Here is a 103,176-nt window from a genome sequence, read left to right on the forward strand (position 1 = left end):
GCAGCGACCAGAGGCCCCAGGCGACGATGAACAGCGTGGCCAGCAGGATCAGGAAGCGGTTGGCCACCGACCAGCGTATGAGTCGGGCGATCATGGCTGTTGCTCCTGCTTGCGGACCTGCTCGATCACCAGCCCCGCATCGCCCTGGCTGACGCCGAAGCGGATGCGGTCGCCGGGCTTGAGTCCCTCTGCCAGCTCAGGGCGGGCAAGGGCGAAGGTCATGGTCATGCCCGGCATGCCCAGGGTGTTGAACGGGCCGTGGCTGATGGTCATGCCTTGCGCCGTGATCTCCACGATGCGGCCATCCGCTTCATGCACGGCGGGCTTCGTCATCGTCGCTGCGGACTCGTCCACCGTGCGTGCCTCGATGCCTTTCAGGCTGGCTTCCGAATCGATCAGGAACTGGCCGGAAGCGACCACCCGCTGGCCTTCCTGCAAGCCCTGCAGGACCGCCACCAGGCCGCCGCTCTCCTGGCCGAGACGAACCTCCACGGGGCGGAACCGGCCCTGGTCCTCGGCCAGCATCACCAGGTTGCGCTTGCCGGTGCGGATCACCGCTTCGCTGGGGATCTGCAGCACCGCGCTCTGACCAGCGAGGTCGAGGCTAACCTGGGCGGTCATGCCGGGGCGCAACTGGCCGTCGGCGTTGGGCAGCTCGATGCGCAGGCGCAGGGTGCGGCTCTGCTGGTCGTTCTCCGGCAGGATGCTGGCCAGGGTGCCGGTCACCGGGCGATCGGGGAATGCCGGCAGACGGGCATCGACCGCCTGGCCGACCTTGAGCCCTGCCGCCTGGGTCTCGGGTACCGCCGCTTCCAGCCAGACCTGTTCCAGGCCGTTGATCCGCGCCAGCGGTGCGCCGGCAGCCAGGGTCATGCCGGGGCGTACGTCCAGCTCGCGGATCACCCCGGCGATGGGCGAGGTGAGGGTGATCACCGCGCGCGCCCGGCCGCTGCGAGCGACCTGCTCGACCAGCGCGGCGGGCATGCCCGCCAGCAGCAGGCGTTGCCGCGCCGCCGCCAGCAGTGCCGGCTCCGAGGCGCTACGCAGGGCGAGGAATTCCTCCTGCAAACCGGCCCATTCCGGCACCAGGATTTCGGCGACCGGCGCTCCGGCCTTCACCACGTCGCCCGGCGCCAGGGCATAGGTGCGTTCGACGAAGCCGCCGGCGCGCGCCTGCAGCAGCGCCACGTCGCGGTCGTTGAAGGTCAGCAGGCCGGTGACCTGCAGCGAGCGGTCGAGCGTGCCACGGCTGACCGTGGCCAGGCGCATGCCGAGGTTCTGCTGGATGCCGGGTTCGATGCGGATGGCCGCTGTATCGCCGTCGGCATCCGCGTATTTCGGCACCAGCTGCATGTCCATGAATGGTGACTTGCCCGGCGCATCGAAGTGTTGCTGCGGGACCATCGGGTCGTACCAGTACAGCGGTTTGCGCGTCGTGGCGGTTGCTGCCACTGGTGCCTGTGCCTGAGCTTTCCGGGCCAGCCAGTAGCCACCGGCGCCACCGAGTGCCAGGGTGAGGACCAATAGGGCAGAGGTATTCCAGGGGAAGCGGCTCATGCGCGTCCCTCCTCATAGGTGAAGTAGAGACGTGCCGCGACTTGCGCCAGGGCGCCTTGCAGATCGACCTGTTTGAGCCGCGCCTCGACCAGTTGCTGGCGGGAGCTGACCACTTCGTCGAGGCTGGTCTTGCCGGCGCGGTAGCCGGCGGTGGCCAGGCGCACCTTTTCCTCGGCCAGCGGCACCAGGGTGGCGCTGCTGCGCTCGACGGCGCGTTGCAGGCGCCGGTATTCGGCCAGGTCGTCCGCCAGCGCCTGTTCGTGTTCGCGGGCCAGCGCATCGCGCTCGGCTTCCAGCTGGCGCACCTGGGCGCGCCGCGCGGCGATCTTCGGGTCCTGGCGGGTGCCGGTGAACAGCGGCAGGTCGAAGCTCACCTGCAGTGTCATCATGTCGCCGAACTCGCGACCGCGACGCTGGTAGTCCACTTCCCAGCTCCAGTCCGGCTTCTTCTCCGCCACGGCCTCGCGCACCAGGGCTTCGGCCTCACGGGTCATGGGTCCGTAAGCGGCGAGTTCCGGGTGCTGGTGCAGCTGTTGCAGCGAGTGGGAGGCATCGATGGACCAGTGCGGAAAGTCGCCGCTCAGCGACTTTGGCGCGTCCTGGCCGATCCAGCGCTTGAGCGCCGCCCGGGCCTGGGCTTCCTGACGCAGCAGGTCGTCCTTCTGCTCGTCCAGCAGCGCGGCTTCCTGGCGCGGCGCCACCGCATCCACCGTGCTCGCGCTACCGCCCGCAAGGCGTGCGCGAACGGCGGCATCCAGCAGGCGATTCTCGCGGTAGAAGTCGTCGAACATCGCCAGCTTGCGTTGCAGCGTATAGGCGGCGATCCAGGCCTGGGCCGAGGCGCTGCGGACCTTCAGGCGCTCGACGCCGGCCTCGGCATCGGCACGTTCGACGGCGGCCTGGGCGGTCTCGATGCGCGCCTTGCGCTTGTCGCCGTTGGGCATCTCCTGCATCAGGCCGACCACCTGCATGGACATGTTGTCGCGCTGGGTGGTCCAGCGCTCGTCACCCTCGATGGGGACGTTCTGCAGACCCAGGTTGAGCTTGGGGTCGGGCAGCTCTCCGGCGGGGATGGCGGCGCTTTTCGCCGCCGAGATTTTCTCGCTCTGGGCGAGCAGGGAAGGGGCGTTGCGTTCGGCCAGCAACAGGGCGTCGTCCAATGACAGGGACGCAGCCTGCGCCGACAGGCCCGGCAGCAGCGCGAGCAGCAGCCAGCCGGGGTGGAGTCGGACGTGAGTCACGGTGAGGATTCCTCTGGAAAACCAGCGCATGAGCGCAAGCCACCCGGCAGCCATCAGGGCCGCGGGCAGGGTTCAGATCGGGGGAGGAATCAGGCGCAGGGAGGTCGCCAGAGCTCGGAGGGTGCCTGGCTGAGAATCGGATCGGTGTACGGCGCGGGGCGCGGGAGCGCGAGGGAGGGAGGCGCGGTCTTCAGGATACTGACCTGCAACAGGCTGCCAGTCTTGCACTCCTGCCCACTCTTGCAGTCCTTCTTGCCGTGCTGGGCCATCTTGCCCATGTCCTGGCAGCAGTCCTGGTCCATGCCCGCCATCTGCCCCATGCCCATGCTCTGCATCGGGCAGGGTTCTGTCGGCGCCTCGATGCCCGCCATCCCGGTGAGGGGAAGCGCAAGGCTGAGCAGCAGGACGATGAAGAGACGCAGACGGCGAGTCATGGCGCGCAGTGTAGAGCCTTCCCATGGGGGAAGGTCAACGACCGATGCGGTTGGATTACCGAATCGTCATGCTCGCCTCAGCTTGCTGTTAGAGGCGGCGCCTTATGGTGGAGTCGTTCCCAACACACCGACGAGGTGACTGCCATGAAACTGCAACGCGTACTCCTGCTCACCGCCCTGCTGGGCACTTCCTCCCTCGCGCTGGCCGATGGTGGCGGCGACATCACCTTCGCCCGCATGGAGCAGGCTCGCCTGCTGGCAATGAAAGCGAACCAGCCGAGCCCGGAGCAGATGGCCGAGGTGAAGCAGTACACCTACGGCATGAACCTGGACATCGCCAAGGTGGTGGCGGTGACGCCCATGAGCAGCGACTGCGGCGTAGTGCCGGTGCAGATGCGCTACGAGGATTCCTTTGGCGACCTGCAGACCGTCGAGTACCGCGCCGAGCGGGTGGCCTGTCGCACCACCCGCTGAGCAGGGCCGGCATGACTCATTCGGGCAGGGGTGGAAAGGCCAGGCGGAAACGCGTCGGGCCTTCCACCGAACTCTCGGCGCTGGCCGTGCCCTGGTGCAGTTCCATGATCGAACGCACGATGGCCAGCCCCAGTCCGGTGCCGCCATCGGCGCGGGAGCGGCCCTTGTCCACCCGGTAGAAGCGCTCGAACAGGTGCTCCAGATGCTGCGGCGCAATACCCGCGCCGGGATTCTCCACCTGCAGCACGACCGCTTCCTGATCGCCTTCGACGCTCAGCCGGATGTGCCCGCCTTCGGGCGTGTGGCGGATGGCGTTGGACAGCAGGTTGGAAATGGCGCGCTGGATCATCAGGCGGTCGCCCAGTACCCAGCCGTGGCCGTCGATCTCGATTGTCTGGGATTTCTCCTCCGCGCTGAAGGCGAACAGTTCGGCGACCTTCCGTGCTTCTTCATCCAGCCGTACCGGTTCTCTGGGCAGCAGCGCCTTGGGGTGGCTGACCTGGGCCAGGAACAGCATGTCGCTGACGATGCGCGTGACCCGCTCCAGCTCCTCGATGCCCGAGGCCAGCACGGCTTCGTACTCCGCCTTCTCCCGTGGCCGCGACAGCGTCACCTGGGCCTTGCCCAGCAGGTTGCCGATCGGCGAGCGCAACTCGTGGGCGAGGTCGTCGGAGAACTGGGTGAGCTGCTGCACGCCATTGTCCAGCCGGTGCAGCATCAGGTTCAGTGCCCGCGCGGTGTCGCCCAGCTCGCGCGGCAGGTGCTGCACCGGCATGCGGTGGCTGAGGTCCTCGGTGGAGACCAGCGAGGCGACCTTGCCGAAGCGCCGCAAGGGCTGCAGGCCGCGCTTGGCCACCACCCGCGCGCCAAAGGCGATCAACAGCAGCAGCGGCGGCATCGCCAGCAAGGCGGAGCGCAGGAAGGCGCCGAGCAGGGCGTCGTCGTCGCGCCGATCCAGGGTCAGGAATACCCGTACCGTGCTGCCGTCGCGCAGCTGCACCTGAATGCGCCCGGTCAGCAGGCGACGGCCGTCCTCGGTGCTCCAGCTGAAGGGCCGGCCGTTGCCGGCGAAATCATCGAGGGTGGCCAGGTCCGCCTCCCGGCCGCTGTTGAACAGCGCCGGTTGGCCGTGCCGCATTTCCAGCAGCGCGGCACTCAGGTTGTCGTGCCCCATCAACTGGTCCTTCAGCGCGTAGCCGCGCAGCGGCAGCGCGGCGAGGCCGGGGTCCACGTCGAGACTGTGGCGCAGTTGCCCCAGCTTGTCTTCCAGTGCCCGCGCGGCGCGGACGTCCAGCTGGTGATCGAGCGCGAGGTAGGCGAGCGCCACCAGCAGGAGCATCAGCACCGAGCCGAGCAGGCCGACCCACAGGCCGATGCGCAACGACAGGCTGGCCGGTCTCATGTTCGCGCCTCCAGCACATAGCCGACGCCGCGCAGGGTGTGGATCAGCTTGTCGGCGAAGGGATCGTCGATCTTCGCCCGCAGTCGGCGCACCGTGACTTCCACCACGTTGGTGTCGCAGTCGAAGTTCATGTCCCACACCAGGGAGATGATCTGGGTGCGCGAGAGCACTTCGCCGCTGCGGCTCATCAACAGGTGCAGCAGGGCGAACTCCTTGCTGGTCAGGTCGATGCGCTGGTTGTCGCGGTAGGCGCGGTGGCGGCCGGGGTCGAGCTCCAGCCCGCCGATCTGCAATACCTGCGGCTGCTCGATGCGCTCGCTGCGGCGCAGCAGCGAGCGTATCCGCGCCAGCAGTTCGGGGAATTCGAAGGGCTTGAGCAGGTAGTCGTCGGCGCCCAGGTCGAAGCCTTTCACCCGCTCGGTGAGGCGGCCACGGGCGGTGAGCATCATTACCCGGATGTCGCTGTGCTCGCGCAGGCTGGCGAGCACGTCCCAGCCATCCATCTGCGGCAGGTTCACATCCAGGATGATCAGGTCGTAGGCGCACTGCCGGGCCAGGTGCAGGCCGTCGACGCCGTTGTCGGCGCGATCGACCACATAACCGCTTTCGCTCAGTCCCTGTTGCAGATAATCGGCCGTCTTGGGGTCGTCCTCGATGAGCAGGATTTTCATGGGTGAGTTATCCGGTAATGACTTGAATAATGGCGCTGCGCTATTTCAGGCAGGCAGGAAAGTTCGTCGCCGCTGGCACAGGGCGCGCAGTCTAGAAGCTGTAGCGACTTCAGGGTCAACAGTGCCGGTGGTGTGCGAAGTGTTGCGAATTGATTCTGTAAGCCACTGAGTTAGATAGGTTTTCCAGGGCGGATGAAGAGCGATTGAAACTTGCCAATTGTTTCCTGAAGTTACATGGAAATGCGCGCAGTCCTTTTTAAATACATACAACGAGAATGAGCCGGCTGGCCAATTACATGTTTGTAATTATCCAGTCACCTTGTCGCTAGAGAGACGCTTCTAGATTCGCCGGTGGAAATGACGGCGCGCCGTCGAAGTTAAATCCACCGTGTGAGGTTCACTGTGCGTTCGAGTCGTTCTGGAGGCGTTTTCCGTTGGCCGGCGAGAGGCGGTTGGATGCTCGGTCTGCTGCTGTTCGGCAGCCTGGCCCAGGGCCGCGAGATCGGCGTCGGCGAGGCCTTGCAGGCCGCCTTCGCCAATAACCCCGATCTGGCTGCCAGCGGCCGCGACATCGGCATCGCCCAGGGGCTGCGCGAACAGGCCGGGCTGCTGCCCAACCCGACGCTGTCGTGGGAGCAGGAGGGCACCGAGTCCGCCAACCGTACCACCACCATCGGCATCAGCCAGCCGCTGGAGCTGGGCGGCAAGCGCGGTGCGCGGGTGGCCCTGGCCGAGCGCGGCCAGGACGCTGCCGCGCTGGGCGTGCAGGCGCGCCGCAACGAACTGCGCGGCGCGGTGATCTCCGGTTTCTACGCAGCCCTGCGTGCCCAGGAGCGCGAGCGCCTCGCGCAGCAGTCGGTGGCGCTGGCGCAGCGCGGGCTGACGGCGGCAGAAGGCCGGGTGCGCGCCGGCAAGGCGGCGCCGCTGGAGGCCAATCGCGCCCAGGTGCAACTGGCCGAAGTGCGCCTGGAGCAGGAGCGGGCGCGGCGCGAGCGGGCCGATGCCTACCAGGGCCTGGCCGCCCTGATGGGCCTGCCGACGCCGGACTTCAGCGCCGTGCGCAGCGCCGTCGCCGACCGCCTGCCACGCCTGCCGAGCAGCGACGAACTGCTGCGCCGCCTGGGCGACAGCGCGGAAATGCGCCTGGCGCAGACTCGCATCGAGGAGGGCGAGGCGGCGCTGAATCTGGCGAAGACCCAGCGCATCCCCGACCTCGATGTCAGCCTGGGCAGCCAGGAGGCCATCGAGGATGGCAGGAGCGATCGCATCGCGGTGATCGGCCTGAGCATGCCGCTGCCGCTGTTCGACCGTAACCAGGGCAACATCCTCGCCGAGGCCCGCCGCGCCGACCAGGCGCGCGACCTGCGCAACGCCACCGAGCTGCGCCTGCGCCAGGAAACCCAGCAGGCGCTGCAGCAATGGAGCACGGCGCAGGTGGAGGTGAGCGCCTTCCGCAGCACCATTCTGCCCAGCGCGCAGACCGCCGTGGAAAGCGCCACCCGCGGCTTCGAGATGGGCAAGTTCGGCTTCCTCGAAGTGCTCGACGCCCAGCGCACCCTGATCACCGCCCGCGACCAGTACCTCCAGGCCCTGGCCCAGGTCAGCGATGCCTGGGGCCGTATCGAGCGGGTCTACGGCGATGTCGGCGCGTCGGCGCCTTAGCGCCTGGCGCGCCGGCCTGGGCCTCGCGTTCGCCGTGCTGGCGACTTCCGCCCACGCACCGACCCGCCACTGGCCCTCCGGACACTGGTGCATCCACGACCTGATCCGCCAACTGCACCACCTATTCATCAGTCCCGGCGCCTGACGCCCACGCGTCGGCCCCGGACCTTCCGCGGAGTCCCCATGATCAAGAAAACCCACCTTGCCGGCGCCCTGATACTGGCGTCGGTACTGGGCGTCAGCGCCTTCACCTGGCAGATCGGCGAGCGTCCGTCCGCTGGGCACCAGGATGACCCGGCCCATGCCGATGGCGAACATCACGGCAGCGCCGCCCCGGCCAGCCACGCCGAATCCGCCGGCCACGCCGACGGCGAGCATGCCCACACCGCGTCGGCCGAACCCGAGGGCGAGGGCCTGCACCTGAGCGCCGAGCAGATCGGCGCCGCCGGCATCCAGCTGGTGACCGCCGGTCCCGGCCAGCTCGACGAAGGCTTCAGCCTGCCGGGGGAAATCGGCTTCGACGAAGACCGTACCGCCCACATCGTGCCGCGCACGCCCGGCGTGGTGGAGTCGGTGGCGGTGGAACTGGGGCAGAGCGTGAAGCGGGGCGCGCTGCTGGCGGTGATCGCCAGCCAGCAGGTCTCCGAGCTGCGCAGCGAACTGGCCGCCGCCCAGCGCCGGGTGAGCCTGGCGAGCAAGACCTTCGAGCGCGAGCGCGAACTGTGGCGCGAGAAGATCTCCGCCGAGCAGGACTACCTGCAGGCGCGGCAGGACCTGGAAGAAGCGCAGATCGCCCTGGCCAACGCCCGGCAGAAGACCAACGCCCTGAGCGGAGTGTCGGCCAGCGCCGGCGGCAACCGCTACGAACTGCGCGCGCCCTTCGACGGCGTGGTGGTGGAGAAGCACCTGGTACCGGGCGAGGTGGTCAGCGAGGCCACCGCCGCCTTCACCCTGTCCGACCTGTCGCGGGTCTGGGCCACCTTCAGCGTTGCCCCGCAGGACCTGGCGCGGGTGCAGGTGGGCAAGCCGGCGCGGGTCGAGGCGGCGGACCTCGGCATGCACGTCGAGGGCCGCGTGAGCTACGTCGGCAACCTGCTCGGCGAGCAGACCCGCAGCGCCGTGGCCCGCGTCACCCTGGCCAACCCCGACGGCGCCTGGCGCCCCGGCCTGTTCGTCAACGTGCGGGTCAGCGACCGCGCGCGCCCGGTGCCGGTGGCCGTGCCGGAACAGGCGATCCAGGAGGTGGAGGGCAAACCCAGCGTGTTCGTGCGCAACGCCGAAGGCTTCGCCGTGCGCCCGGTCGATCTGGGCATGCGCAGCGCCGGCAAGGTGGAGGTGCTCGCCGGTCTTGCGGCGGGCGACCAGGTGGCGGGCGAGGGCAGCTTCGTCCTGAAATCCGAGCTGGGCAAAAGCTCGGCCTCCCACGCGCACTGACGGGGCGAGACCATGTTCGAACGCATCATCCGTTTCGCCATCGAGCAGCGTTATCTGGTGCTGCTGGCCGTCCTCGGCATGGCTGGCCTGGGCATCGCCAGCTACCAGAAGCTGCCCATCGACGCGGTACCTGACATCACCAACGTGCAGGTGCAGGTCAACACCTCGGCGCCGGGGTTCACGCCGCTGGAGACCGAGCAGCGCGTCACCTACCCGGTGGAAACCGCCATGGCGGGGTTGCCGGGATTGCAGCAGACCCGCTCGATTTCCCGTTCGGGGCTGTCCCAGGTGACCGTGATCTTCAAGGACGGCACCGACCTGTTCTTCGCCCGGCAACTGGTCAATGAGCGCCTGCAACAGGCCCGCGAGCAGTTGCCCGAAGGCGTGGAGTCCGCCCTCGGGCCGATCTCCACCGGCCTGGGTGAAATCTTCCTCTGGACCATCGAGGCCGAGGAGGGCGCGCGCAAGGAGGACGGCACTCCGTACACGCCGACCGACCTGCGGGTGATCCAGGACTGGGTGGTCAAGCCGCAGCTGCGCAACGTGCCCGGCGTGGCCGAGGTGAACACCATCGGCGGCTTCGCCAAGCAGTTCCAGGTGGCCCCGGACACCCGCCGCCTGGCCGCCTACCGCCTGACCCTGGCGGACGTGATCGCCGCCCTGGAGCGCAACAACGCCAACGTCGGCGCCGGCTACATCGAGCGCAACGGCGAGCAGCTGCTGGTGCGCGCACCGGGGCAGGTGGAAAGCCTGGAGGACATCGCCAACATAGTCGTGGCCAATGTCGACGGTACGCCGATCCGCCTGCGCAATGTCGCCGAGGTGGAACTGGGCCGCGAGCTGCGCACCGGCGCGGCCACCGAGAACGGTCGCGAAGTGGTGCTCGGCACCGTGTTCATGCTGATCGGCGAGAACAGCCGCAGCGTCGCCAAGGCCGCCGCCGCCAAGCTGGACGAGATCAACCGCACGTTGCCGGCCGGGGTCAAGGCCGTGACCGTCTACGACCGCACGCAACTGGTGGACAAGGCCATTGCCACGGTCAAGCGCAATCTCACAGAGGGCGCGATCCTGGTCATCGCCATCCTCTTCCTGTTCCTGGGGAATATTCGCGCGGCGCTGATCACTGCCATGGTGATTCCGCTGGCCATGTTGTTCACCTTCACCGGCATGTTCAGCAACCGCGTCAGCGCCAACCTGATGAGCCTGGGCGCGCTGGACTTCGGCATCATCGTCGACGGCGCCGTGGTGATCGTCGAGAACGCCATCCGACGCCTGGCCCACGCCCAGCAGCACCACGGCCGCATGCTGACCCGCAGCGAGCGCCTGCACGAAGTCTTCGCCGCCTCGAAGGAGGCGCGCCGCGCGCTGATCTACGGGCAGCTGATCATCATGGTGGTGTACCTGCCGATCTTCGCCCTCACCGGCGTCGAGGGAAAAATGTTCCACCCCATGGCCTTCACCGTGGTGCTGGCGCTGCTGGGGGCGATGATCCTCTCGGTGACCTTCGTGCCGGCGGCCATCGCGCTGTTCATCACCGGCAAGGTGAAGGAAGAGGAGAACCTGCTGATGCGCGGCGCGCGCCGCGCCTATGAGCCGGTGCTGGACGCGGTGATGGCGCGGCGTGCCTGGGTGTTCGCCGGTGCCGCCGTGCTGGTGGTGCTCTCCGGGCTGCTGGCCAGCCGCATGGGTAGCGAGTTCGTGCCCAGCCTGGGCGAGGGCGACTTCGCCCTGCAGTCGCTGCGCACGCCGGGCACCAGCCTGTCGCAATCGGTGGCCATGCAGGAGCGTCTGGAGCAGCAGGTACTGGCCAAGGTGCCGGAGGCCGAGCGCATGTTCAGCCGCACCGGCACGGCGGAGATCGCCTCCGACCCGATGCCGCCGAACATCTCCGACGCCTATGTGATGTTGAAACCCAAGGACCAGTGGCCCGACCCCAGCAAGACCCGCGCGCAACTGGAAGCGGAAATCCAGGAAGCCGCCAACGGCGTGCCGGGCAGTGCCTACGAGCTGTCGCAGCCGATCCAGCTGCGCTTCAACGAGCTGATCTCCGGGGTGCGCAGCGACGTGGCGGTGAAGGTCTTCGGCGACGACATGGCGGTGCTCAACCAGACCGCCGAACAGATCGCCGGGGTGCTGCGCCGGGTGCAGGGCTCGTCCGAGGTGAAGGTCGAGCAGACCAGCGGGCTGCCGGTACTCACGGTGAACATCGACCGCCAGCGCGCGGCGCGCTACGGCCTCAATGTCGGCGACATCCAGGACACGGTCGCGGTGGCCGTGGGTGGTCGCCAGGCCGGCACCCTGTTCGAGGGTGACCGCCGCTTCGACCTGATCGTGCGCCTGCCGGAGAACCTGCGCAGCGACATCGACGCGTTGTCGCGCATGTTGATCCCGGTGCCGGCTCCGGCCAGCGCCACCGATACGCGGATCGGCTTCATCACCCTCGGCGAGGTGGCGCGCCTGGAACTGATCCAGGGGCCGAACCAGGTCAGCCGCGAGAACGGCAAGCGCCTGGTGGTGGTGAGCGCCAACGTGCGTGGGCGGGATATCGGCTCGTTCGTTGCCGAGGCCAGCGGGAAGATCGAGCAGCAGGTGAAGCTGCAGGCTGGTTACTGGACCACCTGGGGCGGCCAGTTCGAGCAGCTGCAATCGGCGGCGCAGCGCTTGCAGATCGTGGTGCCGGTGGCGCTGCTGCTGGTCTTCACCCTGCTGATGATGATGTTCAACAACCTGCGCGACGGGCTGGTGGTGTTCACCGGCATTCCCTTCGCCCTGACCGGCGGCGTGGTGGCGCTGTGGCTGCGGGACATTCCGCTGTCGATCTCCGCGGGCGTCGGCTTCATCGCGCTGTCGGGCGTGGCGGTGCTCAACGGCCTGGTGATGATCTCCTTCATCCGCAGCCTGCGGGAGGAGGGGCGCGGTCTCGACGCGGCGATCCGCGAGGGCGCGCTGACCCGGTTGCGGCCGGTGCTGATGACGGCGCTGGTGGCGTCGCTGGGCTTCGTGCCGATGGCGCTGGCCACCGGGACCGGCGCGGAAGTGCAGCGGCCGCTGGCGACGGTGGTGATCGGCGGCATCCTGTCCTCGACCACGCTGACGCTGCTAGTGCTGCCGGCGTTGTATCGGTGGATGCATCGGCGGGATGAGGATGCGCAGAGCGCCTGACGCCTATGGTGGGGGCGCCAAGCCCATGCTTGCGATGGCGCCTATGGCGCGCTCCTACAGGTTGGCGCCATCGTCTTTCTCGATGCTTCGGGTTTGGGTATTTCTGCGCCGCTTCGGCGTGTGCTGATGTAGTGGGTTTCGCCCCCTCGGGCGACCTACTTTGGCAAACGACCCAAAGTAGGCAAAGGTCTTGCCCCGGACATCCGGTTTTTCGCCTAGGCGAAAAATTCCCTCATTGAAGCGGAGTTTCAGGGGCACGCCACGAAGGGCCATCCCTGGCCCATCGTGGCTCTCGCGACATCCATGTCGCTCAACCCCTGAAACTCCGCTTCAACGAGGCCTCCTGAACGGGGCATTCGGAGTGTGCGGCGGTTTCTCTGGAAGTCTTCGAAATCCAGAGCCAAGGCCGGGGCGATGCTCTCGTAGGAGCGGACCTTGTCCGCGAAATCCGTTGTGGCGGAATCTGATCCCCCCAGGAAATGACGGGATGCAGCGCCGCATTGCAGGAGCGGGCTATGCGTGTGATCGCGAGCAGGCCCCGTTTTTCCGGCAAAAAAAAGGCGCCCATTCGGGCGCCAAGTGTTCCTCTCTCTCCAAAGGGGCACGTGGAGCGCCAGAAAGAGGAGCGGTATTGCGGGGCATCATCCACCGTGGGGAGGTGATGGATTCCTTTATACGCAGCGGCACCTAACAGGACGCTGAGCCGAAACTGACAATTCCGACATCTGCCCGCCCGGCGCCACGGCGCATCGGTTTACATCAGCGACAGCGGGTATTCGACGATCAGCCGCACCTCGTCCAGGTCCGACTCGAAGGCGGTGGCGCGGGTGGTGGCCTGGCGCACGCGCAGCGACAGGTCCTTCAGGCTGCCTTCCTGGAACACGTACTTGGCTTCGACGTCACGCTCCCAGCGCTTCTGGTCAGTGAGCGGATTGCCGTTGTCGTCCTCGCGCATGTACACGCTGTTGGCGTTGGAGTAGTCGGCGTCGCTGCCGCGCGCGTAGCGGGTCATGAAGCTCAGGCCCGGCACGCCGTAGGTGGCCATGTCCAGGTCGTAGCGGGCCATCCAGGACTTCTCCTTCGGCGAGTTGAAGTCGCTGTACTGGATGGAGTTGTCCAGGTAGATCGAGTCGGACTGGCGCAGGTAGTCGAAGTCGTTGTTGCCGTTGTTGCGCTGGTAGCTCAGGGTCACGCGGTGCGCGCCGAAGTGCACGCCGGTGTTGGCGCTCCAGATGTTGGTATTGAACTCGCCGAGCAACTGGCGGCCTTCGTCCTGGGACTTGTAGTAGTTGAAGCCGCCGAACAGCTCCACCGTCTCGGTGAGCGGGAAGTTCAGCGCGGTGCCGAAGTAGTACTGGTTCCAGGCGTCCTTCAGGCGGCTGCTGTAGAGGCTGACGCTGGCATTGTCGTTGATCGCGTAGTCGCCGCCGCCGTAGGCGAGCCAGGGCGAATCCACCGGGCCTGCGTAGAAGGTCTCGAAGCCGTCGTCCATCTGCCGCGACTGCGGCTGGCTCATGGAGTGCAGGCGGCCGCCCTGCAGGGTCAGGCCTTCCAGGCTGGTGTTCTGCAGGGTGAAGCCACGGAAGCTCTCCGGCAGCAGGCGCGAGTCGCCGTAGTGGACCACGGGCGTCTCCGGGAACACGTCGCCGAACTTCGCCACCGTGTCCCACAGGCGCACCTTGGCGGCGCCGCCGGCCTTGGCGTAGTCGCTCTCGGTGTTGCCTTCGTTGTCGGTGGGCAGCACGTCCACCGAACTGCCGGCACCGTTGCGGCCGCCGCCGGTATCCAGCTGGAAGCCGAGCATGGCGAAGGCGTCCACGCCCACGCCGACCGTGCCCTGGGTGAAGCCGGACTCGAACTTGCCCATGATCCCCTGGGCCCAGACTTCCGAGTAGCCATTGCCGCGCGGCGGCATGGACTGGCCCTTGCGGGCGTCGCGGTTGAAATAGAGGTTGCGGGCGAGGATGTCCAGGCTGGCGCCTTCGAGGAAACCTTCGGCTTTCTCTTCGGGTAGAGCCTCGGCGTGGACGGTTGGCGTGGCGACGCCCAGGGCCAGCAGGGATGCGGCCAGGGGGAGTTTGCGTCGGTACATGGTGTGTGCTCCTAAGGGCAGGGTGGTTGTCACCGCCTGCTGTTGTTGTTTTCGCCCAGGCGTGGCGAGGGCCACGGGCATCGTGTAGGAGCGCGGATAACGGCTGGATGAGCGGGAGGTGACAAATCTGTAAGGCGGGGCAGGCGGGATATACCCGATCGATCCAGGTTCGATGGGTAGCCGGCTTCTTAACGGCACCGAGACTGGATAGGATTCCAGCCAGAGCGCAACATGCCGCCACCCCGCGTGCGCCCCTGGAGCAGCCATGGCCTGGATCATCACCAAATACTTTCTCACCGCCGGCATCGTGGTGCTGGTGTCCGAACTGGCCAAGCGCAGCGACAAGCTCGGCGGCCTGGTCGCCGCGCTGCCGTTGGTGACGGTGCTGACGCTGATCTGGCTGTACGTCGAGCAGCAGAGCCAGGAGAAGATCGCCAACCATGCCTGGTACACCTTCTGGTACGTGGTGCCGACGCTGCCGATGTTCCTGGCCTTCCCGCTGCTGCTGCCGCGCCTGGGCTTCTGGCCGACGCTGATCGCCTGCATCCTCATCACCATGACGTGCTTCGGGCTGTTCGCGCTGTTCGTGCGGCGGTTCGGGATCGAGTTGCTTTGAGCGAGCGCGCCGGGATGGAAATGAAAAAGGGACACCCAGGTGTCCCTTTTTCATTTTCGTGGGGCGGCTGCTCAGAAGACGTACTGCAAGCGCATCACCATGCCGTCGCCGCTATCGTCGCCGTTTTCGTTGGTCACGTTCTCGGTGCTGGCCTTGACGTAGTTGGCGCTGATCTTTACCGCTTCGTTGGCGTACCAGTTGACGCCCAGGGTGTGGGTGTTGCCTTCGGCATCGCCGACCTGGCGGGTGGCGGTGCTGGTGGTGACGTTCTCGTCGTCGACGGTGATGGAGTCGTAGCGGTAGAAGACTTCCCAGGCGCCGGTCTGCTTGTTGGCCGGTTTGATGGTGTCGAATTTGGCGCCGTCGAGCTTGTAGATGCGCGCCTCGCCGGTGAGGGTGTAGGCGACCTGCCCGTAGTAGCCCGAGGCGTTCACGTCGCCTTCGGCTTCGTCGGCCTTGAGCTTGCGGCTCAGGTATTCGGCCTGGACGGAGAACGCGTTCATGGCCCAGGCGCCTTCCAGGCCCCAGACCGAGTCGTCCTTCCACAGCCCTTCGCTGGCGGCCATGCCGCCGAAGACGCCACGGTTGCCGTTGTCGCCGGCGTCGTTGCCGCCGTTGGTGTCCACGCCGCGCATGCCCATGCGGGGGCGGATGCGGGTATCGACGGCGGCGTCCTTGAGGTCGCGGTAGGCGAACTGCGCGCCGATGTGGAGCACGTTGCCCGGTTGGTTCAGCGGGGCGAACACGCCGCGCAGGTTGTAGCGCTTCACGCTGTCGCCGTCGGTGTCGTCGTTGTTCTCGCTGAACACGCTGCCGGAGAGGAAGGCCATGTCGGCGACGGTGCTGCTGGCCTGGATGCCCATGCCGTTGTTGTCGTTGATCCACTCGGCCAGGTCATAGGTGATGTTGCGCTCCAGGGCGGTCACCCATTTGGAGCTGGTGGCCTTTTCCAGGCCGAAGTCGGTGTAGAGGCGGCCGAACTTGAGGTTGACCGGCGCAAAGCCGGTGTAGGTGACGCTGGCTTCGTCGAAGTAGCCGGTGTCGTCGTTGCCGGTGTTGTGCGAGAGGTCGTAGTTGATCTGGTACTTCCAGTCTTTGTAGGCGGTGCCGCCGATCTCGATGAAGGCGCGGCGCAGGTAGGCGGCGTCGGCGGTGTTGCCGTTCTTCGTGTAGTAGTCGTCGAAGCGGCTGTAGTCCGCCTGCAGGCGGCCGCCGAGCTTGAAGCTGAACTCCTTGTCGGTGGTCGCCACTTCGAGCCCGCCCTTGGTCTTGATGACGATATCGGCTCCATCGGTGGTGACGGTGCCGGCCTGGGCCGACAGGCTGGCGGCACTCAACAGCAGGCCCAGGGTGGGCCATTGAGCGTGGGTTTTGCCGAACATGCGCTTCTCCTCGTTGCGTCGTGTAGTGGTTGACGGGGCGCAGGCTCGGCGGGGCGGATGACGGTTCTGTGCTTTTTGCGTGTCACTTGCGTGACGATCGGTGGGGGGCTGCCGCAAGGGCAGGCACGGCGCGGGGTGGGCGTTTCTCCAGGCGGGTTTCGATTGTTTCAGGACGATGACGGTGGGGATTTTTCCCGGTGCACCGAGGTGCATTCAGTTGTCCGCAGTGAACCAGTCCCGGCGTTGTTCGAAGGCGCGCTGGACTATCGCGACGAGCGCTTCCACTTCACTCAGGTTCGCCGCCAGCGGCGCGACCGACAGCCAGGCGATGCGCTCCATGGGTTGTCTGAACAGGGGCTCCAGCGGGAGCAGGTTCCTTTCCAGCTTCGTCACGTACGCCGGGAGCAGGCCGATACAGGCGGAGTTGCGAACCAGCTCCCGGACCCAGGCCTGGGAGTGCACCTGCGCCACCGAGCTTTGCCGCTGGCGCAGGAGTTTGTTCCAGGGTTCGAAGCTCCTGATCGAGTCGTTGGCCGAGTGCTGGGCCAGCATGAAGTCGGTGAGGTCCGACGCCGCGCGGGGGAGCCGGCGGCCCGCGTAGCGCTTGGCCATGTGCGCGCAGTAGTGCAGGCGCGCCAGCAGGGTCGGCTTGCTCATGGCGAAGCCGGGATCGGGGCGGGGGCTGTCGGGGTCGGCTAGCCAGACCGTCACTTCCGCCGGCTCTTCCGGGGGGCCTTCCAGGGGAAGGATCTCCAGGTTCATTGCGGCATCCTTGCGTAGCCAGGCGATCAGGTCGCGGGCCAGGAAGTCATCCAACAGGTCGGACGGCACGGCCAGGCGTATGCGTCGCCGCCGGGTGCTGGCCACCTCCGGCTGCAGGTCGCCGAATCGCAGAGTCAATGCCTGTTGCAGCGCTTTTCCGGTAGGGCTCAGGCGCAGCGTGCGGTTCTCGTAGAAGAACAGCGGGCTGCCGATACTGGCTTCGAGCTTCATGAGCTGCCTGCGCATCAGCGTGACATGCAGGTTGAGGCTGCGGGCGGTTTGCCGGAAGCAGGCGCAGCGGGCGCTGGTGAGGAAGATCTGCGCCAACTGGCGGTCGATGGGGAGGTGCTCGAACATGGCGAAAAGGCTCGCAGCCCTCGTAGCCGAGGGCGTGGATTCACGGGACTGAGTCGTCCCGAGCCTATTGCCCGGTGTCTAACACGGGGATCGCAGGAAGTTGAGATATTTGTAAGGTTCGGAATTTCGCCAGGGCGGTGAGCCGGATTCATCGGCCTGGGCTGAACGGGGAGCCTTTCAGGCGATTCGGGAAATTCTCAAATGCGCCAATTCGTACATGAGGATAAATGGCAAATAAGGATGAATTCATTCTTTGCGTTCTAATTCTTTTCTGAACTTATTCAGTGGATTTGATAAATAAAAAGCATCCCTTTGCTGGCACTTTAACTGCAATTTGCCAGTTTAAGAAAGTGGCACTCCGTTGATCGCCTTGATACTGACGCAGAGCCCCAGGCCTGTATATTGGTCGCCTGCCGATGTGCCTGTGAATTTTCGAAAATCAGGCGTAATAAGAGCGGTGCCGACAGAGCCGCATTCATTGTTTATTGTTTCACTCAGCAGCCAATTCAGTTGTCTACTGCCGGGAAAAGTCGTCTTTAAACGCCGTCACGTTATTGAACTATCAATTACAGGATCGCGAAGATGAGCCAAGTCGCCGAGCCAGCTAAACTGATTACGGCCAAGGACTGGGACGAAAAATGGCAGGAAATTTTCAATCTTTATCAGAATGACATTCGCCACGCCTACTATATCGATGCCGTCCGAAGGCGCCATGAGACGCGGGTTCTGGAAATTGCCGCCGGCAGCTTCCGCGATATCGTGCAACTGACCAAGCGAGGTGTCGAAGGTCATGGTATCGATTTTTCTCCGGAGTCGGTCGCCCTGGCCCAGAAGCTTTATCCTTCATTGCAGGAGCGTTTCCAGGTGATGGATGCTTTTGATCTGCAGTATCCGGACAATCATTTTGATATCAGCTTCCATAACGGTTTCTGGGGGCTGTTTTCAGATGAAGACATTGATCGAATGGCACGGGAGCAGGCACGCATCACCAAGGGAAGAATGATCGTGACCGTGCATAATGCTCATAATCATGCGTTTGCCGAATTGTTCAACTCGGAAAAACAGCGTGATCCATTATTCAATATCCGCTTCTTTACCCTCGATCAGATGCACGGAATCCTCAGTAAAGTCGCCCGCAAGATAACTGTCATTCCGGTTGGAAAAGGCAATAGATTCCATGAGGATTGGCTTATACGCCACGGCCTGCATGACCCGTTCCTGCTCAACATGGTGTTCAAGTTTTCCGGCACTCGCTACCTTGAGTGCAGTGAGCGCCTGATGTGTATTGCCGAGTTGTAACAACCTGATGGCAGCAGTCAAAAGGGCCTTGTTTTCGCAAGGCCCTTTTTATTGGTCTGCGCAACGGGGGAACGCGAATGGCTGCCGTGAGCCGGATTCTGATGCAGCCGACGGGGTACGTACCCGCGTTCCCGCAGTTCTTCTCCGCATTGCAGGCGAGCGCGTTCGAGCCAACGCTGTCACTCCGTTTGCGCCCAGTGATCCGGCAGCTCGAACCAGGGAACCGTGGAGGCTACCTGGACATGCTTTTGCTTGTGCGGGGTGAAGGCCGTGTCCAGGGTGCCGAGGGCTATCGAGATCCAGTCGGAGAACTCACCCTGGTTTTTCGACCAGAACAACGATGAGCCGCAGTGGCTGCAGAACTGCCGCAGCACGGACTCGGAGGACGCGTAGTATTTGAGCGCCTCTGCGCCCGACAGGATACGCAGGTCGCTACGCGGCACGCTGGCGTAGCTGGCGAATGCCGCGCCGTGGCCTTTGCGGCACTGGCTGCAATGGCAGTGGCTCAGCGCCCTGGGCGGCGAGAGCAGTTCGTACCTGATCGTGCCGCACAGGCAGCTTCCCTGGAAAGACTCCGTCATCCTGCTGGCACTCCCTTGAAGAGGGCGGCAGCTTAAATAGAACGGGCCGGGCTGTCGAACCAGCGCGCAATCGCCCATACCTGCCTGGAATTGCACTTGGCGGGTCTGACTTTTCCCAATAAAGGAAAATTACGTCAGCCAATTTCCGGCGCCATAGGACTGCCGTACACTCCGCCGACTGCCGGGGAGGGCGAGCGATGCGTGGATGGGCGTGGCTGGGATTAGGACTGTCGTTGTACGGAGCCTGCGCGGCTCAGGGATCAGAGCAAGCTGCGGATGATCCATTGCTGGATGCGCCTGCTCCGTCCGGTGCTGCTGCCGGAGATGTGCGTGGCGTGCTGCGGGCGCGGGACCAGGCCATGCTGTCCAGCGAGCTGTCCGGACGCATCCTGGAAATGCCCTTCGCCGAAGGGCAGACCTTCCTCAAGGGCGACGTGCTGGTGCGCTTCGACTGCTCGGCCTACCAGGCCCAGCTCAACGCTGCCCAGGCCGGCGCCAAGGCGGCCAGCGAACAGTTGGGCCACAACCGCCAGTTGGCGGCATTGAATTCCGTGGGCCGTTTCGAGGTGGCGCTGGCCGAGGCCAAGCTCGCCGAGGCGCAGGCCCAGGCACAGGTCTACAGAGTTCAGGTCGGCCGCTGTGCGGTGCTCGCGCCCTTCGATGGCCAGGTGGTGCAACGCAAGGCGCAGCCGTTCGAGAGCGTTTCCGGCGGTGCGCCGCTGCTGGAAATCGTCGACAACCGCAGCCTGGAAATCCGTCTGCTGGTGCCGTCGCGCTGGGTGTCCCAACTGAAGGTGGGGCAGTCCTTCACCTTCGTTCCCGATGAGACCGGTCAGCCGCTGAAGGTCCAGGTCAAGCGCCTGGGTGCGCGGATCGACGAGGGCAGCCAGATGCTGCCGCTGATAGCTGCGTTGCCTGCCGATGCCAAGGGCCTGCTGGCTGGTATGAGCGGCAGCGCGCGCTTCGCGGATGCGCCATGAACGCGCCGCAGGTCGGCATGCTGGAGCGCGTCTTCGCGCAGTTCCTCGGCCTTGAACGGCAGGCGCGGGGCGCCGCTACTGTGGAGCAACTGGCCTATCACATGGTCAATGACGCCCAGGCGCTGTTCGCCTTCCGCCATGCGGCGTTGCTGATCGCCGGCAAGGTCAACGCGCTCACCGGCATCAGTGTGGTGGAGCCGAACTCGCCCTTCGTGGCTTTCGTCGAGCAAGCCTGCGCGCAGTTGCAGGCCCGTGGGGCGCTGAATGGTGCCCACTGCGTTGACTTCCAGGCGCTGGGGGCACAGCAGCAGGCGGACTGGCAGTCGCTGTCCGCCGGGGAGGTGTTCTGGCTGCCGTTCCTGGATCGTCAGGGCGCTCTTTTTGGCGGCCTCTGGCTCGCCCGCGAGCAGCCCTGGAACGACGCGGAGCAGGCGTTGCTGGCGCAACTGGGCAACACCTATGCCCACGCCTGGCTGGCGCTGCAACCGCGCAAGCCCTGGCGCCTGCGCTGGCCGAAGAAGAAGTTGCTGATGATCGCTGGCGCTGCTTGCCTGTTGCTCCTGGTGCCGGTGCGCCAGTCGGTACTGGCGCCGGCTGAAGTGGTGCCCCTGGGCGGTCGCGTGGTCGTTGCGCCGCTGGATGGGGTGATTGCCGAGTTCCTGGTCAAGCCCAATCAGACGGTGGCGGCCGGCGACCTGCTGGTGCGCTTCGACGCCACCAGCCTCAAGGCCCAGGCGGACGTCGCCGACCGTGCGCTGGGCGTTGCCGAGGCGGAGCTGAAGACCAGTACCCAGCGGGCCTTCGCCGATGCCGAATCGAGCGCTCGGGTCGACCTGCTGGCCGCACGGGTGGAACAGAAGCGCGCCGAGCGCGATTACGCCCGGCAGCTGTTGGCGCGCAGTGAGGTGCGTGCCGAGAGTGCTGGCATCGCGGTGTTCGCCGATGCCGAGCGCCTTACCGGCAAGCCGGTGCAGACCGGGGAGCGGCTGATGCAGATCGCCGACCCGGCCCAGGCCGAGCTGCGTATCGAGTTGCCGGTGGGGGACGCCATCTCCCTGGCGCCGGGGGGCGAGGTGGCGCTGTTCCTCGACAGCGATCCGTTGAGCCGTCACGACGCCCGGCTGGAGCGCGCCGCCTACGAAGCGCAGTCGACGGCGGCCGGGCAGCTTGCCTATCGGTTGGACGCGGCCTTCATCGACGCGTCGCCGCGCATCGGCCTGCGCGGTACCGCGAAGCTCTTCGGTGATCGCGTGCCGTTGGCCTATTACCTGCTGCGCCGGCCCCTGGCCGCGCTGCGCCAGAGCCTGGGCCTGTGATGCTGCCCGCCTTGCGCGTCGATTTGCAGCTTTCGCCTGCCGCGCCGGGGCTGGACGGCGCTCCGCAGTGGACCCTGGCCGACCCCTTGCGCGGGCGCTACTTCAAGCTCGGTTCCGCCGCCGTGCGCCTGTTGCGCCACTGGCCGCTGGGCGATCCGCAGCGCGTGCTGCAGGCGGCCAACGCCGAGCCCGGCCAGTCGCTGGGCGCGGAGGAGCTGGATGAGATGCTGCGCTTTCTGCGCGGCCATGACCTGATTGCCGCCCTTGATGAGCAGCAGCGCGCCAGTTACGCGCTGAAGGCGGCGGCGATGCGGCAGAGCCTGTGGCAGAAGGTGCTGCATCAGTACCTGTTCTTCCGCATCCCGTTGTGGCGGCCTGATGCCTTCCTCAATCGCGCCTGGCCGGTCCTGCAGCGCAACGGCGGGTGGATGCTGCGCTGGGCGTTGCCCCTCGTGTTCGCTCTGGGGTCGTTCCTGGTGGCCAGGGACTGGCAACGCTTCATCGCCACCTTTCCGCACCTGTTCAGCCTGGGCGGAGCACTGGCCTTTGGCGTGGCGCTGGGGTTTGCCAAGCTCTGCCACGAGTTCGGCCATGCCTTCATGGCCAAGCGCGCCGGCTGCCGCGTGCAGAGCATGGGCGTGGCGTTCATGGTGATGCTGCCGATGTTCTACACCGACGTCAGCGACGCCTGGCGGGTGAGCGACCGGCGCTCACGGCTGCTGATCGGCGCCGGTGGTGTGCTCGCCGAGCTGGTACTGGCGGTGCTGGCATTGCTGGCGTGGTCGCTGCTGCCGGACGGCCCGGCGCGCACCTCGGCGTTCATGCTGGCCAGCGCCACCTGGATCACCACGGTGCTGATCAACCTGAATCCGTTCATGCGTTTCGATGGCTACTTCCTGGTCAGCGACCTGCTCGGGGTGGAAAACCTCCAGGCCCGTGCCTTCGCCCTGTGCCGCTGGAGGCTGCGCGAGACCTTGTTCGGCTATGGCGAGCCGGCGCCTGAGCCCTGGCCCCCGGCCATGGCCCAGCGCCTGCTGCTCTGGGGCTTTGGCTCGTGGATCTGGCGCGCGGTGCTGTTCTTCGGTATCGCTCTGGCGGTCTACCACCTGTTCTTCAAGGTGCTGGGCATCTTCCTTATGCTGGTGGAGCTGGTCTGGTTCATTGGCCTGCCGGTCTGGCGGGAACTGCGCGAATGGTGGCGGCGACGTGACCAGGCCGAGCCGCGCAAGGTGCTTTTCGTGGGGGCTGGCCTGCTGCTCGCGCTGGTGTTGTTGGCCGTGCCCTGGCGGGCTTCGGTGGAGGTTCCGGCGTTGCTGGAGGCCTCCCGCGCCACGGCCCTGCACGCGCCCGTGGCGGCCCGGCTGAAAGCATTGCAGGTAGTGGATGGCCAGACAGTTGAGCAGGGCGCGTTGCTGCTGGAGCTGGAGTCCCCGGACCTGGATGCCAGGCAAACCATTGCCCGCAGCGAGATCGAGATTCTCCAACTGCAATTGCGCCGACAGGCCGCGCGCAGCGAAACCGTTGGCGATACCGGGATCATCGAGCAGAAACTCGCCGAGGCCGTGGCCGAGTACCGGGGGTTGGCGGCGCAGCGTGAGCGCTTGCAGATCCGGGCGCCGCAGGCAGGCGTGGTGCGCGACCTGCTGCCCGACCTGACGCTGGGGCGTTGGCTCAGCCCCGGCGAGGTCCTGGCGCGGGTAGTGGAGCCGGGCCAGCGGCTGCGCGGCTATCTCGCCGAGGAGAATCTCTGGCGCGTGCAGCCCGGCGCCCAGGGGCGCTTCATCGCCGACGACCCGGCGCGCCCGGCACTGGCGGTGCGCCTGGACGAAGTGGATGCCACCGGCGTTGCCTACCTGGAACTGGAGGCCCTGGTCTCCGACCACCATGGCCCGATTGCCGTGCGCCGCGACGAGCAGCGCCGCGCCGAACCGGTGCAGGCGCAGTACGGCGTGCGCCTGAGCCTGCTGGATGCTGCTTTCCACCCGACGCAACCGCTGCGTGGCGTGGTCGTGCTGGACGGGGCGGGGCAGTCGTTGCTGGGCAGCGCCTGGCGCCGGCTGGCGGCGTTGGGAGTGCGAGAAAGCGGTTTTTGAAGTGACACCCAGAACAAGGACGATTGCATGCCGACCGAGCCGCTACCGATCTGTTCGCGCCTGCCCCTGAGGTTCGCGCTGGCGCCCTTGCTGGATGCCCTGGTGCGCATCGAGCCGGGCGCCTGGCAAAGCCATTTCAACACCGGCTACTACGAAGGCGATTGGAGCGGTGTGGCCCTGATCACGCCCGATGACGCTCCGCTGCCGCTGGCCCCCGGCCGGGGCGCGCCGGTACGCAGCGGCTGGTGGCAGCGTGAGCCCGCCTGGAATGCTCTACTGGAGGTCTTTCATACCAGCGTGAGCAGCGCACGCCTCCTGCGCTTGGGGCCGGGGTCGCGCATCCACGAACACTGCGATCCGGACCTGGGTGTGCCGGGAAGTGACCTGCGTGTGCATGTGCCGCTATTGAGTCCGCCCGGTGTCGAGTTTCTCGTCGATGATCTGCAGGTGCCGATGCAGCCCGGCGAGTGCTGGTTCATCGACCTGTCGCGGCCGCACCGGGTAGACAACCCCGGGCCTGGGGAGCGCATCCACCTGGTGTTGGACTGCCGGCCCAACCCCTGGCTGCTCGACGCCATCGCGCGCGGCCTGCCGGACACGCCGGTGCTGCAGCCGGGCAGGGCGGGGCAGGCCTTCGCGCACTTTCGCCGCTTGGTGGCGCAGGACCTGTCACTGGCGCGGCAGCTGCAGTCGCTGGTCGTTACGCGTGACTTCCTGCGGGAGGCAGTGGCCCTGGGCGCGGAGCGTGGACTGCGGTTTTCCGAGGCGGAAATCCGCTCCGCCATGCGCCGGGGCAGGCAGGCATGGAGTGAACAATGGAAAGCATGATGGTCGAGGACAACTTCCACGGCTGGCTGCCCATCCGGGCCTGGCGCCGCGATGGCGAATGGCGTCTGGACTGGTGCTGGTTCGGCGAGCAGCGGCTGACCCGGCCATTCTTCCGCGATGATGTGGACCTGGCCCTGCGTCTGCCCTTCAACCAGGTCTTTCGCCGGGAAACCTCGCTGAATGTCCTGCTGGAGCGGCAGGCCGCGAGTCCGGGCGTCGCGCCCGGCGCCTTCATTTATCACGCGTCCCGCTGCGGCTCCACCTTGCTCGCGCAGATGCTGGCGGGCCTGGGGCGGCACATCGTGCTCTCCGAGCCGCCGGCGCTGGACAGCCTGCTGCGTGCCCACCTGCTCGACCCCGCGGCGATGGATCGGCAGCCGCAGTGGATTAGCGCCTTGCTCTCCGCCTACGGGCAGCGCCGTCAGGGCGGCGAGGAGCGGCTGTTCGTCAAGCTCGACGCCTGGAACGTGTTCGAGGCGCCGCTGCTGCACCGCCTGTATCCGGACACGCCGGGCATCTTCCTGTATCGCGACCCGCTGGAAATCGTCATCTCGCAACTGCGCCAACCCGGCATGCACCGGGTGCCGGGCCTGCTTGGGCCATCGGGGCTGGATTGCGCCGGGCTGGACGCCCAGGCGATGGCTCCGCTGGAGTTCACCTGTCGGATGATCGGTCGCATTCTCGAGCAGGGGCTGGCGCTGTGCCAGGAGCAGGGCTGCGTGCCGGTGAACTACAGCGAACTGCCCGGCGCGCTGTGGGGCCGCCTAGCGCCGCTCTTTGGCCTGGTCGATGCCGATGTGCCGAAGTTGCGCGATATCGCCGCCTTCGACGCCAAACAGCCGGCGATGTGGTTCAGCGCCGACAGCCAGCGCAAGCGCGATGAGGCCGGTGATGAGGTTCGGGCGGCGGTGGATCGCTGGGCTCGCGCGCCCTACGAAGAATTGGAGCAAGTCCGCTGCTTAAAACAGACGCTTCATACGAATTTTTAGAAATATATCTATTGAGTATTAACTAATCAGTGGCTAGTGGCCTGCACCTTCGGCTACTCTTCGCCCGTTGTAGTCGCGTGAAACAAAACAATACCGCGTAGTCCGGTTCCTAGGATCTGGCTTCAGCAAGGACGCACGACACATGTCAACTTTCGAGTTGAACCTTCGCCCCTTCAGGGAAGCCGACCTGTGCTTCCTGCGCAGGCTATACGCGACCACCCGTGTCGACGAAATGGCCAGCACCGGCTGGAGCCAGCTGGCCATCGATGCCTTCCTTGCCCAGCAATTCGACGCCCAGCACCGTTATTACCAGGAACACTACCAGGATGCGCAGTTCTCGCTGATCTGCCATCAGGGCCAGCCTGTTGGCCGGCTGTACGTGTTCCGTGGGCCAAGCACTTTCAACCTGATCGATATCGCCCTGCTGCCCGAATGGCGCGGGCACGGCATCGGCACGCATTACCTGAAGGCGTTGATCGACGAGGCGGACCAGGCCGGCACCGCGATCCGGCTGTTCGTCGAGGCCGCCAATCCGGCCCGGCGCCTCTACGACCGCTTCGGCTTCGTCGTCTGCGGCGACAATCGCGCCTACCTGCAGATGCAGCGCGGCGCCAGGACTCCCCTCGTACAGGACGTATCCGCATGAGCCCGATACCCACCCGGCTGGACTTCGAGCAGAAATTGCATCAGCCCTGGTTGTTGAGTTGGGGTACCGGCGAAGGCATTGCCGTCACCCTGGTCGAGGTCAGCGAAGGCACGCCGATGAATGCGCGCCATGAATGTTACAGCGCGATTTTCGCGCAGCCCGCCGGGGTCCGCCTGCCCCAGCACACCTACCAGTTGCGCAGCCCCGGCAACGCCGAGTGGACGGTGATGTTGTGCCCTATCGGGCCGGATGAGGAGGGTGAGCGCCATCTGTTGCAGGCAGTGTTCCACTGCCGCAAGGCCCAGTAATCGGGGCCTTGCACACAAGGTTGTCCCGCGCACCGACGCGCACCCTGCCGCTCAGCCGGCATCAACAAGGAGCAACAGTAATGAGCGATCCCTTCATCGGCGAAATCCGTATGGTCGGCTTCAACTTCGCCCCCCGTGGCTGGGCCTTGTGCCAGGGCCAGGTGATGTCAATCGCGCAGAATAATGCGCTGTTTGCGCTGCTGGGCACCCTGTACGGCGGCAATGGCCAGACCACCTTCGGCCTGCCGGACTTCCGTGGTCGCGGCCCGGTGGGCCAGGGGCAGGGGCCGGGCCTGAGCGACATCACTATCGGCGAGTTGAGCGGCGTGGAAAACGTGACCATCCTCTCCACCCAGATGCCCATCCACAGCCATACCGCGACCCCCGCCAGCAACTCCATCAGTGCCTCCGGCCAGGCCTCGATACCGGCCGCCACCACCGGTACCACTCAGGCCACCCCAGGGCCGACCACCGTCCTGGGTCCGGTCTCGGCTGCCGGACGCGCCGGCACCCTGTATGCCACCGGCACTGCGGATACCAACCTGGCGCCGTTCAATGTCAGCGTCCTGGGCGATATGCCGGGCATTACCATTGGCAACGCCGGTGGCAGCCAGCCGCTGGGGGTTCGCAACCCCTACCTGGGCACCAACTTCGTGATCGCGCTGGAAGGAGTCTTCCCGTCGCGCAACTGACGCCCGTCCGCTCCTGGCGGAAACCGGAGTCGTAACGATTGGGAGGGGAAAGACGAGACGCGTCTTTCCCCTTCTTGAATGGAAGCAGGAGGTGTCCCATGTGGTGGAAGAAGACTGCCCGCGAGCAAGTGGTCGGCCAGCCGGTTCGCTCGGCGCTTGCCCTGGCGCTCGAAGCCCGGATGATGTTCGACGGCGCAGTCGCTGCTACCGCGGTGGGAGCGGCGGATGCCGCAGCGGGCTCCGATGCACCGGGCGCTAAGGACAACCCGACGGACGCGGCGCAGCATGACAGCGTGACCGACAAACCGGCCGCCGCGCCCGCGGGCAGCGCTGATCACCGCCAGGAAGTGGTCTTCGTCGACAGTAACGTCCGCGATTACCAGCAACTCGTCAGCGGCCTGAAGCCCGGAACCGAAGTGGTGGTGCTGGATGCCAACAAGGACGGCCTGAAGCAGATGGCCGACTATCTGGACGGTCGCAGCGGCGTCGATGCCATCCATGTTCTGAGCCATGGTGACGTGGGCAAGGTTCAGTTGGGCAACAACTGGCTGGCTAGTGCTGACCTGGCCGCTCGCAGCGAGTTGTTGAATGCCATTGGCCAATCGCTCGACAAGGATGGCGATATTCTGCTGTATGGTTGCCAGGTTGGCGCAGGCGGCGAAGGGCTGGCGTTCATCGATAATCTCGCCGCCGCCACTCAAGCCGACGTTAGTGCGTCCAGTGATGCAACTGGCGCAACCGCAAAGGGCGGTAACTGGGCGCTGGAAGTTCAGCAAGGAGTGATCGAGACCGCAACGTTGAGTGTGGGATCTTACTCGGACCTGCTCGCAGCTTTCAGCGACGATATGACCAACTCGGGCGGGAATGCCGCGAGCTTTGTACGCACGATCTCGGGCACGTCGTTCACCTATACCTTTACCTCGCTCGGTGATGGTGGCGACCTGGCATACGAGACCCAATATGGCTCTGCCAACTCGCCGTCCATGTCGCTCCTGTCGTTCGCGGGAGATTTCAATACAACCGAGCGCATGACCATAACCCGCACCGATCTTGCGGACTTCACGTTCACCAGCATTTACCTCGATAACCCAGTCGGTAACCAGGGCGTTACCGTGGCCGGCTACCTGGATGGGGTACTCGTCGGAGCGGCGCAGAATTTTGGGACAGGGTTCGGAACCCTGAACTTCGGCGGTATCCGGGTAGACGAAGTCCGGATTACCTCGACCGACTTCTTCGGGTTGGCAATTGATAATTTCACGGGCGATACCAACCCGCCCAGCGTCAGTCCCAGCCTTACCGCTACACCTGCCGCGCCAACCTTCACCGAGAACGGCAGCGCGGTCGATCTGTTCAGTGGCGTGGTCGCCAATACGAACGACGCCGGCCAGACCTTCAGCGGCATGACGCTCACCGTGACCAATGTCAGCAGCGATGCCAGCGACGTTCTCAATATCGATGGCATCGACATCGGCCTGGTCAACACCGCCAGCACCTCAGTCGGTGGTCTAGGCACCTACAGCGTCAGCCTGGTGGGCGGGACCGCAACCATTACCCTGAGCGGCCTGAACCGCGACAATACCCAGATGGCACAGCTGATCGATGCCATGACCTATCGCAACAGCGGCGACAATCCGGGCAACCTCAGCCGCGTGGTGAGCATCGCCAGTATCGTCGACAGTGGCGCCAGCAACAGCAACGCCAATCCAGGCATCAGTTCGACCGTGACGGTGATTCCCGTCAACGATGCGCCGGCCCTGACGCCCGTCAACACCAACGTCGGCTATACCGAGAATGGCGCGGGTGTGATACTCAACTCGGGCCTGTCGATCGCCGACCCGGACAGCTCCGCCTCCTTCCAGGGTGCCACGGTCGCCATCTCCGACGTCCGTGCCGGAGATGTGTTGAGCGTTGGCAGCATGCCAGGCGGCTTTATCTCCAGCTACAACACCGCCACCGGCGTGCTGACCCTGAGCGGCAACGGCAGCATGGCCGACCTGCAGACCGCGTTGCGCTCGATCACCTATTCCTCCACCTCGGACGATCCGACCTTCGGCGGCACCGATGGAACCCGGCAAATCAACTTCACCGTGACCGACGGCAGCGGCGCCACCTCCAGCGCGGTCACCGCGCAAGTGGCCCTCACTGCGGTGAACGATGCGCCGACCCTGTCCGGCGGGCCTTATACCTGGGCTGGCACCAACGAAGACACCACCTCAAGCGCGGCCAGCGTGTCCACACTGCTGGCCAGCACCACCCACGCCGACGTAGACGGCCCCGCCAGCGGTATCGCCATCACCGGCAGCATCGGCAATGGCGGCTGGGAGTATTCCACCGACGGACTCAGCTGGAATTCGATTGGCAGCGTCAGCAACAGCAGCGCGCTGCTGCTGTCGGCAGCTACCCAACTACGTTACGTACCCAATAGCCTGAACGGCGAAACCCCGACGCTGACTTACCGTGCCTGGGACCAGAGCGCCGGTAGCGCTTCCACCAACAGCGTGCGCAACCTGGCCGATACCACCACCAACGGCGGCAGTTCCGCGTTTTCCACCGGCACCGCGCAGGCCACGCTCACCGTCAGCAGCGTCAACGACGCCCCGGTGCTGGCCTCGGCCAGCCCCACGCTCACCGGCCTGACCGATTCCGACACCAACACCCCCGGCATGGCGGTTTCCGGCTTCGCCACCGGCGACATCACCGACGTCGACACCGGCGCGGTCAAGGGCATCGCCATCACCGGCCTGGGCACCGGCATCGGCACCTGGCAATACAGCACCAATGGCGGCGCCAGCTGGCAGGATATCGGCCCGGTCGCCGACAACGCGGCGCTGCTGCTGCGCAGCACCGACCGCGTCCGCTTCGTGCCGGACGGCGTCCACGGCACCATCGCCACCCTGACCTATCACGCCTGGGACCAGACCGGCGCCACCGCCGGCCAGCAGGGCACCAAGATGGACGCCTCCGTCACCGGCGGCAGCAGTGCGTTCTCCATCGGCAGCAACACCGGCAGCCTGACCGTCACCGCCATCGACGACGCGCCGATGGTCACCGCCAGCGGCGGCAGCAGCGCCTTCGTCGAAGGCAACAACGTGACCTCGACCCCGGTGGTGATCGACAGCGGCATCACCGTCACCGACAGCGATTCGCCGCAGCTTTCCAGCGCCACCGTGGCGATCACCGGCAACTTCCTGAGCAGCCAGGATGTGCTGGCCTTCACCAACAACCCCGCCACCATGGGCGACATCGGCGCCAGCTACGACGGCAGCACCGGCGTGATGACGCTGTACTCGGCCGGCGGCGCCACCGCCGCGCAGTGGCAGGCCGCGCTGCGCGCCGTCACCTACAGCAACAGCTCGGATACGCCGTCCAGCCTGGACCGCACCATCACCTTCAAGGTCAACGACGGCAACAGCGACAGCGCCGGCGCCAACCGCACCGTCACCGTCGCCCCCACCAACGACGCGCCGACCGTGTCGATGCCGGCCAGCCTGACCGCCGCCGAAGACACCGCCACCGCCATCACCGGCATCAGCTTCGCCGACGTGGACGCCGGCAGCGCCAGCCTCACCGTCACGCTGTCGGTCGGCAGCGGCACGTTGTCCGCCGTGGCCGGCGGCGGCGTCAGCGTGGGCGGCAGCGCCAGCGCACTGACGCTCTCCGGCTCGATCGCCGACATCAACGCCTTCATCGCCGGCGGCGCCGTGCATTTCCTGGGCACGGCCAACAGCACCAGCAGCGTCACCTTGACCGCCAGCATCGATGACGGCGGCCACTCCGGCGGCGCGGCGCAGACCGGCAGCGGTACCGTCACCATCGCCATCACCCCGGTCAACGACGCACCGCACGTCAGCGCGCCGGTGTCGATCGGCGTCGCCGAGGATGTACCGCAGGCGCTCACCGGCATTAGCTTCAGCGATATCGACGCCAGCTCGGGCACCGTCAGCGTGCAGTTCAGCGTCGCCCCTGGCCACGGCACCCTCGCCGCCACCAGCGGCGCCGGCGTCACCGTGCTCGGCTCGGGCAGTGGCACGCTCAGCCTCAGCGGCATGCTGTCGGACATCAACGCCTTCGTCACCGGCGGCGGCGTCAGCTTCACCACCGCCGCCAACGCCACCGGCAACGTGGTGCTGGACGTCTCGATCGACGACAGCGGCCAGACCGGCAGCGGCGGCAACCTGACCGACCACACCACCGTCACCCTCACCGTCAGCGCCGTCAACGACGCGCCGGTCAACACCGTGCCGGGCACCCAGGGCGTGTTGCAGGACGGCACCCTGGTGTTCAGCAGCGGCAACGGCAACCCGATTTCCATCGACGACGCGGACGCCGGCGGCAGCACCGTCAGCGTCACCCTCACCGCCAGCAACGGCCAGATCACCCTGGGCAGCCTCAACGGCCTGGTGTTCAGCGTGGGCAACGGCACCGGCGACGGCACCATGACCTTCCAAGGCAGCCTTGCCGACATCAACATCGCGCTGGCCGGCCTGACGTTCACCCCCACCCCCGGCTACTACGGCCCGGCGTCGTTGCAGATCACCACCAACGACCTCGGCAACGCGGGCAGCGGCGGCAGCCAGACCGACACCGACACCATCCTGATCACCGTGGCCCAGCCCAACCCGTCGATCACCGGCGTGGCCGGCGCCAGCCCCGACGGCACCTACAAGGTGGGCGATACCGTCCACATCACCGTCACCTTCGACCAGGCCGTCACCGTCAGCGGCGGCGTGCCCACGCTGCTGCTGGAAACCGGCGCCATCGACCGCAGTGCCATCTACGTGAGTGGCAGCGGCAGCAGCACGCTTACCTTCGCCTATGTGGTGCAGGCTGGTGATTACAGTGCCGACCTCGATTACATCGGCACCAACGCGCTGTCGCTCAATGGCGCCACCATCGACAGCGTCAGCCTTGGCAACCCTGCCTTCAACACCCTGCCCTTGTCCGGTGCGGCCGATAGTCTGAGTGCCAATGCCGCGCTGGTGATCGATGGTGTCGCGCCCGTCGTCAGCTCGGTCGCCGTGCCTGCCAACGGCACTTATGTGGCGGGCCAGAACCTCGACTTCACCGTAAACTTCAGCGAGAACGTCACCGTCGACACCAGCGGCGGTACGCCGCGCCTCGCCGTGACCCTGGACGGTGGCGGCACGCTCTTCGCGCAGTACCTCAGCGGCTCCGGCAGCAATGCGCTGGTGTTTCGCCTGGTAGTCGCCAGTGGGCATCTGGACAGCAACGGGATCAGTGTCGGCAGCAGCATCCAGGCTAATGGCGGGATATTGCGCGATGCGGTGGGCAACGACGCCAACACCACGCTGAACAACGTCGCTAGCACCGCCGGGGTGCTGGTCGATGCCGTGGCGCCGTCAGTCAGCAGCGTGTCGGTGCCGGGGGGCGTTCCCTATAACGCCGGCGACATCCTGACCTTCGTGGTCAACACCAGTGAGGCAGTGGTGGTCAATGGTGTGCCACGCATGGCGCTGGATGTCGGTGGAACCACAGTTTATGCCGACTTCGTTGCTGGTTCGGGCACCAGCAGCCTGATCTTCCAGTACACCATCCAGCCTGGCGACAACGATGCCGATGGTATTCAGGTGAGCGGTCTGCAGGCCAATGGCGCCACCCTGCGCGATGCCACAGGTAACGACATGAACCTGGTACTGAATAATGTCGGTTCAACCGCCGGTGTGATCGTCGATACCGTCGCGCCGACGTCCAGTGCCATCGTCACGCTCGATCCATCGCCGTCTATCGCCGGCAGCGTGCGTTACACCCTGACCTTCAGCGAAGGCGTGAGCGGCGTGGACCTGAGCGACTTCACCCTGGTCGGCACCGGCACTGCCACGGGTAGCCTGAGCGGCCTGCAGCAGATCGACGCACGCACCTACCAGATCACCGTCAGCGGCGTATCGGGGACCGGTACGCTGGGCCTGAACCTCAACGGCAGCGGAACCGGAATCGTCGATGGGGTGGGTAATCCGCTCAACGGCGGCCTGGTGGGCGCGCTCTATGTCGTCGACCGGGATGCGCCGACCGTAACCTCGATCAGCGTGCCGCCGGGTGCGATCCACAGTACGGGTGACACTCTGGAATTCGTGGTCAACACCAGTGAGGCGGTGGTGGTCAATGGTGTGCCGCGCATGGCGCTGGATATCGGTGGAGTCGCGGTTTATGCCGACTTCGTCTCCGGCTCCGGTACCAACAGCCTGGTCTTTCGCTATACCGTCCAGCCCGGTGACAACGATGCCGACGGTATCCAGGTGAGCGGTCTGCAGGCCAACGGCGCCACCCTGCGCGACGCCACAGGTAACGACATGAACCTGGTACTGAATAATGTCGGTTCATCCGCCGGTGTGATCGTGGATACCCTCGCGCCGACGCCCAGTGCCATCGTCACCCTCGATCCATCACCGTCCAACTCCGGCAGCGTGCGTTACACCCTGACCTTCAGCGAAGGCGTGAGCGGCGTGGACCTGGGTGACTTCACCCTGGTCGGCACCGGCACCGCTGTAGGTAGCTTGAGCGGTCTACAGCAGATCGACGCACGCACTTACCAGATCACCGTCAGCGGTGTATCGGGGACCGGTACGCTGGGCCTGAACCTCAACGGCAGTGGAACCGGCATCGTCGATGGGGCGGGAAATCCGCTCAACGGCGGTCTGGCTGGTACGGTCTATGTCATCGACCGGGACGCGCCGACGCCCGGTGCCATCGTCACCCTCGATCCGTCACCGTCCAACGCCGGCAGCGTGCGTTACGTCGTGACCTTCAACGAAGGTGTGAGCGGCGTGGACCTGAGCGACTTCGCACTGGTCGGCACCGGCACCGCCGCAGGCAGCCTGAGCGGCCTGCAGCAGATCGATGCGCGTACCTACCAGATCACCGTCAGCGGTGTATCGGGGACCGGCACCCTGGGCCTGAACCTCAAAGGCAGCGGAACCGGCATCGTCGATGGGGCGGACAACCCGCTCAACGGCGGCCTGACGGGCGCGGTCTATGTCATTGACCGGGATGCGCCGACCGTCACCGCGGTCAGCGTGCCGCCGGGTGCGCTGTACAACGCGGGCGACACCCTGGAATTCACGGTGCAGGCCAGCGAGGCCGTGATGGTGGACGGCTCGCCGAAGCTGGCCATCGACATGGGCGGGCGCACCGTCTACGCCGACTACATCAGTGGCTCGGGCAGCACCGGCCTGGTGTTCCGCTACACCGTGCAGGCCGGCGACAACGATGGCGACGGCATCCGGGTCGCCGGGCTTTCCGCGAATGGCGGCTCCCTGCGCGACGCCACTGGCAATGCGCTGAACCCGTCCCTGAACGGCATTGGTGACAGCCGTGGCGTGCTGGTGGATACGCGTGCCCCCACGACCACCGGCGTCGTACGCCTGGATCCATCACCGACCGGCGAGAATACGGTGAACTTCCTGGTGACCTTCGATGAAAACGTCAGTGGTGTCGATGTCGGCGATTTCTCCCTGGTGACCAGCAATTCCGCCAGCGGCAGCATCCTCTCCGTCATACAGCTGGACGCGCGCATCTACCGCGTGACCGTCGGCAGCGTGAGCGGGCAGGGCCGCCTGGGCCTGACGGTCAACGCCGGCGGTATCAGTGATGCAGCGGGCAATGCACTGGCCAACTCCCTGCGTGGCGACGGCTATGTGATCGGTTCACTCTCCGATGGCGATCCTCAGTTCCGCGTCGAGGTACCCGTCGGCCCGCCGCTGCCATCGCCGACACCCTTGCAGCCCAACGTGCCGGTGCTGGTCGCGCCGCCGAGCATTTCGCCGGTGCTGCCACCTTCGCTGTTCGAGCCGCCGAGCCTGGGTGGCCTGCCGCCGCTGGGCAACATCTTCACCCGCAACGGCGCGCCCACGCAGAGCTTCCTGTCCCAGGTATTTGGCGATGCAAGCTACGGCGATGGCAGCGCGCGGGGCTTCCTCGGCTTTGGTGGCGGTGATGCCGGAGTGTTCGGCAGCAGTACGCTGTCGGGCCTGTTCAACCGCGATGGCTTCGACGACAGCACGCCGTTGAAGGTGTTCGAGCGTCGCAGCGGAGACATCAACCAGGGCCTGCACGGCGTATTCGGCGCACCAACCCTGGCGCAGCAACTACAGCAGATCCACGAATCAGAACAACAACCGGTGCGCGACCTGGCCTGGGCGCTGGGGCAGATTGCCCAGGACCGCGAAGCATCCTGACCAGCGATGCCGAAGATGTCGCACACAAAGCAGCAAGAATCCGTAACGAGGGGACGGACAGGGATGAACAAGCAGATAACCTTACTCGGCGTCAGCCTGCTGGCGCTCGCCGTCAGCGGCTGCGCAGTGACGACGCAGCCGATCGAGCGCAGCGTCAGCGAGCAGCGCGCCCGCGATGACCTGAAGGCGATGTTCAAGGACCAGGAGCCCCTCAGCGGCCCGCTGACCCTGCACGACGCCATGGCCCGTGCGGTGAAGTACAACCTGGAGTCGCGCCTGAAGGTGATGGAGGAGGCGCTGTCGCGTCGCCAGCTCGACCTTGCCACCTTCGACATGCTGCCGCGCATGGCGCTGGAGGCCGGCTACGTCGGCCGCAACAACGTCAGTGCGTCGAGCAGCCAGAGCGTGCTGACCAACACCCAGTCCCTGGAACCGTCCACCTCGCAGGACCGCGACCGCGACGTTGCCGACCTGACCATGGTGTGGAACGTGCTCGACTTCGGCGTCAGCTACGTCAGCGCCAAGCAACAGGCCGACCAGCGCCTGATCGTGCAGGAGCGCCGGCGCAAGGTGGTGCAGACCATCATTCAGGACGTGCGCTCGGCCTACTGGCGTGCCATCGCCGCGCAACGCCTGCTGGGGCAGATCGACAGCCTGATGGCGCGCGTCGACAGCGCCCGCAAGGACAGCCAGCAGATGAGCCAGCAGCGCATCGGCGACCCGGTGCAGGCTCTGAGCTACCAGCGCGCGCTGATCGAAGCCAGCCGGCAGCTGGAGGAGCAGCGCCGCGCGTTGTCCCTGGCGAAGACGGAGCTGGCGACCCTGATCAACCTGCCGCTGGGTACCGATCTGACCCTGGCAGTGCCCGAGGGCTACGACGTCCCCGAGCTCAAGGCCGACTTCGACTCGCTCGAACAGCAGGCCCTGGCCAGCCGTCCGGAGCTGCGCGAGCAGGACTACCAGGCGCGCATCAGTGCCGCCGAAACCAAGAAAGCCATGCTGCGCATGCTGCCGGGCCTGGAGTTCTCCGCGGGCGGACATTACGACAGCAACTCCTTCCTGGTGAACGATCGCTGGGCCGACTATGGCGTGAAGGTCACCTGGAACCTGTTCAACGTGCTCTCCGCGCCGGCGGCAATCGACGCGGCCAAGGCGGGCGAAGACGTCAATGCGGCGCGGCGCCAGGCCATGTCCATGGCGGTGCTGGCGCAGCTGTATGTGGCCAACGCCAACTACAGCGAGGCGCGGCGCCAGTTCCTCACCACTCAGGAGTTGGCCAGCCTCGACAACCAGATCGTCGGCCAGCTGCGCAATCGCCAGCAGGCCCAGGGGATCGGCGAACTCGAACTGATCCAGGGCGAACTCAATGCCCTGCAGGCCGACCTGCGTCGTGACCTGGCCTACGCCGAATTGCGCAACAGCTATGGGCAGATCTTCGCCTCCGCCGGCATCGATCCGCTGCCCAGCGGCATGCCTGATACAAAGCTCAAGACCCTGGCCAACGGCCTGGCCGAGCGCGAGCGTCAGCTCGATGGTGGCCAGCTGAAGTAACCGGCGGCGAGAACCGGGGCGGGCGAGGGCACGGTATTTCCCTCCCGCCCCTTGTTGTTCTGCTGTGCGGCTTGGGACTAGGATGACTCTCCGACCCACCCACCGACTCGACCCCCGATGAACCCAAGCCCCCCCGTGCCCGATGAGGAGTCGCTCGAGCACGTGCTCAAGCCTGACCTGCGGGTCGCTATCGTCCTCTTCGACCAATTCACCCTGACGCCGGTGGCCGGTTTCGTCGACGCGCTGCGCTTCGCCGCCGACCGTTCCTTCGACAGCCGGCAGATTCTCTGCCAGTGGGAGTGGCTGAGCGTGACGGGCGAGCCGGTCAGCGCGAGCTGCGGCCTGCCGATAGCGCCGACCCGGCGCCTGGACCTGGAGGCGGAGTACGACTACGTGGTGCTGGCCGGCGGGCTGTTGTCCGGGGTGATGAACCCGGCGCCCGAACTGCTCGACTACATTCGCCGCCTGCACGCGCGCAAGGTGCCGCTGGTGGCGCTGTGCGCTTCCTACTTCACCCTGGGCCTGGCCGGCATTCTCAAGGGCCGTCGCTGCGCGGTGCATTTCACCGTGCAGGATCGATTCGCCGCGATGTTCCCCGAGACCCAGGCAGTGGTCGACAAGAGCTACATCGAGGACAGTGGCGTGTTCACCTGTCCCGGCGGTTCCGCCTTCGAGCTGGCGGCCGAGATCATCGGCCGTCACTGCGGCAAGCGCCGCGCGCAGAAGAGCCTGGAGTACCTGCTGGTGGCCGATGAGGATGTCCGGCGCGGCACCGACAACAGCGTGGCGCATGTCTATCAGGACCCGCTGGTGCACCGGGCGCTCGACTATATGCGCGCGCATCTCGACAGCCACTGCACGATCCGTGAACTGGCCCGGCAACTGGGCAGCAACGAGCGGCAGTTGAACCGTGCCTTCCTGGCCAACGCCGGCCAGCCGCCGGCGCAGTTCTGGCGCAAGCTGCGCTTGCAGGAGGCGCGCAAGCTGCTCAGCGACACCAGCCTGCACGTGACGCAGATCGCCTATGCCACGGGCTTCTCCGATGCCTCGCACTTCATCCAGCAGTTCCGCAAGAGTTATGGCGAGACGCCGCACCTGTTCCGCAAGCTGCGGCATGACGCCGAACGCCTGCAGTGAAAACGCCAACGGCCCGCCAGCGCACTGCACTGGCGGGCCGTTGGCGCTGGCGGTTCAGCCGACGTAACGCGGGTTGGTTTCCGGCGCCCAGCGCTGGCAGACCACCGCGCCGATGACCAGTGCCGTGACGCAGATGCCGATCGCCGCCGAGGCGCCGAAGCGTTCCATCACCACCGGCAGGATGAAGGTGCAGGACGCCGCGCCGATGCGGCTGGCGGCCACCGAGATGCCGACGCCCGAAGCGCGCAGTTCGGTGGGGAACAGCTCCGAGGTGTAGGCGAATTCGAGCACCCCGGAGGCCGCCATGACGAAGGCGAACACCGCGAACACGCCCACCACGTACAGCCCCGGCATGCCGCTCCAGGTGGCCAGGACGAACAGCGCGACGGCGTTGATGCTGAAGGTGCCGATGAGGAAGGCCCTGCGGGTGAGCAGGTTGATCAGCAGCAGGCCGACCACCGACCCGGCCAGCAGGAAGATGTTGTAGACCAGCCCGCCGGTGTAGCTGTCTTCGATCTTCAGGGCGTCGAGAATCCTCGGGATGAAGGTGCTCATGGCGAAGTAGGGGATCACCTGGCAGGTGTAGAAGACCATGCCGACCAGGGTGCGGCGGCGATGCTCGGGGCTGAACAGCTGGCCCCAGGAAGCCTTGGCCTTGCCCTGTTCCTCTGCCGGCAGGTCAGCGCCACCCAGGCGCTCGATGACGCGCCGGGCTTCGCCGTGGCGGCCCTGCTTCATCAGCCATAGCGGCGACTCCGGCGTGCCCTGGCGTACCAGCAGCACCAGCAGGGACGGTACCGCGCTGCTGGCGAGAATCCAGCGCCAGGCGTCATCGCCCCAGGACTGCATCATGTAGCCGACGATGTAGGAGAGGGTGAAGCCGAGTGTCCAGGACACCGCCATCAAGGCCAGCAGCGGGCCACGGAAGCGCCGGGGCACCAGCTCCGCCACCAGCGAGACGCCGACCACGAAGTCCGAGCCCAGGGCAAAGCCGAGCAGCAGGCGCAGGATCAGCAGCTGCTGGGCGTCCTGGACGAAGAACTGGGCGATGGAGGCGCCGAAGAACAGCGCCATGTTCCAGCGGTAGATGTGCTTGCGCCCGTAGCGGTCGGCCAGCGGGCCGGTCAGCAGGCTGCCGAGGAACAGGCCGATCAGGGCCGCTCCGCCAAGCAGGCCGAGCCACAAGGCATCCAGCCCCAGCGGGGTGGTCGCCAGGCTGATGGCGATGCCGATGATGCCCAGCACGTAACCATCGCAGAATTGGCCACCGACGCCACCGACCGCGGCCTGGATGTGCAGCGGGCGGATGGGAGAGTGCAGGGTGGCGGGGGAATTCGATAGATCGACGCTTTGCATGGCTTACCTCTTGTTGTTCTTGTCTGGGTAAGAAAAGGGGGATCAGGCTTGCCGGGCGACGAATGCCGCGACGTTCTCCAGGGCGGAATCCATCAGGCCTTGCATGGCTTCGGCGCTGCTCCAGGCAACGTGGGGGTTGAGGATCAGGTTGTGGGTCGCGGCCAGGTGCAGCAGCGGTTCATCGAGGGTGAGCGGCTCGTGGGTGACGACGTCGAGCGCGGCGCCGGCGATCTCGCCGTCCTGCAGCGCCCGGATCAGGTCCGGCTCGTTGATCACCGCACCCCGTGCGGTGTTGACCAGCACAGCATCCTGCTTCATCCACTCGAACTGCTGGCGGCCCAGCAGGCCTCGGGTCTGCGGAGTCAGCGGGCAGTTGAGCGAGACGACGTCGCTGCGGCTGAGCAACGCCTGCAGGGGCAGGTAGCGTTCGCCCTGGTAGTGACCGTCGCGGTCGTGGAAGTACACCTCCATCTCCAGGCGCGAGGCGAGGTCGGCCAGGCGCTGGGCGATGGGGCCATGGCCGATGATGCCCAGCACCTTGCCGCGCAGGTCGCGGATGGGATAGTCGAAGTAGGTGGGGTTCAGCGGCTGGCCGCGCTGGCGCTCGTCCATCAGCAGGCGGTGGTAGCGACCGACGTTGCGCAGCAGCTCGAAGATCATCGCCAGCGCGTGCTCGGCCACCGCGTGGGTGCCGTAGCCGGGGACGTTGGTGACATGGATACCGCGCTGGCGGCAGTACTCCAGATCCACTACGTCGGTGCCGGTCATGGCCAGGGAGATCATGCGCAGTTCGGGCAGTTGCTCCAGTTGCGCCGCCGAGATCGGCACGCCGCCGGTGATGGCCACGGTGGCGGTGGACAGGCGCGCCACCATCTCCTCGGGCGCGGTGTAGTCGTGGCAGCTCCAGCGATGCGGGAAGGGCAGTTCCCTGATCTTCACGCTCGCGGGGAACGCGTCACGGTCGAGGAAAACGACGTCGTGCAGCACAGGCACCTCCAGGTGTGGTTGTTCTTCTAATAGGGGCAGAGCTGTTAAGGGAACGTGCGGTCAGGCCACGGCGCTGGCCTGGATTTCCAGGCGGTAGCGGCTGTCGGCCAGGGCCGCGCCGACGCAGGCGCGCGCCGGCGGTTGCCGCGGGTCCACCCAGGCGTCGTAGACGCTGTTCATGGCGTCGAACTCGGCCATGTCGGCCAGCCAGATCTGCACGCGGATGAGGCGGCTCTTGTCGACGCCGGCCAGGTTAAGGACGGCTTCCAGTTGCTCCAGCACATCGCGGGTCTGCTCGGCGATGCCCAGCTCCGGATCACGGGCGACGATGCCCGAGGTTTCGATGCATTCGTTGAAACGTACGCACTGGCTGTAGCGGGCATTCCTGCCTTTGCGCTGTATGTCCAAGGCGACCCCTCCTGTTTTGTTGTCATCGCCGACCGACTCGGCGTGGGGCAGATTGTTCGGGGCCTGGCGAGCGGCGAGCTAGGAAGAAAAGGACGATAAATAGGAGAAATCTGCGCTGTTAAAAAATAACTTCAAATTTTTCTCAAAGTAAAAAATATCGTTGTTTTTTAGATTGCCTGTGGCTAGCCTTCGGAGCATCCGTCAGGCCGGCGAGGGTTCTCGGCGCCCTGCGAATCCACCAGGGAGAGCTGGACTGATTTCGCCTGGGCGGCACTGCTGCGACTGCCGGAATGCGTATCGCCCGGCGAGCGCAATCGATCACTCCAACCGCTATGAGACCTGCCATGAAATTTCCCGCCGTGCCGCCGCTGAAACGCAGTTTCTGGATGCTCAGTGCCGAGCCCGACCTGCAACTACCGTCCCCGCTCGCGGGCAACCATCGGGCCGATGTCGCGATCCTCGGCGGAGGGTTCGTCGGCCTTTGGACGGCCCTGACGATCAAGGAGCACGAGCCCGATTGCCGGGTCATCGTGCTGGAGCGGGATATCTGCGGCGGTGGCGCATCGGGGCGCAATGGCGGGTTCGTGATGTCCTGGTGGCCGAAGATCCAGTCGCTCACCTCGTTCTGCTCCACCGAGCAGGCGACCTTCCTCGCCACCAGCGCCGAGCGCGCGATCAGCGAGCTGGGAGAGTTCTGCGAGCGCCATCGCATCGATGCGTCCTTCCGCCAGAAGGGCTGGCTCTGGACGGCGACCTGCAAGGCCCACGTCGACAGCTGGAACGCTACATTGGCGGCCTGCGAGCGCCTGGGCTTCCATCCCTTCGAGCGGCTGTCCCGCGAGGAAGTGGCGCGGCGCTCGGGGTCGGACGTGCATATCGCCGGCGTGCTGGAGCGCAGCAACGCCACCGTGCAACCGGCCGCCCTGGTCCGGGGCATGCGCCGCGTGGCGCTGGAGGCGGGCATCGAAATCTTCGAGAACACCCCGGTCAGCGAGATCCAGCCGGGGCGCCCGGTCACTCTCGTGACCGCTAGCGGGCGGGTCGAGGCGGCCAATGTCGTCCTGGCCACCAACGCCTGGTCCGCCGCCATCCCTGAGCTTTCGAAGCTGTTCGTGCCGGTGGGCAGCTCCATCGTGGTCACCCAGCCGCTCGGCCCGCGCCTGGAGAGCATGGGGTGGAGCGGGGCGGAAGCCATTACCGACTCGCAGCTGCTGGTCGACTACTACCGCACCACGCCCGACGAGCGCATCGCGTTCGGCAAGGGCACCGGCTCGCTGAGCTACGGCTCGAAGATGGGGCCCGTATTCAGCGAGGACCGCGAGGGTATCGCCCTGACCGAGGCCGACCTGCGCCGCGCCTATCCGATGCTCAACGACGCGCTGGTCACCCATTCCTGGTCCGGTCCGATCGATCGCACCTACGACAGCCTGCCGGTGTTCGGCCAGATCGCCGGCAGCGACAACATTCACTACGGCATCGGCTGGAGCGGCAACGGCGTGGGTCCGAGCCGCCTGGGTGGGCGCATTCTGGCCAGCCTTGCGCTGGGCCGGAAGGACGCGTGGAGCGGTTGCGCCCTGGTCGGACGTCGCTGCAAGCCGTTCCCGCCCGAGCCGGTGCGCTACCTCGGTGGCTCGATGGTGCGCAAGGCCGTGATCCGCAAGGAACGCGCCGAACTCAATGGCAAGCCGGCGAATCAGTTCGACGTACTGATGGCCCGGTTCGCTCCCGCTGGACTCGAAGACAAAGCCTGAGGAAACCTCCATGACACCCGTACTGTTCCGCCTCGACAACGCCCTGTTCAGCGCGCCTGCGCCGGCCGGCATCCCGATCGGCGAGCCGATCCCCATGGCCAGCACCGCCGCGCATCAGGAGCTCGCTTCGCAGAATGCTTCCAGCGGCTTCTGGGAGTGTTCGCCCGGCCGCCTGCGCCGCGCCATCATGCAGGCCGAGTACAGCTACTTCATCGAAGGCCGTGGCGTGTTCACCCCCGATGGCGGCGAACCGATCGCCTTCAAGGCCGGGGATTCGATCTACTTTGCCGCGAACACCCATGGCGAGTGGGAGATCGTCGAGAAGGTGCGCAAGGCGTATCTGATCCTGGGATGAGTGCGAGGCGTGGCTTCAGCGCGAAATGGGACTTCCCGCGATGGACATCGTGCCGTGCGGTTCGCGAGCAAGCTCGCTCCTACAGGTGGGCCCGAGCGCCGGTGCTCCTTTGTAGGAGCGAGCTTGCTCGCGAACCCGATACACCTCGTTCGTCAGCCGTGCCGTAGTTGAGCCCGAAGCGCCCTGAAACCATGGCCAATCGGCGTATAACGCGGAGCGTTATACGCCCTACGCGGGCTCGCCAATGCGGCAAAGGTTCAGCGGCCCTTGCGATAGTGATCCCGGATGAAGACGGGCAGATCGTTCGACGGCGGCGTAACGGAAACCTGGTACAGCATGTCGCCGACGAAGCCGCGGTGATAGGTGGCGTGGTTGACCAGGTGCAGCACGATTTCTTCCTGTGTCATGGCGCCCTGGCCCCCTCCGACGAACTCGAAATGCACGACCCTGGACAGGTCCTCGGCCGACCAGCTGTCGACGAGATCGATGTACCAGCGGTCCATCGACTGAACCGCATTCCAGAGCTCGCCCAGCGGCGAGGGATGTTCGGTGTTGCGGGCGGTGTAGTGGTGTCTCTTGCCTTGCAGGTGATGCCGGAAGATATCGTCCACCACGTAAACGTGGTTCAGCGTGTGCACCATGTTCCCAAAGCGCGTCTGTCGGGGGCGGAGCGCCTCGCCCTCGGGCAGGTTCATCACGCTGTCGAACGTCAGCCCGTTCGCCCAGGCCTTGTAGCGCACCAGCATTTTCAAGGTGTCTGTGGCGGACGTGGGTGAGCCAGCGGATTCAGCTGGGCTTTGCGGAGCGGAAGGCATGCGTGCGAGTCCTTGCTTGAGCGTTGATGACGTTCTTCAAAGCGGTCCCCGGCGTTGGCCGGGACCCCTGTTCCCGGTGTGGCGTGACTGCCCCTTACGGGAGCCCCTGAAGTCGACCCGTCACCTGGGTATGGGTCTTGCCGCCGATCCAGAATTGGCCGGCGCTGTCGCGAGCCACATGGATGCGCCCATTGCGACCGAGCCGGGTGCCTTGGGCGGCGATATAGGCATCCCTGGCCACGCCGGTGGAGGACAGCCACTGCGCCAGGGAGGCATTGAGGCTTCCCGTGACGGGGTCTTCGACGATGGTGCCCAGGTGATTGTTGAAGAAGGCGCGAACCTCGAAAGCGGCATCGCCCTGGGAATGCGGCCCCACTACGCCAATGTCGATTCTGCCTGGCCAGTGCCGCTGCGGATCGAGGGAGAGTACTTTCTCCGCCGACGCCAGGCGGATTCCCAGCCAGCCGGGGCCGTTGTCGACCCAGGCAGCGTCGAGGACCTCGTGTGGTTCGATCCGCAGGAATCGAATCGCTTCGGTCAACTCTTCGGGCGAGGGAGGGCCGGAACGCATCAGCGCTGGCGCGCCAAAGGACAGCAGCCCCGGTTCGCGGCGAATGGTCACCAGCCCGACGCCGCACTCCTGGACGATTTCCGTCTCTTTCATCGGCGCCCGCCCGCTGGAAAGCCAGGCATGGCAACTGCCCAACGTCGGGTGTCCGGCAAAGGGCATTTCCCTGTCCAGCGAGAATATCCTGACCCTGTAGTCTGCCGCCGGGTGCGTGGGCGATAGCAGGAAGGTGGTCTCCGACAGGTTGAACCAGCGCGTCAGGCGCAGCATCTCCTCGGTCGTGAGCGCATCGGCGCCCATGACGACCGCCAGCGGGTTGCCGGACAGCGGTTCCGCGCCGAACACGTCGATCATTTGAAATTCATGGGTCACAGCACCTCTCCTTGCGTGGGTGATGGCGTAGATCGTGAGGGGGCTAACTGGGCCTCCGCTGCATCAGTCCGGCGATAGCAGAAGCTTCATGCCGGCGACGGCGAACAGCGCCGAGAAGAGTCCCTGAAGCCAGCGGCCGAGCCTGGCGTAGAAGGCAATCATCCGGGCGGTGGAGAAGATGACGGCGTAGCCGCCGAATATCAGGACCCCGAGCACAGCGCAGCCGCCGATGATCGCCGGCAGGGTGCCGCTGGGGGCATCCGCCTGGAGCCCAATCGACATGATCGACATCCACGACGTGATCGCCTTGGGGTTGCCGATGTGCATGAGGACGCCCTGGCGGTACAGGGGCAGATAGCGCGGCGGCGTTCGTGCCGCGCCGACACCGGTGAACTCCGGGATCGGCTGCAGGGCGGACCTGCCGGCGCGCATCGCCAGGTAGAGCAGGTAGAGGCCGCCAAGCACCTTGATGACGACAAGTGCCTCGGCATAGGCCGCCAGCAGGGTGGATATGCCGGTTGCGGCGAGGACCGCCCAGCAGAGCGAACCGGTCATGACCCCGCAGGCAAGGATTAGGGCGGGGATGCGCCCGTCCCGCATGGCCGTTCCCATGATTGCCATGTTGCTCGGGCCGGGACTTGCGGCGGCGAGGAAGTAGGAGCCGAAGGCGAGGACGATCGGGTTGCCGGTCATTGGGGCATCCTCCGGATCGCCTGCGGTGCTTCCGCTGACCCATTCATGCCGTGAGGTCTCCGCGATAGACGATGTGAACCTTGTTGCCGTCGGGATCGCGCAGGTAAGCGCCGAAATAGCCCTCGCCATAGTGAGGGCGCGGTCCGGGCGCGCCCTCGTCCGTTCCGCCATTCGCAAGACCCGCTGCATAGGCGGCTTCCACCGCCGTTTCCGAGGTAGCCAGAAAGGCCACCATGCTGCCGTTGCCCACCGTCGAGGGTTCGCCATTGCGCGGGATGTAGACATAGAAACGCGGCAGCGGGGCTGTCGCCGTCACCCAGCAGAGCGCCGGCGGTCCGCCATCGGGCGTGACGGCACGGCGCTTCAGGCCGAGCGGTGCGAGGGTGGCGTCATAGAAGCGGCCGGCCCGCTCAAGGTCGTGCGCGCCGACGGTCACATGGCTGAACATCTGGCTCTCCGTTGCCCCCGTCATCGCAGCGAGGCTGTTGGTGAAACGGTGAATGTCGCAGACCACCCTAATGCACGTTACACTTTTGATCTATTTAAATAGTGTCACGCGACACTATTAGTCATTCCGGACGCTAAACATGCTTCTTCAATCACCCTGGACACCGCGCCTGGCGGAGATCGATGCGAGTGCAGCCGAGCGGCTGGTACGGGCACTGGCCGACGACATCATCGAGGGATCACTGAAGGGCGGCGACCGCCTGCCTGCCCATCGCGATCTCGCCTGGCAGCTGGGGGTTGGCCTGGGCACGGTGACGAAGGCCTATGCAGCCCTCGAACGGCGTGGCCTGGTGCGCAGCGTCAAGGGCCGGGGCATGTTCGTGGCGATCCGCCAGGCCCATGAGGACCGGGAGATCGATCTTTCCTCCAATGTGCCGCCGGCCATGCTGTCGGCACGCCTGCTGGCACGGACCCTGGCCGGCGTCGCGCGGCAGATCGATGCCGATCATCTCAATCTCTACTCGCCACCCGCCGGACACCTGGAGCATCGGCGCCTGCTGGCGCGCTGGCTTGAAACACTCGGGGTCACGGTCGACCCGGCGAATCTGGCGCTGACCAGCAATGCCCGCCAGGCCATTGCGCTGGCTTTCGATCTCGCCTGCGGCCCCCATGGCGTGATCCTCACCGAGCGCGTCACCTATCCCGGCGCAATCGCGCTGGCGCGGCGCAAGGGCTATCGGATGCAGGGCGTCGCGATCGACGCGGAAGGGATGCTGCCGGAGGCGCTCGCGGAGGCTCTGCAAGGCCTTGCTTCCACCGGCAACAGAGTGGTCTACCTCACTCCGACGCTGCACAACCCGACCACGGCAACCATGGGTGTGGCGCGCCGGCAGGCGATCGTCGAGGTCTGTCGCAGGGCGGGCGCCTGGATTATCGAGGATGGCGTCTATGCCCTGGGGTCACCCGTGGCGCCAACGCTTGCTGCGTTGGCTCCCGAGCGCGTCTTCCACGTCAACGGGCTGTCCAAGTCCATCGGCCCCGGACTCAGGATCGGTATGCTCACGCTGCCGGCGGAAATGACTGCCGCGGCGCAGGAACTCCTGCAGGACATCCCGATGGCGCCGTCGCCGCTGTCCTGTGCCGTGGTGGAGGAGTGGCTATCCAGCGGCGTCATCGCATCCATTCCGCAGGACCTGCGCCATGAGGCACGCCGCCGGTCGAGCCTGGCGGTTTCGCTGCTCGGCGCGGTCGGGCTCATTGCGCATCCGGATGCCTATCACCTCTGGCTGCCGATGCCGCGCGCCGCTGCCGATCGCCTGGCGGCAGCGGCCGCTGCGGTGGGCATCAGGGTGACGCCGCCCGAATCGGTCATGGTCGGCCGCAGCGACCCGGAGTCAGGCATTCGCCTTTGTCTGGGGGGGCCGTCCCTCGAAGACCTGACGCAAGGACTGACGCTTCTGGCCCGGCTGATGACGAGCCCCGCCGTCTCGCCCGCCTGAAGCCCGGACGGCGGGTTTCACCCGCGCAACAAATGCACCGCCAGCCCCGCCAGCGCGCAGGCGACCAGCACCTGGATCACGCCGCGCTTGAAGCGGAACAGCGCCACCGCCGCCGCGATGGCGATCAGGGCCGAGGGCCAGTCGAAGCCGCCGCCGAAGCCGTTCGGCCAGAGCACGTGATAGCCGAAGAACAGCGCCAGGTTGAGGATCACACCGACCACGGCGGCGGTGATGCCGGTCAGCGGCGCGGTGAATTTCAGTTCGTTGTGTGTCGACTCCACCAGCGGGCCGCCGGCGAGGATGAACAGGAAGGACGGCAGGAAGGTGAACCAGGTGACCAGGCTCGCGGCGATGGCGCCGGCGAGGAAGGGATGGTCCGCGCCGAACATCGGGTGCAGGTAGCCGCCGACGAAGCCGACGAAGGCCACCACCATGATCAGCGGCCCCGGCGTGGTTTCGCCCAGGGCCAGGCCGTCGATCATCTGCGTGGGCGACAGCCAGCCGTAATGACCGACCGCACCCTGGTAGACATAGGGCAGCACCGCATAGGCGCCGCCGAAGGTGAGCAGGGCGGCCTTGGTGAAGAACCAGCCCATCTGTGTCAGTGTTCCGTTCCAGCCGAATGAGGCCGCGAGCAGCCCCATGGGCAGCAGCCACAGCGCGGCGCCGACCAGCGCCAGGCGCAGCAGGTGGGACCAGCGGAAGCGCGCATGCTCGGGCGTGGGGGTGTGGTCGTCGATCAGCGCGGGGCCGTAGCTGGTCTTCGCCGCCCCGTGGCCGCCGCCGATGACGAACTTGTCCGGCAGCAGCCGCCCGCCGAAGTAACCCAGGACCGCCGCTGCCAGCACGATGACCGGGAAGGGCACGTTGAGGGCGAAGATGGCGACGAAGGAGGCCGCCGCGATGGCCCACAGCCAGGCGTTCTTCAGCGCCCGCGAGCCGATGCGGTGGGCCGCATGGACGACGATGGCAGTCACCGCAGGCTTGATGCCGTAGAAGATGCCCGCCACCACCGGCACCTCGCCGAAGGCGATGTAGATCCACGACAGGCCGATCAGGATGAACAGCGACGGCAGCACGAACAGACCCCCGGCGATCACGCCGCCCCAGGTCCGGTGCATCAGCCAGCCGATGTAGGTGGCGAGCTGCTGGGCCTCCGGCCCCGGCAGCACCATGCAGTAGTTCAGGGCGTGGAGGAAACGTCGCTCGCTGATCCAGCGGCGGCGCTCCACCAGCTCCTGGTGCATGATCGCGATCTGTCCCGCCGGGCCGCCGAAGCTGATGAAGCCCAGCTTCAGCCAGAACAGGAAGGCCTCGAACAGGCCGATGGCGGCCACGGCCTCGGGCGCCTTCCCGGCGGTGGGTACGGTGGAGTCAGTCATGGTTTTTCTCGTCGTTGGCGAAGGCGGTCAAAAGGCCGTTGAAGAGGCTGCCGGCTGCCTGCAGCAGTTGATCGTCATCGACGATGCTGTCGCGCAGGCCGGCCAGGACGCGCTCGATCCCCGAGGCTTCCGGCGGCTGGTTGCCACCGACATCCAGGTAGTGCACGACGGCGGCGATGCGCAGCAGGGCCGGGCTTTCCAGCTGGAAGCTGGCCAGCAGGGTCTCGAAGGTGACGCGCTGCCCGACATGGCTGAAGGCGGCGCCGTCGAAGTCGAAGCCCAGCGCGTCGGCCGGGCAGTCGTGAGGAGCATCGAGCCAGAGGATTTCTGCCGTGGGATCGATGAAGCGTCGAATCAGCCAGGCGCTGGCGAGGCGGTCGACCCAGGGACGCTTGCGCGTGGCCCAGCGGCGGCCCTGGAAGTCTGCGCGAGCCAGCGGCGCGATGGGGTCTTCATGGCTGCTAGGCTCGTCCGCGGAGAGGGCGCGGCTGATGGCGGTCTCCAGCGCCTGCAGGGCCGACTCGGTGAGCTGCCTGGCTTCACCGGGGAAAAAGTCGATGGCCGCCAGTTGGCCGAACGCCTTGCGCAACTTGCGGACGTGCCGCGCCGTTTGCAGGGCGTTTTCACCTGTCAGTTCGCCCAGGCAGTTGGCGATGTCCTCGCGCAGCCGGGCGTACTCCTCGCCGCGGTCGAACAGCGCCATGAAGCGCTCCTCGGGCTCGCGGATCGAAACCAGATAGGCCGTGCCATTGATGGCGAGCACCTCGCGCTCGATGGCTTCGAGGGCTTCGCGCCCGGCGGCGTGGTCGGGCAGCAGGTAGACGCCGTCGCGAAGCACTGCCGAGCCGCAGGCCTTGAGTGCTCGCCAGGCGCGCATGCGCTCGGTTGCGTTGGCAGTGGGGAGACCGAGCACCAGGAGGAGCCAAGTGTTCATGTAGAGTATTCAACTGATTTGGTTGATATCTCTACTATATTATGGCTTTGGCTGGACGGTAAGTAGGCGCGGCACCTGTTTCATCCTGCACCTGCCGCGCAACAGGGCAGACGCGCAGCCGGTCTAGCCGGCCGTGCGCCGCAGGACGACGTGCGTGGCCTTCTGCGAGGCGACGAATTCAACGCATTCATAGCCCAGCGCCCGTAAATCGAGCCCTTCGAGCAGCGACTCGCCCCGGCCGAGCAGCACCGGCGAGATGGCCATGTGCAGTTCGTCGATGAGGCCCTCGCGCAGGTACTGCCGGATCGTTTCCGCCCCGCCGCCGATGCGTACGTCCTTTTCGCCGGCGGCCTTGCGCGCACGGTCGAGCGCCTCGCGAATGCCCCCGGTGATGAAGTGGAAGGTGGTGCCGCCTTCCATCTCGATGGGAGGGCGCGGGTAGTGGGTCAGGACGAAGACCGGAACGTGATAGGGCGGGTTGTCGCCCCACCAGCCTTTCCAGTCGGTGTCCGCCCATTCCCCGCGAATGGGGCCGAACATGTTGCGTCCGAGAATCCAGGCGCCGACGTTGTGGAAGCCTCGGGCGGCGAAGTCGTCGTCGACGCCGGTGGTGCCGTCGTCGTTGCCGAACAGGGCCCGCTGGAAGGTGCGTGTCGGGACCAGCCACTGGTGCAGTTCCGTCCCGCCGATACCCAGTGGATTGTCGATGTCCTGATCAGGGCCGGCACCGTACCCGTCGAGCGAGACGGTGAAGCCTTCAACGCGAACCCGTGTCATGGTTTGCCTCCGTCTGGACGCTGGCGGCTGGTCGATGGGCGCCGGCGTTCGGTCATGTTCACTGATGGGACGGCTCGCGCGTCAGTGCTTCTACGGCGAGCCGTGTCGAGATCAGGACAATGTAGCGGACGGCATGGCGGGGTGCTGTGTTCGCACCGATGCCCGGTTGCGAGAGTGGGTGGGAGCAGGGCGCCGCTGCACTGTGCAAACGTAGCGGCACCCAGGGTGGACTAGAAGCGGTAGTTCAGGCTGGCTTCGAGGGTCCGGGGGGCGCCGGGGGTGATCAGGTCCACCGAGCCGTGCGCGGAGACGTAGTAGTCACGGTCGAAGACGTTCTTCAGGCGCAGCGCCATGTCCCAGTGCGGCACGCTGTAGAACAGGGCGGTATCGAAGGTGGTGTAGCTGGGCATCACCACGTTGTTGTCCAGCGAGGTGTAGCGGTCGTCGACGTAGTTGGCTCCGGCGGCGACGCGCCATTGCGGGTCGAGCGTCCGCACCAGCCAGAGGTTGGCGCTGTTGCGCGGTGTGAGCGACGGCACCTGGCCTTCGTTGGGAACGCCGTTGGTCTTGCTGTTGGACTTGGTGATTTCCGCGTCGAGGTAGGCATAACCGGCATAGACCTGCCAGTTGTCCGCCAATTGCCCGCTGATCGTGGCTTCGAAACCGTCGGTGCGTTGTTCGCCGGCCAGGATGGTCAGGTTCGGGTTCGCCGGGTCGGCAGTCTTCATGTTGGTGCGTTCCAGACGGAAGATCGCCGCGGTGATCGACAGGCGATTGTCCAGCAGGTCCCACTTGGTGCCGATCTCGTAGTTGGTGGTTTCCTCGGGTTCGAGGTTCTCGTTCGCCGGGCTGACCGCGAACACTTCGCCGGAGGGCTGATAGCTGCGGCTGACGGACACGTAGTAGGACTGGATCGGGTTCGGCTGGTAGACCAGGCCGGCGCGCGGGCTCCAGGTCTTGTCGGTGCGGTCGAGGTCGACGTTCTGCACGCGCTCGTCGTCATATTCCTGGCCGAAGATGTCGTAGCGCACGCCCAGCAATGCCTTCCACTGGTCATTCAGCGTGATCAGGTCCTGCACGTAGAGGCCAGTGGTGTTCTGCGAGTTGGAGCCCTTGGACGTCAGGTTGGCGGCGTGTTCCGGGACCGGAACCAGGCCATCGCCGAATACCGGGACCTGGGCCACGTTGTTCTGGCTGAACACGCGCTGGTGCTTGTCCTGGTAGCCCACTTCGACGCCGTACAGCAGGTTGTGCTCCATGCCTGCCAGTGCTTCGCGCTGCTTCAGCTCGGTCTGGTTGAACACGCCGTACTCGTCACGCGCCACGTTGCCGCGATTGAGCTTTACCAGCAGTTCGCCGTCCGGCGCGGTGACGAAACGGGTCGGGCTGCTGTCGGCCAGGGTGTTGTTGCGGTCCAGGTCGTAGCGGTAGAAGCGGGTGGTGTTGACCAGGCTGAGGTCGTCGTTGATCTGGTAGTTCAGCCCGGAGGTGAGCGAGAACACTTCGCTGCGGGCGTAGTCCTGGTCCGGATCGCCGGAGCCGAAGCGCTTGTCGCGGTCGACATCCACCGGGCGGTCGCCCAGGGCGGGGATGCCGAAGTCGATCAGCCGCTTGTCATACAGGTAGCTGGCGCCGAGGTTCAGTTCCAGGTCGTCGGAGAGCCGGAAGTAGGCCGAGGGCGCGAGCGCCTTGCGGTCGATGTAGCCATCGTCGCGATAGGTGTCGCTGTCCTCGAAGGCGCCCGTGACGCGATAGGCCTGGTTGGTCTGCGGGTCGGCCCAGCCGGTATCGAACTGCGTGCGACGCTCGCCCTCGCTGCCGACGCTCATGCCGATCTCGTGCTTGGGCGCGAAGCCCGGGGTCTTGGAGATGCTGTTGATCAGGCCGCCGGACGAGCCACGGCCATAGAGCACGGCGGCGGGGCCCTTGATGACCTCGACGCGCTCGATGTTGGATAGGTCGCGGAAATACAGGGCATCGTCCCGGATGCCGTCGATGTACATGTCGCCGATCGCGCTGAAGCCGCGGATGGTGACCTGGTCGCGTTGCCCGTCGCCATTGGAGAAGCCGACGCCGGGGACGTTCTTCAGCACGTCTTCCATGGACCGGGCGCCCTGGTCTTTGATCACGCTTTCCGGCACGACGTTGACGGTCTGGGGGATGTCGCGCAGGGGCGCGTCGATCTTCAACGCACTTTTGCTATCGCCGGGGTTGTAGCTTTCCTGATCGTAGGCGCTGGTGACGGAGGTCGCCGGGAGGGCCAGGGTGTCCTGGGATTCAGCGTAAGCGGTGGGGAAGACCAGCAGACCCAGCATCGAGAGGGATGCCGGGGCAACAGACTTTTTTGCCATGGGGTACGACTCGTTGTTTTTGTGAAATTTACAAATAGTAATTATTCGTAAATACGAATCGTAAGTAAATGATAGCATTTCGTTTTTATGGTGCCCCGTCTTCTAGACAAAGGGTGCAATGTTCTCCAGCGCGCGGCTGACATACAGCTCCTTCTCACCCACTGGCGCGGCATGGAACAGCACGCTTCTGGCAACCTCCACATCCGCCAGACGGGCAATGAACCAGGCCGCCAGGTATTGGGAGGAGAGGCAGCCACCCGCCGTCGCCACATTTCCCTTCGCGGTGAATGGCCGGTCGATGACCGCGATGCCCGCTTCCTCCACCCAGGGCTTGGTGACCAGGTCCGTGCAGGCGGGAACGCCGTCCAACTGCCCGAGCTTGGCCAGGATGAGCGTTCCCGAGCACTGTGCCCCCAGCAGTTGACGCGCAGGGTCGAACCGCAGCCGCGACATCAACTCCGGGGTCGCGACCAGGTCTCGGGTTCGGATTCCACTGCCGATCAGCACGGCGTCCGCCTGACACGCGTCCTCCAGGGAGGATTGCGCCTCCAGCACCAGCCCATTCATCGAGCGCACCGTTTTCTCCGGGCTCGCGATCGATACGTGCCAGTCCGGGCGCTTCACGCGATTGAGCAGGTTGAAGGTAATCAGCGAATCCAGTTCGTTGAATCCGTCGAGGGTCAGGATAGCGATGTGCATGGTGTTCTCCCGCGAGATCAGGGGGCGTGTAGCTGGAGTGCAGGCCAGCTATTCAGTGCAAGGTAATCCGTTGAGCATCGCGTCGATATCTCTCCGGCACCGCTTTGTATTCCATTGTGTCCGTGGGCGGCTCTGACATCCGGGGACATGGCAACAGCTCTTTTCGACACCCTGGAGATACCTCGACGGCCTTCAATAGGCCCCATCAGGACATCGTCGTACGCCACGGAGCACAACTCCTGGAGTGCCTTCGATCCTGTCCCGATTCCCCTTTTACGCTCGAGGATCAATGCCATGAAACAGCTGAAAACCTGCCTGACCGCCATCGCCTTTGTTCTTGCCGGTGCCGCCGTCCATGTGAATGCTGCCGAGAAAGGTTGCCCGGGCGGCAACCTCTGCTTCCAGCTGGCCCCCCTGGCCGGCAAGACTGAAGCACCGCAACTGGCCGAAGAGGGCTTCAGCCGAACTCCCCTGGGCATGCAGCAGAACCCGGCGGCGCCGGCTCAGCAGACCCTGGCCGCGGACGGCTCCGGCAAGACCCCGCTGGGCAAGCAGCTGATGGGCCAGCAGGTGTCCGACGCAGCCTGACGTGATAAGGAGAGGGGATGGATCGCCGTGGCGGCTTTCCATCCCGCAACCCGGCTAAGCACGTGCCAGCCCGCTACGTTCCCAGCTCCGGCACGGGGCCAACCGCCAGCGGCAGCCCCGCGTCTGTTGCGGGCTTAGGCCGTATAGCGGCTCGCCGGAACGCTCGACGACAGGTTCGGCATCAGCTTCTGCCGCGCGGCTTCATAGGCTGCCAGGTCGGCGATATCCGGCAGCGCCGGGATGGTGGCGAACTCGCCCAGGTCGAGCCCGACCAGCGCCGCGTCCACCATGTCTTCCGCCTTCATGACGATGGCGCTGGGCAACTGCTCCACGGGTTTGCCGGAAGCCGCCCAGAAATCGGTGGCCGTCGCACCGGGAAGGACCACCTGGACCCGCACGTTGTGGTCCTTGAGCTCGCTGTGCAGCGACTGGCTGAGCGCGAGTACGAAGGCCTTGGAGGCGCCGTAGACGCCATTCAGGACTTCCGGGGCGATGGCAACGATGGAGGCGATATTGATCAGGGTGCCGCCGCCGCGTGCGACGAAGCCCGGAATGGTCGCGTAGGTCAGGCGGGTCACGGCGTTCACGTTGAGGGTGATCAGGTCGTCCAGTTTGTCGATGTTCGATTCGAGCAGCGGGCGGGTGGCGCCGATGCCGGCGTTGTTGACCAGCAGGGTGATGCTGGCATCCGTCCGCAGGATCTCCTCCACTCGCGCCAGGTCCGCCTTGTCGCCCAGGTCGGCAACCACGACCTCGACGGAGCGTCCCGTCTCGTCGGTCAGGCGCCTGGCCAGGGCATTGAGCAATGTCGCGTTGCGGGCTACCAGAATCAGGTCGTAACCGCGGCGGCTGAGGCGGTCGGCGTAGATCGCGCCGATGCCGGAGGAAGCGCCGGTAATGAGTGCGGTACCCAGTTTCTTCGTCATGGCTGTCTCCAGTGGGAGGGGTGGTTGTGCTCCCTGTCTGGAAAACATCCTATTGCTTGTTGGGTTGTCCTGAATGACATATAAGACACTTTTCAGGACATGGTGAATTCCCTATGCACAGCATCGGTTTCGTCATCTTCCCTGGCTTCCAGGTCATGGGGCTCACGGCCATCACCGCGTTCGAGATCGCCAACCTGACCCTTGGCAAACCGGCCTATGACGTCATGTTGCTGTCGGAGGAGGGCGGGCTGGTGCCTTCCTCGGCGGGCTTCCGCGTTGAAACCGAAGCCTTCGGCGGCCGCACCTTCGATACCGTGATGTTCGGCTCCGGTACCCGCATCCTGCCGGTCTCTCCGGGGCTCGCCAGCTTCGTGCGGCAGTCGATGGAGTCGGCACGAAGAGTCGCCGCACCTTGCGTCGGGGCCTTCGTCCTGGCCGAAAGCGGAGTGCTCGATGGCCGGCGGGCAACGACGCACTGGCTCTACGCGAAGGAACTGCAGGAGCGGTTTCCCGGCGTGAAAGTCGAGTCCGACCGGATCTACATCATCGACGGCCCGGTGTGGACCTCCGCCGGCATGACCGCCAGCATCGACCTGGCGCTGGCCATGATCGAGAAGGACCACGGCCTCGAAACGGCCCGCACCGTCGCCCGCAAGCTGGTGGTCTATCACCGCCGTGCGGGCGGCCAGTCGCAGTTCTCGGTGCTGCTGGAGCTCGAACCGAAGTCCGATCGCATCCAGCAGGCGCTGGACTACGCCCGGCGCAACCTGAGGAACACCCTTAGCGTGGAGGAGCTGGCGGAAGTCTCCCACCTGAGTCCGCGCCAGTTCAGCCGGGCATTCAGCGCGGAGACCGGCCAGTCGCCGGCCAAGGCGGTGGAGCACCTGCGGGTCGAGGCGGCGCGAATGCTGCTTGAAGACAGCGGGCATCCCGTCGAAGTCATTGCCAGGGAGACGGGCTTCGTCGACCGCGAGCGGATGCGGCGCGCATTCCTGCGCACCATCGGGCAGACGCCGCAATCGGTTCGGCGAAGTGGAATGCCAGCGGCCCGATGAGTGGCGGGTGAGGCCTTTCACTTGAGCCGCGACGGCGGCAAACGACCCAAAGCTGCCGTTTAGACTGGAGGAAATAAATCTGTCCCCTGTTGGGGGCAAAACCCATCAAGTTGGCTCCAGCGACGACGCTGCGCCCCCTGGGCTTGGAGATCCCAATTTCAAACCGGATTCGAAGTACGCACCGATATATGGGCGCTTAGACGGAACTGGTTTCCTGAGTAGTGACTCAGAGCTGCAATTTTCCCTGCACTAAAGCGCGCAGGCGCTGCCGAGCACTGGCCGGGCTGTTGCCGAGATCGGCGAGCGGGATGTCGCGCAACGCGCTCGCTAAGTCCTGCGCCGCCTCGCCGGTCACTGCCAGCGGGCAGTCGATAGCCAGTTGCAGGCGCTCCAGGCGTTTGAGCCCTTCGCTGGTTAGCGCGACATGGGCCAAAAGCACCAGGGCAGCCGGTTGCATCGCTTGGCAGAGCAGTGGCAATTCCTCCAGTGGCGCGCCCGGTGAAAGGGTTCGAACCTGGACTCCATCGTCGCTGAGCAGAAGTCCCGTTGCCAGCAACTCGAACTCCCGAAGGTTTCCCGTGGCGTCCGAGAGCAGGACACAGGCTTCGCTGGGACGGCTCATCTGCAGGCGCATGAGGACGCGGGCGCGCAGGAAGGCATCGAGAAACAGCCACTGGCTGCGCGCGCCAAAGGCATTGAGGGTCAGGAGGGAGCGCCACAGTGGCAGGAGGATATCCTCCAGCAGGGTGAGGAGCGGATAGAGGCTGTAGGCCTGGCCGTAGAGATGATCGAGTGCGTCCAAGTCGTATGCCGCGCTGGCCCGCTCGAACGCTTCGCGCCATTGCTGCAGTTCGTCGCCGGCCTGCTCCGGTTCCTGATGCTTGGATTTGGCGAGGAGTTCGCCGATCTTGCCGACCGCCATACCCCGGCCGGACCAGAGCAGGATGTCCTGGATGGTCTGCAGATCGCTGCGAGTATAAAGGCGGTGGCCTCCCTCGGTGCGTATCGGATTCACCAGGCCGTAGCGTCGCTCCCAGGCGCGCAGGGTCACCGGATTGACGCCGGTGAGGCGCACGATCTCACGCATGGGCAGCAGGTCGGAGTCGAGAATGTCGTTCATGGCGCGGCCAGGGGAGGCGAAGATGCGCAGATTGTAAACCAGCGCCGGCGCTCATGGCCGCGCTGGGCATCGCGAAGCGCGCCGACTACCCTAGGCGGATGATTCCAAACCGGACGGGAACGCCGCCATGATCAACGCCAAGCTGCTGCAATTGATGGTCGAAGCCTCCAACGACGGTGTCGTGGTGGCCGAGCAGGAGGGCGATGACAGCATCCTGATCTACGCCAATCGCGCCTTCGAGCGCCTGACCGGCTATGCCGTGGATGACATTCTCTACCGCGATTGCCGGTTCCTCCAGGGCGCCGAGCGTCAGCAACCAGGGCTGGCGGCCATCCGCGAAGCCATACGCAGCGGCCAGCCCTGCCGCGAGGTGCTGCGCAACTTCCGCAAGGATGGCACGCCGTTCTGGAACGAACTCTCCATCACGCCGGTGCGCAACGAGGCGGATCACCTGACCTATTTCATCGGCATCCAGCGCGATGTCAGTACCGAGATGGCGGCGCTGGAGCGAGTCAGACAACTGGAGGCGGAGGTGGCTGAGCTCAAGCGTCAATTGGCTCTCGCCGATCCGGGAAGGAGCAATTCCTCACCCCAATAGCTGTACAATTTTTCTTGATTTGTACAATTTTTCCCGTAGGCTTCGACTATACCTGTACAGAATCTTATGTTTGTACAGAAATTGTCGGAGCCTCCCATGTCTTCGTTCCTGCAGTCCTTCGCCGAACGTTTCGCCACCCTCGATGCCTCGAACCTGCACCGGCTGGATGAGCTCTATGGCCAGGATGTGCACTTCCAGGACCCGCTGCACCAGGTGCAAGGGCTCGCCGAGCTTCGGCGCTACTACGAGTCGCTTTACGTCAATGTTCGTGAGCTGCGCTACGACTGCCATGGTTTTGACCAGGTCGCGCAGGGCAACGGATACCTGCGCTGGACTTTGCACTTTCGCCACGCGAGGCTGGCCGGCGGCCGACTGATCTCACTCGATGGTTGCAGCGCCCTGCGATGGAGCGCGCGGGTCGATTACCACCGGGACTATTTCGACGCTGGAGCGCTGCTTTACGAACATCTGCCGGTATTGGGCAGCGTCATCGGCTGGCTCAAGCGGAGGCTGGCATGAGCCGCGTCTGGCTGACCGGGGCCAGCAGCGGCATGGGCGCTGCCGTGGCTGATCGGTTGCTCGCGGACGGTCACCATCTGGCGGTGACGGCGCGTCGGGTGGAATCGCTCGAGGCCCTGGCGCAGCGCTATCCGGGGCAGGTGCTGAGAGTCGCCGCGGATATCGCAGACGCGGACCAGGTCTGCGCGGCAGCCCGCTCCATCGAGCAGGCGTGGGGCGGTCTGGATCGCGTCATCTTCAATGCCGGAACCTGCGAATACCTGGAGCCTGGACTCTTCAGCGCCGCCGTGGTGCAGCGCGTTGTCACGACCAATCTCGTCGGGACGGCGAATTGCATCGAGGCCGCGTTGCCTTTGCTTCGCAACGGCCAGCGCCCGCATCTGGTGGTCATCGGCAGTGCGGTGACCTGGCTGGCCCTGCCGCGCGCCGGTGCCTACGGTGCCTCCAAGGCGGGCTTGCGGTACCTGGTGGAGTCGTTGCGGATCGATCTGGCGGAGGAGGGTATCGACCTCACCCTGGTCAGCCCTGGGTTCGTCGACACACCGCTGACTCGGCGCAATGACTTTCCGATGCCGATGCTGTGGCCAGCCCGGCGCGCCGCCGAACATATCGTCGCGCGGCTGGATTCCCGCCCTCTGGAGATCGCCTTCCCGTTTGCCTTCGTTCTGGCGCTGAAGCTGTCAGGCATGCTGCCGGCACGCTGGCGCCTTGGCCTGGGTCGGCGGCTGGCGCGCCCGCAGGAGGATGTCTGAGCCATGCGCATCGCGATCATCGGCAGCGGCATCTCCGGGCTGACCTGTGCCTACCTGCTGGCCCGTCGGCATGAGGTGACCGTCTTCGAGGCCTCCGACTGGATCGGCGGGCATACCCATACCGTCGACGTCGACTGGCAGGGGCGGCGCTACGCCGTGGACACCGGGTTCATTGTCTACAACGACTGGACCTATCCGCGTTTCATTCAGCTGATGGAGCACCTGGGCGTCGCCTCGCGGCCTACGCAGATGAGCTTCTCGGTGCACGATCCGGCCAGCGGGCTGGAGTACAACGGCCATGACCTGAACACGCTGTTCGCCCAGCGGCGCAATCTGCTGTCTCCGGGCTTCTGGGGAATGCTGCGGGACATCCTGCGATTCAATCGTACGGCCCTCGAGGATCTGGCCCAGCAGCGCATTCCGGCATCCTTGACGCTGGGCCGCTATCTGCGCGCCGGTGGCTACGGCGCTCGCTTCATCGACCATTACATCGTACCCATGGGCGCAGCCATCTGGTCGATGCCGCGGGAGCGCATGCTGGATTTCCCGCTGCAGTTCTTCCTGCGCTTCTTCGCCAATCACGGTCTGCTTTCCGTCAGCGATCGGCCTCAGTGGCGGGTGGTGGCGGGTGGTTCACGGAGCTACGTGGCCCCCCTGAGCGCGAGTTTTCGCCAGGGCATACGGTTGTCTTGCCCGGTGCGACGGGTCAGGCGGGACTGGCAGGGCGTGGAGGTGCTCAGTGCCGCCGGCTGCGAACGCTTCGACAAGGTGGTATTCGCCTGTCACAGCGACCAGGCCCTGGGCCTGCTGGATTCCCCTGCGCCGCAGGAGCGAGAGGTCCTCGGCGCGCTGACTTACGCCAGCAACGAGGTCGTCCTGCACACCGACACGCGCCTGCTACCCGGACGAAGTCGTGCATGGGCGAGCTGGAACTACCGGCTCGGCGGACCGACGCAGGCGCCGGCCGCGTTGACCTACAACATGAACATTCTGCAGGGCATCGAGGCGCCGGTGACCTTCTGCGTCAGTCTCAACCAGAGTGAGCAGATCGATCCCGCCAAGGTGCTGGCGCGCTTCGACTATGCACATCCCCAGTTCAGTCTGGCGGGCGTGGCGGCACAGCTCCGCCGCGCCGAGTTGCAGGGGCGTCAACACAGCTACTTCTGCGGTGCCTACTGGGGCAACGGCTTCCACGAGGACGGCGTGGTCAGCGCATTGGAAGTGGCCGATCACTTCGGAGAGCGGCTGTGAACAGCAGCCTCTGCCGTGGCTGGGTCAGCCATCGGCGGCTGCTGCCGCGGCTGCATGCCTTTCGCTATCCGGTCGGCATGGTCCTGCTGGACCTTGCGGAACAGCAGCAGTTGCTGCAGCTTTCGCCACTGCTGCGCGCTACCCGGTTCGCGCCGCTGAGCTGGGTTGAGCGCGACTATCTGCCGGCATGGACGCGCCAGGGGCTGCCGCTGGTGGAGGCGGTACGTCGCCTGCTGCGTGAGGCCCTGGGCGAGGCGCCCGCGGGGCGAATCGAACTGCTGACCCAACTGCGCAGTTGGGGGCTGTGGTTCAACCCGGTCAGCTTTTATTTCTGCCATGACGCCGATGGCCGCCTGGCCGCCATTCTTTGCGAGGTGCGCAACACGCCCTGGCGGGAGCGCTTTCACTATGTGTTTCCGGTGACGCCTGGCGCATTGCGGGAGTTCGCAGTGGCGAAAGCGTTTCACGTTTCTCCCTTCCTGCCCCGGCACATGCAATACCGCATGCGTTTCCTGATCGAGGAGTCGCGCCTGCACGTGCACATGGAGAACTGGCGTGAGGAGCAGTTGATATTCCAGGCCAGCCTCGACCTGCAGCGGCAGACGCTGGACGCTCCTGCGCTACGCCGCCATCTGCTGGCGTTCCCCTGGATGAGCCTGCGCACCGCCACCGCCATCTACTGGCAGGCCCTGCGCCTGCTGCTCAAACGCATTCCCCTGCACGACCACCAGGCAAGCGACGATCACCTGAGTGTCGGGCACATCGCACAGAAGGAGTCCGACCATGACCGAACCCACCCTGAGCGCCAGTAAGACCGGGGCTGCAGCCCCGCTGGCGGGAAGCCTGCTGCGCCAGGCCGTCGTGGGGCGGCTGCGGCTGTTGCGCCAGGGCTGGTTGCAGGTGCGTCAGGGGGAAAGCGTGATGGTTTTCGGTGACCGGCTCAGCCCGTTGCGCGCGGTGATCGAGGTGCGGGACGAGGCGGTGTGGGGCATGGTCGCCTGCAACGGTTCGATCGGCGCGGGCGAGGCCTACATCCAGGGCTACTGGAGCAGCCCGGACCTGGCGGCGGTGACCCGCCTGTTCGTTGCCAACCTGGACGCGCTCGATGCGCTGGAGGGCGGGCTGGCCAGGCTGGGGCGCCCGGCGCTCAAACTGTTGCACTGGCTGAACCGAAACAGCCGGCGCGGTTCGCAGCGCAACATCATGGCCCATTACGATCTGGGCAACGACCTGTTCGAGCGCCTGCTCGATCCTACCTTGATGTACTCCTCGGCGATCTTCTCAAGCCCCGAGCAGAGCCTCGAACAGGCACAACTGCAGAAGCTCGATGTCATCTGCCGCAAGCTGGACCTGCGGCCGGAGGACCACCTGCTGGAAATAGGCACCGGTTGGGGCAGCCTGGCGCTCTACGCGGCAACGCATTATGGCTGTCGCGTGACGACGACGACGCTCTCCCGCGAACAGTACGCCTGTGCCGAGCGACGCATCCGTGATTGTGGTCTGGAGGGCCGCGTCACGCTGCTGCTTGAGGACTATCGCGACCTGCGCGGGCGCTTCGACAAGCTGGTCTCCATCGAAATGATCGAGGCCGTCGGCCATCGCTATCTGCCCGAGTACTTCCGTTGCTGCGCGGCGCTGCTCAAGGACGACGGACTGATGCTGCTGCAGGCCATCACCATTCGCGACCAGCGCTACGAGCAGGCCTGTCGCTCGGTCGACTTCATCCAGCGCTACATCTTCCCCGGCGGCGCGCTGCCATCGATCACCGTACTGTTGCAGACCGCCACCCGCCACACGCGTCTCAACCTCGTGCAGCTCGAAGACTTCGCCACCGACTATGCCCGCACGCTGCGGCATTGGCGCGAGAACTTGCGCCAGTCGCGCGCAGAGCTGCTGGAGCTCGGTTATGACGAGCACTTTCAGCGCCTGTGGGAGTTCTACCTGTGCTACTGCCAGGGTGGCTTCGAGGAGCGCGCCATCGGCGTGGCGCACCTGCTCTGGGCCGGGCCGGCCGCACGCAAGGCGGTCCTGGTGGATCACCTGGAAGCCTGATGTCCCGCCGCGGTTGGCTGATTGGCAATGCGCTGTGGCTGCAGCTGGGGTGGTGGGGATGCGTGCTGGGTGCGCAATACATTGCCTGGCTTGTGGCGGTGGCGGCCGGCCTGATCGTGCATCTCTGGCTGTGTCGGCAAAGGGCAGGGGAGTGCCAGGCAATTCTCAGTGTTGGCGCGGCGGGCTGTGTGCTGGATGTGCTGTTGGGTGTGCTTGGCCTGTTCGATTTTCACGGCGAAATCCTGCCGGCATGGCTGGCCTTGCTCTGGTTGGTGTTCGCCAGCGGCCTACGGCACTGCCTCGCTTGGGCCGCGACCCCAACATGGCGGGGAAGCCTGTTGGGTGCAGCGGGTGGGCCGCTGGCCTACTGCGGCGGCGCAGCGCTGACCGGCGTCGGCCTGCCCTGGGGCGCCGGCGCCACAGCCGGGGTATTGGCGCTGGTCTGGGCCGCCTGGTTACCCTTGATGCTGAAGCTGGCGCTTCGCGGGTGAACGCCGGCAGCGCTCGGAACAATAACGGACTTCATTCCAGCATCTTGCCCAGCGTCGCCGCCAGATGAAGGGGCGGCCGCAGACCGCGCAGGTCTTTTCCGGCAGGTGGGCTTTCTTCATAGCGGCAACCCCGCGTCCAGGCGTCCCAGCAGCGCCTCGCCGCGTTGCCAGAGGGCGAGGCAGCGTTCTTCGCCCATGCGCTGCAGGTTCCGGTAGGGCATGGCCAGGCGAGGGTTGCGGCCGAGCTGGTCGCGGTGGCGCATGAGGAAGTGCCAGTAGAGCGCGTTGAATGGGCAGGCGTCGTCTTCCGTGGCATGGTCCACTCGGTAGCGGCAGGCGCCACAGTGATCGGACATCCGCTGGATGTAGCGGCCGCTTGCGCAGTAGGGTTTCGACCCGAGGTAGCCCCCGTCGGCGTGCATCACCATGCCCAGCGTGTTGGGCAGCTCGACCCAGTCGAAGGCGTCCAGGTAGACCGCCAGGTACCAGTCGCAGATGGCCGCCGGCGCGATGCCCGCCAGCAGGGCGAAGTTGCCGGTGACCATCAGCCGCTGGATGTGGTGTGCGTAACCCAGCTCCAGGGTCTGGCCGATCGCCTGGGCCATGCAGCGCATGTCCGTTTTGCCGCTCCAGTAGAATTCGGGCAGCGGCCGGCGATTGCCGAAGCCGTTGAGCTGCGCATAATCCGGCATGCGCAGCCAGTAGATGCCACGGACGTATTCGCGCCAGCCGATCAGCTGGCGGATGAAGCCCTCCGCCGCGTTGAGCGGGGCCAGCCCCTGGCGATAGGCGTCCTCGACGTCCGCCGCCAGTTGGCGAACGTCGAGCAGACCGATGTTCAGCGCGGCGCTGATGCGCGCATGGAAGAGGTAGGGCTCGCCCTCGGCCATGGCGTCCTGATAGTCGCCGAACGCTGGCAGGGCGAACGCCAGGAAGTGCTGCCAGAGTTCCCGGGCCTGCCCGTGCGTTACCGGATAGTCGAAGCGGTCGAGGCGACCGTAATGGCTGCTGAACCGTTCGGCTACTAGTGTCATCACTTCGCGGGTAATGGCGTCCAGGCCGAAGCGCGCCGCGAACGGCCCCGCCATGCCGCGGGGGAGTGGCTTGCGGTTGTCGGCGTCGAGGTTCCAGCTTCCGCCCACGGGATGGCCATCGGGCGCCATCAGCAGGCCGGTGCGCCGGCGCATCTCATGGTAGAAGTGCTCCATGCGCAGCGACCGGCGATTGCCCGCCCAGCGGGCGAATTCGGCCCGGGAGCAGAGAAAGCGGCGATCTTCGTGCCAGGCTAGCGGCACCCCGCACCGGCGCAGCGCCTGCTCCAGGCGCCACTCGCCGCATTCGGTGAAATGCACGGCCGGTTCACCCAGGGCGGCGTGCCAGCGAAGCACTTCGCCGGCGATGCTGCCGCTGTTGTCGGCATCGTCCAGCTGGGTGTAGATCACTCGCCAGCCGCGTTCCCGCAATGCCTGGGCGAAGTGGCGCATGGCGCTGAAGATGATCACGATCTTCTGCGGGTGATGGGGCACGTAGCGTGCCTCCTCATTCACCTCCGCCATGAGGATCGCGTCCAGGGCCGGATCCAGGGCATCGAACAGCGACAGATCGAAGCTGAGCTGGTCGCCCAGCAGCAGCCCCAACCGCCGAACCTTGAGTGTCACGGCGAGGGCTCCAGGGAGAGCGGGATGCGCAGGGGCTGCACGCTCGCTTCACGGACGGCGCCCATCTCGTCATGGGCGCAGTGCTGGATCAGCTCGCAGGGTAGCGGCCCAAGCGCGGCCAGCAGGGTACGGGCCTGGCGGGTGGAGCGCAGATGCAGCACCTGCCCGCTCTCGTCGCAGAGCAGTTTCAGGCCGTTGGCCTGGCGCACCTGGACGATGTAGAAGCCGCCTTCCAGGGAGACGACTTCAAGGCCGTCGATCAGGCCGGCCGACGCGGCCTCATGGAGTTCCTGCAGCGTCATTCGAGGCTCCCCGGTGCGCCGGCCCGACGGCGGAAGAACAGCGTCACCTGGCCAAGCTCGAAGCCCAACTTGCTCATGCTCGAGCGATTGATCAGCGTGTCTTCGTCCATGAGGTACATCCAGTCGTCGAAGCTCACTTCCCAGGTCCGGCCATCCACGTCCAGGTTCAGGCGATAGCGCCAGCGCAAGGCATTGCCGGCGACCTGCCCGGACGCCTCGCCGACGACATCGGCGGCGCGCCCACGCCAGCGCCCCTGTCCTTCCGGCGTCAAGGTCCAGACCCGCTGCTGGCGGGTGCCATCGCTATACAGGAAGCGCTCGTCGAGGATCAGCCGCTCGCCCTCGCGGCGGCTGGTGATATCCACCTTGAAACGCTTGACGACTTCGCCCGACGGCTTCTGGAAAATGCCCCAGGCCAGCACCGGGCCGGAGAAGAATGCCGGCAGGTCCAGCGCAGGGCGCTGCGCGTCATATCTCTCGATCCCGACGTTGCCGCAACTGCCCAGCAGGAGGCAGCACGAAAGCAGGAGCCAGCGGAAGTTCAGCTTCATGGTTCGTCCACTCCGTTCGAGCCCAGCAACTCCCGGCGCAGTTCGGGATTGCGTGTACGTCGGTCCAGCCAGATCGAAAAGAACGCCCGGGCGAATGCGTTATCCGTCACTGCGTACCGAAACCTTCCGTCGACGTAGAACCGGCAGCCTTGTCCAGGCAGGTAGATACCGGTGATCCTCTGCCCGGCGCGCACATCGACGAAGGCCTTGCGCATTTCGCCGGCCCAGCGGGTCAGCAAGCCCTCGTCATGGGTACCCAGGCGGCGCATTTCATCGATGCTGCTTTGCACTAGCGTGTCCCGCGAGAGTGCTCGTCGATAGGCCAGTTCCAGCGCGAAGGAGTGTTCCCATCCGGCCGGCCTGGCCGTGCTCCAGAGGCTCGCCTGGTAGACCGAAACGCCGTACCAGGTGAACTGCCCTTGGCCGATCTGCACGGCGCCCGGCAGGTCCTGCTGCCAATCCGCGCATCCAGGCGCGCTCCAGAAGCCGCAACACAGCGACATGCTCAGGCCAACGGCACGAGGGAGAAGTGACAGGCGCATCGGGACTCGCTCATCGTCTGTTCACATAATAGTTGTACATAATTTTATAAATGTACAGATTTTGCGATGAGGCGATCCTGCTTCGCAGGCCCGTGATTCCTCCTGCGTGGAGCCTGGCAGTAGGTGGTACTTGGCTGCGGGATTCACCTGGATCGCTTCATCTGAGGCGAACCGGCGTCCGGGTATGAATTGCACCTGGGCTTTTTTCAGTGGTGTCAGTCGTGCCCTGACAACGCCTGCCTATCCAGCTTGATCCGCGGTGGTCGACTCTGGACGATTCCCGGCGCTGTTGAGAGGCTGCTATCAGCGTCCACTCTCGGGCGCGTGAGCTGACAGCGGCCACTTCGTCGAGTAGCCGCTCCGATACGGGCGTCGAGCCTTATTTTCCGGCTTGCCGTGCGATCAGTTCTGCCAACGCTTCGCTGATGGGTTGGGAGTTGGCCTCCAGGACCATCAGATGGCGCCGGACGGCTTCTGAGGTCTCGGATGACCCGCTGGCCTCTGCCCAGGCTGCAAGCTCCCGGATGGCGGCGCTGGTGGCATTGATGTTCTGGTTTATGCGGCAGACAAGCGAGGGGAGGGGGGCGGTGTTCATGATGACCTCCGCAGAGAGACTTCAGAGCACTCGGAAGCAAGAAAGGCCGTACCCCATCGATACGGCCTTGTGCCCCGTGGCTGCTGCTCTCCAAACCACAGGGCAGGAAAAATTTACCAAAAACGGATGCGGATTCAAGCCCCTGTCAGGCGCCCTGGATTTGCCCGCTTGTCCGTGCCGAAAGCGGTTTCCAAGGACGGCATCGGATCGATTGCCTGATACCTGGAAAAAGACAGATTGATAAATTCCATGCATCAATGGATGCAAACATAGCACTTATCGTTTCAAATTGTGTCAAGCAGAATCCAGTGACCCAAAGCGCCAACAAGCCTAAATAAGATCGCTGGAGAAACTACCTATGCATGCCTCCCTCAAACAGGGCCCGTCTTCCACACGATCCAAGGCGGGTGCCGTGTTTCGTGTCACCTCGGGCAACTTTCTTGAGCAGTTCGACTTCTTTCTCTTCGGCTTTTACGCCACGCAGATAGCTGCCGTTTTCTTCCCCGCTTCGAGTGAATTTGCTTCGCTGATGATGACCTTCGCGGTGTTTGGCGCAGGCTTTCTGATGCGTCCGCTGGGGGCGGTGATTCTCGGGGCTTACATTGATGACGTCGGCCGCCGGAAGGGGCTGATCGTCACCCTTGCGATCATGGCCAGTGGCACCTTGCTGATCGTTCTGGTGCCGGGCTATTCCAGCATCGGCTTATGGGCGCCCTTGCTCGTGCTCGTCGGGCGACTGCTCCAGGGTTTTTCAGCGGGCGCTGAACTGGGGGGCGTTTCGGTTTACCTGGCGGAGATGGCCACTGCCGGGCGGAAGGGCTTCTATACCAGTTGGCAATCCGCCAGCCAGCAAGTGGCAATCGTCGTTGCCGCAGCCTTGGGTTATGGGCTCAACCAAGCGATGCCGCCGGCGATGATCGCGGATTGGGGCTGGAGAATTCCCTTTGCCGTCGGCTGCCTGATCGTCCCGTTCATCTTCGTGCTTCGTCGCAGCCTCGAGGAAACCGAGGAGTTTGCCCGTCGTTCCCAGCGCCCAAGCATGAAGCAGGTATTTGCCACTCTGGGTGAGAACTGGCGCGTCGTCCTGGCGGGTCTGCTGATGGTGGCAATGACCACCACGGCGTTCTATCTGATCACTGTGTACGCGCCGACATTCGGCAAAACGGTACTCAACCTGAGTACAACCGATGCCTTGCTCGTCACGCTGCTGGTCGGGATCTCGAACTTTGTCTGGCTGCCCATCGGCGGGCACCTGAGCGATCGCTTCGGCCGCAAACCCGTGCTCATCGCCATGACCCTGCTGGCCATTTTCACGGCCTATCCTGCGCTGTCGTTCCTGGCCCAGGCTCCGAGCTTCGGCCACATGCTGCAGGTGCTGCTCTGGCTGTCGTTCATCTACGGCCTCTACAACGGGGCGATGATTCCGGCGCTCACCGAAATCATGCCCGTGGAAGTCCGGGTCGCTGGTTTCTCGCTGGCATACAGCCTGGCGACCGCCGTGTTTGGCGGGTTCACGCCCGCCATTTCCACCTGGTTGATCCATCTGAGCGGCGATAAAGGCGCCCCTGGCTACTGGATGACCTTCGCCGCCATCTGTGCGCTGTGCTCGACCCTGGTGCTCTACCGCAGAAGCGCTTCGCGTACCCCCATTCCTGTCTGATCGAGGAACGTCCTGAATGAAAGCACTGGCAAAGCACCTTGCCGTATTGACCATTGGTCTTTGTACGTTTGGCACTGCCGCACATGCGCAAGAGCTGGATGTCATGACCTCCGGCGGGTTCACCGCGGCCTTCCAGCGGCTGAGCCCGAAGTATGCGCAGGACAGCGGCGACACCATCCAGACCATTCTCGGTCCGTCCATGGGCAAGGCCCGTGAAGCGATCCCCAACCGTCTGGCGAGAGGGGAAAATGCCGATGTGGTGATCATGGTCGGCTACGCATTGGACGAGCTCATCAAGCAGGGCGTGGTGGATCCGGCTTCCAAGGTGGAACTGGCCGATTCGCGCATCGGCATGGTGGTCCGGCAGGGGGCGCCCAAGCCCCGGATCGATACGGAAGAGGCGTTCAGGAAAAGCCTGCTGGATGCCGGGTCGATTGCGTATTCGGACAGCGCCAGCGGGGTCTACATCAAGAACACATTGTTCAGGAAGCTTGGGCTGGAGCAGCAGGTTGGCCCCAAAGCGAAGATGATCGAGCGGATTCCGGTCGCTTCGGTCGTTGCCTCGGGCCAATACGAAGTCGGATTCCAGCAGGTCGCCGAGCTGCTGCCCGTCCCCGGGGTGACCTTCGTCGGCAAGATTCCTGAAAGCCTGCAATCGGTCACCCGCTACTCCGCCGGCGTACCCCGCAATGCGAAACACCCGCAGCAGGCGAAGGCGCTGTTGTCCTACCTGTCGTCCGCGGCTGCGCAACCCGTCGTGCAATCCACGGGTCTGGACTCAGTCCCCAGGTGATTTCACCGGCGTATTCCGGACCAGCCGTTCAAGCTCCAGCGCAGCGGGCGTCAGCGTGCGTCCGCGGCGCTTGATCAGACCGACGTTGCGTACGACCGCAGGCTCCTCCAGGGGAACCGCCTTGAGTATGGGGTGGCTGGTGCGAGGCATGGCGATGGAGGGCACGGCCGCCACACCCAGGCCGGCTTCCACCAGCCCTATCGCGGTGGTGACATGTCGCGTTTCGCAGATGCTGTGTCTGGCTGGGGACAGGCGCTTCAAGGCCTGACTCAGGATGAGGCGGTTGCCCGATGTCTTGTCCAGCGAGATGTAGTCATGCTCATACATTTCGGACCAGGTCACCGCGTGTCGATTCGCCAGGGGATGATCGCGTCGGCAGGCCATCACGTAGCGCTCTTCGAGCAGCAGGTCGAAGCTCACTTCCGGGCTCAGGTTTCCGCTGAAGGTGACGCCAAAGTCCGCTTCGCCGCTGGCGACGGCAACATTCACCTCATGTGCGCTGGAGTCCACCACCATGATCTTGATGCGTGGATACAGGCGATGGAATTCGCTGATGACATTGGGCATGAAGTAGTAGGCAGCCGATGGCACGCACGCGAGGGTGACGCGCTCCATCCTGCTGGAGGCGACATCCGCAATGCTCATCAGCGCATTGTCCAGCTGGTCGAGCACCCGCTCGACTTCCGGTACGAAGGCGCGGCCCACCGCCGTCAGGCTGACCTTTCGGGTCGTCCTGTCGAACAGCCGCACGTTCAAGGCGGATTCCAGCTTCTCGATGCGACGGCTGAGCGCCGGCTGGGTGATCTTCACCGCCTCGGCGGCCTTGCGAAAACTGCCGTTTTCAACAATGGCCCGGAACGCTTGAAGATCGTCTAGATCGAAGTTGATGCTCATCTGATCGGACGCGGATTGATGATCGGAAAGCATCAATAACACTTTCGGCCGCAGTCGGAAAAGCGCAACAGGGCCAGTGCCCGGCCCAGTCGCTTGCTTCGAGCCTGAACAGGACGCTGGTACTGCCTGTGGAGGGCAAGGTCGCACAAGGCTTGTCCGACTCCGGATGTTCGCCCGGAGCCATTAAAAAAAACGCCTCTCAGGCCCGGATTCCATCGTTTTTCAGAAGCGGAGCGCGTCCCTATAGTCCCCGCAGACCGATCCCGGATCGGTGTAGTCAACTCAGACGTGCGGGAACTGGACATGAACAAGAATGTAGATAACGAGTGCAGCAGCGGTGCCGGAATCGGCACCCGGGTGGTCTGGAGCGGCGAACAGGTCCAGCATCCGTACAATGCGACTCAGACCCCGATCGTGGTGAGCGCCGCCTATGGCTACCAGGACATCGACGCCTGGTACGACGTCGCCCTCGGTAAACTGCCCGGCTATATCTACAGCCGCATGAGCAACCCGACCGTCGCCACGCTGGAAGCCAAACTGTGCGAGCTGGAACAGTCGGAGTCGGCGGTCGCCTTCAGCAGCGGGATGGCCGCCATCAGCGCGGTGCTGCATACCTTCCTGTCCAGCGGCAAGCGCGTGGTCTCGACCCGCGACAGCTACGGCGGCACCAACAAGATCTTCGAGGAATTCCTGCCGCGCATGGGCGTGGACGTCTGCCTGTGCGACACCCTGGATACCGAAGCCATCGAGCGCGAGATCGCCGCCGGCTGCGATCTGCTCTATCTGGAAACCCCCACCAATCCGACGCTCAAGGTGCTCGACATCCGCCGCCTGGTCGCCGCGGCCAAGCAGGTCGGCGCCCTCGTGGTGGCCGACAACACCTTCGCCACCCCGCTGAACCAGAATCCGCTGGCGCTGGGTGTCGACGTGGTGGTACACAGCGCGACCAAGTTCCTCTCCGGGCACGGTGACGTCCTGGGCGGCGTGGTCTGCGGGGCGGAGTCGCTGCTGGCGCAGGTACGCCACTACCGGGAAATCAACGGAGCGGCACTGGACCCGTTTTCTGCCTACCTGATCATCCGCGGCATCAAGACCCTGGCCGTCAGGCTGCGTCAGCAGCAGGCCAGCGCGCAGGCACTGGCCGAGTACCTGTGCGCCGAACCGCTGGTGGAGGCGGTGAACTACCCCGGTTTGCCGCAGCATCCCGGCCACGCCATTGCCCGTTCGCAGATGCGCGGCTTCGGCGCCATCGTCAGCTTCGTGCTCAAGGGCGGCATGGACACCGTGGCACGCCTGCTACCACGCCTGAAGTACGCCCACCGGGCAGGCAACCTGGGTGCCGTGGAAACCATCTACGGTCCCGCGCGCACCACCAGCCACGTCGAGAACACCCTGGAGGAGCGCCTGGCCCTGGGCATCTCCGAAGGACTGGTGCGCATCTCCGTGGGTATCGAAGACACCGACGATCTGCTGGCGGACCTCGCACGGGCGTGCGCCGAGGTTCGCCGGGATCTGGCCATGGACGGCAGCCCGGATGGCAGCGGCAACGCCGCCCGGGCGATAGAACTGCAGGCCTGAAACCTGCCGCGTGGCACGCGCCATTGCGCGCGTGCCACTTCATGAAGTCGCACAACAACAAGACGCAAGGCAATCCGATTCGCTCTGCCCAGACGAGGTCGTAGCAACGTCCTTGCCCGCCAACTTGCATGAGAGTCCAACAATGTCCGCGCAGACAACAACAAGCAAAAATGCTCCGGCGCATTCCTTCAAACAGGATATGCAGACCCGCCATATCGTCATGCTGGCGCTTGGCGGCGTCATCGGTACCGGCCTGTTCCTGACCTCGGGCTACACCGTCAACCAGGCTGGCCCGCTGGGGGCGGTGATCGCCTACATCATCGGCGCGATCATGGTCTACCTGGTCATGATGTGCCTGGGCGAACTGGCCGTGCAGATGCCGGAGGTCGGTTCCTTCAGCAGTTACGCTACCCGCTACCTGGGGCCGGGCACCGGTTACACGGTGGCCTGGATGTACTGGCTGACCTGGACGGTGGCCATCGGTTCGGAGTTCACCGCCGCCGGTATGCTCATGGTGCGTTGGTTCCCGGACACGCCGGTGTGGATCTGGAGTGCGCTGTTCGGGGCGGCCGTGTTCATCAGCAACATCGTTTCCGTGCGGACCTTCGCCGAGACCGAATTCTGGCTGTCGCTGGTCAAGGTGCTGGCGGTGATCGCCTTCCTGGTGGTGGGTGGCGGCGCCATTCTCGGCGGCTTCGAGATCAAGCAGGCGCACAGCATCGGGCTGGGCAACTTCACCCGCGAGGGGCTGTTCCCGACGGGCTTCTGGTCGATCGCCATGACCCTGCTGGCGGTGTCCTTCGCCTTCTCCGGGACCGAGCTGATCGGCATCGCCGCCGGCGAGACCCGCGATCCGGAGAAGAACGTGCCCAAGGCCATCCGCACCACGGTGCTGCGCCTGGCACTGTTCTTCATCGGCACCATCTTCGTGCTGGCGACCCTGTTGCCGCGTGAGCAGGCCGGCGTCATCGAAAGCCCGTTCGTGATGGTCTTCGAGATGATCGGCATTCCCTACGCCGCGGACATCATGAACTTCGTCATCATCACCGCGCTGCTGTCCGCCGCCAACTCCGGGCTCTACGCTGCCGCGCGGATGCTCTGGACGCTCAGCGACCAGGGCAACATGCCGCGCAGCTACGCGTCGCTGTCGCGCCGGGGCACGCCGTTCAACGCCATCGTATTGAGCATGGCCGGCGGCATGGCCTCGCTGTTGAGCAGCGTCTTCGCGCCGGACACCATCTACCTCGCCCTGGTGTCCATTTCCGGGCTGGCCGTGGTGGTGGTGTGGATGAGCATCGCCGCGAGCCAGATCGCCTTCCGCCGCCACTACGTGGCCAACGGCGGCAAGGTCGAGGACCTGAAGTTCCGCGTACGCGGCTATCCCTTCGTCCCGCTGGCTGCGCTGTTCTGCTGCGTGCTGTCCTGCGTCGGCATCGCCTTCGACCCGGCCCAGCGCGTGGCCCTGTACTTCGGCTTGCCCTTCATCGCCTGGTGCTACTTCGTGTTCTGGCTGACCCGCAAGGGCCGGGAGCGTCGCCAGATGTCGCTGGATGTCGTGGGGCGTGGTTCCGAGGTTGCCTGAGCAGCGCGATACTAGGCGGCTTGCACAGTTGTCATGAGGAGTCGCCGTTGAGCCAGAAAGCCTTGCCCCCCCTGAACTGGCTTCGAGCCTTCGAAGTTTCGGCGCGTTACCTGAACTTCACCCACGCGGCGGAGGAGCTGCACCTCACGCAGGGTGCCGTGAGCCAGCAGATCCGCCAGCTGGAGAGCCAGCTCGGGGTGGCGCTGTTCAAGCGCCTGCCCCGGGGGCTGGGGCTGACGGAGGAGGGCCAGTCCTACTTGCCGGTGGTGCAGGACGCCATCAGCCGGCTGGCGGTGGGTACCAACGAGATCTTCGGTCAGCGCCAGCGCCGGCCCTTGAAGGTGCGGGGCAGTCTCTCGTTCCTGCACTTCTGGCTGGCGCCCCGGCTGGCCGAATTCCGCCGCGCGCACCCGCAGGTGGATATCCGCTACATCAGCAACCTGTGGGTCAAGGAACTCGATGCCGAGGACGACCTGGAGATTCGCTGGGGCAGCGGGCAGTGGCCCGGCGTCGAGGCGCAGCGGTTGACCTGGGACCTGCTGGTGCCGGTCTGCTCGCCGGCGCTGATTGCCGACCGGCCTCTGCGCGAGCCGCGCGACCTGGCCCAGCTGCCGCTGCTCCATGTGCTGGGCTACGAGGAAGGCTGGGGCTACTGGCTGAAGCGGGCCGGCGCGGACGACGTCGATTATTCCAGCGGCATGCAGTTCGACACCCTGGTCTCCACCCTGCGCATGGCGGAGCTGGGGCTGGGCGTTGCCCTGGCGCGCTCGTCGCTGGCCGAGGACCTGCTGCGGGAAGGCCGCCTGGTGGCACCGTTCGCCCAGCGCATCGAGGCCAGCGAATCGTTTTACCTGGTGCGTGGCCTGGGGCAGGCGCTGTCGCCGGATGCCCAGGCCTTCGCCAACTGGCTGGTGACCATGGTGCACCGCCAAACCTGAATACCAACCTGGAGTGACGATGCAGTACACAAGCACCCGCGGCACCGAGACAAGCGTGGACTTTCGCACGGCGCTGCTTTCCGGGCTCGCCGCGGACGGCGGGCTCTACGTGCCGGCGTCGCTGCCGCAGTTCAGTCCGCAGGAGATCGCCGGCTGGTCCTGGCTGCCGTTCGACGAGTTGGCCTGGCGGGTGATCGCGCCCTTCGTCGGCGACACGCTCGACGAGCCGAGCCTGCGGGCGCTGGTCAGCGACAGCTACCGGGGCTTTCGCCATCGCGCCATCGCGCCGCTGCAGCAGATCGGCCACAACGAGTGGGTCCTGCAGCTGTTCCACGGCCCGACCCGTTCCTCCAAGGACTTCGCCGCGCAATTGCAGGCCCGGTTGATCAGGCACTTCCTGGGCCGGGATTGCGAGCGGGCGGTGCTGGTCGGGGCCAGCAACGGCGATACCGCCGTGGCGGCCATCGACGCCCTGGGGCACTGCCCGACGGCGCGCCTGCTGGCGCTCTATCCGCTGGCCGGGACGCCGGCGGACCGCGCGGCGGTGCTGCGCAGCGCGGACTCGGGCAGCGTGCGCAGCGTTGCCGTGGAGGGCAGCTTCGACGATTGCCAGTCGCTGGTGTCGCGGTTGCTGCGCGAATGGCCTTGTCCCGAGCTGATTCCGATCAGCTTCAACTCGACCAACTGGATCGGCGTGCTGGCGCAGATCGTCTTCTATTTCCATGCGGCCCTGCAGCTGGGAGGCGGTATCCGCCCAGTGGGCTTCAGTATTCCCGCGGCGAGTTTCGCCGAGATCTACGCCGGGTTCATCGCGCAGAAGATGGGCCTGCCGATCAACCAGATCATCGTCTCCACCAACCGCAACGATGCCCTGCACCGGTTCATCCATTGCAACCGCTACAGCCGGGGTTCGGCCAGCCGCACCCTGTCGCCGGCCATGGACTTCTCGCTGTTCTCCAACCTCGAACGCTTCGTCTGGGAGCTGTACGAGCGCGACGGTGAAGCGACGCGGACGCTGATGGAGCACTTCGACGACTGCGGCGAACTGAGCATCGGCAACCGCCAGTGGTTGCAGGCGCGCATGCTGTTCGACTCCTACGCCGTGGACGACGGGCTGATCCGCGACGAGATCGTCACGCTGTTCCACGAGACCGGCAGCGCGGTGGACCCCCATACCGCGACGGGCGCCTACGCCGGACGACTGCACCGGCGCAATATCGGCGCGCCCATCGTGACCCTGGGGCAATTCGCCCCGGAGAAGTCGGCGGCGCTGCTGGCGGAACTGGGCGCCTGGCACGGAGCCGTGCCGTCGCCCGCAGGCGAAGAGGCCCGTGGACCTGTGCTGGCGCACGATGACCTGGCGGGACTGCACGAGGTACTGACGCAGATGCGGGCCGGCCGATGAAACGCATCCTCGATCCCCTGGACGAGCGCATCCTCGCCGAACTCACCGCCAACGCGCGCATCGCCCATGCGGAGCTGGGCCTCAAGGTCAACCTGTCGCGCAACGCGGTGCGCCAGCGCATCGAACGCCTGGAGCGGGATGGCGCCATCCAGGGCTACACCTTGCGGGTGGGCGAGGGGCGCCGTCCCTCGTCGCTGATCAATGCGGTGATCTTCGTCTATCGCTACGACCGCATGCGCGGCGAGGAGGTTTTGGCCGCGCTGCGGACGATCCCGGAGATCGTGCAGTGCGAAGTGCTCAGCGGCGAGTTTGACCTGATGCTGCGCGTCGAGGCCGCCAGCCCGGAACGGGTGCACCACGTCTGGCGGGAGATCGCGGCGATGCCGGGTGTCGAGAACACGGTGACCTCGTTCGTGCTGTCGACCGTGATCTGACCCGGCTGTCTCTCGCTGGAAAACCAACGCCGCCCGGACCTTCGTCCGGGCGGCGTTTTTCATTCTGCGCCCGCGTCATCGTGTCGGTCCGGCACTGGTCAGATTGCCCAATAAATACAGCGGATTGCCATATTCAACTGGCATGGCCCGGCTCTTAGGCTGATCGACATCGAACAACCGCCTGAGAAGGAAGGCAAACCATGACCGAATACAAGATCGCCCTCGTAGGTTTCGGCGGTGTTAACCGCGCCCTGGCCCAACTGATCGCCGAGCGCAACGCACGCTGGCAGCAGGAGCTGGGTTTCAGCCTGAAGATCGTCGGCGTCACCGATCTCTTCCTCGGCTCGGTGATCGACCGCAATGGCCTGGATGCCGCCAGCCTCGCCGCGCTGCCGGCCGTCAAGGGCGCCTTCGCGCAGATGCCGGAAGGTACCGCGCAAGCCTTCAACGAGTCGGTCATCAAGCAGTCCGGTGCCGACATCATCGCCGAAGCCACCTTCACCAATCCGAAGGACGGCGAGCCGGCGGCAACCTTCTGCCGTTGGGCGCTGGAGGCGGGCAAGCACGTGGTCACCACCAACAAGGGGCCGATCGCGCTGCATGGCGAGGAACTCAAGCGCCTGGCCAAGGCCAATGGCGTAGCGTTCGAGTACGAAGGCTCGGTGATGAGCGGCACGCCGGTGCTGCGCCTGGCGCGGCAGACCCTGGCGGGCTCCGGCGTCCAGGGTTTCGAAGGCATCCTCAACGGCACCTCGAACTACGTACTCACCCGCATGGAAGAAGGGCTCGGTTTCGCCGACGCGGTGGCCAAGGCACAGGAACTCGGCTACGCCGAGGCGGACCCGACCGCCGACGTGGAAGGGCATGACGTGCGCCTGAAGGTGGTGATCCTCGCCAACGAGCTGCTTGGCGCGCACCTGCAGGTCAGCGATGTCGCCTGCAGCGGCATCAGCGGCATCAGCTCCGCCGATATCGAGCGGGTTCGCGAATCCGGCGCGCGCTGGAAGCTGATCGGCTCCGCCCGCCGCGAAGCCGATGGCGCGGTGAGTGCCAGCGTGGAAGCACGCCTGCTGCCGGCCTGGCACCCCCTGGTGGGCATCTCCGGCGCCACCAACGCCGTTGCCTTCGACACCGAACTGCTGGGCGCGGTAACCGTCTCCGGCCCCGGCGCCGGCCGCATCGAGACCGCCTTCGCCCTGCTGTCGGATATCGTCGCCCTCCACACGGCCGGCCGCCAGGCCTGAGGATCGAAGCCCATGAGCCTGACTTCCGTGTCCCTGGTCTCCACCCCGGAGGCCACCCAGATCGACGTGTTCAGTCCCTTCGACGGCAGCCTGATCGGCAGCGTGCCGAACCTGGGCGCCCATGACGTCCCCGGCCTGCTCGCACTCGCCCGGAAAGGCGTGCGTGACAGCGCGGCACTGGCTCGCCACCGCCGTGCTGGCATCCTCGAACGCGCCGCCCAGCTCATCGAGCGGGACGCGGCGGATTTCGCCGGGCTGATTGTCGATGAGGCAGGAAAGACCCTGCGCCAGGCGGAGAAGGAGGTGAAGCGCTGCATCAACACGCTGAAGCTCTCCGCCGAGGAAGCCCGTCGCAACGCCGGCGAGGTGGTGCCCTTCGATGCCTACGAGGGCTCGGAGTCGCGCCAGGGCTGGTTCACCCGTGAGCCGCTGGGGCTGATCCTGGCCATCACGCCGTACAACGATCCGCTGAACCTGGTGGCCCACAAGCTGGGGCCGGCGATTGCCGGCGGCAACGCGGTGATCCTCAAGCCGTCGGAGCTGGCGCCGCTGTCCGCGCTCAAGCTGGTGCAGTACCTGGTCGAGGCTGGCCTTCCCGAGTCCGTGGTGACCGTGGCGACCGGCGGAGCCGAGCTGGGCAAGGCCCTGGTCGCCGTGCGCGAGGTGCGCATGATCTCCTTCACCGGCGGCTTCGCCACGGGTGAACAGATCGCCCGTGGCGCCGGCCTGAAGAAGCTCGCCATGGACCTGGGCGGCAACGCCCCGGTGCTGGTGCTGGAGGACTGCGACCTCGAGGCCACCGTGGAGTCCTGCGTTTCCGGCGCCTTCTGGGCGGCCGGGCAGAACTGCATCGGGACCCAGCGGATCCTGGTCGATGCGTCGATCTATGCGGCCTTCCGCGAGCGTTTCGTCGAGCTGACCCGCGCCATGGTGCTGGGCGATCCGGGGCGGCGCGAGACCGACATGGGGCCGATGATCACCGAAGCCGCCGCCCGCCGGGCCGAGCATCTGGTGAACCAGGCGCTGGGCGAGGGCGCTCGCCTGCTCTGTGGCCACCAGCGGCAGGGGGCCGCCTACGCGCCCACGGTGCTGGAGAAGGTGAACCACGCCAGCCAGCTGTGGCGCGAGGAAGTGTTTGCGCCGGTGGTGATGCTGGCGCCGTTCGAGGATATCGAGCAGGCGATTTCGCTCGCCAATGCGCCGGAGTACAGCCTTCACGCCGGTCTGTTCACCCGCGATCTTTCCTTGGCGCTGAGCCTTGCACGGCGTATCGAGGCCGGCGGGGTAATGATCAACGACTCCTCGGACTACCGCTTCGACGCCATGCCCTTCGGCGGCTCCAAGTACGGCAGCCTGGGGCGCGAAGGCGTGCGCTTCGCCTACGAGGACATGACCCAGCCCAAGGTGGTGTGCATCAACCAGCTCGGTTGAGGTTTCGGGAGACGACCCTTCACGGCCGTCAGTTTCACCGGGTGGGTCCGCTCGCCGCGCCGCCCGGTGCTTTTTTCGATTCCGCTTCGAAGGAGGGAAATGATCGATGATCACGCGTTATGCGTCGGGTAACAGGATGTCCCTGGCGGTCAGCTACGGGGCCATGTTCGAAACCGCCGGGGTGGCGGCGGACGATACCCGCGAGGATGTGCAGGGGCAGCTGCGGCAGGTACTGGCGACCATTGATGCGTTGATGGCCGAGGCCGGTATCGGCAAGGACCGGCTGACCCGGGTACAGATCTGGATAGCCGATTACGGCCACTTCGATCAGGTCAACGAGGTCTACGACGCCTGGCTGCAGGGCTATCCGAAGCCGGTTCGCGCGTGTGTGGGCGCGGACCTGGGGGAGGGGTATCTGGTCGAGGTGCAGGTGTTTGCGGTTCATGGCGGGCCGATGGCGAAGCGGGGATAATGCCGCCGCTAATCGGTGAGGTGATCACCCAGCACCCGCAGCAGCCATCTGGATACGGCTGCCAGCACTCCAGGGAGGAACCTTCATATGTCATACCGACTCGCCATTTTCGACTTTGACGGCACGCTCGCGGATTCCTTTCCGTTCTTTGTCTCGGTGTTCAACCAGGTTGCTGACAAGCATGCGTTCAGCCGGATTCATCCGGACGAGCTGGACGCTTTGCGCAAGCAAGGGGCCCGGGAGATCATGTCCCATATCGGCATGCCGCGCTGGAAGCTGCCGCTGGTGGCGCGAACCTTCATGAGCCTGATGAAGGCGCATCGAAGCTCGATCCGGCTTTTCGAGGACATTGCCGATACCCTGCGCCATCTTGATGAGAAGGGCGTGATTCTCGCGGTGGTCTCTTCCAACTCCAGAGAGAATGTCACGCACATTCTGGGCGCCAGCTGTCCACATATCCGTGCGTTCGAGTGTGGCGTCTCCATTTTCGGCAAGGCGTCGCGCTTGCGCCGGGTCATGCGCAAGCTCGGCGTGGAGCGAGAGGAGGTCATCTACATAGGTGACCAGCCGACGGATGGGGAGGCCGCATCAGCGGCCGGTATCGCGTTTGGCGCGGTTGCGTGGGGATACGGGACATATGAAGCATTCCACGCGCTTCAATCCCACGAGTGGTTCGCCGATGTGAGCGAATTGCGGCGGTTGGCGGGAAGTCATGAATGCCCGGAGTCCACCCCACGCTGATGCCCCGCTGCACCGGTCCGTCGCGGAGCGAGTGGTGGCGTCCTGGCCTTCGAACAGGCGATCACACTGGCCATCGATGCTCCACCTGCCGTATAGCCCCGAGTCATCTGCAGCATGATTGAGTGGCTGGTGCTGGAGAGGCGGTGCAATGTCATGTCGAGCAGATGGTTTTTAGCATATGCATAAATAATATTATAAATATGTTGATACGAACTATTTGGATATAAAGGAATCGCCGGGAATTCCCACGGCGAAGCTCTGAAACGGTGCTCTCGCTCTTGTGTGTCGCAGCGAGATCCCGATGTCCGGCCAACCCGATTCCACCGTGTTTTTCCGCCTTCGGAACCTGAGCAAGGCGTTTGCGGGCAATCGGGTGCTGGACGACCTGAACCTGGACATCCGCCGGGGCGAAGTGCTCGCCCTGCTCGGCGCCAATGGTGCGGGCAAGTCGACGCTGGTGAAGATCCTCGCCGGCTCCCATGTACACGATGCCGGACAGCTGCTGATCGATGGCGAAGCGGTCCGTTTCGCCTCGCCCCACGACGCCCGTCGCCACGGCATAGTCGCGGTGCACCAGCAGGTGGAGCAGGGCGTGGTGCCTGGCCTGAGCGTTGCGGAAAATCTCCTGCTGGACGAACTCGGCGGTGCCTCCGGCTCATGGCTGTTCCGTCCCCGCGAAGCCCTGCAGCGTGCCGCTGCAATCGCCGCCGCACTGGAGCTGGATTTGCCCCTGCAGGCGCCCATCGAAGCCCTCGGTACCGCCGAGCGGCAATTGGTGATCCTGTCCCGTGCGCTGGCGCTGAAACCGCGTCTGCTGATCCTCGACGAACCCACCGCATCGCTCTCGACCCACGAAGCCGAGCGCCTGTTCGCCCTGATCGACCGGCTGCGCGAGCGCGGCGTGGCGATCCTCTACATCTCGCACCGGCTGTCCGATCTGCAGCGCGTCGCGGACCGTGCGCTGGTGCTGCGCGACGGTCGCCTGGTGGGCGAATTCGCAGCGCCGCTGGACCTTGCTGCCGCCGTCGAGTCCATGCTCGGCGCCGCGCTGGGCGAGGTCGAGCTGCAGCCGCCGGAGCGGGGCGAAAGCGTGCTTTCCCTGCGCGACTGGCAGCTCGACAATCACTGTGCGGCCTTCGACCTGGACCTGCATGAAGGCGAAGTGGTTGCCCTGACCGGCCTGCTCGGCGCCGGCAAGAGCGAGATCGCCGAAGCATTGTTCGGCCTGCGCAGGCACCACGCCGGATCGATCCGCCTCGATGGCCGCGGCTGGCTTCCACGTACTCCGCGCGAAGCGATTTCCGCCGGGGTGTTCTTTGCCGCCGAGGACCGCGCGCGCAATTCGCGGGTGCCGGGATTCTCGGTGCGCGCCAGCATGACGCTGCCGTTCCTGCGCAGCTTCACCCGTTTCGGCTTCATCGACCGCAATGCAGAGCGCGCCAGAGTCGCAGCGCAGATCGAGGCGCTGGACATCAAAGGCCCCGGCCAGGAATTTCCTCTGGAACTGCTCTCCGGCGGCAACCAGCAGAAGGTCATCCTCGCCCGTTGGCTGCTGGGGCGGGGGCGCGTGCTGATTCTCGACGAGCCCTTCCAGGGCGTCGACGTGCGCGCCCGCCGCGACATCGGCCAGCGCATCCGCGTCAGTGCCACAGGCCGCGCGACGCTGGTGATCTGTAGCGACCCGGACGAGGCCCTGGAAATCGCCGACCGCATCCTGGTCGTGCGTGACGGCGCGGTGGTCGCCGAATTGCCTCGGCAGAACCTGCAGCGCAGCGAGATCGTTGCCCATCTCACCCCCTCAATGCCTTCGCGCCAAGGAGCCGTGCGTGTCTAGAACTGCCGTGGGCAGCGGAGCGACCACACCCGTCGCCCGCGTGCTCGATTTCCTGATCCACTACGCGCTGCTCCTGCTGCTGGCCCTGCTGGTGCTGGTGTTCGCACTGCTGGAGCCGGCCTTCCTGCGGGTCGGCAACCTGTTCCTGGTGCTGCAGTCGGTGTCCATCGTCGCGCTGCTCGCCCTGGGTGTGACCCTGAGCATGGCCGTGGGCGGGCTGGACCTGTCCATCGGCGCGGTCGCCGCGTTGAGCCTGATGACGGCCAGCTACGTGATGGTGGTGCTGGACTGGGGGCCGCTCGCAGCGATCCTCATCAGCCTTGGCCTCGGCACCCTGGTCGGTCTGCTCAACGGCTGGTTGATCGTGCGCATGCGCGTGCCGGACATCCTCGCCACCCTCGGCAGCATGTTCCTGGTGGTCGGCGTGCAACTGATCCCCACCGGCGGCCGTTCCATCGCCGTCGGCATGACCCTGCCCAATGGCGATGAGGCGCCGGGCGCCTTCGCCAGCGGTTTCCTCGCCCTCGGCCGCGCCCAGCTATGGGACCGCGTGCCGGTGCCGGTGGTGATCATGCTCGGCTGCGCGCTGCTGGTCTGGCTGTTCCTCGAACGCACGCGGCCGGGGCGCCTGTTCTACGCCATCGGTGGCAACGAACAGGCCGCGCGCCTCGCCGGTGCGGCGGTGGAACGCTACAAGCTGCTCGCCTATGTGCTCTCGGCGCTGCTGGCTTCGCTGGGCGGATTGCTGCTGGCGGCGCGCCTCGGACGCGGCGACGTCAGCTCCGGCAACGGGCTGGTGCTCGATGCCCTCGGCGCCGCGCTGATCGGCTTCGCCGTACTCGGTGCGCAGAAGCCCAACGCCTTCGGCACCCTGGTCGGCGCGGTGCTGGTGGCGACCCTGCTCAACGGCCTGACCATGCTCAACGCGCCTTACTACGCACAGGATTTCCTCAAGGGCGCGGTACTGGTCTCGGCCCTGATGTTCACTTTCGGTCTGGCCCGGCGCGGGCGCTGATCGCTACTTTTTCGGAGATTCAACGGATGAAGTTCACCCCCGGCAAATCCCTGCGCGCGCTGTTCGCCGCCGGCCTGTTGCTGTCCGGCGCCGCCACCGCGGTAGCGGCCGGATTGCCCGGCGCACCCGCGCCCTTCGACAAGGGCGGCGTGCAGATCGCCCTGGTCGGCTACCTGTTCTCCGGCGACTTCCCCGAGGCCTACCTGCGCGGCGTCGAGAAACAGGCCAATGCGCTGGACGTGAAGCTGCGCGTGTTCGACGCCCGCCAGCAGGCCGCCACCCAGCGCGAGATGCTGGAACAGGCCATCGACCTGGGCGTGGACGGCATCATCGTCCAGCTCGGCCTCGCCGAAACGCTCAAGGATTCCATCGACAAGGCGCTGGCCAAGGGCATCAAGGTGGTCACCTTCGACGTCGACGTGAACGACCCGCGCATCACCCGCGTCGAGCAGGATCACCGCGAGCTGGCACGCCTGGCGCTCAGGCAGGTGCTGCAGGACAACGGCAACAAGTTCGACGCTGGCTACGTGTACATCGATGGCTTCACTCCCATGGAGCGCCGCGATGAAATCTGGCGCCAGGTGAAGGCCGAGAACCCCGGCATCGTCGAGAAGGCGCGCTTCGGCACGCTCAACGCGCCCATCGCCAACTCGGTGGCGGACCAGGCCAGCGCGGTGCTGCGCGCCAACCCGGGCATCACCGTGTTCTTCGCGCCCTTCGACGAGTTCGCCAAGGGCGTGAAGATCGCCGTGGATGAAGCCGGGCTGGGCAAGCAGGTGAAGATCTACAGCGCCGACATTTCCACCGCCGACATCCAGATCATGAAGGAGGAGGGCAGTGCCTGGAGCGCCACCGCCGCGGTCAACCCGGAAGTGGCCGGCGCCATCAGCGTACGCAGCCTGGCGCTGCGCATCGCCGGGGAGAATCCCGGCGAGCAGGTGCTGGTGCCGCCGACCCTGATCACCCGCCAGCAACTACTGGATCTCGACGTGAAGAACGTCCGCGACCTGGCGCGCAAGGTGCCGGCCTTCGGCGAGGCGCAGAATGTCGCGCAGGCGCCGTGGATTCCGCTGGCGAATTGACGATGAGCACTAACGACAAGGCACGGCGCCTGAAGAAGGCGCGCTCGCCGGCCGGCGACCCGCGTCATGGCGCGCGTCTGCCGCCGGGGCAGGTGCTGACCGAGCGCTTCCCGATCCTCCATGAGGGCGAGGTGCCGCAATACGACCGTGCGACCTGGCGCCTGCGCCTCTCCGGCCTGCTGTCGTCGGCGCTGGAACTGAGCCTGGACGATCTGCTGGCGCTGCCGCAGCGCGAGCTGGTCTGCGATATCCATTGCGTCACGCGCTGGTCGAAGTTCGATACCGCGTGGCGCGGCGTGCACCTGTCCGACCTGCTCGAATACTACGGCGTCGAGCCGGCCGGGCAGTTCGTTATGGCGCACGCCGACCACGGCTACGAGACCAACCTGCCGCTGCAGGACTTGCTGCGCCCGGACAGCCTGCTCGCCACCCACTACGCCGGCGAACCGCTGACCCCGGTGCACGGTTGGCCGCTGCGGCTGGTGATCGCCGGGCGCTATTTCTGGAAGAGTGCGAAGTGGTTGTGTCAGCTGGAGTTCAGCGACATCGACAGGCCGGGATTCTGGGAACGCAATGGCTTCCACAACGAGGCCGACCCTTTCCGCGAGGAGCGTTTTTCCGGCAGGGCACTGGATATTCCCGAGGACGAATGGGAGCGCAAGGCCTTCGATTGAAGCGCGCCACTGTTGCTGGGTGAACACCTGGCACTGTTGCCCGAAGAGCACCGTAAGCGGTTATAACCAAAGCATTTTTTATTCATTTGAAAGCATTCTGCCACTGGCTAGGATGACGCCTTCCCCATCAGGTCAGGGATGACCGGCGATACCGAGAAGCCGCGCCTTTTCGCTCATCACGAAGAGAGACCGGCCGCGACACCTGGAGCGCTTTCCCGAGCACTGTTTTCTCCACCTGAGGGGGACAGTCGCTCGCGGTTTCCGGACTTCCGACACCAACCGCTCAAGTCAAAAAAATCCCAAGCGGAGTTCCGGACTCGCCGCCAACGGCGAGTGGCGCTCTTTAAGCGAGACAGGAGTATTTCGCGTGTTATCCCGTTCCCTTATTGCCGTTGCGGTGGCCTCTGTCATCGCCCAGTCCGCCGCGCACGCCGACGAAAGCTCGTCGACCCCGGAAGCCACCACCAAGCTCGAGACCGTTCTGGTCACCGGCGCCCGCGGCAACAACCGCACCCTGCTGGATTCCCCCGTGCCGGTGGACGTGCTCACCGCCGACGACCTCAAGTCCACCGGCGCGGTGGGCGGCGAGCTGGGCCAGGCCCTGGCGACGCTGTTGCCGTCCTTCAACTTCCCGCGCCAGTCCAACTCCGGCGGCGCCGACCACGTGCGTGCCGCGCAGCTGCGCGGCATGAGTCCGGACCAGGTGCTGGTACTGATCAATGGCAAGCGCCAGCACACCTCGGCGCTGGTCAACGACTCCTCGAAGATCGGCCGTGGCACCGCGCCGGTGGACTTCAACTCGATCCCCATCAGCGCCATCAAGCGCATCGAAGTGCTGCGTGACGGCGCCGGCGCGCAGTATGGCTCCGACGCCATCGCCGGGGTGATCAACATCATCCTCGACGATGCCCCGGAAGGTGGCGAAGTCTCCACCAGCTATGGCGCCTTCCATACCCATCAGGACGCCATCGACCGCACCACCACCGACGGCCAGAACTCCTACAGCAGCGCCAAGGCCGGTACCCGGCTGGGCGAGGATGGCTTCATCCGCGGTGGCGCCGAATACATCGACCGCAACCCCACCAACCGCGCCGGCTTCGACGGCTTCGCCGACACCCCGGGACAGCGCAACTACGTGATGGGCGATGGCGTGGCGCGGGACGTCAACGCCTGGTTCAACGGTGACCTGGCGCTGGGCGACGGCAAGGCCTACGCCTTCGGCCTGTACAACGAGCGCCACACCACCGGCGCGGAGTTCTACCGCTACCCGGACGAACACCCGGAGATCTACCCCAACGGTTACCTGCCGCAATCGCTGGGGGACAACCTGGATCTCTCCACCAGCCTCGGCTACAAGGGTCTGATCGCCGACACCTGGGACTATGACGCCAGCGTCACCCACGGTCGCAACCGCTTCGAAGCATCCACTCGGCGTACCCTCAACGCCTCCCTTGGCGAAGACACGCCGACAAAGTTCGACACCGGCGACTACGAGCTGCGCCAGAGCGTCGCCAACCTCGATCTCAGCCGCGAGCTGAGCCTGGCCGGGCGGCCGTTCGTGCTGGCGCTGGGCGGCGAGTACCGCTACGAGAACTACATCACCACCGCCGGCGACCCGGCCTCGTACTACGGTGTCGGCGCGGATGGCGCCGCCGGCCTGCGCCCGAGCGAGGAGGTGGACATCGACCGCAACGTCTTCGGCACCTACGTCGACCTGTCGGGCGACCTCACCGACAAGTTCTTCGTCGATGCCGCCGCCCGCTGGGAACGTTACGACGACGCCGGCAGCAAGCTCACCGGCAAGCTCAGCGGGCGCTACCAGCTGACCCCGGTGCTGGCCCTGCGTGGCGCGGCGTCCACCAACTTCCGTGCACCGTCGCTGGCCCAGGTTGGCTTCCAGAACACCACCAGCAACTTCGGCGACGGCGGCACGCTGACCGATATCCGTGTGCTTTCGGTGAACGACCCGATCGCCCGCGCGCTCGGTGCGGAAAATCTCGATCCGGAAACCTCGAAGAACTTCAGCCTGGGCCTGACCGCGCAGCTGAACGAGCGCTTCGACCTGTCCTTCGACGTGTTCCGCATCGACGTCGACGACCGCATCACCCTGTCCCAGCGCATCGGTGGCGACGCCATGGAGCAGTTCATCCAGGACAACTTCGGCGTGGCCGGCGTGCATGACGTGAACTTCTTCACCAACGCCGCCAACACCCGCACCGACGGTGCCGAGCTGGTGCTCAACTACCACCAGCCCTTCGTCGGCGGCCAGCTGGGCGTGACCACCGCGTACACCTACAACCACACCACGATACGCAGCACCAAGGGCACCCCGCAGCAGTTGACCGACCTGGGCATCGGCGAGGATGCGCTGGTGGGCGTGGAGGAGCGCAATACCCTCACCGACGCCGCGCCCAAGGACCGCTTCATCTTCACCACCACCTGGAGCGATGCCCGGTGGAGCCTGGTCGGTCGCCTGATCCGGCAGGGCGAGACCACCCGCGTGTTCGACTTCGGCGACGGCTACCACCCGGAGCAGACCTACGGCGCCGTGTGGCAGCTGGATACCGAGGTGGCCTACAAGTTCACCCCGCAGTTCAGCCTGGCGGTGGGTGGCAACAACATCACCGACAATTACCCGGAACGTTCCAGCTCGGAGATCAACTACGGCGGCAACCTGCCGTACGACGTGCTATCGCCGATCGGCACGAACGGTGCGTATTACTACGGCCGCGCCACCTATTCCTTCTGATCCGACGCAGGGGGCGCATTGCGGCCCCGCTGCATTTCCGGAGTCGATTCATGGCTGACAACGACGCAGGCCCGCGCCGGCACCTGGGCGCGATCCATGCGCTGCTGCTGACGCTGGGCATGGTGATCACCAGCGACATTCTGAAAACCGCGCCCACCGTGGCGCTCAACGTCGGCCAGGAGCATTTCTACCTGGTCTGGGTGCTGGGCGGCCTGCTGTCGATGGTCGGAGCGCTGTGCTACGTGGAGATGGCCTCGGCCTTCGCCCATCCCGGCGGCGACTACCACTTCCTCGAACGCGCCTACGGCCAGCGGGTGGGCTTCCTGTTCGCCTGGTCGCGCTTCGCCATCCTGCACACCGGCTGGATCGCGCTGATGGCCTTCCTGTTCGCCGACCACTTCAGCGCCTTGCTCGGCCTTGGCCGGCTCGGCAATGTGCTGCTGGCGGGTGGGCTGGTCGCCGCGCTGGTGGCGCTCAATCTCATCGGCTGGCGCGTGAGCCTCGGAACCCAGGCCGGCCTGGTGGCGCTGGTGGCGGCGGGCTTCCTCGGCATCGTCGGGGCTGGCCTGTGGCTGGAGTGGCGCGGCTTCGTGCCGTCCCCTGTGGTGCCGGTCGAGCCGGAGCAGGTGGGTGTCGCCGGCTTCTCTGCCGCGCTGATCTACGTCTTCCTCGCCTTCGGTGGCTGGAGCGATGCGGCGACGCTGTCGGCGGAGCTGCGCGACAACCGCCGGGGCATCTTCACCGCCATGCTCGGCGCGCTCGCCGCCTTGCTGCTGATCTATTTCGCGCTGAACTGGGCGTTCATTCGCGGCCTCGGCTTCGACGGCCTGGCCGCCAGCGGCGCGCCGGCGCTGGAGCTGCTCGGGCTGGCCTTTGGCGCGCCGGGCATTGGCCTGATCATGGCGGTGGTGGTGGTGTCCGCCGTCGCCAGCATCAACTCCACGCTGATCGTCGGCAGCCGCACGACTTACGCCGCGGCGCGGGATGTTCCGGCACTGCGCGCCCTCGGCCGCTGGGACGTGCGCCACGGCGTGCCGCGCGCCGCGCTGCTCGCCGAAGGTGGGGTGGCATTGCTGCTGATCGCGGTGGGCGGCTGGAGCGGCCATGGCTTCAACACCATGGTGGAGTACATGACGCCGGTGTACTGGCTGTTCCTCAGCCTGAGCAGCGTGGCGCTGATCGTCCTGCGCCGCCGCCATCCGGAAGTGCCCCGGCCGATCCGCGTGCCGCTCTATCCGTGGCTGCCGCTGGGCTTCTTGGCCGTGTGCCTGTACATGCTGTATTCCAGCGTCGCCTACGTCGGCTGGGGCGCCTTGCTGGGCCTGGCGGTGCTGATGCTCGGCGGGTTGCTGCAACTGATCCTGCGCCCGCGAGCGGCGCAATCCGAAGGCTGGCAGGGAGAGGGTGCCTGATGCGCGCGAAAACACTTTGGCGCAATGGCGCCTTGGCCGGGTTGCTGGCGGCGCTGGTCGCGCTGTGGCTGAACGAGGAGGCGGCCAGTGCCAGCGGTGAAGCCGGGAGCCGGCGCATGCTGCGCACCGAGCTGTACCTGGAGGCGGTGGAGCTGTCGCAGTGGGAGGACTTCCTCGCCCGCGAGGTGACGCCGCGCTTCCCCGATGGCCTCAGCTGGCTCGACCTGCACGGGCAGTGGCGCGGCCCCAGCGGCGGACCGGAGAAGCTGCCGTCGCGCATGCTGATCCTCATCCATGCCGACAATCCCTACACGCGCCAGGCGCTGGCGCAGATCGGTGCGGACTTCAAGCAACGCTTCGGCACGGCTGTGCTGCAGGTCAGCAGTCCGGTTCGCGCCCGCGACCCGGACTGGACGCCGCAGCGCCTGGATAACCCTCAGCTGTCGCGCTGAAGCCCGGCCTCGACCAGATCGAGCATGTAGCGCGGCAGGGCGAACGCCGCCTGGTGCACCTCGGGGGTGTAGTAACGGGTCACCAGGCCGCTGTTCGCGAAGCGCTGGCGCAGGGTTTCCAGCGTGGTGCGGCGGGCCTGCTCGCTGTTGGACGCCCAGCCGAAGGCCATGCTGCCGCCGATGTAGGTCGGCACCGCCGCCGTGAAGAAACCCCAGTCGGTGAAGGTATTCGCCAGCCGCCGCGCAGTGCCGCCCAGTTCCTCCGGCTGGAGGAAGGGCACGCCGTTCTGCGTGGCGAGAATGCCGCCGCTGCCCAGGCGCTGCTGGCAGTTGCGGTAGAAGGCATCGGTGAACAGGCTCGCCGCCGGGCCGCCCGGGTCGGTGGAATCGCAGAGGATCAGGTCGAAGGTTTCGCGGCTATTGGCGAGGTACTCCAGGCCGTCGGCGTAGACCAGCGTGAGACGAGGATCGCCCAGCGCGCCGGCCGAATGCTGCGGCAGCAGCTCGCGGCACAACTCGACGACCTGCGGGTCGATCTCCACTGCGACGATTTCCTCGATGCCGGCGTGGCGGACGATCTCCCGCAGGATGCCGCCGTCGCCCACGCCGATCACCAGCACGCGGCGCACCTCGCCATGGGCGAGGATCGGCACATGGGCGAGCATCTCGTGGTAGACGAACTCGTCGGCCTCGGTGGTCTGCAGCACGCCGTCCAGCGTCAGCACGCGGCCGAAGCGCCGGTTGCGGAACACCTGCACGTCCTGCTGGCCGGTGTTGCCCTGGTAGAGGGGTTCATCGACGGTCAGCGCTTGTGCGTAACCGTCGTGCAGCGTCTCGTGAAACATCAGAACGACACCTGCGCCGGTTGCGACAGCCGCAGCACGGAGAGGTCGCCGGTGATGCGCTTCCACGCCAGGCGAATGGCTTCGATGTCCTTGCCGCGTGCGGCAGTGTCTTCATGCAGGATCACGATCACCTTGGTGCTCAGCCGCTCCGGCGTCGTTGCGCCGTGATCGCGCCACTGACCATAGGCATCGTAGGCGGTGAAGCCGTCCGGGAAGCGCGGCGTCACTTCCTGATCGAGGAACTGCCGCCAGCGCTGCTCGCTGATCTTCTCCTTGCCGTCTTCCTGGCCCAGCGCGAAGTACAGCTCGGTGCGCAGCCATTGCGCCTGCGCCGGCCGGGTCGGATCACCCTGCAGGGTCGAACTGCTGGGATTGGTGGTATGGACGGAAGGGGCGGGCGGGGTGGCGCAGCCGAACAGCGCCAGGACCAGGCTGGCGGCGAGCAGATGGCGGAACATGGGACTTCCTTGCTGTGATGACAGTTGAACCAGGCCGCCACTATAGAAGGTCGTCCGTTATTTCATTAAATATTAAAAACGCATTCTCATATGTCTGATTTTGCATTCATGAAATGTGCATCGAAGCGCTCTAGGCCGTGTGTTGCAGCCAGCCCGGAAGTTTTTGCGAGCTGGTTAGATTCAATATTCACTACGGTTCTTTGCTAAGCACTGGATGAGATATCCATATCGTCGAAAAGATCGTTCATGAAGTGTTGGAGTTCGTTATCACGAATCAAATGACGTCATAACGAAAATCCCCGGCATCATCGAAACAGAATCGCGAGTGGATGCAGCGAAACCCACCGTTCCCTCGTCATCTTGTTCCGACGCCGCGCCTCCCTAGAATCGGCCCCATTCGCAGTCACTCAACTCTATCGATTCAGGGAGCTCCACCATGATGAACGCCATGCAGATGCCGATGAACACCAACGCCATGATGCCGATGATGGGCATGCCGATGATGATGGCGACCATGGAATGCGAGATGCTCGCTGACGGCATGATGTGCAAGATGAAGCCGGCCATGGGTATGGAAATGGCCATGTTCCGCAACAGCGCCGAGATGATGGCGATGATGATGAACTGCGGCATGCCGATGATGATGCACTGCGGCAACATGATGATGATGGGCATGTCCCAGTCCGCCATGGCCATGATGCCGATGATGGGCATGATGAACATGCCGATGATGATGGGCATGAACATGGGTATGCCGACCATGAAGTGCATGATGGAGTGCTCCATGCAGGGCGACATGCTGATGTGCAAGATGATGCCGATGCAGGGCATGAACATGGAGATGTTCAAGAACTGCTGCATGCTGATGAACAAGATGATGGAGTGCGGCATGCCGATGATGATGAGCTGCAACGGCATGCCGATGATGTGCTGCACCTGCTGATAGCGGCGCGCTGAACTGAAAAAGGCCCGGTGGGGAAACCCTCCGGGCCTTTTGCTTTCCTGCGGTTGGCGTCAGTCCAGCGGTTCGGCGTAGGTGGTGACGAGGTAGGCGACGGCGTCGCTGTCGGCGGGGTTGCGGTAGCTGTGCGGCTGGTCGGCGAAGAACAGGATGGAGTCGCCGGTGCCAAGGAGGAAACGCTCCTCGTTGACGCTGATCTCCAGCACGCCCTGGGCGACCACCAGGTTTTCCTGGGTGCCCGGCGCGTGGCCGGTGGATTGCTCGATGGCCAGGCCCTGCAGGCGCAATTCGTAGAATTCCACCTGGCGCGAAACATCGAAGGGGAACAGCGCGCGGCTGACGAAGGCGCCGTCGCCGCTGACCAGGCGTTTGCTTTCGCGTGCCGGCAGCACGGCCACGCCTTCGAAGGCGCGGTCGTCGAGGAAGGCGGCGACCGAGACTTTCAGGCCCTGGGCGATCTTGCACAGCACCTTGATCGACGGAACGCTGCGGCCGGATTCGATCTGCGCGAGCATGGTCCGGCTCACACCGGAAAGACGGGCGAGGCCATCGAGGGAAAGGTTGCGCTTGGCGCGCAGGCGCAGCAGGTTGCTGGCGACCCGTTCGCCGATGGGGTCTTCGGGGGTGCCGGGGGTAGCGTCGAACGCCACGGCGGGCAGCTCGGTGGCGAGCGGCAGGCCCATGGCTCAGGCCTCGCGGCGGCCGCTGTCGCGGCTCTGCTGGATGATCTGGAAGGCGTCGTAGCCGGCGCGCTGGGCATACAGCATCCACATCAGCTCGGCCTGGCGGCGGGCCTGACGGCGCGTGCGGTGGCGGGCGAGGTCGATGATGTTGTCGGTGCGGTCCATGGCGGCTCCAGAAGGCTTGCAGACAAGCCGGTTGCGGTGAAGTTGGAGCTACCTTAGCCGCGATCCTGTTAGAACCAGAAATACTTAATTAGCATTTGGTAATTACTTATTCAGCTATAACGGCCGTGACGGAAAGTCCGCCTGCACGGCCACGGACACCGCGTCCGGCCGCCAGAATTCCTGGTCGAATTCCACCAGTAATCCATCCTCGGCGTAGTTGAGCCGTTCCAGCACGAGGTTGCTCGCGCCGGAGGCGAGTTGCAGCAGCTCGGCGTGGTCGTCGTTCACCGTGCCCAGGCGCAGGTTCAGCGTGCAGCGCGTCTGCACCTTGCCGAAGCGTTCGCGCAGCACGCTGGTCAGCGAGCGATCCAGGCGCGCATCGAGCAGGTCCGGGCACCAGCTGGCGAGCAGGGTGTTGATTTCCACCAGCACCGGGCGGCCGTCGATCAGGCGCCGGCGGTGCAGACGGAAGACCGGCTCGTCCGGCGACGGCAGGTTCATCCGCGCCGCGAGCCAGGCACCGGCCCGGCGGCGCTCGGCGCTCAGGCATTCGGTGAGCGGCTCGCGGCCCTGCAGGCGCACGTAGTCCATGAAGCTGACCAGCCGCGTCGGGTCATAGTCGATACGCGGCGGGCTGAGGTACCAGCCGCGGCGGTTCTCGCGGTAGATCAGCCCCTCGGTTTCCAGCTGTTGCAAGGCCTGGCGCAGGGTGACGCGGGTGCAGTCGAAGCGCTCGGCAAGGTCGCGCTCGGGCGGCAGCTTCTGCCCGGCGAGGAAGCGCTTCTGGGCGATGTCCGCGGCCAGTTGGTCGCGGATGCGCGCGTAGTGCGGCGGGATGGCCTGGTAGAGCATGGCGACCCTCAGGAATGGCCGGCGGCGAGCGCCGGCGGTTCGTCGTGCAGTTCGCGCTGCCAGGCCAGCAGGCCGTAGATCGCCAGTACCACGAAGCCGGCGTAGAGCCCGGCGGTGAGGTACAGCGCCTTGTAGAGGAACACCCCGGTGTAGACGACGTCGAGGATGATCCACAGCCACCAGCTGGCGACGTACTTGCGCGCGGCCCAGAAGCTGGCCACCAGGCTGAAGGCGGTCAGCGCCGCGTCCAGCCAGGGCAGGGCGGCGTCGGTATGGGTGTGCATCGCCCAGCCCAGGGCGAGGGCGCCGACGGCGCCGGCCAGGCAGCTGGAGAGGGCGGTGGCCAGCGGCAGGCGTTCGACGCGCACCTTGCCGTGGTCGCTGCCGCCCTGGCTCCATTGCCACCAGCCGTAGAACTGCAGCACGACGAAGACCAGTTGCAGGAGCATGTCGGAATACAGCTTCACGCTGAAGAAGATCCAGGCGTAGAGCAGCACCGCCACCACGTTCACCGGCCAGCACCAGCGGATGCGCCGGGCGGTGAGCCAGACGCCGAGTACGTTGACGATCACCGCGACGATTTCCAGAGCAGACATTCGCACTTACCTCAGAAGTTGACGCTCGCCGTCAGGCGAGCCGTGCGCGGCGCACCCTGGAACAGGTAGCCGTCGCCGAAATATTCACCGACATCGCGCCAGTAGCGCTTGTCGAACAGGTTGTCGACGCTCAGCCGCAGCGTGGTCGGGTAGTCCCCGAGCCGCGTGCTGAAGCGCGCGCCGGCGTCATACACGGTGTAGCCGCCGACCTCCACCGCGCCGTCGCGGTCGGCGTACTTGGCCCCGCTGTAGCGCACCGTGCCGAGCAGCGAGAGCCCCGGCACGTCGGCCAGTGCGTAGTCGGCCTGCAGGCTCGCGCGCAGGCGCGGAACGTTGATCGCCTGGTGGCCCTCGTAGTCGTCCGTGCCGCTGTTGACGACGCGCGAGCGGATGGCCGCGACGCTGCCGCTCAGTTGCAGCGCGGAGGTTACCCGGCCACTGGCGGACAACTCCAGCCCGCTGTTCTTCTGCTGGCCCTGCTGCACGTAGGTGAAGGTGCCGTCGCCATTGGGGCGGGCGAACTGGTAGGCCTGGTGGATCTGGAACAGCGCCGCGCTCCAGTCGAAGCCGGCCAGCTCCTGCTTGATGCCGAACTCGACCTGGCGCGAGGAGGTGGGCGCCAGGGTATTGCCGGCGTTGCTGGCGAACCAGGGCGCCTCGCCGCCCAGGGACAGGCCCTTGCTGTAGCTGCCGTAGATCGAGATGTCCTCGCGCGGCTTGAAGATCAGCGCGCCGTTGGGCAGGAACTCCGAGCGGCGGGTATGGCGGGTGGTGTCGCCATCGCTGTCGAAGGTGCGTTCGTCCAGGCGCACCTGGCGGCCGCCGAGCACCAGCTGCCATTGCTCGTTCAGGCTGATGCGGTCGCTGGCGAACAGGCCGTACTGGCGGCTGTCGAGGTGGCGATAGCTGTGGCCGGGCTCGCCCTCGGCGGGCGCCACGGCGCCGATGCCGGTGTAGATGTTGCCGGTGCCGACCCACTCGTTGAGCTCCGGGCGGCTGTCCAGCACGCGGCGGAACGCCGAGGTGCCGACCGTCAGCTCGTGGCGCAGCCAGCCGGTGGCGAACTGGCCGTGCAGCGCGGCTTCCAGTTCGTCGTTGCGGCGGGTGTCATCGGGGCTGCGGAAGTCGTAGAGGTCGTAGTCGCCCTCGGGACTGAAGTAGTTCGGCACGGCCGAATCGGCACATCTGGCGGCGCCATAGCAGCCCCAGGGGAAGGCGCTGTAGTCGTCGATCACCACCTTGCTGCGCGAGGCGCTGAGGGTGCCGGTCCAGGCATCGTCGAAGCGGTACTCGAAGCGCGTGTTGAGGTTCAGCGATTCGATGCGCACCGGGTCGGCCCAGCTCTGGTAGCCGAGGCGGTCGTGCGGGTCGATGCCGTGGGGCAGTTCGCTGCCGCCGAGCAGCTGGTAGCCCGGCGCCGAGGGCTGGCGGCGGTTCTGGTATTCGGCGTCGAACTGCCAGAGCGCATTGGGCGAGAGGTTCCAGTCCAGGGCCAGGGAAGCGAAATCGCGCTTGCCGTCAGTGTGGTCGATGTAGGAGCGCAGGTCCTCGTGGGCGAGGTTCACCCGCACGCCCACGGTCTGCTCGCCGTCCAGCCAGGCGCCGACGTCGGTGGCCAGGTAGCGGCCGCCCTCGTCGTCGGTGCCGAGGGCCACCGAGCGCACGTCCTGGGGGCGTTTGGTGACGTAGTTGATCACCCCGCCGGGTTCGGACACGCCGCTCTGCAGGCCGGACAGCCCCTTGAGCACCTCGACCTGTTCCTTGTTCTCCAGCGCCACGTTCTGCTCGCCGGTGATGGTGCGGCCGTTGATCTTGTAGCTGCTGGCGGCGTTGAGCGAATAACCGCGGATCTCGAAGTTCTCGTAGTAGCCCACCGGCGCATAGGCCTCGCCGGTGGAGGCGTCGTTCTTCAGTACGTCGCTGAGCAGGCGCGCCTGCTGGTCCTTGAGCAGCGCCTGGTTGAACACCGCGATGGAGGCCGGCGTGTCCAGCAGCGGCGCCTCGCCGAAGCCGCCGACCGAGGCGCGGTCGCTGGCGTAGCTTTCGGTGTCGTGGCCGATCACCGTGACGGTGTCCAGGGTGGTGGCTTCCTCGGCCCGGCCGGGGCCGCTGGCCAGCAGCACGGCCAGGGTCAGCAGGCTGAGGGGAAATCGCGTGCGCGCGGGGCGCGTCAGGTACTGCATGGAACGCTCCTGAAAATCGCCAGGGCGTGCGCCGGGAATGCACGGGGCCGAGCCCCTCCCGCGCGAAACGGATGGCCTTGGATGTGAGACGTGATGGCCCGTGGACGGGCTGTCAGGCCGGAGCTGCTCCGGTGGTCAATGGCAGGGAGGGCTCTGCGGCCCACTCCTGCAGCGAGCCGTCGTAGAGGGCGACCCGCGTTTCCCCGGCCAGCGTCAGCGCCAGGGCGAGGGCGGCGGCGGAGATACCGCCGCCGCAGTACAGCAGCAGCGGCGGTTCGGCCTGGCGCAGACCGGCGAGGGCCTCGTCCAGCGTCGCGCCGCGCCGGTAGCGGCCGTCGTCGTCGAACAGGCTGCGCGCCGGCAGGTTGCGGCTGCCGGGGATGTGCCCACGGCGGGCGTAGCGGGTCACGGCGCTGCCGTCGAACAGGGCGGCGGAGAGGGCGCAGACCAGCGTGCCGTCGGCTTCTCCTGCGACGACTCGTTCAACGTCGTGACGGTCGATCCAGAAGCTCTCGCGGTACTTCGCCGGGGTCGATAATTGCCCGCGTCGCGCGGCGGCCGACTCACCTGTTTCCAGAGGAAAACCAGCAGCGATCCAGCCGCGCAAACCGCCGTCCAGCACCGCCGCGTCGATCCCCAGGCTGCGCAGCATCCACCACAGGCGCGCGGCCCAGAAGCCGTCGCTGCGGTCGTAGATCACGATCAGCGAATCGTCCTGGATGCCGAGCTTCTGCAAGGCGTCCAGCGCCGCTTGCGCCTCTGGCAAAGCGAAGCTGAAGGGCACATCGGCAGCGGCCAGATCGTTCAGCAGATCGGCATGCCGCGCGCCGCGAATATGCCCGGCGAGCCAGCCGGCATGGCCGCTCTCGACGCGGTAGTCGCCGTCGAATTCCGGTGCCGCGAGTTCGACGCTGGCGTCCAGAAGGCACAGGCGCGGATCGTCCAGTGCGGTGCTGAGCCAGTCGGCGCTGACCAGAGGTTCGCTCATCTCAGTTCACCTTCGCGGCCAGTTGACGCACATGGTTCAGCAGCCGCTGGCCTTCGCTGTCGAGGAACCAGCGGGTGTGGCCGATCAGGTAGTTGTCGTAGGCCAGCGAAGCGCTCTCGGCCGAGCCGAGAATGCCGTGGAAGTAGATGACTTCGGACAGCGCGAAATCAGCATGCACCAGCGGCAGCAGCGCGGCCAGCGCCAGCAGGTCGTCGCGGCTCAGCGGGCGCACGCTGGCGTAGCCATTGAGCAGCGCGTCGAGGGCATCGAGGTCGGCCACGGCGGCGCGGCCCAGGTCCAGCTCAAGCCAGGGCACCAGGTTGCGTTCGATGGCGGTGGCCAGGTCGAACAGCGCGAAGCTGCGGTCGCTCAGGCCGAAGTCCAGCACCGAGACCACCTGCGCCTGCGCGCCGTCCTCGCTCCACAGCAGGTTGGAGGCGTGCCAGTCGTTGTGGGTCCATAGCGCCGGCTGGCGCTGCAGGTAGGGCAGCAGCTCGCGTTGCAGCGGCAGGTGCAGCTCGCCCAGGGTTTCCTTCCACGGCCGCGCCTGCAGGTAGTCGGCGAGGGCGGGCGCCTGGGGGAAGGTTGCTTCAATGGCGGCGAGCGGGTCGGCCGCGCCGAACAGGTGCAGGTTGCTGAGCAGCACACCCGCGCTGCGCGAGGGGGCATCGAAACCTTCGGCGGCACGGTGCAGTTTCGCCAGCGCGGCGCCGGCGGCAAAGGCATGGGCGTTGTGCTGGAAGGGCGTCCAGGACAGCGCGTCGCGGTACAGGTCCAGGCCTTCGGCCTTCTCATGAACCTCATAGGTCCAGCCGTCCCGCTCGATGGCGCTGCGGCCATGGCGGTCGCGCAGCACACGGGCGACCGGCGCGCCACGGCGGGCCAGGTGATCGAGGAAGGCGTGTTCTTCCGCCAGCCAGTCAGCGGTGCGCACGCTGGGGTGGTGACGCTTGACGAACAGCGGGCCGTTGTCGGTCTCCACCAGCGCGGCGGCGGAGAAGGGGCGTGGGCTGTGCCAGCTCAGATGGACCTCGCTGCCAACCTGGGAGAAGTCCGCCAGCAGGGCGGCGACTTCCGCTTCGGTCAGTGCCGGCCAGTCGGCCTCTACCGGCTCCAGGCCCATGCCGTGGCTCAGGCGTTTGGTCATGCTGGGTTCTCCACTTGCCAGGCATTGCTGGTGGCGCCGCGCCAGACCTCCGGGTCGCGCAGCACACCATAGTCGTGCAGCCACTGGGCATAGGGCTGCAGCAGTTCTTCGCGCTGTTCGCCCCAGCGGCCCTGATGCAGCCAGCTGGGCGCGATGCGCCGCAGGGATTCTGCCAGCATCTCGCGGGGAAAGTAGGGAATGGTGCGTTCGTAGGCCGGCAATGCGGCTTCCGGTTCGGCCGCTGCGGCGAGGAATCCGCGCGCGGTGACGGCGAGGAAGCGCCGCGCGACCTCCGCATTGGCATCGAGCCAGTCCTCACGGGCGCCCAGCAGGTAGCTGTGGTAGGGCGGTGCGCCGATCTCGTCCACCGGCAGTACCACGCGGCGCTCATCGGCGATAGGGCTGGGCAGCAGCGCTTCCCAGGCCCAGTAGCCGCCGAAGCTGGCGTCGGCGAGGCCGGCGGCCAGGTCTTCCGGACGCAGCTCGCGGAAGCCGGCATCCACCAGCTCTACCGCATCCGGATCGCCGCCATCGCGGGACACCAGGTGGCGCACCATGGCCAGGCCGCGCGGCGTGGGATTGAGCGCCAGGCGCTTGCCCTGCAGGTCGCGGGGGCGGCGGATGCCGCTGTCGGTGAGAGTCTGGATCGACTCCAGGCCGCGATGGTTGATCGCCGCCACGCCGATCAGCGGCTGGCCCAGCTCGCGGCGCACCAGCAGGCGATTGCTGGGGAACACGCCGAACGCGGTGGCGCCGCGCGCCAGGTGGTCGAGGGTGTCGCCATGGTAGGGGTCGTGCACCACCAGTTCCACGTCCAGCCCCGCCTCGCGGTACCAGCCGCGTTCACGGGCGAGGTAGAAACCGGCCGAATTCGGCCAGGGGTGGAAGTATTCGAGCATGACCCGCAAGGCAAACATGGAACCTCTCTCCGAAACGGCCATCGGCCGGCGACTGCGATGGGACGTATTGAAGGGGAGAGTAATTGGTATATACCAATATGAATTTAACTAGTTTTTATAATTGTAAGGAATAAGAGCGCCTTGGCCGAGCCGTGCAATGCCGGCGGCATGAAGGTCGCACTTTCAGCGAGCCGTCGACCGGCGCGCGTGGCGATGGCCGACCCAGGCTCGCTTCGTCCAGAGCGAGCCCGGGGCCACGATGTTTTTCCCGAATCCGATCAGTACAGGTGTGCTCCCCGACGGAGCACTAGCGCATGCTGCTGCCGTGTACCTGTTGATCCGCGTGGTACGAGGAGCGCACCAGCGGACCGGAAGCGACGTTCCTGAAGCCCATCTTCGCGCCTTCCTCGGCGAACCAGGCGAAGGTATCCGGGTGGACGAAGCGCTGCACCGGCAGGTGGTTGCGCGAGGGCTGCAAGTACTGGCCGAGGGTCAGCATGTCGATGTCGTGCTCGCGCATGCGCCGCATGACTTCGATGACTTCCTCGTCGGTCTCGCCCAGGCCGAGCATCAGGCCGGATTTGGTCGGCACATGCGGGACCCTTTGCTTGAACTTCTGCAGCAGGTCCAGCGACCACTCGAAGTCCGAGCCCGGACGGGAGGACTTGTACAGGCGCGGCACGGTTTCCAGGTTGTGGTTGAACACGTCCGGCGGCTCCTGGGCGGTGATGTCCAGGGCGATGTCCATGCGTCCGCGGTAGTCCGGGACCAGGGTTTCCAGCTGGATGCCGGGGGACAGCTGGCGGATTTCCCGCAGGCAGTCGGCGAAGTGCTGGGCGCCGCCGTCGCGCAGGTCGTCGCGGTCCACCGAGGTGATCACCACGTATTTCAGGCGCAGGTCGGCGATGGCGATGGCGAGGTTCTTCGGCTCATCGACGTCCAGCGGCTTCGGCCGGCCATGGCCGACGTCGCAGAACGGGCAGCGACGGGTGCAGATGTCGCCCATGATCATGAAGGTGGCGGTGCCGCCGGAGAAGCATTCGCCCAGGTTCGGGCAGGAGGCTTCCTCGCAGACGCTGTGCAGCTTGTGCTTGCGCAGCAGTTGCTTGATGCGGTCGACCTCGGGGGAAACCGGGATGCGCACGCGAATCCAGTCGGGCTTCTGCGGCAGTTCCTCGGTGGGGATGATCTTCACCGGAATGCGCGCGACCTTTTCCGCGCCGCGCAGCTTCACGCCGACTTCCACCTTCTGCGGTTGTGCTGATGTGCTCATGGGGCTTCCTGGCATGGCGCGTTCCGGGGCGGGCCCCGGAACGCGGGTGGGGATCAACCGCGGTAGTAGCGCTGCGGCACGAACGGGGTGCGCGCTACCCGCATCGGCACGCGCTTGCCACGCACCACCGCCCAGACCTCGGTGTCCACGGCGCTGTATTCGCTGGGCAGGTAGCCCAGGGCGACCGGCGCGCCCAGGCTGGGGCCGAAGCCGCCGCTGCACACCTGGCCGATCACCTGGCCGTTGGCATCCACCAGTTCCGCGCCTTCGCGTACCGGCATGCGCTCCTGGGCCAGCAGGCCGACGCGCTTGCGCGCCACGCCCTCGGCCTGTTGCGCCAGCACCCGCTCGGCGCCGGGGAAGCCGCCGGCACGGGCGCCACCGCCGCGGCGGTCCTTGGAGATCGCCCAGGCCAGCGAGGCCTCGATGGGCGTGGTCTGGGTGTTCATGTCGTGGCCGTAGAGGCACAGGCCGGCCTCCAGGCGCAGCGAATCGCGTGCGCCCAGGCCGATCGGCTGGACTTCCGGCTCGGCCAGCAGGGCGCGGGCCAGGGCCTCGGCCTTCTCGACGGGCACCGAAATCTCGAAGCCGTCCTCGCCGGTGTAGCCCGAGCGGCTGACGTAGCACTCCACTCCCAGCAGCGTCACGTGGGCGAACTGCATGAAGGTCATCTGCGCCACCTGCGGGGCGAGACGCGCCAGCACGGTGACCGCCGCCGGGCCTTGCAGGGCGAGCAGGGCGCGTTCCTCGAACAGCGGCTGGATTTCGCAGCGCTCGCCCAGGTGCTTGCGCAGGTGTGCCAGGTCCTGCTGCTTGCAGGCGGCGTTGACCACCAGGAACAGGTGGTCGCCGGCGTTGGCGACCATCAGGTCGTCGAGGATGCCGCCTTCGGCATCGATGAACAGCGCGTAGCGTTGCAGGCCCACGGGCAGGCCGAGGATATCAACCGGCACCAGGCTCTCCAGGGCGAGGGCGGCGCCTTCGCCACGGAGGATGATCTGGCCCATGTGCGAGACGTCGAACAGGCCGGCCTGCTCACGGGTATGCAGGTGCTCCTTGAGCACGCCCAGGGGGTATTGCACCGGCATGTCGTAGCCGGCGAAGGGCACCATGCGGGCGCCCAGTTCGAGGTGCAGGGCGTGCAGCGGGGTCTGTGCGAGGGTTTCAGTGGTCATGCCGTGCTCCTGTGAATGTCGGGTAGGGGCTATCAGGGCGCGGGGCCGGGTCAGCATTCGATGATGTTGACTGCCAGGCCGCCGCGCGCGGTTTCCTTGTATTTGCTCTTCATGTCGGCGCCGGTCTGGCGCATGGTGCGGATCACCTTGTCGAGCGAGATGAAATGCTGGCCGTCGCCGCGCAGGGCCATGCGCGCGGCGTTGATGGCCTTCACCGCGCCCATGGCGTTGCGTTCGATGCACGGCACCTGGACCAGCCCGCCGACCGGGTCGCAGGTCAGGCCGAGGTTGTGCTCCATGCCGATCTCGGCGGCGTTCTCCACCTGCTGCGGGGTGCCGCCCAGCACTTCGCAGAGCGCGCCGGCGGCCATCGAGCAGGCCACGCCGACCTCGCCCTGGCAGCCGACCTCGGCGCCGGAGATCGAGGCGTTTTCCTTGTAGAGGATGCCGATGGCGGCGGCGCAGAGCAGGAAGCGCTCCACGCCGTCGTCGCTGGCGCCGGGCACGAAGCGGCTGTAGTAGTGCAGCACCGCCGGGACGATGCCGGCCGCGCCATTGGTGGGCGCGGTGACCACGCGCCCGCCGGTGGCGTTTTCCTCGTTCACCGCCAGGGCGTAGAGGTTGACCCAGTCGAGCACGCTGAGGGCGTCGCGCAGGTTGGCCTCGGGGCGTTCGCTGAGCTGGCGGTACAGCGCGGCGGCGCGCCGGCGCACCTTGAGCCCGCCGGGCATGATGCCTTCCTTGCGGCAGCCGGTGCGCACGCAGTCCTGCATCACCTGCCAGATGCGCGCAAGGCCCGCGCTGGTTTCCCCGGCGCTGCGCCAGGCCAGCTCGTTCTCGCGCATCAGGTCGCTGATCGACAGGCCGTGGCTGATGCACTGGTCGAGCAGCTCGCCGGCGGTGCGGAAGGGGAAGCGCAGCGGCGTGCTGTCCGCGACGATGCGGTCGTGGCCGGCGGCGGCCTCGTCGACCACGAAGCCACCGCCCACCGAGTAGTACTCGCGGCTGCGCACCTGCAGGCCGGCCGGGTCGAAGGCGCGGAAGATCATGCCGTTGGGGTGATAGGGCAGGGGCCGGCGGATCATCGCCAGGTGTTCCTTTTCGACGAAGCCGATCTGGCGTTCGCCGCCCAAGCGCAACTGGCCGCTGCGGCGGATCTGCTCCAGGCGCGGCTCGACGCTTTCGGTGTCGACGCTGTCGGGCTGCTCGCCCTCCAGGCCGAGCAGCACCGCCTTGTCGCTGCCGTGGCCCTTGCCGGTGGCACCCAGCGAGCCGTACAGCTCGACGCGCAGGCTGTGGGTGGCGTCCAGCAGGCCGTCGCGGCGCAGGCCCTCGACGAAGCGCGCGGCGGCACGCATCGGCCCCACCGTGTGCGAGCTGGAGGGGCCGATACCGATCTTGAACAGGTCGAAGACGCTGAGTGACATGGGGAGGCTCCAGAAGTCTCGGATCGCGGCGTTCTACCTGTAGGAGCGGGCCATGCCCGCGAGCGCCCGGCAACGGCGGGCAAATGCATCGCGGGCATGGCCCGCTCCTACGAAGAGAAGGTGCGCGGGAATCTCAGCGGTAGACCGGATAGTCCGCGCACAGTCCGGCGACCTGCAGGGCCACCTTGGCTTCCACGTCGGCGTCGCCCAGGTGGTCCAGTACGTCGCTGATCCAGCCGGCCAGCTCGCGGCATTGCTCTTCCTTCAGCCCGCGAGTGGTGACCGCCGGGGTGCCGATGCGGATGCCGGAAGTGACGAACGGGCTTTGCGGGTCGTTCGGCACGGCGTTCTTGTTCACGGTGATGCCGACGCGGCCGAGGGCGGCGTCCGCTTCCTTGCCGGTCAGGCCCTGTTTCACCAGGCTGATCAGCATCAGGTGGTTGTCGGTGCCGCCGGAGACCACGTCGTAGCCACGGTCAATGAACACCGAGGCCATGGCCTTGGCGTTCTTGATCACCTGGGCCTGGTAGTCCTTGAAGCCGGGCTCCAGCGCCTCCTTGAAGCACACCGCCTTGGCGGCGATCACGTGCATCAGCGGGCCGCCCTGGGCGCCGGGGAAGACGGCGGAGTTGAGCTTCTTCTCGATCTCTTCGTTGGACTTGGCCAGGATCAGGCCGCCACGCGGACCGCGCAGGGTCTTGTGGGTGGTGGTGGTGACCACGTCGGCGTAGGGCAGCGGGTTCGGGTACAGGCCTGCGGCGACCAGGCCGGCAACGTGGGCCATGTCGACGAACAGCAGCGCCCCGACCTTGTCGGCGATGGCGCGGAAGCGCGGGAAGTCGAGGGTCTTGGAGTAGGCGGAGAAGCCGGCGACGATCATCT

At 66.0% G+C, this 103,176-nt stretch carries 94 protein-coding genes (1 of these 94 cut by a window edge); 49 read left to right on the plus strand and 45 right to left on the minus strand.

Translation table 11 applies throughout. The features are described 5' to 3' along the window. The 4 genes from ACQ5BL_RS06245 to ACQ5BL_RS06260 all read right to left on the minus strand — a co-directional run. Positions 1–94, minus strand: the beginning of a protein-coding gene (locus tag ACQ5BL_RS06245) for an efflux RND transporter permease subunit (RefSeq protein WP_243807787.1). Its footprint begins 3,059 nt before the window's first position; only the first 94 of its 3,153 coding nucleotides appear in the window; it begins with the start codon at positions 92–94; its stop codon lies off the left edge, out of view. Further along, a complete protein-coding gene (locus ACQ5BL_RS06250; RefSeq protein WP_243807785.1) occupies positions 91–1,557 on the minus strand; it encodes an efflux RND transporter periplasmic adaptor subunit in 1,467 nt (488 codons plus the stop codon). The genes ACQ5BL_RS06245 and ACQ5BL_RS06250 overlap by 4 nt, the downstream gene beginning before the upstream one ends. Beyond that, complete coding sequence (locus ACQ5BL_RS06255; RefSeq protein WP_243807783.1) at positions 1,554–2,798, minus strand: TolC family protein; 1,245 nt, start codon at positions 2,796–2,798, stop codon at positions 1,554–1,556. The genes ACQ5BL_RS06250 and ACQ5BL_RS06255 overlap by 4 nt, the downstream gene beginning before the upstream one ends. 89 nt (positions 2,799–2,887) lie before the next feature. Continuing rightward, positions 2,888–3,232 (minus strand): hypothetical protein, encoded by a 345-nt coding sequence (locus ACQ5BL_RS06260; RefSeq protein WP_243807781.1) that lies wholly within the window; start codon positions 3,230–3,232, stop codon positions 2,888–2,890. A 144-nt stretch (positions 3,233–3,376) separates the two neighbouring features. Between ACQ5BL_RS06260 and ACQ5BL_RS06265 the strand changes: the two genes are divergently transcribed. Further along, the gene (locus ACQ5BL_RS06265) at positions 3,377–3,706 is read left to right on the plus strand and encodes a DUF2790 domain-containing protein (protein ID WP_243807779.1); all 330 of its coding nucleotides are present in this window, start codon (positions 3,377–3,379) and stop codon (positions 3,704–3,706) included. 16 nt (positions 3,707–3,722) lie between these two features. Here the strand turns inward: ACQ5BL_RS06265 and ACQ5BL_RS06270 are convergent, their stop codons facing one another. Both ACQ5BL_RS06270 and ACQ5BL_RS06275 read right to left on the minus strand, forming a co-directional pair. Then, complete coding sequence (locus ACQ5BL_RS06270; protein ID WP_243807778.1) at positions 3,723–5,108, minus strand: heavy metal sensor histidine kinase; 1,386 nt, start codon at positions 5,106–5,108, stop codon at positions 3,723–3,725. Continuing rightward, positions 5,105–5,779, minus strand: coding sequence for a heavy metal response regulator transcription factor (locus ACQ5BL_RS06275; protein ID WP_243807777.1), 675 nt, complete (start codon positions 5,777–5,779; stop codon positions 5,105–5,107). The genes ACQ5BL_RS06270 and ACQ5BL_RS06275 overlap by 4 nt, the downstream gene beginning before the upstream one ends. Positions 5,780–6,235: 456 nt before the next feature. Here ACQ5BL_RS06275 and ACQ5BL_RS06280 point away from each other — a divergent pair, with 456 nt between their 5' ends. Genes ACQ5BL_RS06280 through ACQ5BL_RS06295 form a run of 4 tightly spaced genes read left to right on the plus strand, consistent with a single transcriptional unit; the run spans position 6,236 to position 12,037 of the window. After that, positions 6,236–7,441 (plus strand): TolC family protein, encoded by a 1,206-nt coding sequence (locus tag ACQ5BL_RS06280; protein ID WP_207886613.1) that lies wholly within the window; start codon positions 6,236–6,238, stop codon positions 7,439–7,441. Further along, on the plus strand, positions 7,419–7,586 hold the full coding sequence (locus tag ACQ5BL_RS06285) for a hypothetical protein (RefSeq protein WP_207886614.1): 168 nt from the start codon (positions 7,419–7,421) through the stop codon (positions 7,584–7,586). Before ACQ5BL_RS06280 ends, ACQ5BL_RS06285 begins: the two co-directional genes overlap by 23 nt. Positions 7,587–7,624: 38 nt before the next feature. Next, a complete protein-coding gene (locus ACQ5BL_RS06290) occupies positions 7,625–8,875 on the plus strand; it encodes an efflux RND transporter periplasmic adaptor subunit (protein WP_243807776.1) in 1,251 nt (416 codons plus the stop codon). A gap of 12 nt (positions 8,876–8,887) precedes the next feature. Beyond that, positions 8,888–12,037 (plus strand): CusA/CzcA family heavy metal efflux RND transporter, encoded by a 3,150-nt coding sequence (locus tag ACQ5BL_RS06295; protein ID WP_243807775.1) that lies wholly within the window; start codon positions 8,888–8,890, stop codon positions 12,035–12,037. Positions 12,038–12,791: 754 nt separating this feature from the next. Here the strand turns inward: ACQ5BL_RS06295 and ACQ5BL_RS06300 are convergent. Then, positions 12,792–14,129, minus strand: coding sequence for an OprD family porin (locus ACQ5BL_RS06300; RefSeq protein ID WP_243807774.1), 1,338 nt, complete (start codon positions 14,127–14,129; stop codon positions 12,792–12,794). Between the two features lie 265 nt (positions 14,130–14,394). On the opposite strand from ACQ5BL_RS06300, the gene ACQ5BL_RS06305 reads away from it, so the two are divergent. Further along, entirely contained in the window at positions 14,395–14,745 is a 351-nt protein-coding gene (locus ACQ5BL_RS06305; protein ID WP_243807773.1) for a DUF3147 family protein, read from the plus strand. A 71-nt stretch (positions 14,746–14,816) separates the two neighbouring features. Here the strand turns inward: ACQ5BL_RS06305 and ACQ5BL_RS06310 are convergent, their stop codons facing one another. Beyond that, positions 14,817–16,127, minus strand: coding sequence for an OprO/OprP family phosphate-selective porin (locus ACQ5BL_RS06310; protein ID WP_243807771.1), 1,311 nt, complete (start codon positions 16,125–16,127; stop codon positions 14,817–14,819). Between the two features lie 213 nt (positions 16,128–16,340). Further along, positions 16,341–17,246 carry a LysR family transcriptional regulator gene (locus tag ACQ5BL_RS06315; RefSeq protein ID WP_243807770.1) on the minus strand — a complete coding sequence of 302 codons (906 nt, stop codon included), beginning with the start codon at positions 17,244–17,246 and terminating at the stop codon, positions 16,341–16,343. 582 nt (positions 17,247–17,828) lie between these two features. Here ACQ5BL_RS06315 and ACQ5BL_RS06320 point away from each other — a divergent pair. Then, on the plus strand, positions 17,829–18,545 hold the full coding sequence (locus tag ACQ5BL_RS06320) for a class I SAM-dependent methyltransferase (RefSeq protein WP_243807769.1): 717 nt from the start codon (positions 17,829–17,831) through the stop codon (positions 18,543–18,545). A gap of 179 nt (positions 18,546–18,724) precedes the next feature. Here ACQ5BL_RS06320 and ACQ5BL_RS06325 read toward each other — a convergent pair whose 3' ends face one another. Further along, entirely contained in the window at positions 18,725–19,126 is a 402-nt protein-coding gene (locus ACQ5BL_RS06325) for a GFA family protein (RefSeq protein ID WP_243807768.1), read from the minus strand. Positions 19,127–19,323: 197 nt separating this feature from the next. Between ACQ5BL_RS06325 and ACQ5BL_RS06330 the strand changes: the two genes are divergently transcribed. The 11 genes from ACQ5BL_RS06330 to ACQ5BL_RS06380 all read left to right on the plus strand — a co-directional run bounded on the left by ACQ5BL_RS06330 (position 19,324) and on the right by ACQ5BL_RS06380 (position 37,858). Next, positions 19,324–20,106, plus strand: a complete 783-nt coding sequence (locus ACQ5BL_RS06330) for an efflux RND transporter periplasmic adaptor subunit (protein WP_430292857.1) — start codon at positions 19,324–19,326, stop codon at positions 20,104–20,106. Then, positions 20,103–21,422: an efflux RND transporter periplasmic adaptor subunit gene (locus tag ACQ5BL_RS06335; protein ID WP_243807766.1), complete on the plus strand. Its 1,320-nt coding sequence runs from the start codon at positions 20,103–20,105 to the stop codon at positions 21,420–21,422. The genes ACQ5BL_RS06330 and ACQ5BL_RS06335 overlap by 4 nt, the downstream gene beginning before the upstream one ends. Beyond that, positions 21,419–23,515: an HlyD family efflux transporter periplasmic adaptor subunit gene (locus tag ACQ5BL_RS06340; protein WP_243807765.1), complete on the plus strand. Its 2,097-nt coding sequence runs from the start codon at positions 21,419–21,421 to the stop codon at positions 23,513–23,515. Before ACQ5BL_RS06335 ends, ACQ5BL_RS06340 begins: the two co-directional genes overlap by 4 nt. Before the next feature lie 27 nt (positions 23,516–23,542). Beyond that, on the plus strand, positions 23,543–24,343 hold the full coding sequence (locus ACQ5BL_RS06345) for an aspartyl/asparaginyl beta-hydroxylase domain-containing protein (RefSeq protein ID WP_243807764.1): 801 nt from the start codon (positions 23,543–23,545) through the stop codon (positions 24,341–24,343). Next, the gene (locus ACQ5BL_RS06350) at positions 24,331–25,332 is read left to right on the plus strand and encodes a sulfotransferase family protein (RefSeq protein ID WP_243807762.1); all 1,002 of its coding nucleotides are present in this window, start codon (positions 24,331–24,333) and stop codon (positions 25,330–25,332) included. The genes ACQ5BL_RS06345 and ACQ5BL_RS06350 overlap by 13 nt, the downstream gene beginning before the upstream one ends. A gap of 142 nt (positions 25,333–25,474) precedes the next feature. Then, the gene (locus tag ACQ5BL_RS06355; RefSeq protein WP_243807761.1) at positions 25,475–25,978 is read left to right on the plus strand and encodes a GNAT family N-acetyltransferase; all 504 of its coding nucleotides are present in this window, start codon (positions 25,475–25,477) and stop codon (positions 25,976–25,978) included. Next, positions 25,975–26,286, plus strand: a complete 312-nt coding sequence (locus ACQ5BL_RS06360; RefSeq protein ID WP_207886628.1) for a DUF6916 family protein — start codon at positions 25,975–25,977, stop codon at positions 26,284–26,286. The genes ACQ5BL_RS06355 and ACQ5BL_RS06360 overlap by 4 nt, the downstream gene beginning before the upstream one ends. Before the next feature lie 80 nt (positions 26,287–26,366). Then, positions 26,367–26,978: a phage tail protein gene (locus ACQ5BL_RS06365; protein WP_207886629.1), complete on the plus strand. Its 612-nt coding sequence runs from the start codon at positions 26,367–26,369 to the stop codon at positions 26,976–26,978. 98 nt (positions 26,979–27,076) lie between these two features. Continuing rightward, the gene (locus ACQ5BL_RS06370; protein ID WP_430292858.1) at positions 27,077–35,170 is read left to right on the plus strand and encodes a DUF4347 domain-containing protein; all 8,094 of its coding nucleotides are present in this window, start codon (positions 27,077–27,079) and stop codon (positions 35,168–35,170) included. Between the two features lie 63 nt (positions 35,171–35,233). Continuing rightward, a complete protein-coding gene (locus tag ACQ5BL_RS06375; RefSeq protein WP_207886631.1) occupies positions 35,234–36,721 on the plus strand; it encodes a TolC family protein in 1,488 nt (495 codons plus the stop codon). 117 nt (positions 36,722–36,838) lie between these two features. Beyond that, positions 36,839–37,858 carry a GlxA family transcriptional regulator gene (locus tag ACQ5BL_RS06380; RefSeq protein ID WP_243807759.1) on the plus strand — a complete coding sequence of 340 codons (1,020 nt, stop codon included), beginning with the start codon at positions 36,839–36,841 and terminating at the stop codon, positions 37,856–37,858. A gap of 54 nt (positions 37,859–37,912) precedes the next feature. Here ACQ5BL_RS06380 and ACQ5BL_RS06385 read toward each other — a convergent pair whose 3' ends face one another. Genes ACQ5BL_RS06385 through ACQ5BL_RS06395 form a run of 3 tightly spaced genes read right to left on the minus strand, consistent with a single transcriptional unit; the run spans position 37,913 to position 40,609 of the window. Continuing rightward, entirely contained in the window at positions 37,913–39,214 is a 1,302-nt protein-coding gene (locus ACQ5BL_RS06385) for an MFS transporter (protein WP_243807758.1), read from the minus strand. 42 nt (positions 39,215–39,256) lie between these two features. Next, positions 39,257–40,201 (minus strand): NAD(P)-dependent oxidoreductase, encoded by a 945-nt coding sequence (locus ACQ5BL_RS06390; protein ID WP_243807757.1) that lies wholly within the window; start codon positions 40,199–40,201, stop codon positions 39,257–39,259. Positions 40,202–40,261: 60 nt separating this feature from the next. Continuing rightward, on the minus strand, positions 40,262–40,609 hold the full coding sequence (locus ACQ5BL_RS06395; protein ID WP_243807756.1) for a RidA family protein: 348 nt from the start codon (positions 40,607–40,609) through the stop codon (positions 40,262–40,264). A 344-nt stretch (positions 40,610–40,953) separates the two neighbouring features. On the opposite strand from ACQ5BL_RS06395, the gene ACQ5BL_RS06400 reads away from it, so the two are divergent. Further along, a complete protein-coding gene (locus ACQ5BL_RS06400; protein ID WP_430292859.1) occupies positions 40,954–42,360 on the plus strand; it encodes an NAD(P)/FAD-dependent oxidoreductase in 1,407 nt (468 codons plus the stop codon). Between the two features lie 10 nt (positions 42,361–42,370). Further along, positions 42,371–42,715 carry a cupin domain-containing protein gene (locus tag ACQ5BL_RS06405; protein WP_430292860.1) on the plus strand — a complete coding sequence of 115 codons (345 nt, stop codon included), beginning with the start codon at positions 42,371–42,373 and terminating at the stop codon, positions 42,713–42,715. A 257-nt stretch (positions 42,716–42,972) separates the two neighbouring features. Here ACQ5BL_RS06405 and ACQ5BL_RS06410 read toward each other — a convergent pair whose 3' ends face one another. The 4 genes from ACQ5BL_RS06410 to ACQ5BL_RS06425 form a co-directional block, all read right to left on the minus strand. Beyond that, entirely contained in the window at positions 42,973–43,461 is a 489-nt protein-coding gene (locus ACQ5BL_RS06410; RefSeq protein WP_243807752.1) for a DinB family protein, read from the minus strand. Between the two features lie 163 nt (positions 43,462–43,624). Continuing rightward, entirely contained in the window at positions 43,625–44,452 is an 828-nt protein-coding gene (locus tag ACQ5BL_RS06415; RefSeq protein ID WP_243807751.1) for a PhzF family phenazine biosynthesis protein, read from the minus strand. An 81-nt stretch (positions 44,453–44,533) separates the two neighbouring features. Continuing rightward, positions 44,534–45,163, minus strand: coding sequence for a LysE family translocator (locus ACQ5BL_RS06420; RefSeq protein WP_243807750.1), 630 nt, complete (start codon positions 45,161–45,163; stop codon positions 44,534–44,536). Between the two features lie 43 nt (positions 45,164–45,206). Next, positions 45,207–45,611 (minus strand): VOC family protein, encoded by a 405-nt coding sequence (locus ACQ5BL_RS06425; protein ID WP_243807749.1) that lies wholly within the window; start codon positions 45,609–45,611, stop codon positions 45,207–45,209. Between the two features lie 139 nt (positions 45,612–45,750). On the opposite strand from ACQ5BL_RS06425, the gene ACQ5BL_RS06430 reads away from it, so the two are divergent. Continuing rightward, positions 45,751–47,109: a PLP-dependent aminotransferase family protein gene (locus tag ACQ5BL_RS06430; RefSeq protein ID WP_243807748.1), complete on the plus strand. Its 1,359-nt coding sequence runs from the start codon at positions 45,751–45,753 to the stop codon at positions 47,107–47,109. 17 nt (positions 47,110–47,126) lie between these two features. On the opposite strand, the gene chrA is transcribed toward ACQ5BL_RS06430, so the two are convergent. From chrA to ACQ5BL_RS06455, 5 genes are all read right to left on the minus strand, one after another. Then, positions 47,127–48,491, minus strand: coding sequence for a chromate efflux transporter (chrA, locus tag ACQ5BL_RS06435; protein WP_243807747.1), 1,365 nt, complete (start codon positions 48,489–48,491; stop codon positions 47,127–47,129). Further along, the gene (locus tag ACQ5BL_RS06440) at positions 48,484–49,425 is read right to left on the minus strand and encodes a chromate resistance protein ChrB domain-containing protein (protein WP_243807746.1); all 942 of its coding nucleotides are present in this window, start codon (positions 49,423–49,425) and stop codon (positions 48,484–48,486) included. The genes chrA and ACQ5BL_RS06440 overlap by 8 nt, the downstream gene beginning before the upstream one ends. A 123-nt stretch (positions 49,426–49,548) precedes the next feature. Then, positions 49,549–50,202 carry a dihydrofolate reductase family protein gene (locus ACQ5BL_RS06445; protein ID WP_243807745.1) on the minus strand — a complete coding sequence of 218 codons (654 nt, stop codon included), beginning with the start codon at positions 50,200–50,202 and terminating at the stop codon, positions 49,549–49,551. Positions 50,203–50,432: 230 nt separating this feature from the next. Beyond that, positions 50,433–52,553, minus strand: coding sequence for a TonB-dependent receptor (locus ACQ5BL_RS06450; protein WP_243807744.1), 2,121 nt, complete (start codon positions 52,551–52,553; stop codon positions 50,433–50,435). 102 nt (positions 52,554–52,655) lie between these two features. Continuing rightward, positions 52,656–53,252, minus strand: coding sequence for a DJ-1/PfpI family protein (locus ACQ5BL_RS06455; RefSeq protein WP_243807743.1), 597 nt, complete (start codon positions 53,250–53,252; stop codon positions 52,656–52,658). Positions 53,253–53,546: 294 nt separating this feature from the next. Here ACQ5BL_RS06455 and ACQ5BL_RS06460 point away from each other — a divergent pair, with 294 nt between their 5' ends. After that, positions 53,547–53,840, plus strand: coding sequence for a hypothetical protein (locus tag ACQ5BL_RS06460; protein ID WP_243807742.1), 294 nt, complete (start codon positions 53,547–53,549; stop codon positions 53,838–53,840). Between the two features lie 134 nt (positions 53,841–53,974). Here the strand turns inward: ACQ5BL_RS06460 and ACQ5BL_RS06465 are convergent, their stop codons facing one another. Continuing rightward, a complete protein-coding gene (locus ACQ5BL_RS06465; RefSeq protein ID WP_243807741.1) occupies positions 53,975–54,766 on the minus strand; it encodes an SDR family NAD(P)-dependent oxidoreductase in 792 nt (263 codons plus the stop codon). Between the two features lie 113 nt (positions 54,767–54,879). On the opposite strand from ACQ5BL_RS06465, the gene ACQ5BL_RS06470 reads away from it, so the two are divergent. Then, entirely contained in the window at positions 54,880–55,821 is a 942-nt protein-coding gene (locus ACQ5BL_RS06470) for a GlxA family transcriptional regulator (RefSeq protein WP_243807740.1), read from the plus strand. Between the two features lie 226 nt (positions 55,822–56,047). On the opposite strand, the gene ACQ5BL_RS06475 is transcribed toward ACQ5BL_RS06470, so the two are convergent. Continuing rightward, a complete protein-coding gene (locus tag ACQ5BL_RS06475; RefSeq protein WP_243807738.1) occupies positions 56,048–56,941 on the minus strand; it encodes a MerR family transcriptional regulator in 894 nt (297 codons plus the stop codon). Positions 56,942–57,068: 127 nt separating this feature from the next. Between ACQ5BL_RS06475 and ACQ5BL_RS06480 the strand changes: the two genes are divergently transcribed. The 7 genes from ACQ5BL_RS06480 (at position 57,069) to ACQ5BL_RS06510 (ending at position 62,604) form a co-directional block, all read left to right on the plus strand. Continuing rightward, complete coding sequence (locus ACQ5BL_RS06480; RefSeq protein ID WP_243807736.1) at positions 57,069–57,539, plus strand: PAS domain-containing protein; 471 nt, start codon at positions 57,069–57,071, stop codon at positions 57,537–57,539. A 96-nt stretch (positions 57,540–57,635) separates the two neighbouring features. Next, positions 57,636–58,058, plus strand: a complete 423-nt coding sequence (locus tag ACQ5BL_RS06485) for a nuclear transport factor 2 family protein (RefSeq protein WP_243807735.1) — start codon at positions 57,636–57,638, stop codon at positions 58,056–58,058. After that, a complete protein-coding gene (locus tag ACQ5BL_RS06490) occupies positions 58,055–58,810 on the plus strand; it encodes an SDR family NAD(P)-dependent oxidoreductase (RefSeq protein ID WP_243807734.1) in 756 nt (251 codons plus the stop codon). Before ACQ5BL_RS06485 ends, ACQ5BL_RS06490 begins: the two co-directional genes overlap by 4 nt. A gap of 3 nt (positions 58,811–58,813) precedes the next feature. Then, positions 58,814–60,061: an NAD(P)/FAD-dependent oxidoreductase gene (locus ACQ5BL_RS06495; RefSeq protein ID WP_243807733.1), complete on the plus strand. Its 1,248-nt coding sequence runs from the start codon at positions 58,814–58,816 to the stop codon at positions 60,059–60,061. Further along, complete coding sequence (locus tag ACQ5BL_RS06500; protein WP_243807732.1) at positions 60,058–60,873, plus strand: DUF1365 domain-containing protein; 816 nt, start codon at positions 60,058–60,060, stop codon at positions 60,871–60,873. Before ACQ5BL_RS06495 ends, ACQ5BL_RS06500 begins: the two co-directional genes overlap by 4 nt. Further along, positions 60,845–62,113, plus strand: coding sequence for an SAM-dependent methyltransferase (locus tag ACQ5BL_RS06505; RefSeq protein ID WP_243807731.1), 1,269 nt, complete (start codon positions 60,845–60,847; stop codon positions 62,111–62,113). The genes ACQ5BL_RS06500 and ACQ5BL_RS06505 overlap by 29 nt, the downstream gene beginning before the upstream one ends. After that, positions 62,113–62,604 carry a DUF2878 domain-containing protein gene (locus ACQ5BL_RS06510; protein ID WP_243807730.1) on the plus strand — a complete coding sequence of 164 codons (492 nt, stop codon included), beginning with the start codon at positions 62,113–62,115 and terminating at the stop codon, positions 62,602–62,604. Before ACQ5BL_RS06505 ends, ACQ5BL_RS06510 begins: the two co-directional genes overlap by 1 nt. On the opposite strand, the gene ACQ5BL_RS06515 is transcribed toward ACQ5BL_RS06510, so the two are convergent. The 6 genes from ACQ5BL_RS06515 to ACQ5BL_RS06540 all read right to left on the minus strand — a co-directional run bounded on the left by ACQ5BL_RS06515 (position 62,569) and on the right by ACQ5BL_RS06540 (position 66,252). Continuing rightward, the gene (locus ACQ5BL_RS06515) at positions 62,569–62,724 is read right to left on the minus strand and encodes a DUF2256 domain-containing protein (protein ID WP_243807729.1); all 156 of its coding nucleotides are present in this window, start codon (positions 62,722–62,724) and stop codon (positions 62,569–62,571) included. The genes ACQ5BL_RS06510 and ACQ5BL_RS06515 overlap by 36 nt on opposite strands. After that, positions 62,721–64,262: a cryptochrome/photolyase family protein gene (locus ACQ5BL_RS06520; RefSeq protein ID WP_243807728.1), complete on the minus strand. Its 1,542-nt coding sequence runs from the start codon at positions 64,260–64,262 to the stop codon at positions 62,721–62,723. Before ACQ5BL_RS06520 ends, ACQ5BL_RS06515 begins: the two co-directional genes overlap by 4 nt. Beyond that, entirely contained in the window at positions 64,259–64,564 is a 306-nt protein-coding gene (locus ACQ5BL_RS06525; protein WP_243807727.1) for a DUF6482 family protein, read from the minus strand. The genes ACQ5BL_RS06520 and ACQ5BL_RS06525 overlap by 4 nt, the downstream gene beginning before the upstream one ends. Continuing rightward, positions 64,561–65,115, minus strand: a complete 555-nt coding sequence (locus tag ACQ5BL_RS06530; RefSeq protein ID WP_243807726.1) for a DUF3833 domain-containing protein — start codon at positions 65,113–65,115, stop codon at positions 64,561–64,563. Before ACQ5BL_RS06530 ends, ACQ5BL_RS06525 begins: the two co-directional genes overlap by 4 nt. After that, positions 65,112–65,657 carry a chalcone isomerase family protein gene (locus ACQ5BL_RS06535; protein WP_430292863.1) on the minus strand — a complete coding sequence of 182 codons (546 nt, stop codon included), beginning with the start codon at positions 65,655–65,657 and terminating at the stop codon, positions 65,112–65,114. The genes ACQ5BL_RS06530 and ACQ5BL_RS06535 overlap by 4 nt, the downstream gene beginning before the upstream one ends. A 379-nt stretch (positions 65,658–66,036) precedes the next feature. Beyond that, positions 66,037–66,252, minus strand: coding sequence for a hypothetical protein (locus ACQ5BL_RS06540; RefSeq protein ID WP_243807725.1), 216 nt, complete (start codon positions 66,250–66,252; stop codon positions 66,037–66,039). 358 nt (positions 66,253–66,610) lie between these two features. Here ACQ5BL_RS06540 and ACQ5BL_RS06545 point away from each other — a divergent pair, with 358 nt between their 5' ends. Together ACQ5BL_RS06545 and ACQ5BL_RS06550 are read left to right on the plus strand one after the other, a co-directional pair. Further along, positions 66,611–67,912, plus strand: a complete 1,302-nt coding sequence (locus tag ACQ5BL_RS06545; RefSeq protein WP_207886653.1) for an MFS transporter — start codon at positions 66,611–66,613, stop codon at positions 67,910–67,912. A gap of 16 nt (positions 67,913–67,928) precedes the next feature. After that, positions 67,929–68,705 carry a substrate-binding domain-containing protein gene (locus ACQ5BL_RS06550; RefSeq protein ID WP_243807724.1) on the plus strand — a complete coding sequence of 259 codons (777 nt, stop codon included), beginning with the start codon at positions 67,929–67,931 and terminating at the stop codon, positions 68,703–68,705. On the opposite strand, the gene ACQ5BL_RS06555 is transcribed toward ACQ5BL_RS06550, so the two are convergent. Beyond that, on the minus strand, positions 68,691–69,599 hold the full coding sequence (locus ACQ5BL_RS06555) for a LysR family transcriptional regulator (RefSeq protein WP_207886688.1): 909 nt from the start codon (positions 69,597–69,599) through the stop codon (positions 68,691–68,693). The genes ACQ5BL_RS06550 and ACQ5BL_RS06555 overlap by 15 nt on opposite strands. A gap of 303 nt (positions 69,600–69,902) precedes the next feature. Here ACQ5BL_RS06555 and ACQ5BL_RS06560 point away from each other — a divergent pair, with 303 nt between their 5' ends. The 16 genes from ACQ5BL_RS06560 to ACQ5BL_RS06635 all read left to right on the plus strand — a co-directional run bounded on the left by ACQ5BL_RS06560 (position 69,903) and on the right by ACQ5BL_RS06635 (position 88,642). Continuing rightward, positions 69,903–71,177, plus strand: a complete 1,275-nt coding sequence (locus tag ACQ5BL_RS06560; protein WP_243807721.1) for a cystathionine gamma-synthase family protein — start codon at positions 69,903–69,905, stop codon at positions 71,175–71,177. 142 nt (positions 71,178–71,319) lie between these two features. After that, positions 71,320–72,759: an amino acid permease gene (locus tag ACQ5BL_RS06565; protein ID WP_347881022.1), complete on the plus strand. Its 1,440-nt coding sequence runs from the start codon at positions 71,320–71,322 to the stop codon at positions 72,757–72,759. Between the two features lie 47 nt (positions 72,760–72,806). Next, the gene (locus tag ACQ5BL_RS06570) at positions 72,807–73,697 is read left to right on the plus strand and encodes a LysR substrate-binding domain-containing protein (protein ID WP_207886657.1); all 891 of its coding nucleotides are present in this window, start codon (positions 72,807–72,809) and stop codon (positions 73,695–73,697) included. Between the two features lie 19 nt (positions 73,698–73,716). Then, the gene (locus ACQ5BL_RS06575; RefSeq protein WP_430292864.1) at positions 73,717–75,102 is read left to right on the plus strand and encodes a threonine synthase; all 1,386 of its coding nucleotides are present in this window, start codon (positions 73,717–73,719) and stop codon (positions 75,100–75,102) included. Continuing rightward, positions 75,099–75,536, plus strand: a complete 438-nt coding sequence (locus tag ACQ5BL_RS06580; protein ID WP_207886659.1) for an Lrp/AsnC family transcriptional regulator — start codon at positions 75,099–75,101, stop codon at positions 75,534–75,536. Before ACQ5BL_RS06575 ends, ACQ5BL_RS06580 begins: the two co-directional genes overlap by 4 nt. 200 nt (positions 75,537–75,736) lie before the next feature. Beyond that, the gene (locus ACQ5BL_RS06585; RefSeq protein ID WP_243807716.1) at positions 75,737–76,780 is read left to right on the plus strand and encodes a homoserine dehydrogenase; all 1,044 of its coding nucleotides are present in this window, start codon (positions 75,737–75,739) and stop codon (positions 76,778–76,780) included. Positions 76,781–76,792: 12 nt separating this feature from the next. Next, positions 76,793–78,211, plus strand: a complete 1,419-nt coding sequence (locus ACQ5BL_RS06590; protein ID WP_207886661.1) for an aldehyde dehydrogenase family protein — start codon at positions 76,793–76,795, stop codon at positions 78,209–78,211. Between the two features lie 106 nt (positions 78,212–78,317). After that, the gene (locus ACQ5BL_RS06595) at positions 78,318–78,683 is read left to right on the plus strand and encodes a RidA family protein (protein WP_243807715.1); all 366 of its coding nucleotides are present in this window, start codon (positions 78,318–78,320) and stop codon (positions 78,681–78,683) included. Positions 78,684–78,770: 87 nt separating this feature from the next. Next, the gene (locus ACQ5BL_RS06600) at positions 78,771–79,424 is read left to right on the plus strand and encodes an HAD hydrolase-like protein (protein ID WP_243807714.1); all 654 of its coding nucleotides are present in this window, start codon (positions 78,771–78,773) and stop codon (positions 79,422–79,424) included. Between the two features lie 301 nt (positions 79,425–79,725). Then, positions 79,726–81,258 carry a sugar ABC transporter ATP-binding protein gene (locus tag ACQ5BL_RS06605; RefSeq protein ID WP_243807713.1) on the plus strand — a complete coding sequence of 511 codons (1,533 nt, stop codon included), beginning with the start codon at positions 79,726–79,728 and terminating at the stop codon, positions 81,256–81,258. Further along, positions 81,251–82,273 carry an ABC transporter permease gene (locus ACQ5BL_RS06610; protein ID WP_243807712.1) on the plus strand — a complete coding sequence of 341 codons (1,023 nt, stop codon included), beginning with the start codon at positions 81,251–81,253 and terminating at the stop codon, positions 82,271–82,273. Before ACQ5BL_RS06605 ends, ACQ5BL_RS06610 begins: the two co-directional genes overlap by 8 nt. Before the next feature lie 26 nt (positions 82,274–82,299). Beyond that, positions 82,300–83,355, plus strand: coding sequence for a substrate-binding domain-containing protein (locus ACQ5BL_RS06615; RefSeq protein WP_243807710.1), 1,056 nt, complete (start codon positions 82,300–82,302; stop codon positions 83,353–83,355). Between the two features lie 2 nt (positions 83,356–83,357). Continuing rightward, positions 83,358–84,029, plus strand: coding sequence for a sulfite oxidase-like oxidoreductase (locus tag ACQ5BL_RS06620; protein WP_243807707.1), 672 nt, complete (start codon positions 83,358–83,360; stop codon positions 84,027–84,029). A gap of 367 nt (positions 84,030–84,396) precedes the next feature. Beyond that, on the plus strand, positions 84,397–86,778 hold the full coding sequence (locus tag ACQ5BL_RS06625; protein WP_243807705.1) for a TonB-dependent receptor plug domain-containing protein: 2,382 nt from the start codon (positions 84,397–84,399) through the stop codon (positions 86,776–86,778). A 50-nt stretch (positions 86,779–86,828) separates the two neighbouring features. Next, positions 86,829–88,190, plus strand: a complete 1,362-nt coding sequence (locus tag ACQ5BL_RS06630; RefSeq protein WP_243807703.1) for an APC family permease — start codon at positions 86,829–86,831, stop codon at positions 88,188–88,190. Further along, the gene (locus ACQ5BL_RS06635; protein WP_243807702.1) at positions 88,190–88,642 is read left to right on the plus strand and encodes a DUF3574 domain-containing protein; all 453 of its coding nucleotides are present in this window, start codon (positions 88,190–88,192) and stop codon (positions 88,640–88,642) included. Before ACQ5BL_RS06630 ends, ACQ5BL_RS06635 begins: the two co-directional genes overlap by 1 nt. On the opposite strand, the gene speE is transcribed toward ACQ5BL_RS06635, so the two are convergent. Continuing rightward, a complete protein-coding gene (speE, locus tag ACQ5BL_RS06640; RefSeq protein ID WP_243807701.1) occupies positions 88,627–89,487 on the minus strand; it encodes a polyamine aminopropyltransferase in 861 nt (286 codons plus the stop codon). The two genes, ACQ5BL_RS06635 and speE, sit on opposite strands and share 16 nt — an antisense overlap. Continuing rightward, a complete protein-coding gene (locus ACQ5BL_RS06645) occupies positions 89,487–89,945 on the minus strand; it encodes a DUF3574 domain-containing protein (protein WP_207886670.1) in 459 nt (152 codons plus the stop codon). The genes speE and ACQ5BL_RS06645 overlap by 1 nt, the downstream gene beginning before the upstream one ends. Positions 89,946–90,381: 436 nt before the next feature. Here ACQ5BL_RS06645 and ACQ5BL_RS06650 point away from each other — a divergent pair, with 436 nt between their 5' ends. After that, a complete protein-coding gene (locus ACQ5BL_RS06650; protein ID WP_207886671.1) occupies positions 90,382–90,888 on the plus strand; it encodes a hypothetical protein in 507 nt (168 codons plus the stop codon). Between the two features lie 71 nt (positions 90,889–90,959). Here ACQ5BL_RS06650 and ACQ5BL_RS06655 read toward each other — a convergent pair whose 3' ends face one another. The 12 genes from ACQ5BL_RS06655 to glyA form a co-directional block, all read right to left on the minus strand. Next, entirely contained in the window at positions 90,960–91,589 is a 630-nt protein-coding gene (locus ACQ5BL_RS06655; RefSeq protein ID WP_243807700.1) for a helix-turn-helix domain-containing protein, read from the minus strand. A gap of 3 nt (positions 91,590–91,592) precedes the next feature. Continuing rightward, on the minus strand, positions 91,593–91,754 hold the full coding sequence (locus ACQ5BL_RS06660; RefSeq protein WP_243807699.1) for a hypothetical protein: 162 nt from the start codon (positions 91,752–91,754) through the stop codon (positions 91,593–91,595). A 114-nt stretch (positions 91,755–91,868) separates the two neighbouring features. After that, on the minus strand, positions 91,869–92,606 hold the full coding sequence (locus tag ACQ5BL_RS06665) for a UTRA domain-containing protein (RefSeq protein ID WP_243807698.1): 738 nt from the start codon (positions 92,604–92,606) through the stop codon (positions 91,869–91,871). Between the two features lie 8 nt (positions 92,607–92,614). After that, positions 92,615–93,202: a nicotinamide riboside transporter PnuC gene (pnuC, locus tag ACQ5BL_RS06670; RefSeq protein WP_243807697.1), complete on the minus strand. Its 588-nt coding sequence runs from the start codon at positions 93,200–93,202 to the stop codon at positions 92,615–92,617. A gap of 11 nt (positions 93,203–93,213) precedes the next feature. Continuing rightward, positions 93,214–95,385 carry a TonB-dependent siderophore receptor gene (locus ACQ5BL_RS06675; protein ID WP_243807696.1) on the minus strand — a complete coding sequence of 724 codons (2,172 nt, stop codon included), beginning with the start codon at positions 95,383–95,385 and terminating at the stop codon, positions 93,214–93,216. 112 nt (positions 95,386–95,497) lie between these two features. Then, complete coding sequence (locus ACQ5BL_RS06680) at positions 95,498–96,373, minus strand: sulfurtransferase (RefSeq protein WP_243807694.1); 876 nt, start codon at positions 96,371–96,373, stop codon at positions 95,498–95,500. A 1-nt stretch (position 96,374) separates the two neighbouring features. After that, entirely contained in the window at positions 96,375–97,520 is a 1,146-nt protein-coding gene (locus tag ACQ5BL_RS06685) for a phosphotransferase enzyme family protein (RefSeq protein ID WP_243807693.1), read from the minus strand. Beyond that, positions 97,517–98,437: an ABC transporter substrate-binding protein gene (locus ACQ5BL_RS06690; protein WP_243807692.1), complete on the minus strand. Its 921-nt coding sequence runs from the start codon at positions 98,435–98,437 to the stop codon at positions 97,517–97,519. Before ACQ5BL_RS06690 ends, ACQ5BL_RS06685 begins: the two co-directional genes overlap by 4 nt. 289 nt (positions 98,438–98,726) lie before the next feature. Next, a complete protein-coding gene (gene lipA, locus ACQ5BL_RS06695) occupies positions 98,727–99,707 on the minus strand; it encodes a lipoyl synthase (protein ID WP_243807691.1) in 981 nt (326 codons plus the stop codon). 38 nt (positions 99,708–99,745) lie between these two features. After that, positions 99,746–100,867, minus strand: a complete 1,122-nt coding sequence (gene gcvT / locus ACQ5BL_RS06700) for a glycine cleavage system aminomethyltransferase GcvT (protein ID WP_243807690.1) — start codon at positions 100,865–100,867, stop codon at positions 99,746–99,748. A 50-nt stretch (positions 100,868–100,917) separates the two neighbouring features. After that, positions 100,918–102,294, minus strand: a complete 1,377-nt coding sequence (locus ACQ5BL_RS06705) for an L-serine ammonia-lyase (RefSeq protein WP_243807689.1) — start codon at positions 102,292–102,294, stop codon at positions 100,918–100,920. Between the two features lie 133 nt (positions 102,295–102,427). Further along, a partial coding sequence (gene glyA / locus ACQ5BL_RS06710) for a serine hydroxymethyltransferase (protein ID WP_430292868.1) occupies positions 102,428–103,176 on the minus strand: 749 nt, incomplete at its 5' end.

Origin of the sequence: Pseudomonas sp. B1-22, from assembly GCF_050474425.1 — a bacterium.
Lineage (GTDB): Bacteria > Pseudomonadota > Gammaproteobacteria > Pseudomonadales > Pseudomonadaceae > Pseudomonas.

Bases quoted from the DNA above. Each gene is read 5' to 3' on its own strand.
- ACQ5BL_RS06250 (WP_243807785.1), bottom strand. From the start codon at position 1,557: ATGAGCCGCTTCCCCTGGAATACCTCTGCCCTATTGGTCCTCACCCTG.
- ACQ5BL_RS06260 (WP_243807781.1), bottom strand. From the start codon at position 3,232: ATGACTCGCCGTCTGCGTCTCTTCATCGTCCTGCTGCTCAGCCTTGCG.
- ACQ5BL_RS06265 (WP_243807779.1), top strand. From the start codon at position 3,377: ATGAAACTGCAACGCGTACTCCTGCTCACCGCCCTGCTGGGCACTTCC.
- ACQ5BL_RS06270 (WP_243807778.1), bottom strand. From the start codon at position 5,108: ATGAGACCGGCCAGCCTGTCGTTGCGCATCGGCCTGTGGGTCGGCCTG.
- ACQ5BL_RS06275 (WP_243807777.1), bottom strand. From the start codon at position 5,779: ATGAAAATCCTGCTCATCGAGGACGACCCCAAGACGGCCGATTATCTG.
- ACQ5BL_RS06280 (WP_207886613.1), top strand. From the start codon at position 6,236: ATGCTCGGTCTGCTGCTGTTCGGCAGCCTGGCCCAGGGCCGCGAGATC.
- ACQ5BL_RS06285 (WP_207886614.1), top strand. From the start codon at position 7,419: ATGTCGGCGCGTCGGCGCCTTAGCGCCTGGCGCGCCGGCCTGGGCCTC.
- ACQ5BL_RS06290 (WP_243807776.1), top strand. From the start codon at position 7,625: ATGATCAAGAAAACCCACCTTGCCGGCGCCCTGATACTGGCGTCGGTA.
- ACQ5BL_RS06295 (WP_243807775.1), top strand. From the start codon at position 8,888: ATGTTCGAACGCATCATCCGTTTCGCCATCGAGCAGCGTTATCTGGTG.
- ACQ5BL_RS06300 (WP_243807774.1), bottom strand. From the start codon at position 14,129: ATGTACCGACGCAAACTCCCCCTGGCCGCATCCCTGCTGGCCCTGGGC.
- ACQ5BL_RS06305 (WP_243807773.1), top strand. From the start codon at position 14,395: ATGGCCTGGATCATCACCAAATACTTTCTCACCGCCGGCATCGTGGTG.
- ACQ5BL_RS06310 (WP_243807771.1), bottom strand. From the start codon at position 16,127: ATGTTCGGCAAAACCCACGCTCAATGGCCCACCCTGGGCCTGCTGTTG.
- ACQ5BL_RS06315 (WP_243807770.1), bottom strand. From the start codon at position 17,246: ATGTTCGAGCACCTCCCCATCGACCGCCAGTTGGCGCAGATCTTCCTC.
- ACQ5BL_RS06320 (WP_243807769.1), top strand. From the start codon at position 17,829: ATGAGCCAAGTCGCCGAGCCAGCTAAACTGATTACGGCCAAGGACTGG.
- ACQ5BL_RS06325 (WP_243807768.1), bottom strand. From the start codon at position 19,126: ATGACGGAGTCTTTCCAGGGAAGCTGCCTGTGCGGCACGATCAGGTAC.
- ACQ5BL_RS06330 (WP_430292857.1), top strand. From the start codon at position 19,324: ATGCGTGGATGGGCGTGGCTGGGATTAGGACTGTCGTTGTACGGAGCC.
- ACQ5BL_RS06335 (WP_243807766.1), top strand. From the start codon at position 20,103: ATGAACGCGCCGCAGGTCGGCATGCTGGAGCGCGTCTTCGCGCAGTTC.
- ACQ5BL_RS06345 (WP_243807764.1), top strand. From the start codon at position 23,543: ATGCCGACCGAGCCGCTACCGATCTGTTCGCGCCTGCCCCTGAGGTTC.
- ACQ5BL_RS06350 (WP_243807762.1), top strand. From the start codon at position 24,331: ATGGAAAGCATGATGGTCGAGGACAACTTCCACGGCTGGCTGCCCATC.
- ACQ5BL_RS06355 (WP_243807761.1), top strand. From the start codon at position 25,475: ATGTCAACTTTCGAGTTGAACCTTCGCCCCTTCAGGGAAGCCGACCTG.
- ACQ5BL_RS06360 (WP_207886628.1), top strand. From the start codon at position 25,975: ATGAGCCCGATACCCACCCGGCTGGACTTCGAGCAGAAATTGCATCAG.
- ACQ5BL_RS06365 (WP_207886629.1), top strand. From the start codon at position 26,367: ATGAGCGATCCCTTCATCGGCGAAATCCGTATGGTCGGCTTCAACTTC.
- ACQ5BL_RS06370 (WP_430292858.1), top strand. From the start codon at position 27,077: ATGTGGTGGAAGAAGACTGCCCGCGAGCAAGTGGTCGGCCAGCCGGTT.
- ACQ5BL_RS06375 (WP_207886631.1), top strand. From the start codon at position 35,234: ATGAACAAGCAGATAACCTTACTCGGCGTCAGCCTGCTGGCGCTCGCC.
- ACQ5BL_RS06380 (WP_243807759.1), top strand. From the start codon at position 36,839: ATGAACCCAAGCCCCCCCGTGCCCGATGAGGAGTCGCTCGAGCACGTG.
- ACQ5BL_RS06385 (WP_243807758.1), bottom strand. From the start codon at position 39,214: ATGCAAAGCGTCGATCTATCGAATTCCCCCGCCACCCTGCACTCTCCC.
- ACQ5BL_RS06400 (WP_430292859.1), top strand. From the start codon at position 40,954: ATGAAATTTCCCGCCGTGCCGCCGCTGAAACGCAGTTTCTGGATGCTC.
- ACQ5BL_RS06405 (WP_430292860.1), top strand. From the start codon at position 42,371: ATGACACCCGTACTGTTCCGCCTCGACAACGCCCTGTTCAGCGCGCCT.
- ACQ5BL_RS06410 (WP_243807752.1), bottom strand. From the start codon at position 43,461: ATGCTGGTGCGCTACAAGGCCTGGGCGAACGGGCTGACGTTCGACAGC.
- ACQ5BL_RS06415 (WP_243807751.1), bottom strand. From the start codon at position 44,452: ATGATCGACGTGTTCGGCGCGGAACCGCTGTCCGGCAACCCGCTGGCG.
- ACQ5BL_RS06420 (WP_243807750.1), bottom strand. From the start codon at position 45,163: ATGACCGGCAACCCGATCGTCCTCGCCTTCGGCTCCTACTTCCTCGCC.
- ACQ5BL_RS06425 (WP_243807749.1), bottom strand. From the start codon at position 45,611: ATGTTCAGCCATGTGACCGTCGGCGCGCACGACCTTGAGCGGGCCGGC.
- ACQ5BL_RS06430 (WP_243807748.1), top strand. From the start codon at position 45,751: ATGCTTCTTCAATCACCCTGGACACCGCGCCTGGCGGAGATCGATGCG.
- chrA (WP_243807747.1), bottom strand. From the start codon at position 48,491: ATGACTGACTCCACCGTACCCACCGCCGGGAAGGCGCCCGAGGCCGTG.
- ACQ5BL_RS06440 (WP_243807746.1), bottom strand. From the start codon at position 49,425: ATGAACACTTGGCTCCTCCTGGTGCTCGGTCTCCCCACTGCCAACGCA.
- ACQ5BL_RS06445 (WP_243807745.1), bottom strand. From the start codon at position 50,202: ATGACACGGGTTCGCGTTGAAGGCTTCACCGTCTCGCTCGACGGGTAC.
- ACQ5BL_RS06450 (WP_243807744.1), bottom strand. From the start codon at position 52,553: ATGGCAAAAAAGTCTGTTGCCCCGGCATCCCTCTCGATGCTGGGTCTG.
- ACQ5BL_RS06455 (WP_243807743.1), bottom strand. From the start codon at position 53,252: ATGCACATCGCTATCCTGACCCTCGACGGATTCAACGAACTGGATTCG.
- ACQ5BL_RS06460 (WP_243807742.1), top strand. From the start codon at position 53,547: ATGAAACAGCTGAAAACCTGCCTGACCGCCATCGCCTTTGTTCTTGCC.
- ACQ5BL_RS06465 (WP_243807741.1), bottom strand. From the start codon at position 54,766: ATGACGAAGAAACTGGGTACCGCACTCATTACCGGCGCTTCCTCCGGC.
- ACQ5BL_RS06470 (WP_243807740.1), top strand. From the start codon at position 54,880: ATGCACAGCATCGGTTTCGTCATCTTCCCTGGCTTCCAGGTCATGGGG.
- ACQ5BL_RS06475 (WP_243807738.1), bottom strand. From the start codon at position 56,941: ATGAACGACATTCTCGACTCCGACCTGCTGCCCATGCGTGAGATCGTG.
- ACQ5BL_RS06480 (WP_243807736.1), top strand. From the start codon at position 57,069: ATGATCAACGCCAAGCTGCTGCAATTGATGGTCGAAGCCTCCAACGAC.
- ACQ5BL_RS06485 (WP_243807735.1), top strand. From the start codon at position 57,636: ATGTCTTCGTTCCTGCAGTCCTTCGCCGAACGTTTCGCCACCCTCGAT.
- ACQ5BL_RS06490 (WP_243807734.1), top strand. From the start codon at position 58,055: ATGAGCCGCGTCTGGCTGACCGGGGCCAGCAGCGGCATGGGCGCTGCC.
- ACQ5BL_RS06495 (WP_243807733.1), top strand. From the start codon at position 58,814: ATGCGCATCGCGATCATCGGCAGCGGCATCTCCGGGCTGACCTGTGCC.
- ACQ5BL_RS06505 (WP_243807731.1), top strand. From the start codon at position 60,845: ATGACCGAACCCACCCTGAGCGCCAGTAAGACCGGGGCTGCAGCCCCG.
- ACQ5BL_RS06510 (WP_243807730.1), top strand. From the start codon at position 62,113: ATGTCCCGCCGCGGTTGGCTGATTGGCAATGCGCTGTGGCTGCAGCTG.
- ACQ5BL_RS06515 (WP_243807729.1), bottom strand. From the start codon at position 62,724: ATGAAGAAAGCCCACCTGCCGGAAAAGACCTGCGCGGTCTGCGGCCGC.
- ACQ5BL_RS06525 (WP_243807727.1), bottom strand. From the start codon at position 64,564: ATGACGCTGCAGGAACTCCATGAGGCCGCGTCGGCCGGCCTGATCGAC.
- ACQ5BL_RS06530 (WP_243807726.1), bottom strand. From the start codon at position 65,115: ATGAAGCTGAACTTCCGCTGGCTCCTGCTTTCGTGCTGCCTCCTGCTG.
- ACQ5BL_RS06535 (WP_430292863.1), bottom strand. From the start codon at position 65,657: ATGCGCCTGTCACTTCTCCCTCGTGCCGTTGGCCTGAGCATGTCGCTG.
- ACQ5BL_RS06540 (WP_243807725.1), bottom strand. From the start codon at position 66,252: ATGAACACCGCCCCCCTCCCCTCGCTTGTCTGCCGCATAAACCAGAAC.
- ACQ5BL_RS06545 (WP_207886653.1), top strand. From the start codon at position 66,611: ATGCATGCCTCCCTCAAACAGGGCCCGTCTTCCACACGATCCAAGGCG.
- ACQ5BL_RS06550 (WP_243807724.1), top strand. From the start codon at position 67,929: ATGAAAGCACTGGCAAAGCACCTTGCCGTATTGACCATTGGTCTTTGT.
- ACQ5BL_RS06555 (WP_207886688.1), bottom strand. From the start codon at position 69,599: ATGAGCATCAACTTCGATCTAGACGATCTTCAAGCGTTCCGGGCCATT.
- ACQ5BL_RS06560 (WP_243807721.1), top strand. From the start codon at position 69,903: ATGAACAAGAATGTAGATAACGAGTGCAGCAGCGGTGCCGGAATCGGC.
- ACQ5BL_RS06565 (WP_347881022.1), top strand. From the start codon at position 71,320: ATGTCCGCGCAGACAACAACAAGCAAAAATGCTCCGGCGCATTCCTTC.
- ACQ5BL_RS06575 (WP_430292864.1), top strand. From the start codon at position 73,717: ATGCAGTACACAAGCACCCGCGGCACCGAGACAAGCGTGGACTTTCGC.
- ACQ5BL_RS06580 (WP_207886659.1), top strand. From the start codon at position 75,099: ATGAAACGCATCCTCGATCCCCTGGACGAGCGCATCCTCGCCGAACTC.
- ACQ5BL_RS06585 (WP_243807716.1), top strand. From the start codon at position 75,737: ATGACCGAATACAAGATCGCCCTCGTAGGTTTCGGCGGTGTTAACCGC.
- ACQ5BL_RS06590 (WP_207886661.1), top strand. From the start codon at position 76,793: ATGAGCCTGACTTCCGTGTCCCTGGTCTCCACCCCGGAGGCCACCCAG.
- ACQ5BL_RS06595 (WP_243807715.1), top strand. From the start codon at position 78,318: ATGATCACGCGTTATGCGTCGGGTAACAGGATGTCCCTGGCGGTCAGC.
- ACQ5BL_RS06600 (WP_243807714.1), top strand. From the start codon at position 78,771: ATGTCATACCGACTCGCCATTTTCGACTTTGACGGCACGCTCGCGGAT.
- ACQ5BL_RS06605 (WP_243807713.1), top strand. From the start codon at position 79,726: ATGTCCGGCCAACCCGATTCCACCGTGTTTTTCCGCCTTCGGAACCTG.
- ACQ5BL_RS06615 (WP_243807710.1), top strand. From the start codon at position 82,300: ATGAAGTTCACCCCCGGCAAATCCCTGCGCGCGCTGTTCGCCGCCGGC.
- ACQ5BL_RS06620 (WP_243807707.1), top strand. From the start codon at position 83,358: ATGAGCACTAACGACAAGGCACGGCGCCTGAAGAAGGCGCGCTCGCCG.
- ACQ5BL_RS06630 (WP_243807703.1), top strand. From the start codon at position 86,829: ATGGCTGACAACGACGCAGGCCCGCGCCGGCACCTGGGCGCGATCCAT.
- ACQ5BL_RS06635 (WP_243807702.1), top strand. From the start codon at position 88,190: ATGCGCGCGAAAACACTTTGGCGCAATGGCGCCTTGGCCGGGTTGCTG.
- speE (WP_243807701.1), bottom strand. From the start codon at position 89,487: ATGTTTCACGAGACGCTGCACGACGGTTACGCACAAGCGCTGACCGTC.
- ACQ5BL_RS06645 (WP_207886670.1), bottom strand. From the start codon at position 89,945: ATGTTCCGCCATCTGCTCGCCGCCAGCCTGGTCCTGGCGCTGTTCGGC.
- ACQ5BL_RS06650 (WP_207886671.1), top strand. From the start codon at position 90,382: ATGATGAACGCCATGCAGATGCCGATGAACACCAACGCCATGATGCCG.
- ACQ5BL_RS06655 (WP_243807700.1), bottom strand. From the start codon at position 91,589: ATGGGCCTGCCGCTCGCCACCGAGCTGCCCGCCGTGGCGTTCGACGCT.
- ACQ5BL_RS06660 (WP_243807699.1), bottom strand. From the start codon at position 91,754: ATGGACCGCACCGACAACATCATCGACCTCGCCCGCCACCGCACGCGC.
- ACQ5BL_RS06665 (WP_243807698.1), bottom strand. From the start codon at position 92,606: ATGCTCTACCAGGCCATCCCGCCGCACTACGCGCGCATCCGCGACCAA.
- pnuC (WP_243807697.1), bottom strand. From the start codon at position 93,202: ATGTCTGCTCTGGAAATCGTCGCGGTGATCGTCAACGTACTCGGCGTC.
- ACQ5BL_RS06675 (WP_243807696.1), bottom strand. From the start codon at position 95,385: ATGCAGTACCTGACGCGCCCCGCGCGCACGCGATTTCCCCTCAGCCTG.
- ACQ5BL_RS06680 (WP_243807694.1), bottom strand. From the start codon at position 96,373: ATGAGCGAACCTCTGGTCAGCGCCGACTGGCTCAGCACCGCACTGGAC.
- ACQ5BL_RS06685 (WP_243807693.1), bottom strand. From the start codon at position 97,520: ATGACCAAACGCCTGAGCCACGGCATGGGCCTGGAGCCGGTAGAGGCC.
- ACQ5BL_RS06690 (WP_243807692.1), bottom strand. From the start codon at position 98,437: ATGTTTGCCTTGCGGGTCATGCTCGAATACTTCCACCCCTGGCCGAAT.
- lipA (WP_243807691.1), bottom strand. From the start codon at position 99,707: ATGCCAGGAAGCCCCATGAGCACATCAGCACAACCGCAGAAGGTGGAA.
- gcvT (WP_243807690.1), bottom strand. From the start codon at position 100,867: ATGACCACTGAAACCCTCGCACAGACCCCGCTGCACGCCCTGCACCTC.
- ACQ5BL_RS06705 (WP_243807689.1), bottom strand. From the start codon at position 102,294: ATGTCACTCAGCGTCTTCGACCTGTTCAAGATCGGTATCGGCCCCTCC.